Below are 85,458 nucleotides of genomic sequence, written 5' to 3'. Positions count from 1 at the left end.
CCCGCTGATTCGCCCGTGTCACTGCCACCCATCCCACCCCTCAGCTGGGGTGATGCAACGACCCCCTGACGCCGGGTGAGCTGATCAACGCTCGGCCCCCGGCGTCACAGGGAGGCGAGGACGGCCTCGGCCCAGCCCTCGCCCATGGCGCCGTCGGTGGCCGTGGCGTTGCCGATGCCGGCGATCAGGTCCGCCATGCCCTCGACCCCGGCGCCGTTCGCGGTCACGTACAGCCGGCCGACCGCCGGGGCCATCTCCAGGTCGCTGACGCTGTCGCCCACCGCGACCGCGTCCGCGGGCGGGATTCCCCGGCGGGCGAGGTCCCAGGTGATGGCCGCGCCCTTGGAGATGCCGCGCGGCATCAGGTGGTAGACCCGCGGCGGCAGGGCGGCCGGCTCCAGGCCCATCCGGGACGTCGCCGGGATGCTGCCGTTGTCCTTCAGGGTCAGCCACCCGGCGCCCCGCTCGGCCAGCCACGCGTCCACCGCGACCGGGTCGACCACGCCGCGCAGCAGGGCGTCGGCCGAGTGCGTGGCGTGCCAGGGCGCGTGCCACTCCAGCCGGCCGGGGTGCGCGGCGAGCAGCTCCTCGACAACGCCGAGGGAGGCCATCACCGACATCGGGGTGCGGCCGGCGTGCTCGGCGGGCAGGTCCCCGGTGAGCAGGTGGGTCTCCCTGCCGCCGTCCCAGCTGACCAGCGAGCCGAGCTCGGCGATCGACCCGTCGGCGGCGAAGATGCGCGCGGCCTCCACCAGCTGCGCGTGCGTGCGCCCGGACACCAGCACCAGGACGACGCCCGCCCGGTGCAGCTCCAGCAGGGCCGCCGCGGGCGCGCCGGTGGGCGTGCGGTCGGCGGTGTGCCAGAAGGACCCGCGCGGTCCGACCATCGTGCCGTCGAGGTCGGTGTAGACGATCCGGGTGCTCACCGGGCCATCTTGGACGGCGCCGCCCCGCCCGGGTGACCAGGGGTGCCGCCGCCCCGGGAGGCCGCTCTGCCGGTACAGTCCCTGGCGTTCCACTCATCCAGAGGGGCAGAGGGACACGGCCCGATGAAGCCCCGGCAACCGCTGACGCGCGTCCACGTGCGCCAGCAGGTGCCAATTCCGTCCCGCGCGGCTCGACGGCCCGGCGCGGGGAAGATGAGGAGGTAGTCGTCGGATGACCCTGACCACCGCTCGCCCCGCCAGCAGCACCCAGCCGGTACCCCCCAACCCCGCTCGGGGCCTGGTGTGCCGCAACTGCGGTGCCACCTTCGGGCTGATCGCCTCGCACGCGTGCGCCGAGTGCTTCGGGCCGCTGGAGGTCGACTACGACCCCGAGCTGATGCGCGCGGTCACCCGTGAGCAGATCGAGGCCGGCCCGCACAACATCTGGCGCTACAGCGCGCTGCTGCCGGTGGGCCAGGACCCGGCCGACCGGGTCACCCTGGACCCCGGCATGACGCCGCTGGTCAAGGCCGACCGGCTCGGCGCCGAGCTGGGCTTCACCGCCGACCTGTGGGTCAAGGACGACTCGGCCAACCCCACCCACTCCTTCAAGGACCGCGTGGTGAGCCTGGCCGCCACCGCCGCCAAGGGCTTCGGCTACCAGAAGATCGCCTGCGCCTCGACCGGCAACCTGGCCAACTCGGTGGCCGCGCACGCCGCCCGCAACGGCCTGCCCTCCTTCGTGTTCGTGCCCAGCGACCTGGAGCCCGGCAAGATCGTGCAGTCGGCGGTCTACGGCCAGGCACTGATCGCCGTCGACGGCTCCTACGACGACGTCAACCGGCTGACCAGCGAGCTCGCCGAGACCGACGAGTTCGAGGACGCCGCCTTCGTCAACCAGAACGTGCGGCCGTACTACGCCGAGGGCTCCAAGACGATGGGCTACGAGATCGCCGAGCAGCTCGGCTGGCGGATCCCGGCCCAGGTGGTCATCCCGATGGCCTCGGGCTCGCTGCTCACCAAGGTCGACAAGGCCTGGCGGGAGCTGGTCGCCGCCGGCATCGTCGAGGACACCGGCTGGAAGGTCTTCGGCGCGCAGTCCGCCGGTTGCGACCCGATCGCCACCGCCTTCGACAACGGCTGGGACGTCGTCAAGCCGGTCAAGCCGACCGGGATCGCGAAGTCGCTGAACATCGGCAACCCCGCCGACGGGCCCTACGCCCTCGACGCCATCCGGCGCACCGGCGGCTCGGTCGGCCGGGTCGGCGACGCCGAGATCGTCACCGGCATCCGCGACCTCGCCCGGACGACGGGCGTCTTCGCCGAGACCGCCGGCGGCGTGACCGTCGCGGTGCTGCGCCAGCTGGTGGAGCGCGGCCTGCTCGACCCGGCCGCGGAGACCGTCGTGCTCAACACGGGGGAGGGGCTCAAGACCCTCGACCCGCTGATGCCGGTCGTCGGCCCCACCCACCGGGTCGAGCCGTCGCTCAAGTCGCTGCGCGCCGCGGGTCTGATCGGCTGAGCCCTCGGTGACCGGGCCGCGACCGGGCCCGGGGACGCCGGTGCCCGGGCGGCGGTCCTGGCTACCGGCCGTGCTGACCGGTCACGCGCTGGCCACCGGCGCGCTCGCGGTCGTGTCGGCGGCACTGCTGCTGACCAGGCTGCGCGGGGACGGCGTCGTCCACCCGGCGTGGTCGGTCGCCTGGGGTGCCGCTGCCCTCGCCGTGCTCGTGCTCGCCGTCCGGTGGGTCGGCGTGCGGGAGCCGGCGCGACGCGGGTACCTCTGGTCCGCGGCCGGTGCCTGGGTGCTGGTGCCGCTGACCTGGACCGCCGCCCTCGTCGGGTCCCTGCAGCCGTGGGGCTTCATCGAGGCGTGGCTGTACCTGGGCATCGGCTTCTCCCCGGTGCTGCTGGCGCTCGCCGTGGCGGGTGCCGGGGTCGCGTGGTCGCTGTCCCCCCGCAGGTGACCCCTGCTTGCACTCGCCAGGGTCGAGTGCCAGACTCAGGGCTGGCACTCGGCAACCCTGAGTGCCAGCCAGGTCGGAACGGTGAGGCACCGGCGCGTGGACCACAGAGCGTCCACGACGTGGGTGTCGTCCGTCGCGGGCGCCGTCCGACCTCAGTGATCCACATGGAGGACACCACCACATGGCCAAGATGATCGCGTTCGACGAAGAGGCGCGCCGCGGGCTCGAGCGGGGCATGAACACCCTCGCCGACGCCGTCAAGGTGACGCTCGGCCCCAAGGGCCGCAACGTCGTGCTGGAGAAGAAGTGGGGCGCCCCCACGATCACCAACGACGGTGTCAGCATCGCCAAGGAGATCGAGCTCGAGGACCCGTACGAGAAGATCGGTGCCGAGCTCGTCAAGGAGGTCGCCAAGAAGACCGACGACGTCGCGGGTGACGGCACCACCACCGCCACCGTGCTCGCCCAGGCACTCGTGCGCGAGGGCCTGCGCAACGTCGCCGCCGGCGCCAACCCGATGAGCCTGAAGAAGGGCATCGAGAAGGCCGTCGCCTCCGTCTCGGAGTACCTGCTCTCGACCGCCAAGGACGTGGAGACCAAGGAGCAGATCGCTGCCACCGCCTCCATCTCCGCTGCTGACCCCGCGATCGGCGAGCTCATCGCCGAGGCGATGGACAAGGTCGGCAAGGAAGGCGTCATCACCGTCGAGGAGAGCAACACCTTCGGCCTCGAGCTCGAGCTCACCGAGGGCATGCGCTTCGACAAGGGTCACCTGTCGGCCTACTTCGTGACTGACACCGACCGCATGGAGACCGTGCTCGACGACCCGTACATCCTGGTCGTCAACTCGAAGATCTCCACGGTCAAGGACCTCCTCCCGCTGCTGGAGAAGGTCATGCAGTCCGGCAAGCCGCTGGCGATCATCGCCGAGGACGTCGAGGGCGAGGCCCTCGCGACCCTGGTCGTCAACAAGATCCGTGGCACCTTCAAGTCCGTCGCCGTCAAGGCGCCGGGCTTCGGTGACCGCCGCAAGGCCATGCTGGGCGACATCGCCATCCTCACCGGTGGCCAGGTCATCAGCGAGGAGGTCGGCCTCAAGCTCGAGAACGCCGACATCTCCCTGCTGGGCCGCGCCCGCAAGTTCGTCACCACCAAGGACGAGACGACCATCATCGAGGGCGCGGGTGACGCCGACCAGATCCAGGGTCGCGTGAACCAGATCCGCGCCGAGATCGAGAAGTCGGACTCCGACTACGACCGCGAGAAGCTGCAGGAGCGCCTGGCGAAGCTCGCCGGTGGCGTCGCCGTCATCAAGGCCGGCGCTGCCACCGAGGTGGAGCTCAAGGAGCGCAAGCACCGCATCGAGGACGCCGTGCGCAACGCCAAGGCCGCCGTCGAGGAGGGCATCGTCGCCGGTGGTGGCGTCGCTCTCGCGCAGGCCACCAAGGTCGCGTTCGACAAGCTCGACCTCGAGGGTGACGAGGCGACCGGTGCCAACATCGTGCGCGTCGCGCTGGAGGCCCCGCTGAAGCAGATCGCCATCAACGCCGGCCTCGAGGGTGGCGTCGTGGCGGAGAAGGTCCGCAACTCGGAGACCGGCTGGGGCCTCAACGCCGCCACCGGCGAGTACGTGGACCTGATCGCGGCCGGCATCATCGACCCGGCCAAGGTCACCCGCTCGGCCCTGCAGAACGCCGCCTCCATCGCGGCGCTCTTCCTCACCACCGAGGCCGTCATCGCCGACAAGCCGGAGAAGAACCCGGCCCCCATGGGCGGCGGCGGCGACGGCGGCATGGGCGGCATGGACTTCTGACGAAGGACCACGTCGCCCCCCACGACGCGCTCCGCGCGCCGCGGGTCCCTGCGACGTAGCCGTTCCAGCGCCACCTGCACTGCCCGACAGGGGCGGTCCCGCATCCGCGGGGCCGCCCCTGTCGGCGTCCCGCACCCTGTCGGCGTCGGCACGGTCACCGCAACCGGCCCTTCCCGCGGAAGTGGCCGTGCCAGACGGCCCTTTCCGCGGAAGTGGCCGTCCAGCGCGGCCGTTCCCGCGGAAGTGGCTGGTCGGAATGTGGTTGTTCCCGCGGAAGTGGCCGTCAGGGGCGGCCGTTCCCGCGGAAGGGGCCGTGGGAGGCGTGTCAGTCGACGGCGTGGCCGATGGCGCGCATGGTGACGCGCAGCTCGACAAGCCGCTCGGCCACCAGTTCGCCGGCCCAGCGGGCGTCGCCCAGGCCGTCGAGTGCGGGGGCCGGAGCCTCGCCCAGGTGCCCGAGCAGGCCGGCGACCCGGCCGAGCGCCAGCACCCCCGACGTCGCCGGCGGGTGCGGGCCCGGGGGTGCCGAGCCGAGCGCCCGGTCGGACGCGACGCGTCGGTGCTGGAGGTCCTCGAAACCGCGCGCGGCCCAGCGCAGCGACCAGCTGTGCTGCCGCCACACCCCTGCTGCGACCAGGTGGGACGACCAGTCGGCGAAGCCGAGGCGTCCGGCGTCCAGCCAGTCGAGCAACGAGCCGTCGCCCTCGTCGGCCTCGGCCGCGACCGCGGCCAGCCCGAGGGCCGCCGCGCGGTCGTGGTCCATCTCGACGGCGTCGTCGGTCTGCCGCAGCGCGCCGCCCAGCGCGAGGTCGACGACCAGCCCACCGCGCACCAGGTGGTCGTCGAACGTCAACCCGCGAGGCCGCCCCCGCCGTCCCAGGCACAGGGCAGCCAGCCGGGTGGTGACGAGCTCGGCCAGGCTCGCGGTCACGCGGGGTCGGGGGCGAAGACGCAGAACTCGTTGCCCTCCGGGTCGGCGAGGACGTCCCAGGTGATGCCGCCGTCCGCGGGGTCGTCGTCCGCCCCGGCGTCGCGGGCGCGCAGCAGGGTGGCGCCGGCCGCGACCAGCGAGGCGGTGTCACCGACGACGTCGTGGTGCATGCGGTTCTTGCCCGGTGTCGGGTCGGCCACCGGGACCACCCAGATGACCGGACCGTGCCCTTCGGGGTCGGCGATCGGTACCGGCCACTCCACCGGACGCACCCAGCCCTCCTCGTCCGGGGTGAGGGTGTCCCGGCGCACATGGCCCATCGCGGCGCACCACCAGTCGGCGAGCGACTGGTGGTCGATGGCGTCCAGGCAGAGGTCCTTGAAGCGAGCGGGCACGGGACCGATCTCAGCAGCCGGCACGGACGGCGTCCACCGGGGAACGCCCCCGGGCATGACGGTGCTCGTCGGGACGTCGGGATGGCAGTACCGCGACCGGCGCGGCCGGTTCCACCCGCAGCGGCTGCCGCAGCGGCTGTGGCTGGAGCACCACGCGCAGCACTTCGCCACGGTGGACAGCAACGCCGCCCTCTACCGGCTGCCCGAGCGCTCCACGTTCGAGGCCTGGCGTGCCCGCACCCCGCAGGACCACCGGTGGGCGGTCAAGGCCAGCCGGTCCCTCACCCACGTCAAGCGGCTGCGCGAGCCGGTGGCGCGGCTGGTCGACCGCGCGGCCGGGCTGGGCGACCGGCTCGACGCCGTCCTGCTGCAGCTGCCGCCCACGCTGCGCGCCGACCCCGAGCTGCTCAGCCTCTGCCTGGCCCAGTTCCCGCCCGGCAGCCGCGTCGCCGTCGAACCGCGGCACGCCAGCTGGTGGACCGATGACGTCCGTGACCTGCTGGAGCGATACGGCGCGGCGCTCTGCTGGGCCGACCGCGCCGAGGAGCCGGTCACGCCGCTGTGGCGCACGACCGACTGGGGGTACCTGCGACTGCACACCGGGCGCGACGGCTGGGGGTATCGCCTCGACACGCTGCAGGCGTGGGCCGACCGGCTGGCCGAGACCTGGACCGACGAGCAGGACGTGCTCGTCTACTTCAACAACGACCCCGGCTGCGCCGCCGTCGCCGACGCCATCACCTTCGCTGCGTGCGTGCGCCGGGCCGGCCGCACCCCGACCCGGGTGCCGTCGAGCCGGAGGCACCGGCGGCCTGACCCACGCCGACTCGGGTGGCGCAGAGGAACTCGCCCGTCGCACTCCGCCCGGGGACGGTCAGAGGACGCCGGTGGCCTCGGTGAAGCTGACCCCGAGCTGGCCGGCCGCCTGCTCCAGCACCTCCATGACCGCCACCGTGTCCGCCAGCGGCATGATCGAGCTCTCCGGCCGCCCGTCCCGCACGCCCTCGGTCACCTCGATCAGCTCGTGGGTGTACCCGGTGCCGGTCTGCGGCAGGGTGATCTCCTCGGGCTCGGCGCCGGCCCGGTGCAGCACGATGGTCTGCGGGTGGTGGAAGCGGGGCAGCACGTCGATCCAGCCCTCGGTGCCGAACACCCGCGCCTGGCCGGGCAGGGAGTTGCGCAGCGAGGTGAGCAGCGTGGCGGCCCGGCCGTCGGACCAGCCCAGCAGCAGCGCGGCCTCGGCGTCCACACCGGTGGGGAAGCGGGAGCCCGCGGTGGTGACCGTGTCCGGCGTGCCCAGCAGCATCTGCGCGAAGCTGACCACGTAGACGCCCAGGTCGAGCAGGGCACCGCCGCCGAGCTCCGGGGCGAACAGCCGGTCCTCCGGGTCGAACTCGCGGGCCACGCCCAGGTCGGCCTGCACCGAGCGCAGCTCGCCGATCGCGCCGTCGGCGACCAGCTCCCGCAGCCGCACCACCGCGGGCTGGAACCGGGTCCACATCGCCTCCATCACGAAGGCACCGGTCTGCCCGGCCAGCGCGACCACCTCGCGGGTGCCGGCGGCGGTCGCGGTGAACGCCTTCTCCACCAGCAGGCCCTTGCCGGCGCGCAGCGCGGCCAGCGCCAGGGCGTGGTGCTGCGGGTGCGGGGTGGCCAGGTACAGCACGTCGACGTCCGGGTCGGCGATCAGCTCGGCGTAGCTGCCGTGCGCGCGCTCGACGCCGTGCCGGTCGGCGAAGGCCCGCGCCCGGTCCAGCGACCGGGAGCCGACGGCGACGACCTGCGCGCCCGGCACGTGCGCGAAGTCCTGGACGACGTTCTCGGCGATGCGGCCCGGCCCGGCGATGCCCCAGCGGATGTCTGTGCTCACCCGCCCGACGCTAACGCCTGCGGTGTGGCCCGGTGCACACAGGGGAGCCGAGGGGACGGGCAGACTGGTGGGCGTGGCCGTGCTGATCGACACCCCGGTGTGGCCCTGGCGCGGACGGGTCTGGTCGCACCTGGCCAGCGACGTCTCGCACGAGGAGCTGCACGCCTTCGCCGGCGCCGCCCTGGGCATCCCGCGCCGGGCCTTCCAGGGCGACCACTACGACGTGCCCCAGGAGCTCTACGACCGCGCGGTCGCCGCCGGCGCCGAGCCGGTGGGGTGCCGGGAGCTGCTGCGCCGGCTGACCGGTGCGGGGCTGCGGGTCAAGAAGCCCCGCGGGCCCGCAGCAGGCTGAGCTCGGCGGCCATGTTGGCGCGTGCGAGAAGCGTCCACTCCTCGGCGACCTCGGGCACCCGGTACAGCCGGGGCAGCGCCAGCAGCTGCTCCAGCACCGCCGCGCGGCCGGCGGTGAACGTGTCGTCGTCCAGGTGCGCGTACTCCTCGCGCACCGCCGAGGCGTAGCCGGCGTAGGCCGCCGGCGGGCTGGCGAGCACGGCCAGGTCGGCGTCGCAGAGCACCGCGCCGTTGGCGTCGTCCGGCTCGGGGTCGTGCCCGGCGGTGAGCAGGACCAGCCGCCGCACCTCCGCGACCCGGGCCTCCTCGACCAGCCCGACCAGGCCGATGGCCGCCCGGTCGGCGCTGATCTGCTCGTTGTCGCGGGAGCGCGGGTCGTAGGAGACGTCGTGGTACCAGGCGGCCAGCCGGACGGCGTCCGGGTCGGTGGCGTGGGCGGCGAGGGCGTCGACCAGCCCGAGCACGGCCGCCAGGTGCACCAGGTCGTGGTAGCGCCGGTGCGGTTCGGTCCAGGCGCCGACGACGCTGGCCCACTCGGTGCGCGAGGTCTCCGAGTCCCCGGCCAGTGCCGCCCAGGCCGGGAAGTCCACGCCGCTCACCCGGCCATCATGCACCGGCGGCCGGTGGCTCAGCGCACCCCGCAGGAGCGCACGGCGAGCAGGGCCAGGGCGCGCGCGGTGGTGAGCACGTCGTCGACCGGCACCGACTCGCGCGGGGCGTGCGCCAGGGTCACGTCGCCCGGGCCGAACTGCAGCGTGGGGACGCCGGCGGCGGTGTAGAGCCGCAGGTCGCTGCCGTAGGGGGCGGCGCGCTCGGGGGCCGCGCCGCCGCCGACCTGGGTGACCGCGCCCTGCACGGCCGGCAGCAGCGGGGACAGCTGCGGCAGCTCGCCGCTGGCGAAGCTGCCGCCGATCCAGTCGACCCGGACCGGGTGCTCGGCCAGCCACGGGTGCGCGGCGCTGACCCGGGCGACGCAGGTCTCGAACGCCGCGCGGGCGCTCTCCACCGGCTCGCCGAGCCGCACCCCGTACCGGCCGTCGGCCACGAGCCGGTCGGGCACGGTGCTGGCCCACTCGCCGGACTGCACCCGGCCGATCGACAGCCCGTACGGGTGGTGGATGCCGCGGAAGCGCTCGTCGGTGTCGCCCTGGCGGCTGGACTCGAACTGCACCAGCGACTGGTACAGGTGCAGGAACAGCTCGACGGCGCTGACCCCGGCCTCCCGGGTGGCCCCGTGCGCGGCCCGGCCGGTGACCTCCAGCCGGAAGGTCAGCGCCCCGGCGTTGGCGGTGACGACGGCGCCGGCGGTGGGCTCGGGGATCACGCACGCGTCGCCCAGGTGACCGCGGGCCAGCGTGGCCCAGGCGCCCAGCCCGCCGTCCTCCTCGCCGACCACGCTGTGCAGCGCCAGCGGACGGCGCAGCCGCACCCCCGACCGGTGGACGGCGTGCATCGCGGCCAGCGCCGCGGCCAGGCCGCCCTTCATGTCGCAGGCACCCCGGCCGTGCAGCGCGCCACCGGACACCCGGGGCGTGTACGGGTCGCCGGGCCACAGCGCGAGCTCACCGGCGGGGACGACGTCGACGTGCCCGCAGAACACCAGCGCCGGGGCGGTGTCCTGCTCGTCGCCGCTGCCGGGCAGCGTGCCGACCAGGCCCCAGGCCTCTTCGCGCAGCACCTCCTGCCCGGGTGCGTCGTCGGCGGTGGCGGCGGCGGCCAGGTCGATCGACCAGTGGTCGACGTCGGCGTCGAGCTCACGCAGCCAGCCGCTCATCAGCAGCTGCACGTCGGACTCGGCTGCGGTGCCGCCCACCGAGGGCACCGTGACGAGGTCGCGCAGCCGGTCGACGGCCCAGGCGTCGTCGAGGGCGGTGAGGACAGCGGATTCTTCGCTGGTCAGCTCGGGCACGCCGGGAGCATGGCACGCAGATCGGGATCGGCGGGGGCCACGCGCGGGCCCCGCGGTGGCCGCCGCCCCACCCGTCCCGCCCGCCGCTCCCGGAGCAGCGTCGCGGTCCGGTGCCCGCGCGCGGGGGACAGCGGCGGGGGAGCGGGGGTACCCTGGGACGTGCTCGAGCCGGGCGATCCGTGTCCCCGGGCTCCACTTGGAATGGCCGCTGCGGAACACCGCCCTCCGGGGGTCTGGAGCCGCAGATGTGCACAACGCCGCGAGGCGACCGGCGTCCGGCTCGGGTCCCACGTACGCAGCAGCCCCCGTCCAGCGGACGGGGGCTGCTGCGCGTCGCGGGTCAGTCGCGGTTGCGGCCGACCACCCAGCTGCACGGGCCGGGCAGCTCGTCGGCCGCGACCGGGCCCCACGAGCCGCCCGGGTAGGGCTGCACCGCGGGCGGTGAGTCCAGCAGCGGCTGGGCCACCCGCCAGGTGTGCGCCAGGCCCTCGCTGGTGGTGAACAGCGAGCGGTCACCGGTGATCACGTCGTGGATCAGCGACACGTACGGCGGCAGCGGGTTGCCCCCGGCGATGTCCTTGAGGTCCAGCGTGGTGGTGGCCGGCGCCAGCGACAGGTCGGGCCCGGGCAGCTTCGCGATCAGCTGCAGCGACAGCGAGCCGGCCCCGGACAGCGACAGCGACACCACGTTGCCGTGCCCGGGCACGGCGGCGACCGGCCCGTCGGGCTTGCGCAGCACCAGGCTCACCCGCTGCTCGCTGACCGCCATCTTCTTGCCGGTGCGCAGCAGGAACGGCACGCCGCGCCACCGGTCGCTGTCCACCCACAGCCGGGCGGCGACGAAGGTGTCGGTGCGGGAGTCGTCGTCCACGCCGTCGATGTCGGTGTAGCCCTGGAACTGGCCGAGCACGACGTCCTCGGGTGCCAGCGGCCGGAACGCGGCGAGCACCGCCTCCCGGGCGGTCTGCAGGTCGGCCGGGTCCAGGCTGGCCGGCGGCTCCATCGCCACCTCCGCGGCGACCTGGAACAGGTGGGTGACCAGCATGTCCAGCGTCGCGCCGGTGGCGTCGTAGAAGTCGGCGCGCTGGGAGACGTCCAGGGTCTCCGGGACGTCGATCTGCACCTGGCTGACGTGCTCGGCGTCCCAGACGTGCTCGAACAGGCCGTTGGCGAAGCGCAGCACGTGCAGGTCCTGGGTGCCCTCCTTGCCCAGGAAGTGGTCGATCCGGAAGACCTGGTCCTCGCCCAGCACCGACAGCACCAGCTCGTCCAGCTCCCGGAAGGACTCCGGTGAGGTGCCGTAGGGCTTCTCGAAGACCACCCGGGACCCCTCGGCCAGCCCGTGCTCGGCCAGACCCGAGACCAGACCGGCGAAGGCACCGGGCGGGACGGCGAGGTAGTGCACGTACTGCGCCTCGCCCTCCAGCTCGTCGTTCTCCAGCTCCGACAGCACGTCGAGCAGGCTTCCCGGGTCGTCGGAGGCGAAGCCGCCGCCGGCGAAGCGCAGCCGCTTCGAGAAGTCGGCCCAGGGCCCCTCGTCCGGGTGCGGCCCGAACTCGGTCAGCGCGTCGTGCACCCGGGCGGTGAAGTCCTCGTGCGACACGTCGCCGCGGCCGTTGCCGACCAGGTACCACTCCTCGGGCAGCAGCCCCTGCTGGGCGAGCTGGAAGAAGGCGGGCAGGACCATCCGGCGGGCGAGGTCGCCGGTGGCGCCGTACAGCACGAAGATCGTCGCGGGCAGGTCGTTGGTCGTCGTCCCGGTGTCGGGCACGGCGCTCCTCTCGGGTGGGTCCCGCCGTGGGCGGCGGGGCGGGTGCTCCAGCAGGACTTCTTCCCCGCACCGACCGGTGTACCCCTCCCCGCGGCGTCACGGGCGGCCGAGTCCGCATGAGAACCGCCTCATGATCGGCTCATCGTGGGCACGCCGACACCGACCACGATGGGTGCATGACCCGCTCACGCCTGCTCCTGTCCGCCACCGCCCTCGGTGGGGTCCTGCTGCTCTCCGCCTGCGGCTCCGACGACGGCACCGCGACGGCGTCCACCCCCTCGTCCTCCGCCGCGACGTCGGCCGCACCGGCCCCGTCTGCCGTCGGCGGCTCCGACCCGGCGGCCGGCGGGGGCATCCAGGCGGCCGCCGACGTCGAGTTCGAGGACCAGTCCGGCGCCGGCGACAGCGCCGTCGTCGAGCGGGTGTCCTCGCCCGACGGCGGGTTCGTCGTCGTCACGATCGACGACGACGATGACGACGCCCGCGAGGACGCCGGCGCGGTGCTCGGCGCGACGCCGGTGCCCGGCGGCACCACCACCGACGTCGTCGTGCCGCTGGCCCCGCGGCTGGACCGGGAGACCGACCTGGAGGCCACCCTCCACGCCGACACCGACGGCAACGGGGCCTTCGACGCCGCCGTCGACCAGCGCGTCGCCGAGCCGCAGGACGGGGACGACGACGAGGACGACGAGGTCTCCGACGACGCCGAGTACACCGTCCGCTGACCTGCCCGGCTCAGCGCGGCGGCCGCCCCCGCCGCCGCGACCGCAGCACCGCGCCGGTGAGCAGCAGCACCAGCGCCAGCACCAGGACGACGACCCCCGCGACCACCAGCAACCCGGCCAGGATGTTCTCCCCGAACACCGGCTCCGGGCCGCTGAGCAGCCAGCCGCCCACCACCAGCGCCAGCCCGGCCACCGCCGCCGTCAGGGCCACCCGGGCGGTGCGCGTCACGGCCGGACCGGCGCCGAGGAGCGCGGCCGGACCGGGTCCGCCGGGTCGCGGGGCGCCGGCATCGCGCTGGTCCTGGTGACCGGCCGGGCGGCGAGCTCGTGCACGTGGGCGCAGGCACCGGCCAGGTCCAGCGCGGCCCCCTCCGCGGTCGCCGGGGCGTGCTCGCCCGGGGCGAGGGCCCCGCGGGCGGCCTCCACGTACCGCTGCCCGTCGACCGGGTCCATCCGCAGCGGGTCGTAGCCGACCCGCCGGGACAGGCTCTGCACCGCGCCGAGCAGCACGACGGCGTCCCGGGCCCGGCCGGTCGCGGCGGCCGCGCCGACCGCGGCGAGCAGCCCGGCCAGCGTGCCCGTGGTGTCGCCCTCGCGCACCGTCCGCTCGACCATCTTCGACAGCGCCGCCAGGGCGAGGTCGCCGTGGCCCATGTCCACCAGCACCTTGGCCCGCACCCACTGCACCGACGACCACGCCCAGCTGTGCCCCAGGTCCTCGGCGATCTGCTCGGCGCGCGCCAGGTGCTCCAGCGCGCCGTCCCGGTCCCCGGCGGCGCGGGCGAACTGGCCCAGCGTCATGGCCAGCTCGGCCCGTACCCAGCCCAGGCCGCTGCGCTCGGCGACGGCGATGCCCCGGGCGGTGTCCAGCGCGATCTGGTCGGCGGCGTCCGGCTCACCGAGCAGCGCCCGGACGAAGCCGCGCAGCACCAGGGCGAGGGCGAGGTGGCCGTCGTCCTCCGGGGCGATCGCGACGACCTCGCCGGTGCGCGCGCCGATCGCGGGCACGTCGCCGGCCAGGTAGGCCAGCAGGGCGTCGCCGATGAGGGCGCGCACCCGCACCGCGGCCGGTGCGCCGGTGTCGGCGTCCAGGGCCGCGGCCAGCCAGCGCCGTCCCTCCTGCACGTGCCCGCGCCGGTACCACCACCAGCCCACCGACCCGGCGATCCGCAGGGCGGTCGTCGTCCGGCCGGTGTCCAGGCAGTGCTCCAGGGCGGCGCGGACGTTGTGCTGGTCGGCGTCCAGGCGGGCCCAGCCGGGTGCGGCGTCCCGGGTGCGCAGGGTGGGCTCGATCGCCTCGGTGAGGTCGGCGAGGAACTCGGCGTGCCGGTCCCGCAGCCGCCGGCGGGTGCCGGCGTCCAGGTCGCCGTCGGCGTACTGGCGCAGCGTCTCCAGCATGCGGTAGCGCGCGCGGCCGTGGTCCAGCTCGACCAGCGACGCCGCGACCAGGGCGCGCAGCGGCCCGATCGTGCCGCCGGGCACGTCGGGGCCGGCGACCGCCTCGACCGCGTCGGGCGCGAAGCCGCCGGCGAACACCGAGCACGCGGCGAACACGGTCAGCTCGGCCGGGGCGAGCAGGTCGACGCTCCACTGCACCGTCGCGGCCAGCGTGCGCTGGTGGGCCGGGGCGTGCCGCGAGCCGGCGGACAGCAGCGCGAACCGGTCGCGTACCCGGGCGGCCACCTCGCCCAGCGGCAGGGTGGCGAGGCAGGCGGCGGCGAGCTCGACGGCCAGCGGCAGCCCGTCGAGCTCGCCGCACACCTGGCGCACCAGGGCCAGCTCGGTGGGGGAGGGCTCGGCCACCGGGGCGCCGGCCAGTCGGGCGCGGTCCAGGAACAGCCGCACCGCGTCGCCGTCAGCGGTGTCGGTGGACATCGGCCCGCACGGCACCACCGCCTCCCCGGGCACTCCCAGCGGGCGGCGGGAGGTGGCCAGCACCCGCAGCCCCGGGCAGCGGGTGAGCAGGGCGAGGCAGAGGTCGGCGGCCGCCTCGAGCACGTGCTCGCAGTTGTCCAGCAGCAGCAGCAGGCGCCGCTGCTCCAGCGCGGCGCCCAGCGCGCCGACCGGGTCACCGCCGCTGACGCCGACCCCCAGCGCGCCGGCCACCTCGGCGGCGACCAGCCCGGGGTCGCCCACCCCGGCCAGCTCCACGAGCACCGGGGGCAGCCCGTCCGGCAGCCGGTGCCGGGCCGCCTCCAGCGCCAGCCGGGTCTTGCCGCTGCCCCCCGGGCCGACGAGGGTCACCAGCCGCTGGGCGGCGACGGCGGCACCCAGCGCGGTCAGCTCGTCGGCGCGGCCGACGAAGCCGGTGAGCGGGACAGGCAGGGCCGGCGGCGCCGCGGGCGGCTGCTCCACCGCGCCGCTTCCGGCCGGGTCGGGCGCTGCGAGTCCGGGGTCCTGCCGGAGCACCCGGCCGTGCAGCCGCTGCAGCTCCGGGCCGGGGTCGACGCCGAGCTCGTCGGCCAGCAGCACCCGGCCCTCCTCGTAGACCTGCAGCGCCTCGGCCTGCCGGCCGCAGCGGAACAGCGCCGTCATCAGCGACCCGCGCAGGCCCTCCCGTAGCGGCGCCTCGCGCACCAGCGCGCGCAGGTGGTCGACCACGTCGTGGTGGCAGCCCAGCCGCAGGTCCAGGCCGGCGGCGAGCTCCAGGGCGGACAGCCGCAGCTCGGCCAGCCGCTCGGCCTCGGCGACGGCGAACGGCGCGCTCACGTCGGCGTAGGCCGGGCCGCGCCACAGGGCCAGTGCCGCACCGACTGTGTCCCGGGCCTCCTGCACCCGGTCGGCGGCGTCCAGCTCGCGGGCCCGGCGCAGCAGGTGGGTGAACCGGGAGGCGTCGACGTCGTCGGGGTCCACGGCCAGCCGGTAGCCCGGCGCCTGCGTGCGCAGCACCTGCCAGGCGCCGTCCCGGACGTCCGGCTCCAGGGCTCGGCGCAGCTTGGACACCGTGGCGTGCACGGTCGCCGACTCCGCGCCGGGCGGCCGCTCGTGCCAGGCCCGGTCCACGAGCACGTCGAGGGGCACGGTGCGGCCGGCGTCGACCAGCAGCGCGGCCAGCACGGCACGGTGCCGCGGGGGCGGCGTGGGCAGCGGGACGCCGTCGTAGAGCACCTCGACGGACCCCAGGACCCGGAAGGTGGTGCAGGTCACGGTGCGAGACCCTAGCGTCTCACCGTGCACCGGCACAGTGCTCCTGCGCTGGTCGGGGAGTCGACCGGCTCACAGCATGGTGCGCAGCCGCTCCTTCCGGGCGCGCAGCACGTCCACCGACGCCGACGCCGACGGCGGGCCGGGCACCGACTGGCGCAGCTGGGTGTGCACCACCGCGTGCGGCGTCGAGGTGCGGGCCGACACCTTGCTGACCAGGCGGTTGATCTCCCGGCGCAGCTCGGCGGCGTCCCGCCACCCGGAGCCCTCGTCGACGTCGGGCAGCTCGTCGAACAGAGTGCTCTCGTCGTCGTGGCCGGCGCGGTGCTGGGCGGCGATCCGCAGCCGCAGCTCGTCGTCCCGCCTGGCCAGCAGCTCGGCGGTCTGCGACGGGGTGAGCAGCCCCGGGATGCCGAGGAACTCCTCGTCCTCCTCACCGAGCGCCACGACGGCGCCGCTGCCCTCACCGGTGTGCGCGGTGCCGCCGTGCAGCACGTGGGCGAACCGGGCGTCGGCCTCCAGCGCCTCCCACTGCGGCAGCGCCCCCTCGCGCTCCTCCCGCGGCGGCAGGTCCAGCGCCTCGAGCTCCTCGTCGGTGGCGGCCTTCGGCGGCGGCATCACGTGGTTGCGCTGCTGCTCCAGGGCCGCGGCCAGGGTCAGCAGCGGCCGGACGGCGGGCAGGAACACCGTCGCCGACTCGTGCGGGTTGCGGGCGCGCACCACGCGGCCGACGGCCTGGGCGAAGAACAGCGGCGTGCGGTAGGAGGTCATCCAGGCCAGCACGGCAGCGCGCGGGATGTCCACGCCCTCGGACACCATCCGCACGCAGACCGCGATCCGGGCGTCGCTGGTGGCGAACCGCTCGATCTTCTTCGACGCCTTGGGGTCGTCGGACAGGATCAGCTCGGGCGCCTTGCCGGTCACCCGGCGGACGATCTTGGCGTACTCGCGGGCGTCGTCCTGGTCGCTGGCCAGCACCAGGCCCGCGGCGTCCGGCACGCCGGTCTCGCGCAGGTGGGTGATCCGGTCGTCCATCGCCGCGATCACGTGCGGCACCCACTGGCCCTTGGGGTCCAGCGCGGTGCGCCAGGCCTGCATCTCCACCGACTTCGTCCCGGCCTCGGACAGCGACGCCGCGACGACCTCACCGGCCGAGTTCCGCCAGCGGGCGGTGCCGGTGTACGCGGCGAACACCACCGGCCGGACGACGGCGTCGGCCAGGGCCTCCTTGTAGCCGTAGGTGAAGTCCGCGCGGCTGGCGAGGCCGACCCCGCCCGCGCTCTGTCCCTCCCCCGGGAAGTCCCCCTCGAAGGTGTCCTCCTCGTAGCGCACGAAGGGGATCCGCTCGTCGGCCTTGGTGCGGAACGGGGTGCCGGTCAGGCACAGCCGGCGGGCGGCCATGCCGAACGCGTCGCCGATCGCCTCGCCCCAGGACAGGCCGTCCCCGGCGTGGTGCACCTCGTCCAGGATCACCAGTGCCCGCACCGAGGTGGCCCGGGCGGCGTGCAGCATCGGCTTGCCGGCCACCTGCGCGTAGGTGGTCACGTAGCCCTGGGTGCCGGCGCGCACCGGGCCGACGGCGTTGGTCAGGCCCGGGTCGAGCACGATCCCGGCCCGGTCGGCGGCGTCGGCCCACTGCAGGCGCAGGTGGTCGGTCGGGCAGACGACGATCACCCGGGCCACCTCGCGGCGGGCCAGCAGCCGCTGGGCCAGGGTGAGGGCGAAGGTGGTCTTCCCGGCGCCCGGGGTGGCGGTGACCAGGTAGTCCTTGGGCGCCAGCTCGTCGTACCGGGCCAGCGCCGCCGACTGCCAGGCGCGCAGCCGCGGGGCCGAGGGCTGAGCCGTGTTCGCCTGAGTCTGCGCGCGCGCCAGTGCCGTGTCTCCCATCGCCTGCCCATCCTGTGTCGGATCGGTCCGACACGCCCAGCCCGCGGACCTGCCGGCGAGCCGCGTCGGCGTGTGGTCGCCGGGGGCTCCCGCAGTCTCCCAGCAGGTGGCGGGTGGGTGCCGCCCCGGCTCGGTGGCGGATCTCACCCGCCCGACCCGCCGGAGTCCGGCGACGGTCAGGCCGCGTGGCGGCCGAGTGCGCCGTCGTGGTCGCCGTCCCCGGCGCGTCCGACCGTGTCGGCGACCCGTACCGCGCCCTCGGCCGCGGGGCCGGTCAGGGCAGGGAAGGCAGCAGCGCGTCCAGGGTGATCGGCAGGTCGCGTACCCGCACGCCGGTGGCGTGCCAGACGGCGTTGGCGACGGCGGCCGCGGCGCCGGTGATGCCGATCTCGCCGATGCCCTTGGTGCCCATCGCGTTGACCCAGGGGTCGTGCTCGTCCAGCCAGTGCGCCTGCAGGTCGCCGACGTCGGCGTTGACCGAGATGTGGTACTCGGCGAGGTCGTGGTTCACCACGTGGCCGGAGCGCGGGTCCAGCAGGCTGTTCTCGTGCAGGGCCATCGACAGGCCCATCGTCATGGCGCCGACGAACTGGGAGCGCGCGGTCCGCGGGTTGACGATCCGGCCGGCCGCGAACACGCCGAGGTGTCGCGGCACCCGGATCTCGCCGGTGTCGGCGTCCACCCGCGCCTCGACGAACTGGGCGCCGAAGGCGTAGGCGGCGTGGTCCTCGTCCTGCGCGGCCTGGTCGACGCCGGTCTCCATCTCGTCGCCGTCGGCCGGGTCGGTGCCGTACTCGCCGCGGAAGGCCCGCGCGGCCTCCACGACCGCCGAGCCCCAGGTGTTCAGCCCGGACGAGCCGCCGGCCACCGAGGCGATCGGGTAGCGGGTGTCCCCGATCCGCACCTCGACGTCGTCCACCGGCACGTCCAGGGCGTCGGCGGCGATCTGCGGCAGCGTCGTCCAGGTGCCGGTGCCGATGTCGGCGGCCCCGATCTCGACGGCGTACCGGCCGGCCTCGAAACGGATCAGCGCGGTCGAGTCGGCCATCCGCATCGTCGGGTACACCGAGGACGCGACACCGGTGCCCACCAGCCAGCCGCCCTCCCGGCGCACGCCCGGGCGGGGGTCCCGGCCGGTCCAGCCGAAGCGCTCGGCGCCCTCGCGCAGGCACTCCACCAGGTGCCGGCTGGACCACGGCTTGCCGGTCTCCGGGTCGACCTCGGGCTCGTTGCGGATGCGCAGCTCGACCGGGTCGATGCCGAGGTCGTGGGCCAGCTCGTCGAGGGCCACCTCGGGGCCGAACATGCCGGGGCACTCGCCGGGCGCCCGCATCCAGCTGTTCACCGGCAGGTCGAGGGCGGCCAGCCGGTGGGTGGTGCGCCGGTTCGGCGAGGCGTACATCATCCGGGTCGGCACCCCGGTCTGCTCCGCGAACTCCTTGACCTTCGACGTCTGCTCGACCACGTCGATCGCGATCGCCGACAGCCGTCCCTCGGCGTCGGCGGCCACCTGGACGTGCTGGATCGTCGGCGTGCGGTAGCCGGCCAGGGAGAACATCTGCTGCCGGGTCAGTGCCAGCTTCACCGCCCGGCCGGGCAGCACCCGGGCGGCCATCGCGGCCAGGACGACGTTGACGTGCGGGGTGCCCTTGGAGCCGAACCCGCCGCCGACGTGCGGGGCGACCACCTGTACGTGGTCCTGCGGCAGCCCGAGCACCTGGCACACGGTGGCGCGGGAGGGGTGCACGCCCTGCGTGGAGTCCCACAGGGTGAGGAAGCCGTCGCCCGCCGGGTCCCACAGCGCCGTCGTCGCGTGCGGCTCCAGCGGGTTGTTGTGGTAGGTCGCGGTGGAGTAGGTGTGGTCGACGGTCGCGTGCGCGGTGGCCATCGCCGCCGCGACGTCGCCCTCGGCGGTGTCGGTCTCGAAGCCGGGGTTCACCTTCTCCGGGGTGTACAGGTCGTCCCGGTCGGCCCGCAGCTCGCTGTCGTGCGGCTGCTCGTCGTAGGTGACCTCGACGAGGTCGGCTGCCTCCCGGGCGGTCTCCGACGTCTCGGCCAGCACCAGTCCGACCACCTGGCCGCGGAAGGCGACCTCGGCGGTCTGCAAGGCGGCGAGCTCGGCGTCCTCGACCGAGGCCAGCCGCTCGGCGGTGAACACGGTGACCACCGCCAGCACGCCGTCGAGCGCCTCGGCGGCGGCGGTGTCGATCGCGGTGACCCGGCCGCGGGCGACGGTCGCCTGCACGAGCGCGCAGTGCGCGGGGCGCTCGGCCGGGGTCTCGAACGCGTACGTGGCGGTGCCGCGCACCTTGGCCACGCCGTCCCGGCGCACCAGGCCCTGGCCCATCGCGCGGGGCTCCAGCAGCTCGGTCATCTCAGCCCTCCTGGGCGGCGGTGAGGTCGCGCAGGGTGGCGACCAGGGTGCGGGTGACCAGCGGGACCTTGAAACCGTTGCCGCCGTCGATCCCCGGCTGCGGCCGGGCGTCGGCCAGCTCCTCGGCCGCGGCGGCGGCGAACGCGTCGGGAGTCGCCGGGCCGCCACGCAGGGCCTGCTCGGCGCGGGTGGCCCGCCAGGGCTTGTGCGCGACGCCGCCGAGGGCGATCCGCACGTCCTGCACGACGCCGTCCCGGACGTCGAGGACGGCGGCCACCGAGACCAGCGCGAAGGCGTACGAGGCCCGGTCGCGCACCTTGCGGTAGGCCGAGGTGCGCGCTGCGGGCAGCGGGGGCAGGCCCATCGCGGTGATCAGCTCGCCCTGCTCCAGGACGGTGTCCCGGGACGGGTCGTCGCCGGGCAGCCGGTGCAGCTCGGTGAACGGCACGGTGCGCTCGCCGGTGGGCCCGAGCACCTGCACGCAGGCGTCGAGGGCCGCCAGCGCCACGGCCATGTCCGACGGGTGGGTGGCGATGCACGCCTGCGACGCCCCGAGGACGGCATGGTTGCGGGTGGTGCCGCCGATCGCCGAGCAGCCGGTGCCGGGCTCGCGCTTGTTGCACGGGGTGGTGACGTCCTGGAAGTAGACGCACCGGGTGCGCTGCAGCGGGTTGCCGCCGGTGGTCGCGGTGTTCCGCAGCTGCCCGGTGGCCCCGGCCAGCAGGGCCTGGGCCAGCACCGGGTACCGCTCGCGGACGCGCCGGTCGGCGGCCAGCTCGCTGTTGGTCACCGCGGCGCCGGCCCGCAGGCCGCCGTCCTCGGTGTCGGTGACCTCGCGCGAGGTCAGCGTGCGCACGTCCACCACCAGGTCCGGGCGGGCGACGCCGAGCTTGAGGTGGTCGACCAGGTTGGTGCCGCCGCCGAGGAAGACCGCGCCGGGCAGCGTCGCCACCCGCACGGCCTCCGCGACGTCGCCGGGCCGGGCGTAGTCGAAGGGCTTCACGACCGACCTCCGGCCTGCTGCACGGCCGGGACGATGTTGACGTAGGCGGCGCAGCGGCAGAGGTTGCCGCTCATCCGCTCGGAGACCTCGTCGTGGTCCAGCTCCGGGTCGGCGGTCAGGTCGGTGCTGGCGTGGCTGGGCCAGCCACGGGCCACCTCGTCGAGCACGGCCACCGCCGAGCACACCTGGCCCGGGGTGCAGTAACCGCACTGGAAGGCGTCCTGGTCCAGGAACGCCTGCTGGACCGGGTGCAGCTCACCGGGCGGGGCCAGGCCGTCGGCGGTGGTGATCTCCGCGCCGTCGTGGGCGACCGCCAGGGCGAGGCAGGGCAACTGCCGCTCGCCGTCCAGCAGCACGGTGCAGGCCCCGCACTGGCCGTGGTCGCAGCCCTTCTTCGGGCTGGTGACACCCAGCCGCTCGCGCATCGCGTCCAGCAGCGTGGTCCGGGTGTCCACGGTCAGCCGGTGGGCCTGCCCGTCGACCCGCAGCGAGATCTCGGCGTCCATGGCAGCCGTGGTGCCCTCCCGGGGGCTCACCAAACGACAGCGTTGTAGTGGGCAACGGGTCGCCGGGGCGGCTCTGCCAGGCTGCGGGCGTGACCCACACCGTGCCGACCCTCCGCTGGCTCACCTCCCCGGCCGCGGCCGACCCGGCGCTGCGCGCGGCGCTGACGGCCTGCTGGCGGGACGTGGCCAACGGGGGCGGAGCCGTCGGCTTCGCCCGGCAGCTGCCCGTGTCGGCCGACGTGGTGCGCCCGGTGCTGGACGCGATCGCCGACGGCCTGGGGGACCTGCGGCGGATGCTGGTCGCCGAGCGGGACGGCGAGCTGGTCGGCTGGCTGGTGCTCACCGGCAACGCCAGCCCGGTGCTCGCGCACTGGGGTCACGTCACCCGGGTGATGACCACCCCGGCCGCCCGCGGCACCGGCGTGGCCCGGGCGCTGGTGACCGAGCTGCACCGCGCGGCCCGTGACGACCTCGGCCTGGACCTGCTGCGGATCGAGGTGCGCGGCCGGACCGGCCTGGAGGACTTCTACGCCCGCTTCGGCTACACCGTCGTCGGCCGCTGGCCGGGGGCGCTGCAGATCGGCCCGGACGACCGCCGCGACGAGCTGCTCATGTCGGTCGCGCTGCGCTGAGGGCGCCTCAGCGGTGTTCCGGCACCGAAGGCGGTGGCTCCTGCGGTTCCGCTCCTCCTCCTGCGGTGCTGCAGCACCGCAGGAGGGCCGGGAACACCGCAGGAGCGGCAGGGGGCGCGGGCCGCGCGTGTCAGGACGGCGGGAATCCGCGCCTCTGCCGACCGGGTCACGACCCGGGTGTCGTCCAGCACCAGAGCCGGGTCCTGCACACACGCCGGAGCGGCGCCATGACGAGGTGCTGATGGACCTGGGGTTGCGTCGTGGCCCTGCTGTTCGCCGCGACAGCTGCGCTGCCCATGTCCGTCGCCCTGCGCTGAGCCGCGGTGGCTCTCCCGGCGTCGGTGGCTCAGGTGGGGGAGACGGTGGCCAGCCCGGCCGCGTGCGCGGCGTCCACCTGCCGGTGGTCGTAGCTGACGAAGACCTCGACGTCGGGGCCGAGACCCAGGGCCGCTGCCAGGTGGACGGCGTCGAGGCTCCGCAGCTCCGGCGGCCGGAGGGCAGCCGCCCGGTCCAGCAGAGAGCGGCTCATCGGGACGAGGTCGATGCCATCGAGCAGGGCCCGTGCCGACTCACGAGTCGAGGGGTCGGCTCGAACGACGGCTCGCGTGACCTCCACGACGCAGAGCTCGCTGGCTGTCCAGCCGATGTCGGGTCTCGCCGCGAGCCACCGTGCCAGCGCATCGCTCTCCGCCTCGTCCACGATCAACTTCACGAGCGCAGACGTGTCGAACGCGATCACCGGTCGTCGGCGCGTTCGGCGGCCAGCGCCTCGCTGGCGGTCGGGTGGCCCGGGGGGGGCGCGACCCGCGGCGGGAGCACCCGGGGTCCGGTGGCCGGGATCAGTCGCCCCTCGGCGATGAGCCGCTCCCGCGCGGAAGCCGCCGGGGACGGCGGGGTCAGCAGGGCCACGAGCACACCCCGTTCGGTGACCTCGATCGTCTCGCCGCTCTTGACCCGCGCCAGGTACACGCTCGCGTTCTGCCGCAGCTCCCGTACCCCTATGCGCTCCACGGCAGCAAAGTAGCACCTGACCTGCTATCGGGAGGTGCGGCATGATTGCCGACTCGGCCGGTCCTGGACGCTCAGCTCACCTCGGTCTCGTCATGCCGGGGTCGCCGTGGCGTGGGCCCTCGGCTCGGTACCGGGATCCGGTGGCCCGGAGCCGGCGTGGGATCCCCCGGCGGGGCTGTCAGTCGGCGGGCTCGTCCACCCAGTCGGGGCCGTTGACCTCACCCGGGCCGGCCAGGTCGGCGGCGTCGATGATCGTGTAGGCGTAGCCCTGCTCGGCGAGGAACCGCTGCCGGTGCGCGGAGTACTCGCTGTCCAGGGTGTCCCGGGCGACCACGGAGTAGAAGTGCGCCTGCCGGCCGTCGGCCTTGGGGCGCAGCACCCGGCCGAGCCGCTGGGCCTCCTCCTGCCGGGAGCCGAAGGTGCCCGACACCTGCACCGCGACCGCGGCCTCGGGCAGGTCGATGGAGAAGTTGGCCACCTTGGACACCACCAGCGTGCGGATCTCGCCGGTGCGGAACGCCTGGAACAGCCGCTCGCGCTCCTTGTTCGGCGTCGAGCCCTGGATGACCGGGGCGTCCAGGGCCACCCCGAGCGCGTCGAGCTGGTCGAGGTAGGCGCCGATCACCAGGGAGTGCTCGTCGGGGTGCCGCTCCAGGATCCGCTTGATCACCGGCATCTTGGACGCCGACGTCGCCGCGATCTTGTAGCGGTCCTCCGGCTCGGCGACGGCGTAGGTCATCCGCTCCTCGTCGTCCATGGAGACCCTGACCTCGATGCACTCGGCGGGCGCGATGTGGCCCTGGGCCTCGATGTCGCGCCACGGGGCGTCGTAGCGCTTGGGCCCGATCAGGGAGAAGACGTCGTCCTCCCGGCCGTCCTCGCGGACCAGCGTCGCGGTCAGCCCGAGCCGGCGGCGGGACTGCAGGTCGGCGGTCAGCCGGAAGATCGGCGCCGGCAGCAGGTGCACCTCGTCGTACACGATCAGGCCCCAGTCCTGGGCGTCGAAGAGGTCCAGGTGCCGGTACTCGCCCTTCCGGCGGGTGGTGATCACCTGGTAGGTGGCGATGGTGACCGGGCGGATCTCCTTGCGCTCGCCGGAGTACTCGCCGATCTCCTCCTCGGTCAGCGAGGTGCGGGCGATCAGCTCCCGCTTCCACTGCCGGCCGGAGACGGTGTTGGTGACCAGGATCAGCGTGGTCGCCTTCGCCTCGGCCATCGCCGCGGCGCCGACCAGGGTCTTGCCCGCCCCGCACGGCAGGACGACGACGCCGGACCCGCCGGCCCAGAACCCGTCGACGGCCTGCTGCTGGTAGTCCCGCAGCTGCCAGCCGCTCTGGTCGAGCTCGATCGGGTGGGCCTGGCCGTCGACGTAGCCGGCGAGGTCCTCGGCCGGCCAGCCGACCTTGAGCAGCGCCTGCTTGAGCCGGCCGCGCTCGGAGGGGTGCACCACGATCGAGTCGGCGTCGATCCGGGCGCCGAGCATCGGGGCGACCCGCTTGCTGCGGACGACCTCCTCCAGCACGGCACGGTCGGTGGTGGTGAGCACCAGGCCGTGCACCGGGTTGTTGGCCAGGGTGAGCCGGCCGTAGCGGTCCATCGTGTCGGCCACGTCGACCAGCAGGGCGTGCGGCACGGGGTAGCGGGAGAAGCGGACCAGCGCGTCGACCACCTGCTCGGCGTCGTGGCCGGCCGCCCGGGCGTTCCACAGCGCCAGCGGCGTCACCCGGTAGGTGTGCACGTGCTCGGGCGAGCGCTCGAGTTCCGCGAACGGCGCGATCGCCGAGCGGCACTCCTTGGCCAGCGGGTGGTCGACCTCGAGCAGCAGGGTCTTGTCGGACTGGACGATCAGGGGGCCATCAGTCACCACGCCACGGTAACCGCGCCCGCGGCGTCGACCTTCCCGCCGCGGGCACGGTCAGCGGGTCACCTGCGCTTCCCTCAGACCCACTCGGTGCGGCGGAGCGGGGGCTCCACCGGCCCGGGCCGGCGCACCAGCACCTGGTTGACGCCCAGCGAGCCGTTCTCGAACCCGAGGGCGCTGGCGGCCATGTAGAGCCGCCACACCCGGGCGCGGCCCTCGCTGGTCGCCGCCACCGCGGCGTCCCAGTGCGCCTCCAGGTTCGCCACCCACGCGCGCAGGGTGAGCGCGTAGTGCCGGCGCAGTGCCTCGACGTCCAGCACCTCGAAGCCGCCGGCCTCCAGGGCGCCGACCATCGTGGCCATGCCGACCAGTTCGCCGTCGGGGAAGACGTAGCGGGCGATGAAGGAGTCGGGGTTCCACTGGTTCTCCCCGGCGTTGAAGGCGATGGCGTGGTTCAGCAGCCGCCCGCCGGGACGCAGCAGGCCCCACAGCCGGGCCACGTACCCGGGCAGCTCGGCCCGGCCCACGTGCTCGGCCATGCCGATCGAGCTGATCGCGTCGTAGGGGCCGTCCGGCACCAGTCGGTAGTCCTGCACCCGGATCTCGACCCGGTCGGTCAGCCCCGCGTCGGCGACCCGCTTGCGGGCCAGCTCGGCCTGCTCCACCGACAGCGTGATGCCCACCACCCGGGCGCCGTACCGCCCGGCCGCGTGCACGGCCAGGCTGCCCCAGCCGCACCCGACGTCGAGCAGCCGGCTGTCCGGTCCGAGCCCGAGCTTGCGGCAGACCAGGTCCAGCTTGGCCTCCTGGGCGGCGTCCAGACCGACCTCGGGGGACTCCCAGACGGCGCAGGAGTAGACCATCGACGGGCCGAGCACCAGGGCGTAGAAGTCGTTGCCGACGTCGTAGTGGTGGGAGATCGCGGCGGCGTCCCGGCCGCGGCTGTGCCGGCGGCCGCGCCCGACCGGGGCCTCCTCCGGCGGCGGCGCGGGCTCCGGGCTCAGGGCGTGCAGCTGAGCCGCGGTGCGGGCCAGCTCCCACCGGTCGTGCAGCGTGGCGGCGCGGAAGGCGCCCTTCTCGGCCAGCTTGCCCGCCGAGCTCAGCGCGGCGAACGCCGCGTACACGTCGCCCTCGACGTCGATCTCACCGGCGACGTAGGCCCGGCCCAGGCCGAGCTGCCCGGGCGACCAGACCATCCGCCGCAGGGCCAGCGGCGACCGGACCGAGATCATCGGGGCGTCCGGCGGACCCGCCTCCGACCCGTCCCAGCCGCGCAGCCGCACCGGCAGCTCTGCCGTGCCCAGCACCGTTCCCAGTGCCCTGGTCAACCCACTCGCGACGCTCTCGTCCATGTCCGGTCCTCGGTGCCCACTCCGGCGGCCCCCCTGACCCGCCTGTCCAGGTCTTCTCGCGGAGCAACTGTCCCGGACAATGCCGAGAGCAGGCCTTGCATTCCCGCAGGACCCCGGTCGGGGCAGCCTCAGCCGGTGGCCTCGGTGACCAGGGCCACCGAGGTGATCCTGTGCACCGCGAAGGTCCGGTTCTCCCCGCGGCCCTCGTCGAAGCCCTGCAGGAACCCGCCCACCAGGGACGACGGCCGCACCACCCGCTGGCTGCCGCTGCCGGCGGCGTCCACGTAGCCCAGCCACACCGGCAGCCCGTCGGCGACCGCGCGGGACAGCAGCTCCAGCGTGCTGGCGGTGGTCACGCCGGGGATCTGGCGCACCGGGTCGGTGCGGCGGGCGGCCAGCGCGGCGTCGCCGGCGCGGATCTCCCGCACGGTCGCCGTCACGTCGCCCGGGGCCATCGGCCGGGGGGCGGTCGGCGGCGCCGACGAGCCGGGGCGGCGCCCGGCGGCCCGCGGCTTGGCCGGCGGCCGGGTCAGCACCGCACCGCCGGAGGACTCACCGGCCGGGGCGTAGCCGGATGAGCGCAGCACCGACAGCACCTCGTCGGCCTGCAGCCCGCTCACCAGGACGCCGGGGGCCAGCCGGCGCAGCTCGGCGGGGGCGGTGCGCCGGTCGCCGAGCACCTGGGACAGCAACCCGTGGTCGTCGGAGCGCACGTAGCACTCGATCGAGCCGACCCGGAGCCGGCCGTGCTGGCGGGCGACGTCGTCGACCAGGTAGTCCAGTGCCTGCGGCACCGGCGTGCGGGAGGCCCGGGCGAAGAACTCGTGCAGGTCGGTGGCCGACCAGCCGCGGTCCAGCGCCCGCCGCACGCTGGCGTCGGACACCCGGTACACCGTCGCGCCGCCGGAGGACTCGACGTCGGCGACCACGGCCAGCGTGGTGGCCAGCTCGGCGACCAGCGGACCGGGCGCGACCAGGGAGAGGTCGGGCTGGGCCAGCACGTGGTCCAGTGGCTCGGGCAGCAGCTCGCGCACCCCGTCCGCGGCGCCGTCCTCCCCGTCGGTGAGCAGCAGCCGGCCGGCCCCGGCGAGCACGCCGCCGACGCTGATGCCCAGCCGGTCGGCCTCGGCGAGCACGGCCGGCACCGGGGCCAGCCGGTCGGCCCGGCGCGGGGTGCGCCAGCGCAGCACCGTCAGCAGGTCGTCCGGGGTCAGCCCGCTGCCGGGCGGGGTCTCGGCCAGCGCGGCCAGCGCCGACCGGCGGACGGCGGGCGCGGTCTGCCGCACGATGTCCGGGGACAGCGCGTTGACCGCCTTGCCGGCGACGGTGCGCTGACCCACCAGCGACGGCAGCCGCACGCTGGTCAGCCAGCCCCACACCAGGGTGGCCCAGCGGGTGGGCAGGTCCTGCTCGCGCCACAGGTCGTAGGCCCGGGTGGGCAGCCACTCGTCGCGGTGCGCCCCGCCGACGTCCAGCAGGCCGGCGGCGAAGGCCAGCTCGGCCAGGAAGGTCGCGTCGGACTCGGGCACGTGCAGCTCGCGGGCCAGCCGCTTCTGGTCCCGCACGGCCATGCCGCCGCTGCGCAGCAGCCCGGCCGGCTCGTCCTCCAGCAGCACCAGCAGCTCACCGACCCGGCCGATGACCTCCATCGCGGCACCCGCGGCCTGCCGGTCGACGTCGGCCTGCGGGCGGCGACGCAGCTCCGGCTCCGGGCGCACCCGCGGCGACCCGAGCGGCCGGTCCCCGCGCAGGGCCAGCCCGACCTCCCGCGGCAGCTCCACGTTCACCGCGTCGATGCGCGCCAGCAGGCCCAGCTGCAGCAGCCGCCGGGCCGGTGACCCGGAGGTGGCCGGGCCGTCGGGCAGGTGGCCGACCGGGCGGTCGCCGGCCAGCCGCTGCAGCACGTCCCGCTCCTCGGCCGACAGCTCGGCCAGCGTGCCGGGCAGGTCCCGGGGGAGCTGCACCCGCAGGTCCACCGCGCGCCGCCCCAGCCCGGCCGGGTGCCGCACCGAGCGGCGCACCGGCTCCGGGGCTCGCAGCTCGTCGTCGCCCCACAGCAGCGCGCGCTCGGTCAGGGTCTGCACACCGCGCTGCACCACCTCGGCCGGCACGTCGGGGAGCAGGGCGGCCAGCTCGGCCCGCGCGACACCGTCGCCCTCGGACAGCAGGACGGCGTCCAGCACCTGCAGCGTGGCGGCGTCCAGCTCGTCCAGCGCCCGGTCCACCGAGATCGGGACGGCGAGCCGGCTGGCCAGGCTGACCACGTCGGACGGCGCGGGCCGGGCGACGTCGTGCCGGGCGAGCAGCAGTGCGCCCAGCTGCTCGTCGCTGCGGGTGCGCAACCAGGCGGCGAGCGTGGCGGGCTGGTCCTGGGGCATCCGCACCACGTTACGACGACGGCGCCACCACCTGCCCCGTGGCGCCCGGCCACGCGCGGGGCTCTGGGAGCATCCGGGGCGTGACCCCCGCCCTGGACGACCCGGGTACCCGGGACGCGCTGGCCGCGCACCGGGCCGGGGCCCTGCGCTGGCTCGGTGGCGGGGTGATCGGCGTGGTCCTGGCCGTGCTGGTCGGGGTGGCGGCGTCCACCGTGGTGCGCTCCGGGGGCGACCGGGTCGGCGGTGCCGGCCTGGTGCTGCTGGTGCTGCTGCTGGGCGGGCTCGCCGGCGTCGTCGCCGGTGTGGGTGCCCTGCTGCGCACCCGCCGCTGGGCCGCGGCCCTGGCGGTGACGCCGTGGTCGACCGGCCGGCTGCGCAGTGCGGGCCCGGCGCTCCTGCTGGTCGAGCCGGACGACGCCGACCCGCTGGCCGACCCGCTGCGCCTGCAGCTGCTGAGCACCGCGATCTGGCGCACCCGGGCCGTCTCCGCGCTGCAGGACGCCGAGGTGCGCTACGCCCCGGCCGGGGCCGGGCAGTGGGTGCTCACCGCCGACGCCACCGGCACGCTGCTCGGCGCCCGCGACGCTGCCCGCCGGGCGCGGCGGCGCGCGGGCTGACCGGCAGCGGGTCCGCAGCAGACCCGCAGCGACCTCACGGGGCGCCCACCGGTGCGCAAGCGCCCTCCGTCGCGAGAAGATGGCGGGGACGGTCCGCGCACCCGCCCGGGCCCCCACGTGCACGGAGGCGACATGGCCAAGAGCGGCAAGAAGAACGCCCACCTCAAGGAGCCCACCTGGGGCCAGTCCGAGGGCGGTGGCCCCCCGCTGACCGAGCTCGTCGCCGAGACCGCCGGGTCGCTGTCGCCGTTCGGCGAGGACCACGAGTTCCCGCTGCCGGCCCACCGGATCCGGTACGCCCACCCCACCGACAAGCCCAACCGGGCGGGTGTCCAGGCCGGCGAAGGACGGTGACCGGCGTGTCGGGCTGCACGGACACCGTCGTCAGCGTCCCGGCATGACCGCCCCCGCACTGCCCTCCTACAGCAGTGGCACCTCCACGGTGCCGCTGCTCGGGGACACGATCGGGGCCGACCTGGACCGCACGGCCGCGCGGGTCGGCGACCACGAGGCACTCGTCGAGTGCGCCACCGGCCGGCGCTGGACCTACCCGCAGCTGGTGGCCGACGTCGACGCGTGCGCCCTGGGCCTGCACTCCCTGGGCCTGCAGAAGGGCGACCGGGTCGGCATCTGGGCGCCGAACTGCGCCGAGTGGGTCCTCGTCCAGTACGGCACGGCGAAGCTCGGCGTCGTCCTGGTGAACATCAACCCCGCCTACCGCACGCACGAGCTGTCCTACGTGCTGCGCCAGGCCGGCATCTCCGTGCTGGTCGCGGCCCCGAGCTTCAAGACCAGCGACTACCGCGCGATGGTCGCCGAGGTGCGCGCCGACTGCCCCGACCTGCGCGAGGTCGCGTTCCTGGGTGACCCGGAGTGGGACGCGCTCATGGACCGTGGCCGCTCGGCCGACCGCGGGCTGCTGGCCGAGCGGGCCGGGCAGCTCACCGCCGACGACCCGATCAACATCCAGTACACCTCGGGCACCACCGGCTTCCCCAAGGGCGCCACGCTCACCCACCACAACCTGCTCAACAACGGCTTCTTCGTGGGCGAGGGCTGCGGCTACACCGAGGCCGACCGGGTCTGCATCCCGGTGCCCTACTACCACTGCTTCGGCATGGGCATGGGCAACCTCGGCTGCACCTCGCACGGGGCGACGATGGTCATCCCCGCGCCCGGCTTCGACCCCGCGCTCACCCTGCAGGCGGTGCAGGACGAGCGGTGCACCTCGCTGTACGGCGTCCCGACGATGTTCATCGCCGAGCTCGCCCTGCCCGACTTCGCCTCCTACGACCTGTCCAGCCTGCGCACCGGGATCATGGCCGGCTCGCCGTGCCCGGTCGAGGTGATGAAGCGCGTGGTCAGCGAGATGGGCATGCAGGAGGTCACCATCTGCTACGGCATGACCGAGACCTCGCCGGTGTCCACGCAGACCGGTGCCGACGACGACCTCGACCGGCGCACCTCCACCGTGGGCCGGGTGCACCCGCACCTGGAGGTGAAGGTGGTCGACCCGGCCACCGGGCTCACCGTGCCGCGCGGGGTGACCGGCGAGTTCTGCACCCGCGGCTACTCGGTGATGCTCGGCTACTGGGAGCAGCCGGAGAAGACCGCCGAGGTGCTCGACGCCGCCCGCTGGATGCACACCGGCGACCTCGCCGTCATGGACGAGGCCGGGTACCTGAACATCGTCGGCCGGATCAAGGACATGGTGATCCGCGGCGGGGAGAACGTGTACCCGCGCGAGGTCGAGGAGTTCCTCCACACCCACCCGGACGTCGTCGACGCGCAGGTCATCGGCGTCCCCGACGAGCGGTACGGCGAGGAGCTGATGGCCTGGGTGCGGCTGCGCGAGGGCGCCGAGCCGCTCACCGCGGAGGCCCTGCGCACCTGGTGCGCCGGGAAGCTCGCCCACTACAAGGTGCCCCGCTACGTCAAGGTGGTCACCGAGTTCCCGATGACCGTCACCGGCAAGGTGCGCAAGGTGGAGATGCGCCAGGTGTCGGTGGAAGAGCTGGGCCTGCAGGGCGCGGCCGCCGTCCGCAACGCCTGAGGGGACCGGGCCGAGGTCAGGGCAGGAGGGCGACGGCGGCCAGGCCGGCCAGGGCGGTGAGCACGACCACGCCGGTGGCGAGGGCCGCACCACGTGCGGCCCGGCCGCTGCCACCGGTCTCCGCCGCCTGCCGCGCCGTGCGCAGTCGGTGGGGGCCGGCGGCGCCCAGCAGGGCCAGCCCGGCCAGCGCCACCACGGCGGCCGGCAGCACGACCAGCGGCCGGTCCCGCACGACCGCGGCCCGGGCCAGCAGCGCGGCCACCGCGAGCACGCCGAGCGCGGTGCGCTGCCAGGCCAGCGCCGTGCGCGCCGGCTGGGTCTCCCCGGGCCGGCGGGGCACACCACCGGCCGGCGGGGGAGCGGGACTCACCCGCGCAGCGCGTCGACGACCACGAGCGCGCCGACCAGCACCACGAGCACGGCGACGGTCGCCGCCGCCCAGCTGCCCATCGACCCGTCGGGCAGCGGGGCGTCCGCGGCGATCGCGGCCTCGGCCCGCCGGTACCGCCGGTGCCCGGCCAGCGCGGTGACCAGCCCACCGGCGAGCAGCAGGACGGCGACGACGGTGCCGCCGTGCGGCACGCCCAGACCGGGGGCGAACTGGGCGATCGCCACGCCACCGGCCACCAGGGCCAGCGCGGTGCGCAGCCAGGCCAGCAGGGTGCGCTCGTTGGCCAGGGAGAACCGGTAGTCGGGGTGCCCGGCCCCGGTCGGCGGCGGACCCGGGGCGGGCGCGGCGGACGGCACGGGGTCAGCGTAGGCGCGCCGGCCGTCCGCTCCCCGGGCGCGGAAACCAGCGGGACCGGCGGCGCGTGGCCCGACTAACCTGGACGCGGCGGCGCACGCAGCTGCCCCAGGTGCCGGCCAGCTCCACCGGCGACGACGACCCGAAGGAACAACGTGCCCAGCGGCAAGGTGAAGTGGTTCAACGCGGAGAAGGGCTTCGGCTTCCTCGCCCGCGACGGCGGCCCCGACGTGTTCGTGCACAAGGACGCCCTGCCCAGCGGCACCACGGAGCTGAAGCCCGGTCAGCGCGTCGAGTTCGGCATCGTCGAGGGCCGGCGCGGTGACCAGGCCCTGCAGGTGCAGGTGCTGGACCCGCTGCCCTCGGCCGTCGCCGCGACCCGCAAGAGCCCCGACGAGCTCGTGCCGATCATCGAGGACCTGATCAAGCTCCTGGACGGCGTCTCCACCGGCCTGCGCCACGGTCGCCACCCGGACAAGCCGGTGGGCCGCAAGATCGGCTCGCTGCTGCGCGCCGTCGCCGGCGACCTGGAGGGTTGAGGCCCGGTCAGCCGGCGGGGGCCGGGGTGGCGGGGGCGGTGGTGTCGCTGATGGCGCCACCGGCGCGGATGAAGCCGACCGGCCACGCGCCGGACAGCCCGTTGCAGTCCTCGCCGGCGTCCTGGACGACGACCAGGTAGAAGCCCGGCGGGCTGACGTCGGAGCTGTTGATCTCGCTGAACACCTCGGTGTCGGCGCCCACGTCGACCTCACCGATCTTGGTGGCCAGCTGGTCGTCGTACACCTGCACCGACCAGCCGCTGTCCGCGACCTCCGACGGCACCCGCAGGGTGATGGCGGTGTCGGGGGACACGTCGACGACCGGCGGCACGATGTCGTAGCGCTCGCCGCCCTCGTCGCCGAAGCAGAACTGGGTGGGCTGCAGCACGATCTGCTGGTCGGCGGTCTGCACGCTGACCGTCGGCGGTCCGTCGTCGGCGGCGCTGCCGCCGCAGCCCGCGGTCAGCCCGAGCAGTGCCGCGCCGACCGTGGCCCGGGCTGCCCGCCTCGTGGTGCGCCTGCTCACCAGTACCGGTCCTCTCCGCCTCGCCCGTCCGTGGGCCCGGGGTCGGTGTCCCCGGCGTCCGGCGGGGTGGGTCGGCCGAGGCGTCCCGACGGTCCGGATGCGGTGCGGCCGCGGCGGTGCTGGCCCCACAGGACCAGGCCGACCGCCAGCGCGAGCAGGGCGGCGGCCACCGCGAAGCCGAGCCGGCCGTTCGCCGGCAGGGCCACCGCGACGGCGCCGCCGGCGACCCAGGCCAGCTGCAGCCAGGTCTCCGACCGGCCGAACGCCGAGGCGCGCAGGGCCTCGGGCACCTCGCGCTGGATGATCGCGTCCAGCGCCACCTTGCCCAGCGCGTTGCTCACCGACGACACGGCGACCACCAGCGCGGCCACCGGGAAGCTGTAGAGCAGCGCGGCGATCACGGTGATCACCGCCGCGGACCCGGCGGAGACCAGCACCAGGGTGTCCGGGCGGGCGGCGTGCAGCCGTGACCCGACGGCGGTGCCGGCGAAGCTGCCCACCCCGGCGGCCACCGCGATCACGCCCAGCGCGCCGGTGGCCTCCCACCCGTCGGGGAACGTGGCCTGGGTGAGGAACGCGGCGAAGATGGTGAGGAAGCCGCTGAGCCCGCGCAGCGCCGCGGTCGCGCGCAGCGCGGTGACCACGTGCGGCCCGGCCGAGGGACGCCGGGTCCGCTCGTCGGAGAGGTCCTCGGTGGTCAGCACGGTGGCCGGGGTCTCGCCCTGCGGCAGGTCGACGTGGGCGGGCAGCCGGAAGGCGAGCACCCCGCCGGCGAGGAACACCGCGGCCGTGGCACCCAGCTCCCAGGAGAAGCCGAGGGTCGCGGCCAGACCCGCGCCGAGCCCGCCCAGCACCCCGGAGGCAGCCAGGCCGAAGACCGACATCCGTGCGTTGGCCGACGTCAGCGACATCGCGTCCGGCAGCACCCGCGGGACCACGGCCGCCTTGAGCACGTTGAACGACTTGGACAGCACCAGGACGCCGAGCGCGGCCGGGTAGAGCCCCAGGTCGTCGAAGTGGAAGAGCATCACCAGGGCCAGCACGGTGCGCCCGATCAGCGCGCCCGCCATCGCCGCGCGGCGCCCGCGCTGCAGGCGGTCCAGCAGCGGGCCGATCACCGGCGCGAGCAGCGCGAACGGGGCCACCGTGACCAGCAGGTACAGGGCCACGTTGGTGCGCTGGGCGTCACCGGCGGCGGCGAAGAACAGCGTCCCGGCCAGCGACACCGCGATCATCGCGTCCCCGGCGGCGTGCAGGGCGTTGACCCAGAGCAGGCCGGTCAGCCCGCTCTCGCCCGCCCCGTCGGCCCGGCTGGCGTCGTCCACCCGCCGGACGGCGTTGCGGGTCAGCTCGCGGGTGCGTGCGGCGGCCACCCGGGTGACGGTCAGCTTCCTGGGCACGCCCGTCGCAGCGGCGGGTGGTGCCGGCTGCTCGGCGGGCTGCTCGGGGGAGCCGTGGGGCGGCGGCGCGTACGGCTCCGCGTACGGCGCGGTCCCGGGGTGCGGGGCACCGTACGGCGGAGCGCCGTACGGGGGAGGCCCCGGAGGCGGTCCGTACTGGGGCGCGCCGTACTGCGGTGGCCCGTAGGGGGATCCGCCGTGCTGCGGTGCGCCGTACGGGGGCGCGCCGTACGGGGGTGCCTGCCCCGGGTACGGGAGCGGGCCGGCCGAGTGCGGAGCTCCCGGGTGCTGCTGGGGTCCCTGGTACGCCGGCCCCGGCTGCTGCTGGGGTGGCTGCCACGGGCCCTGATGCGACGGGCTCTGCTGCCAGGGGCCCTGCTGCGACGGGCCGGGCTGCCGCGGGTCGGGCTGCCGCGGGTCGGGCTGCCACGCGCCGGGCTGCCACGGGCCGGGCTGCCACGGGCCGGCGTCCGGGGAGCCTGCGGGCGACCCCGCGGGGGCCTGCGTGGACGGCGCGCCCGGGGGCTGCCCGCCCAGGGGCCGCGCGGTCGGGGACTGGTGGCCCGGGGCGTGCGGTGCGGGGGACCAGGCGGCCGGGCCGGGGCCGCTCGCCGGAGGCCACGCCGAGCCGTCGGGCTGCGGCGCGCCGCCCGGGCGGGCCGGGACGACCTGCACCACGGTCGGGTGGTCGTCGCCCGGCGGCTGGTGCCCGGCGACCGGCAGCGGTGCGGTCTCCACCCGGGGGACGTGCAGCGGCGTGGTGTCCAGCCGGTCCTGCTCCGCCGGCGCGGCACGACGCCACGGTGACCTGCGGCGCGGCAGGCGGCGGTCGGGGGACGAGGGCACGGGCCAATCGTGCCTCACCCAGCTGAGATGCCGGTCGGAGCGCGCTGGCGCCTGCGGGGGATGATGGTGCGGTGTCCGACTCCGAGCAGGCCCTCCCGGTGCCCGACGAGGCATCCGCCACCGCCCCGTCCGGCCCCGTGAGCTCGCTCGCCGCGGCCGTCGAGCTGGCCCGCGCGGCCGCCGTCGACGTCGCCGGCGACCCGACCGCGGTCGGGGAGCACCGGGGCACCAGCACCGAGACGGTCGTCAGCGACCTGCCCGACGTGCCTGCCGAGGCACTGGGCCAGCTGCTCACCCACCACTTCGCCGCGTCCCTGCCCGGCTACGTCGGCTGGACGTGGGCGGTCACCCTGGCCGGCGCGCCCGGCGGTGAGCCGACGCTCGACGAGGTCGTGCTGCTGCCCGGTGACGAGGCGCTGCTGGCCCCCGAGTGGGTGCCGTGGCAGGAGCGCCTGCGCCCCGGCGACCTCTCCGTCGGCGACGTGCTTCCCTCCACCGAGGACGACGACCGGCTGGTGCCCGCCTACCTCGTCGACGACGACGCCGCCGACGACCCGGCCGCCCGCGCGGTGGCCACCGAGATCGGCCTGGGCCGCGAGCGCGTGCTGTCCCCGCGCGGGCGCAGCCAGGCCGTCGCGCGCTGGCTGACCGGCGACTTCGGGCCCGACTCGCCGATGGCCCGGCAGGCACCCGGCCGCTGCGGCACCTGCGGCTTCTTCCTCCCGCTGGCCGGCGTGCTCCGCCAGTCGATCGGTGCCTGCAGCAACGCCTACGCGCCGGCCGACGGCCGCGTCGTCCCGGTCGAGTACGGCTGCGGCGCGCACAGCCAGGCCACGCTGGTCGACAGCGGGGGCGCGCCGGCCGAGGTCGTGCACACCGCGCGCTACGACACCGCGGACTTCGACGTCATCTGAGCCGGCTCGGGCAGGGACCCGGGCGGAGGTCGTCCCGCGCTGAGGTCGGACCCTCCTCGGGCAGGGCTCAGACCCCTCCGCCGTGGACCGTGGTCGGCTCCGCGCGCCGGGCGTCGCGCTGCTGCTGGTGCCGGAGGCAGAGCGCGCCGGCGGCCAGCACCGCGGTGCCGAGCACCAGCAGCTGGGCGGTACGGGCCTCGCCGTCGCCCATCGGGCGGCCGAAGCCGGGGGGCAGCAGAACCGCCTGTGCCGCCGCGCCGAGCGGGACGACCAGCCTGCCCACCAGCCCGAGCAGGTCGCGCCGGCGCGCCAGTCCACCTGCGGCGCCCAGCGCCGAGCCGAGCAGCAGCGCCGCGACGGCCCAGAACAGCAGCTCCGCCGCCTACCCGGACAGCTCCTCTCCGCGGCCGGCCGCGTCGGTGACGTAGTAGGCCGGCACGGCACCGAGCAGGGCCAGGGAGCCGGTCAGCGCCCCGCGGCGCACTCCACCCGCCAGCCACCCACCGGCCACGGCGAGGGCAGCCCAGGCCCACCCGGCGTCCAGCAGCAGGCTGGCCACGACGGCGAGCCGGCGCAGCGGCCCGTCGGTGAGCGCCAACTGGCCGTACGGGGAGGAGAGAGCGTTGACCAGCGACGTGGTCGCCCCGAACACTGCGCCCCCCGCCACGGCCAGCGCCGCGGTCGTGCCCGGTCCCCGGTCCATGGGCGGAGATGGTGGTCGGTCGCGGCCCGGGTCGTCCGCCGCCACGCCGCAGTCATCGCGCCGCGCGCCCGACCGGGCCGTCGTCCGGTCGGGGTCAGTCCCGGCGGCGGCGCAGCTGGCCCTGCCAGCGCATGACGCCGAGGCCGCCGGAGGCCAGCACCAGGGCGCAGACGCAGGTCCAGGTCCAGACCCGGTCGACCCGGTCGCCCAGCAGCAGCAGGACCACCAGGGCCACCGCCCACGCGACCATCCCGATCACCACCACCCGGGCCGTGTCGACCTCCAGGGGCAGCGGCGCGGGCCGGGTGGGTGCGGGCACGCGCCGACTCTAGGGCGTGCCCGGCCGGGCGCGGACCCTGGCGTGCCGGCCGGGCCTCGTCCTGCCGGTACGTGTCGGTGGACCGCCGCACCCCCGGGCCGGTCGGGGGTGTGGCACGCTGTCGCCGCTCGAGACCGTCCCACCGCACCGGCCCGGGGAGACACCCCGCCGCCTCGGTGGCCACCCGGGGAGTCCCGCCGTGCCCGACAAGTCCCGTCCCGCCGGTGCGCCACGCGCCGCCGGGAGCACCGCCGCGACCGGCGCCAGCGCACCCCGGCGCAGCCCGGGGCCGCAGATGCGCCCGAAGAACGGCCTCGACCGCTACTTCGGCATCACCGCCCGCCGCTCCACGGTGACCCGTGAGGTGCGCGGCGGCGTCGTCACCTTCTTCACGATGGCCTACATCGTGGTGCTCAACCCGATCATCTTGTCCGGCCCGGACGTCACCGGCGCCACGCTGCCGTTCCCCGCGGTCGCGGCGCTGACCGCCTTCGTGGCCGGCGTGCTCACCATCGCGATGGGCGTCATCGGGCGCTACCCGCTGGCCCTGGCGGCGGGCCTCGGGATCAACGCCGTCGTCGGGGTGTACGCGGCGACCCAGCTGACCTGGCCCGAGGTCATGGGCCTGGTCGTGCTGGAGGGCCTGCTCATCTCGGTGCTGGTGCTCACCGGCTTCCGGCGGGCCGTGTTCACCGCGATCCCCGCCCAGCTGAAGACGGCGATCGCGGTCGGCATCGGCTTCTTCCTCACCCTGATCGGCCTGGTGGACGCCGGGTTCGTCCGGCGCGCGGAGTCCGGCACGGTGCCGATCAGCTTCGGCGTCGGCGGCGAGCTGGCCGGTTGGCCGCTGCTGACCTTCGTCGTCGGCCTGGCGCTCACCAGCGTGCTCGTCGTCCGCAAGGTCCGGGGCGGGCTGCTGATCGGCATCATCGCCACCACGGTGCTGGCCATCGTCATCGAGGCGATCGCCTCGGTCGGCCCCGCCGTCGGCCCGGACGGCGCGCTCAACCCGCGCGGCTGGGCGCTGCAGGTGCCCCGGCTGCCCGACGACGTGGTCGCCGCCCCCGACTTCTCCATCGTCGGCAACTTCTCGCTGTTCGGCGGTTTCGAGCGGATCGGCGTCGTCGCCGCGCTGCTCATCGTGTTCGCGCTGATGATCGCCGACTTCTTCGACACCGTCGGCACGGTCACCGCGGTCGGCGCCGAGGGCGACCTGCTCGACTCCGACCGCAACCTGCCCGGCTCGCAGCCGGTGCTGCTGGTCGACTCGATCGCCGCCGCGGCCGGTGGCGCGGCCAGCATCTCCTCCAACACCACCTACGTGGAGAGCACCGCGGGCGTCGCGGACGGCGCCCGCACCGGCCTGGCCAGCGTCGTCACCGGCCTGCTGTTCCTGGTGGCGACGTTCTTCTCCCCGCTGGTGGAGGTGGTGCCCTCCGAGGCCGCCGCGCCCGTGCTGGTGATCGTCGGGGCCCTGCTGATCAGCCAGATCCGCGACCTGGAGTGGGGCGACCTGTCCCTGGTGATCCCGGCGTTCCTGACCATCGCGCTGATGCCGTTCACCTACTCGATCACCAACGGCATCGGTGCCGGCGTGGTCAGCTTCGTGCTGCTGCGCGCCGCCGTGGGCCGGGTCCGCGAGGTGCACCCGCTGATGTGGGTCGTGGCCGGGCTCTTCGTGGTCTACTTCGCCCTCGAACCGCTGCAGCAGCTGTTCTAGTTCATTACCTCTGCTCACGGGTTAGGGTGACGCCGTGCCACGCACCACGTTGGACACCGCCGCCCTGGCGCACGACCTGCGCCTGTCGGTCATGCGGTTCTCCCGGCGACTGCGCAACCAGCGCGTGGACACCTCGGTCACGCTCACCCACCTCGCCGCGCTGTCCACGCTCAAGCGGCACGGGCCGATGAGCCCGGGCGAGCTGGCCGGGCACGAGCGGGTGCAGCCGCCGTCCATGACCCGGGTCGTGGTGGCGCTGGAGGGCATGGGCCTGGTCACCCGGACGCCGCACCCGACCGACGGGCGCCAGGTGGTCATCGGTCTCACCGACGCCGCCGAGGACCTGCTGGCCGCCGAGGCCCGGGCCCGCGAGGCGTGGCTGTCCGGCCGGCTGCACGAGCTCACCGCCGAGGAGCGGACCGTGCTGCGCGACGCCTCGGTGATCATGGAGAAGCTCGCCGGTGGGTGACCGGTACGTCGGCTGACCGCGGGGCCTCGACCGGCATGTTCCGCGCCCTCCGGGTGTGGAACTACCGGCTGTTCGCCTCCACCAACCTCGTCAGCCAGACCGGCATGTGGGTGCAGCGCATCGGCCAGGACTGGCTGGTGCTCCAGCTGTCCGGCGACAGCGGGGTCGCCCTCGGGCTGATCACCGCCCTGCAGTTCGGCCCCGCGCTGGTGTTCAGCCTGGTCGGCGGCGTGCTCGCCGACCGCTACGACAAGCGCCGGCTGATCATGGTCACCCAGACCGTCATGGGCCTGCTGGCCCTCGTGCTGGGCAGCCTCGTCGCGCTCGACGTCGTCCGGCTGTGGCACGTGCTGGTGCTGGCCCTGCTGCTCGGGGTGGTGTCGGCGATCGACGCGCCGCTGCGGCAGTCGTTCGTCTCCGAGCTGGTCGGGCCCGGACTGCTGACCAACGCGGTGGGCCTCAACTCCACGATCTTCAACAGCGCCCGGTTGATCGGCCCCGCCGTCGCCGGCGGGGTGATCACCGCCTCCGGCGGGTCGACGACGCCGACGTTCTTCCTCAACGCGGCCAGCTTCGCGGTCACCATCGCGGCGCTGGCGCGCATGCGTCGCCACGAGCTGCACCCCAGCGACCCGGTGCCGCGGGGGCGCGGCCAGCTGCGCGCGGGCATCGCCTACACCCGCGGGCGGCCGGACCTGGTGCTGGCGATGGTGCTGGCCTTCGTCGTCGGCACGTTCGGGTTCAACACCCAGGTGACCATCGCGCTCATGGCCCGCCAGGTCTACGACGCCGGCGCCGGCGCGTTCGGCTTCCTCACCACCTGCTACGCGGTGGGCTCGCTGTGCGGGGCGCTGCTGAGCACCCGGCGGCAGGCCCGGCCGCGGCAGCGGTTCCTGGTGCTGGCCACCATCGGCTTCGGCCTGCTCACCGTGGTCTGCGGCCTGATGCCGAGCTACGCCACGTTCGCCGTGGCCCTGGTGCCGGCCGGTGCCGCCGGCCTGCTGTTCGCGGTCGCCTGCAACAGCTTCGTGCAGCTGGGGGTGGAGCCGCAGATGCGCGGGCGGGTGCTCTCGCTCTACCTGATGTGCTTCCTCGGCGGCACCCCCGTCGGCGCACCCACGGTGGGCTGGCTCGCCGAGCACCTCGGGGCGCCGGTGGCCTTCGTGGCCAGCGGGGCGCTGGTCGTCGTCGCCGGGTGCGCGGCCGGGCTGGTGCTGTCCCGGGGGCGGCGGGTCCGGCTGGAGGCACACGTCCTGCCGCCGCGGGTGCGGCTGCACGTCGGTGCCCGCACCGGCTCCGCGGTGCCGGACCCGGTGGCCGCGGGGCGGTGACCCCCTGACGGTCCAGCGCGGCCCCCGGCCACGTCGTCGGTGTGCCCGCTCGGCCCGGGCGTGGCGCCGGTGACCGGCTGCCCAGCGCCGGGCCGCCGCCCGGCCCGGCTGTTCGGAGGCGGTGACCCCGCCACCGGCCGCCGTCGACCACCTCGCCGCCGCGCTGGCCTCGCTCCGGGACGTACCGGGCGCTCCCCGCTGGACGCCGCCGGCCCGCTGGCACCTGACGCTGGTGTTCCTCGGCGACGTGCCCTCCGACGTCACCGCCCGGCTCGCCGACCGTGCCGGGCACGTGGTCCGGCGGTGCCCGCCGCTGTCGGTGCGGCTGGCCGGGGGCGGCAGCTTCGGGGTGCGTCGTCGTCCGGGCGTGTGCTGGGTGGGGGTGGCCGGCGACGTCGAGGCGCTGGCCGACCTGGCCGGCCGGCTGGCCGGGTCGGCCCGGGACGCCGGGGTCGACGTGGAGCGGCGGGAGTTCCGCGCCCACCTGACCGTGGGCCGGTGGCGGCCCGGCGCGCCGGTGGACGCCGGGCTGCCCGCGCGGCTGGACGGCTACCGCGGGCCGGTGTGGCCGGTCACCCGGGTGCAGCTGCTGCGCAGCCACCTGGGCCCGGACGCCCGGCACGAGCCGCTGGCCGGCTGGCCGGTCGGGGTGCCCGCGGACGGGCACCCCGACGCTCACCAGGCGTAGTGCTCCGGCGCCGTCCGGTACCCGGGGAAGAGCTCGTCGAGCGCGGCGAGCTGCTCGGTGCCCAGCGTGACGTCCAGGGCGCCCAGCGCACCGGTGAACTGCTCCATCGTGCGCGGGCCGATGATCGGGGCGGTGACCGCGGGCTGGTGCAGCAGCCAGGCCAGCCCGACGTCGGCCGGGGCGGCGCCCCACTCGGCGCACAGGTCCTCGTAGCGCTGCAGCTGCGGCCGCAGCTGCTCGATCTTCGCCTTCGCGCGCTCGTTGTGCCGGCGGCTGCCCTCCTGCTTCGCCAGCACCCCGGCCAGCAGGCCCTGCTGCAGCGGGCTCCACGGGATGATGCCGATGCCGTAGTGCTGCGCGGCCGGGATCACCTCCAGCTCGATCTCCCGGGTGAGCAGGTTGTAGATCGACTGCTCGCTGACCAGGCCGAGGAAGTGCCGGGAGCGAGCCGCCTCGTTGGCCGCGGCCAGCTGCCAGCCGGCGTGGTTGCTGGAGCCGACGTAGAGCACCTTGCCCTGCGCGACGAGCGTCTCGCAGGCCTGCCAGACCTCCTCCCACGGCGTCCTCAGGTCGACGTGGTGGAACTGGTACAGGTCGATCCAGTCGGTCTGCAGGCGCTGCAGCGAGGCGTCGACCGAGCGCACCAGGTTGCGGGCGGACAGGAACGTGTCGTTGGGCCAGTCGGTCATCGAGCCGTAGACCTTGGTGGCCAGCACGGTCTTCTCCCGGCGCTGACCGCCCTGCGCGAACCAGGTGCCGATGATCTCCTCGGTCCGGCCCTTGCCGGCGGCGAAGCCGTAGACGTTGGCGGTGTCGAAGAAGTTGACCCCCTCCTGGTGGGCGCGGTCCATGATGGCGTGCGAGGTGGCCTCGTCGGTCTCCGGGCCGAAGTTCATCGTGCCCAGGCAGAGCCGGGACACGGACAGACCGCTGCGACCGAGGTGCGTGTACTCCATGCCCCCCACCCTGGCACCCTGCCCTGTGTGCTGCAGACCCATGACCAGGACTCCGGTTTCGCCCGCTCCACCGCCGTGCGCCGGGACCACGAGGGCCGGCTGACCGCCCAGCTCGACGGCGGCTGGGAGGTGGGCGGCGGGATCCTCAACGGCGGCTACCTGCTGGCGGTGGCCGCCCGCGCCGCGGTGCTGTCCTCGCCGCACCCGCACGCGGTGGCGCTCGCGGCGAGCTACCTGCGCGCCGGTGCGGCCGGCCCCGCCCACCTGCAGGTCACCCCGGGCCCGACCGGGCGCACGCTGGCGCACTCGACGGTCGTGCTGGCCGACGAGGCCGGCCCGGTGATCAGCGTCCAGGCCACCACCGGCACCCTGGACCCCGGCCCGCAGACCTACACCGACGACGACACCGCCCCGCCGTCGGTCACCCCCGTCGAGGACTGCATCGACGTCGCCGCCGCGGCCGCGGGCGGGAGCACGGTGCCCGGCGTCGTCGCGCCGGGCCTGCTGGCCGAGCTGGACTGCCGGCTGGACCCGGCCACCGCCGGCTGGGCGGTCGGCGCCCCGGCGGGGGAGGCCGTCATGCGCGCCTGGGTGCGGCTGGCCGACGGCCGCGACCCCGACCCGCTGTCCCTGGTCGCCCTGCTCGACTGCCTGCCGCCGTCGATCTGGGGCGCCGGCACCCTCGGCTGGGCCCCGACCGTGCAGCTGCAGGCCCTCGTCCGGGCCCTGCCGGCGCCGGGCTGGTGCCTGGTCGAGTCGCGCACCGGCCAGGTCGCCGGCGGGTGGATCGACGAGGACTACCGCGTCTGGGACGCCACCGGCCGCCTCGTCGCCGTCAGCCGCCAGCTGGCCCGCACCCCCCGCCCCTGATCCCGCCGTCCTCAGCATTGATCAGCTGAGCTGATCACCGTCCGGCCGAGCTCACCAACGTTGGTGACTGTGGGCAGCGTTGATCAGCTGAGCTGATCAACGCTGGGCGGGGGGCTGGGTCAGGCGTCCTCGCGGAGGACGGAGGCGGGGTCGGCGCGGTCGGCGGCGTGCTGGGCGTAGAGGGCGGCCAGGCCGGCGAGCACCAGCGCCAGGACGGCGGTGACCAGCCCGGCGGTCCAGGGCACGTCCAGCAGCGGGGTCGGCGGGCGGATCAGGTCGACGTCCAGCCGCCGGTAGACCACGGCGACGGCGCCGGCGGCGAGCAGGGTGCCCAGCACCAGCCCGGCGACGGCGACGCCGCCCAGCTCCAGCAGCAGTGAGCGCAGGTGCGCCGCGCGGGTCAGGCCCAGCCGCCGGGCCATCACGTACCCGGACACCCGGCTGCGGCTGCGCGCCTCCAGGTACAGCAGCAGCCCGCCGGCGGCGATGACCCCGACGAAGACCGCGAGGGCCGACAGGTAGCCGAAGGTCCAGGTGATGCCCAGGAAGTTGGCCGTGTTCAGCACCAGCGCCTGGTCCACCACCCGCAGCGGGACGCCGCCGGCGGCGGTGAGCGCCTCGACGGCCGGGGCGGTGGGGCCCTCGGTCCAGATCTCGGCGGTGCGGTCGGCCCGGGCGCTGCGGTCGACGTCGGGCAGCCGGCTGGCGTCGACCAGCAGCACCGGGTCGGCCGTGCGCCGACCCGGCAGCACCCGGGCCTCCGCCACCACCTGCACCGGGACGGCGAGACTGCCCAGCTCCAGGTCGGCCGGCCCCGGCGCCAGCCCGGCGGCGACCACCGGCGGGCGGCCGTCGACGTCCGGCCCGCGCAGGGCCTCCAGGAGCTCCGGCAGCGGGGCGTCGGCGAAGGAGTCGTCCCAGAAGGCGGTGCGGGCGAACGTGTCGGGGTCGACCGCGAGCACCTGGACGTCGACCCGGCCGGCGCTGTCGCCGTCCTGCCCGGCCGGGGCCGGCACGCTGCCGTCGCCGTAGCGCACCACGTAGGTGCCGACGGCGTCGATCGCGGGTGTGGGGTCGAACCGGGACACCGAGGTGACCGCCCGCCCGGTGGTGCCGATCTGTACTCCGACCTTGGCGTCCAGCGTGGTCTGCGAGCTCTCGGTGAGCGTCGCGGTGTACCCCAGGACGGCGACCGGCAGCGTCACCGCCACCAGCAGCGTGGCGGTGGCCAGCCGGGCGGCGGCGAGCCGGTTGACGGCGAGGAACACCGCGGGGGAGCGTCGCCCGGCCCAGCGCCGCAGCCGGGGCAGCAGTGCGCTGAGCAGCCGGGCCAGCAGCACCGCGGAGCCGGCGATGGCCAGCAGCGGGAAGGCCACCAGCAGGCCGTTGACCTGCGCGACCCCGGCGTCCTGGCGGACGGCGTCCTGGCCGCGCAGCAGCACCCAGCACCAGCCGGCCGCGACCAGCAGCGCCAGCTCCCACGGCACCCGCGAGGGCCAGCGGGCGGCCGCGCCCAGCGGGCGCTCGGCGGTGCCCCGAGCGCGCAGCCCGGCGACGCCGGCCGCGCAGCCCAGGCCGACCACGAAGGCGGCCGCGCCGGCCCACAGCGCCGCGGTGGTGGCGGCGGGGTCGAGGTCGTCGGCCGGGCCCAGCACGGCGATCAGCCCGCGGGCCACGGTCCAGCCGAGCGCGGCCCCGGCCAGCGCCGGCAGCGCCAGCTCCAGCGCGGCCTTGCCGGCCAGCGGCAGCGGACCCACGCCGCGGGCGGCGAGCAGCCGCACCTCGGTGGCCCGCCGGTCGGCCCAGAAGCTGCCGGCCGCGGCGACGAGCACCAGCGCCAGCAGGCCGCCGGCGACCGCGACCGGCACGACCGGCCCGCGCAGCCCTGCCTCGATCAGCTCGGCCCGCGCGACGACGCCGGGCAGCCGCTCGTTGGGCACGAACGCTCCGGTCGCCGGCGGCGGGGTCGGCACGCGGCCCTGCGCCCGCGCCTGGGCGGCGAGCAGCTCCCGCGCGTCGGTGACCGACAGCTCGTCGGCCGCGACCGGCACCTGGGCCAGGCGGGCGGCACCGGTGCCCGCGGTGACGGCGTAGAAGGTGGCCTCGTCGGTGGCCAGCAGCAGGGCCGGCGGGGCGGTGTTGCCCGAGGCGTCGTTGGCGTACAGCTGGCGGTAGTCGCACCAGTAGGTGCTCTCGGGCACCCGGAACAGGTCGGTGTAGACACCGACCACCCGCACCGGGACGCCGGCCACCTCCACCTCGTCGCCCGGCGCCAGGCCGCTCGCCTCGGCGTAGGTCTGCGGCACCCACACGCCCGCGCCGTCGACCGAATCGACGACCTCGATGTTCTCCGCCGCGCCGGGCCGGTACAGCAGCCCGGCGGGCAGTGACAGCGGCTCGCCCCGCGCGTCGACCACCGGCAGCGCGCCCGGCGCCACGTCCGAGGTACCGATCCGGGCGAAGGCGAGGGCCGGCACGCTGACGCGACCCTCGGCTGCCCAGGCGGCGGCGAGGTCGGCGTCCGCTGCCTGGGAGACCGGTGGGCCGCTGTCCACCCCGATCTGGCCCCAGCCCACCTCGGCGCAGCCCTGCGCCAGTTGCTGCTGCAGCGCGGCCGACCGGGCGGAGGAGAGGAACAGCGGGGCGGAGGCGGCCGCGCAGGCCAGGATGGCCGAGGTGACCAGGACCGCCAGCACGGCCGCCGGCTGGCGCAGGCCCAGCAGCGGCGCGCGGGTCCAGGGCGCCAGCCGCCAGAGCGGGGGCCGGCTCATCGCGGCGCCCCCTCGGTGAGCCGGCCGTCGCGCATCGACAGCACCCGGTCGGCCCGGCCCCAGGCGACCTCGTCGTGCGTGGCCACCAGCACCGCCGAGCCCGCCCGGGCCTGGCCCACCACCTCGTCGAGCAGCAGGTCGGCGTGACCGCGGTCCTGGTGGGCCGTCGGCTCGTCGGCCAGCAGCACGGCCGGGCCGAGCAGCAGCGCCCGGGCGACGGCGACCCGCTGCTGCTCCCCGAGCGAGGCCTGGTGCGGGGCGCGAGCGGCGAGGTGGTCGATGCCGAAGGCCTCCATCAGCTCGCCCGCGCGCGGCCGCGAGGCGGCCAGCGCCCCGGTCAGCCGGGCCGGCAGCAGCACGTTGTCGGCCAGGTCGAGGTCGGCGAGCAGCCCGAGGGCCTGAGGCACCAGCGCCAGCTCCGGCCAGCCGAAGGTGTCCGCGCGCCGCCCGGCCAGCGCGCCGCCGTAGGTGACGCTGCCGGCGTCGGCGGTCTCCCACCCGCACAGCAGCGCCAGCAGCGTGCTCTTGCCCGAGCCCGACGGCCCGACCAGCGCCACGAACTCACCGGCCCGCACCCGCAGGTCCACGCCGTCCAGCGCGGTCACCGTCTCCGCCCCCCGGGTGAACCGCTTCACCGCGCCCCGCACCTCGACGGCGGGGCCGTCGTCCGGCCCCGTCACAGGGTCCCGCCCCGCGCGGAGCGTGGGGTGGGGGGTGAGGGGGTCCTCTCGCCGTGGTCCAGGTGCACGAAGCCGTCGGCGATGGCCATCACCCGGGGGTCGTGGCTGGACAGCACGAACGCCACCCCACCCCGGGCCAGCTCCTGCATCGCGGCCAGCACCCGCTCGGCGGCGGCGGTGTCCAGCTCCGCGGTCGGCTCGTCGGCGACCACCAGCGCCGGGTCGCCGACGACGCCGCAGGCCACCGCCAGCCGCTGCTGCTCCCCGCCGGACAGCTGCCGCGGCACGTGGTCGGCCCGCCCGCCCAGCCCGAGGCGCTCCAGCAGGTCGCGCACCTGGTCCGCGCCCACTCGGGCACCGCGCAGCTGGGCGGCCAGCTGCACCTGCGCGGTGGCGTCCAGGTAGGGCAGCAGGTTCTCCCCGGGTCGCTGGAACAGGTAGGCCACCTGCTGCTGGCGCAGCCGCCGCCGGGCCCGGGCGTTCAGCCCGTCCACCCGCCGGCCGGCGACGAGCACCTCGCCGGCGTCCGGGCGGTCGATGCAGGCGAGCAGCCGCAGCAGCGAGGACTTCCCCGACCCGGACGGGCCGACCACCACGGTCACCTGCGCGCGCGGGATCTCCAGGGAGACCCGGTCGAGCGCGGTGACGGTCTCGGTCGCCGTCCGGTAGGTCTTGACCACCGACCGGCAGACGGCGGCGGGGCCGGTGGTGGCCGAGTCCGCGGCGGCGAACACCGGGGCGTCGAGCGGGTCCTCGGCGTAGCCGGCGGGCTCCGTGTCGCTCATCGCCGGGCAGCCTAGAGGCAGCTCCTCAGCCCGCGGTCCGGGCGAGCTCGACGCCGAGCGCGTGCCCGGACGTCCACGCACCCTGCACCTTGGACGGGACCGACCAGCCGTCCCCGCAGATGCCGATGCCCTCGGCGAGGTGGAACGGCTGCTCCCGCGGGCTGCTGGGCTTCGCGAAGGTCCACCGGTGGGCGTGCGTCCACTCCGGCTCGGCGTCGATGCCGAGGCACTGCCGGACGGCGGCGACCACCTCGGCGACCGCGCCGTCGGGCTCGGCCAGGTGCTGCTCGGCGAAGGCCGGGGTGGTGTGCGCGACCAGCACCGGTGCGCCGTCGCCGCGCCGGTCGCCGTCGTCGGCGACCCAGTCGACGACGGGGGAGTCGTGCACGAAGGCCCCGTGCAGGTCGGCGGGCCACTGCCGGTCGGCGAACCCGAGCACGACGGCGATCGTCGCCTGCCAGCCGCGGGCGTCCAGCGCCTGGTCGGCGAGGCTGCCCCGCTCCAGCAGCCGGCGGGCCTGCGGGTCGGGCATGGCGAGCACGGCCGCGGCGCAGTCCTCGCCGTCGACCCGCGGCCCGGGGGCGACGTCGGACACGGTGCGCCGCTGGACGACGTCCAGCCCGCGCGCCAGGTCGACGACCAGCTCGCGCAGGCCACCGGAGGCGGCGTAGCGCATCGGCCCGCGCTTGACCTCGCCGATCCCGCCCGGACCGGCGACGGCGAAGGTGTCGGTCCACGGCCGGGCCAGCCCGCGCTGCACCCAGGCGGCCACGACGGCGGCGAACGGGGAGTCGTCGGTGGCGGTGAAGTAGGAGGCCCCGAGGTCGACCACCCGGCCGTGCAGGGTGCGGCCGCTCATCCGGCCGCCGGGGCGGTTGCCGCGGTCGAGCACCTGCACGGCCACCCCGGCCTCGGACAGGGCTCGGGCGCAGGCGATGCCGGAGATGCCGGCGCCGATGACGGTCGTGCTGGTTCTGGGCACCCCCTGATCCTCCGTGCCGCGTCGTGCGGGCGCCCGTCGGGGGTGGCGTCCGGGGCGGCGGGCATGATCGCGGGGTGCCTGCCGCCGTCCCGATCACCGACCCCGGCGACGAGCGGGTGGCCGACTTCCGCGACCTCAAGGCCGGTGACCGCCCCGCCGGCACCGAGCGCGGCACCGGGCCGGTGATCGTGGAGGGCGTGCCGGCCGTGCAGCGGCTGCTGGCCTCCCCCTACCCGGTGCGGGCGGTGGTGGGCATCCCGGGCCGGGTGTCGGCGCTGGACCTGCCGCCGGGGGTGCCCGCCTACGAGGCGGACAAGTGGGTGCTGTCGGAGCTGATCGGCTTCCGGCTGACCCGCGGGGTGGTCGCCTCGGCCGACCGGGTGCCCTTCCCGGACGTCGACACGCTGCTGCGCGGGCCCGACCCGGCGGCGCCCCGGCGGATCGCGGTGCTGGAGGGGCTCAACGACCACGAGAACATCGGCTCGATCGCCCGCTCGGCGGTGGCGCTGGGCATCGACGCGCTGCTGCTGGACCCGCAGTGCGCCGACCCGCTGTACCGGCGCTGCGTGCGGGTCTCGATGGGCCACGTGCTGTCACTGCCGATGGCCGTGCTCGGCTCCTGGCCCGGCGACCTGGAGCGGCTGCACGCCGCCGGGTACCGCACGGTCGCCCTCACCCCGGCCGACGACGCCGTCGACCTCGCCGACGTCGACCCGCGGGCGCACCCGCGGACCGCGGTGCTGCTGGGCGCGGAGGGCCCGGGGCTCACCCCGGCGGCCCAGCAGGCCGCGCAGGTGCGGGCACGGATCCCGATGCGGGGCGGGGTGGACTCCCTCGGCGTGGCCGCAGCCGCCGCGGTGACGTTCGCCCAGCTGCGCTGAGTCGCCCCGCGACAGACCCCGGCCAGGGTGACTCCCCTGGTGTGCACCTGCTGGTCAGCAGGGGCCGCAGGCCGTAGCGTCCGGCCATGATGTTCTGGATGCCGGTCGTGGTCCTGCTGGCGCTGGTGCTCGCCGCGGCGGCGTGGCACGACCGGCGGACGCGGGCCCGGGGGCAGGTGCTGGCCACCGACATGGGGGCCCGGGTGGCCCGTAAGCCCAGTCATGGGCACGCCGACGCGCACCGAGGCGCCGACAGCCTGAACCCGAACACCGGTCGCGGCATGGGCCTCTGACCGCTCCCTGAGCAGGGCGTCGCTCAGTCGCGCAGCGACAGGCGGGCGAGCAGGTTCCGGGCGGCCTCGGCGTGCGCCGGGGCGCACATCACGTCGTAGCGGGCGGCCACCACCGAGTTGGTGCTGGTGAAGTCGCGCTTGCCGCCGGTCGCCGCGTAGCCGGCGAAGCCGTACAGGGCGCCGAACACCAGACCGATCAGCAGGCCGGAGAGCAGCGAGCCCACCCACGCGGCACCGTCGGTGGAGAAGATGCCGAGCAGCAGCCCGACGAAGATCCCGAACCAGGCACCGCTCAGCGCGCCCGCCGCGACGGCGCGCCCGCGGGTCAGCCGGCCGGTGACCTTCTCCACCATCCGCAGGTCGCTGCCGATGATCGTGACGTGCTCGACGGGGAACTGCTCGTCGGACAGGAAGTCCACGGCCCGCTGCGCGCGGGGGTAGTCGTCGTAGGAACCCACCTGGACGCCCCCGAGGGGCATCGACACCGAAGCGGTCATCACACGTCTCCATCTCGTCCTGCGCCGGCCGGCCGGCCGGTCCTCGGGCCGGGGCTGGGCCGCTGCCCGCCTCGTCCTGCCTGGTCAACGCACCGGCAGGTGAGCGGTGTTCCCAGAAGGTCCCCTCCCACGAGCCCTTCGCAGGCTCAGGCCACGACCGGAGGGGGCCGCACGACTGCGTCGCGTGGCCAGGCCGACCGCGAGTTGCCTACACGAGGCTGTCGGCCCAGGCGCGGTGCAGATCGGCGAACCGGCCGCGGCCGGCGACGAGGTCGGCGGGGGCACCGTCCTCCACCAGCCGCCCGGCCTCCATGACCAGCACCCGGTCGGCCACCTCCACGGTGGACAGCCGGTGGGCGATGATCACCGCGGTGCGGTCGGCGAGCAGCGTCTGCAGGGCCGCCTGCACCAGCCGCTCGCTGGGCACGTCGAGGGAGCTGGTGGCCTCGTCCAGCACCAGCACGGCCGGGTCGGCGAGGAACGCCCGCGCGAAGCTGACCAGCTGCCGCTGGCCCGCCGACAGCCGGCCGCCCCGCTTGCGCACGTCGGTGTCGTAGCCCTCGGGCAGGGCGGTGATGAACCCGTGCGCACCGATCGCGGTCGCCGCGGCCTCGATCTCGGCCCGGGTCGCCTCCGGCCGGCCGAAGGAGATGTTGTCCGCGATCGACCCGGAGAACAGGTAGCTCTCCTGGGTCACCATCACCACCGCGCGGCGGAGCTCGGCGTCGGTGACCCGGTCCAACGGCACGCCGTCGAGCCGCACCTGCCCGCCGTCCGGGTCGTAGAAGCGGGCGATGAGGCGGGCCAGCGTGGACTTCCCGGCGCCGGTCGCACCCACCAGGGCCACCGTCTGGCCGGCCGGCACCACCAGGTCGAACTCGGGCAGCACCGTGGTCTCGCCGTACCCGAAGCGCACCCGGTCGAAGGTCAGCTCACCGCGCGCGTGCGGCAGCGGCAGCGGGTCGACCGGCTCGGGCACCGTGGATGCCTCCTCCAGCACCCCGGACAGCTTCTCCAGCGCCGCGTTCGCCGACTGGTAGCTGTTGTAGAACATCGCGATGTCCTGCAGCGGGTCGAAGAACCGGCGCAGGTAGAGCAGGAACGACACCAGCACGCCGACGGCGAGGTCGCCGTCCATGACCCGCAGCGCCCCGTAGCCGAGCACGGCGACGGTGACCAGGTTGGCGATCATCGTGACCGCCGGGATGAAGACGGCGATCAGCCAGAACGCCTGGTCGTGGGACTGCCGGTTCTCCTCGTTGAGCGCGGCGTGCAGAGCGTCGTTGCGCGGCTCGCGGCGGAAGGCCTGCACCGCACGGATCCCGCCGAAGGTCTCGGTGAACTGCACGATCAGCGCCGCGACGGTCTCCCGGGTGCGCCGGTAGGCGATCGTGGAGTTGCGCTGAAACCAGCGGGCCAGCCAGTACAGCGCCGGGAACCCCAGCAGGGCGACCAGCCCGAGCGGCAGGTCGAGCACCAGCAGCACCAGGCCGATGCCGACGATGCTGAACAGCGCCGTGAGCAGGCCGTTGAGACCCTCGTCCAGCAGCTCGGCCAGTGCCTCGACGTCGCTGGTGAGCCGGCTGATCGTCTTGCCCGACGTGTAGCGCTCGTGGAAGGCCAGCGGCAGCGACTGCACGTGCCGCAGCACCCGTCGGCGCAGCGTGAGCAGCACCTCCTGGCCGACCTGCCCGCTGCCGATCAGGAAGCGGTAGCGCAGCGCGGCGTCCAGGCAGGCGGCGGCGACCATGGCCAGCGTCGTCCAGACCAGTGGCCCGGCGTCGCCGTCGAGCAGCGCGGGCACCGCGACGTCGATGCCGACGCCGATCAGCAGCGGCCCGGCCAGCCAGGCCAGGTTCTGCACCAGGATGGTGGCGAACAGGACCCACAGCGCGCGCCGGTGCGGGCCCAGCAGCTCCCTCAGCAGCCGCCGGGAGCGCCCGCGCAGGAACACCCCGGCGGACGCCGACAGGTCCTCGGCGCCCTCGGTGGCCACCCCGCGCCAGTCGGCCGCCTCGTCGGGCACCGGCGTCGTGGCCCCGGTCGCCGGGGTGTCGGGGCCGGGTGGGACGCCGGGCCGGTCGGCGGTCACCGGCTGCCCAGCTCGCTCAGCACGGGCTGCTGGCCGCCGGGGCCCAGCTCGGCGTCGGAGGACAGCAGCTGCCGGTAGGCGGGCACCTCGGCCAGCAGGTCGCTGTGCCGGCCGACGGCGGTGATCCGGCCGTCCTGCAGCAGGGCGACCCGGTCGGCCAGCAGCACCGTGGACGCGCGGTGCGCCACCACCAGGGCGGTGGTCTCGGCCAGCACCTCGCGCAGCGCCCGCTCCACCAGGGCCTCGGTGTGCACGTCGAGTGCCGACAGCGGGTCGTCCAGCACCAGCACCGAGGGCCGGCCGAGCACCGCGCGGGCCAGCGCGAGCCGCTGCCGCTGCCCACCGGACAGCGACAGGCCCTGCTCGCCGATCCGGGTGTCCAGGCCCCAGGGCAGGTCGTGCACGAAGCCGGCCTGGGCCACTCGCAGTGCCTCGGCCACCGACTCCTCTCCTGCGTCGGGCCGGCCCAGCGTGAGGTTCTCCCGCACGCTCATCGAGAACAGCGTGGCGTCCTCGAAGGCGGTGGCCACCACGGTGCGCAGCTGCGCCAGCGGCAGGTCACGCACGTCGTGCCCGTCCAGGGTGACCCGGCCGGAGGTGACGTCGTAGAGCCGGCCGACCAGCGAGGTCAGCGTGGTCTTGCCCGAGCCGGTGGCGCCGACCAGCGCCACGGTCTCCCCGGGCCGGACGTCGAGGTCGACGTGCCGCAGCACCGGGTCGGCCGAGCCCGGGAACCGGAACCCGACGCCCTCGAAGCGCAGCCGGGCCGGCGTGCCCACCGGCCTCGGCTCGACGCCGGGGGCGTCGGTGACGGTCATCGGCGCGGCGAGCAGCTCCCCGATCCGGTCGCACGCGCTGGCCGCCTCCTGCGCCTGGGCCAGCAGGAAGCCCAGCGACAGGATCGGCCACAGCAGCACGGTGAACAGCGCGACGAACCCGACCAGCCCGCCCACGGTGAGCGCACCGCTGCCCACCGCCAGCGACCCGCCGACCAGGATGACGGCGAGGGTGACCTGCGGGTGGAACTCGAACAGGCACCAGATCTTGGTCAGCGTGCGCACCTTGGACAGCTGCAGCGCCTGCAGTCGCAGCGCCTTGCGGTCGTAGCGGGCGAACACCAGCTCGCTGCGGCCCAGGCTCTTCACCACCCGGATGCCCTGCACGGCCTCCTCGACGTCGGTGGTCAGCTCGCCCTGCTCGTCCTGCACCAGGCGGGACTCGGTGTTGTAGTCCTTCTCCCAGCGCAGGCCGAACACCGTGAGCGGCAGCGTGGTCACCAGGACGGCGACGCCCAGCGGCCAGTAGGTGAGCAGCAGCAGGACCGCGACCACCGAGCAGGTGACCAGGTTGACCACGAGGAAGACGGCGCCGAAGCCGATGAACCGGCGGATGGTGGACACGTCGGTGGTGGCGCGGGAGAGCAGCTGCCCGGAGGCCCAGTGGTCGTGGAAGGACACCGGCAGGCGCTGCAGGCGCTGGTAGAGCACGTCGCGCAGGTCGCGCTCCATCTGCAGGCTGCCCTTGGTCATCGCCCACCGGCGCAGGAAGAACAGCGCGGCCTCGGCCACCCCGAAGGCGAAGGCGAGCCCCAGCAGCGGCACCAGCCCGGCCCTGTCACCCCGGGCGATCGGGCCGTCGACCACCGCCCGGGTGACCAGCGGGACGGCGAGCTGGGCCAGCGAGGCCAGCAGCGCGCCGAGGAAGGTGAGCGCCACCAGCCCGCGGTAGGGGCGGGCGAAGGGCAGCAGCAGGCGCAGCGCGCCCAGCCGGCCACGCTCGTGGACGGGGGAGGGTGTGGTGTCCGACATGGCCCGGCCAGGCTATGTGCCGGTAGTGACACCCGCGAACGACTTACGGCCCGGCTGCAGGGTCCCGCGGCGCGCGGAGCGTGTCGTGCGGGGGCAGTCGGGTCCTTCCTCAGCGGCGCCGGCGGACCCCGAAGACGATGTCCTCCCAGGCCGGGATGGTGGCCCGCGGGTCCGAGGGCTCCTCCGGCGCGAGGTCCTCCAGCCGGCCCAGCACGACGGTGTCGTGCGCGTCCGGGTCCTCCTCCTGCTCGGGGGTGGGCGTCCCCGGGGCGGGGGAGGGCTCGGTGGCGACGTCCTCCCGCGGGGGCGGGGCCGGGCCGCGCAGCACGCTGACCGGCCGGGACGGCGCACCGGTCGGCACGTCGGGGACGACGCGCACCAGCCGGGTGCCCTCGGCGAAGTCGGTGGTGGCGGCGTCGGCGGGGGTGGCGGTGCGGGCCGGCAGGTCGAAGGCCCAGACCGTGGTGCCGGCCTTGTGCTCCGAGCGCCAGCCGACCGAGACCAGCCAGGTGCCGTCCTCGCCGCGGTGGGCGTCCCAGCTGACCTCGTCGACGTCGCCGCCCAGCAGCCGCAGCCGCTCGGCGACGAACTGCTGCAGCGGGGTGCCGGTGGTGCCCTCGCTGAGCCGCACCCGCGCGTCGCGTGCCTGCTCGGCCACCCGGGCGCGCTCCAGCAGCACGGGGTGGGCGAAGCGCAGGATCCGCTCCACCTTGGTGCCCGAGGCCTCGGCGACCTGCTCGGGGCTCTCCCCGGCCCGGATGCGCGACTGGATGACCCGGGGGGACAGCGCCGTCCCCAGGTCGAGCTCGATCTGGCCGAGCCGGTGGGCGTCGCCGCGGGCGGCGGCGCGCACGCGGTCGTCGATCACGACCTCGAACCGCTCACCGGGATCGCTGCCGTCGGTGCCGTCGGCGGCCAGGACCATCCGCGTGCCGTCGTCGGAGAGCGCCAGGAGACGCAGGGTGCGCACGGTCGCGACCTCCTCGGCGGTGACAGACCACGGTCCGCGCCGGGAGCGCGGACCGTGCCCGAGGTTAGTGGCGCCGGTGGACGGGCACTGCGCCGACACGCCCGCCCCGGCGCGTCGCCTGGACAGCGGCCGACAAAGCGCTCGCACTCGGTGTGCGAGCGGTGGCTCAGGGTCTGGGAGCATGGCCCGTCACCTCCCGGAAACGTCCCGAGGGCAGTGTGGGGGTGGCTGTCGGCGCCCGACCGGGCCCGGCTGGACGACCGGGAGGGGGCCGACGTGTGCGGCATCTCAGGTGAACTCCGGTTCGACGGCGGCGTGGCCGACGCCGCCGCCGTCGCCGCCATGTGCACCACGCTGTCCCGCCGCGGACCCGACGGCAGCGGGGGCTGGCAGTCCGGCCCGGTCGCGCTGGGACACCGCAGGCTCAAGATCATCGACCTGACCGACGCGGGCGCGCAGCCGATGGTCGACAGCGAGCTGGGCCTGACGCTGGTGTTCAACGGGATCGTCTACAACTACCGCGAGCTGCGCGAGCAGCTGCAGGCCGCCGGCTATCGCTTCTTCTCCACCTCCGACACCGAGGTCGTGCTCAAGGCCTACCACCGGTGGGGTGCGGCCTGCGTCGAGCGGCTGATGGGCATGTTCGCCTTCGCCGTCGTCGAGCGGGACACCGGCCGGGTGGTGCTGGGCCGGGACCGGCTGGGCATCAAGCCGCTGTACGTCAGCCGCGGGCCGGGCCGGGTGCGGTTCGCCTCCAGCCTGCCCGCACTGGTCGCCGCCGGCGGGGTGGACACCAGCATCGACCCGGTCGCGCTGCACCACTACATGAGCTTCCACGCCGTCGTCCCGGCGCCGCGCACGATCCTGGCCGGGGTGGGCAAGCTGCCGCCGGCGACGGTGCGCACCTACGAGCCCGACGGCAGCGAGAGCGACTGGGTGTACTGGGCGCCGGTGCACGAGCGCCGCGCCGACCTGGCCGCCCTGGACCCGCGGGAGTGGCAGGAGCTGGTGCTCGAGCAGCTGCGCACCGCCGTCCGGCGCCGGATGGTGGCTGACGTGCCGGTCGGGGTGCTGCTGTCCGGCGGGCTGGACTCCAGCCTGATCGTGGGCCTGCTCGCCGAGGAGGGCCAGCGCGACCTGGCCACCTTCTCCATCGGCTTCGAGGCGGTCGGCGGCCGGTCGGGTGACGAGTTCGCCTACTCCGACGTGATCGCCGAGACCTTCTCCACCGACCACCACCGGTTGATGGTGCCCAGCGCCGACGTGCACGCCGGGCTGGAGGGCGCGATCGCGGCGATGAGCGAGCCGATGGTCAGCCACGACTGCGTGGCCTTCTACCTGCTCGCCCGGCAGGTCGCCCAGCACGTGAAGGTGGTGCAGAGCGGGCAGGGTGCCGACGAGGTGCTGGCCGGCTACGACTGGTACCCGCCGCTGGACGGCGTCCCGGTCGAGCGCGCCGTGGACGCCTACACGAGCGTGTTCGTCGACCGGCCGCACGCCGAGCTCGCGCGCGTGCTCGGCGACCGGTGGATGCTCACCGAGGACGTCAGCCGCGCCTTCGTCGCCGAGCACTTCGCCCGGCCCGGGGCCGACACCACGCTGGACCGCGCGCTGCGGCTGGACTCGACGATCATGCTGGTCGACGACCCGGTCAAGCGGGTGGACAACATGACGATGGCCGCCGGCCTCGAGGCGCGGGTGCCGTTCCTGGACCACGAGTTCGTCGAGCTCGTGGCCGCCGTCCCGCCGGAGCTGAAGCTGGCCTCCGGGGGCAAGGGCGTGCTCAAGGACGCCGCCCGTGCGGTCATCCCGGCGCACGTGATCGACCGGCCCAAGGGCTACTTCCCGGTGCCGGCGATCATCCACCTGGAGGGGCAGTACCTGGACTCGGTCCGCTCGGCGCTGCACGCCCCGGAGGCCAAGGAACGCGGCCTGTTCCGGACCGAGTACGTCGAGCGGCTGCTCGCCGAGCCCAACAGCCACCGCACCACCCTGGGCTCCAACCAGCTGTGGCAGGTGGGGCTGCTGGAGTCGTGGTTGCAGCAGCACGGCATCCGCTGAGGGCGTGAGCCGATACACGCCTGTGCCGGGGGAGGCGGGCGTGCCGCCGGCTGCTGCACCGGCGCCGGACGCCGCACGCCCCGCCGTCCGCGCCCGACCACAGGGAGGTGGCATGACGCCTTACCAGACCGACCACGCCGACATGAGCGGACTGCCCACCGAGGTGCGGCTCGCCCTGGCCGAGATCGCCGCCGCCGCCGGGGCCTGGTGCCCGGCGCTGTCGCCCGACGGCACCCGGGTGGCCTACGTCAGCGACCGCTCCGGCATCCCCCGGCTGGAGGTGGCGACGCTGGAGCAGGAGACGCACCCGGCCGTCGTCTCCGGCCCCGGGGAGGAGGTCGTCTCCGTCGCCTGGTCACCCGACGGCCGGCAGCTCGCCTACCTGGTCAGCCCGTACGGGTCGATCTGCGCCGAGCTGCACGTCGTCGCCCCGGACGGCAGCGACCGCCGGCGGGTGGCCGGTGGCGACCCCCGGGCCACCGTCTTCGCCGGCACCTGGACCTCCCGGCCCGGCCACTACGCGTGCACCGTCGCCGACGGCGTGGGCCCGGACGCCGACATCGTGCTGGTCGACACAGCCACCGGCGCGCAGACGGTGCTGGCCACCGGCGGTTTCCTGGCGCTGACCGCGGTCTCGGCCGACGAGCGCCGGGTGCTGGCCCGGCGCGGCCCGCGCGGGCAGCGCCGCGTCGTGCTGATCGACGTCGCCACCGGTGAGCAGCAGCCGGTCGTGCCGCTGGGCGCGCCCGGCGGAGCGGCGTCCGAGGACGGCCGGTTCGGCGTGGACGGCCGCTCGGTGTACCTGCGCGCGGCCCTGCCGGGCCTGCCCGGCGCCGACCGCACCGCCCTGCTCCGGGTGCCGCTGGACGACGACGGCGTGCCCGGTCCCGCCGAGGTCGTCGTCCGCCGCGGTGGTGCGGACCTGGACGGCTACGCGGTGCGCGCCGACGGCACGGCGCTGTGCGTCTGGAACGCCGACAGCATCACCGAGCTGCAGGTCGTCGATCTGTGCGACGGCAGCGTGCTGCACGACGTCGAGCTGCCGCTGCCGGTCATGCCCGGCTGGTCGCTGGCCGGCGACGGCCGGTCGCTGCTGGCCGAGCTCACCGGGCCGGGGGACCCGCGCGGGCTGTGGCGGGTCGACCTGCCGACCGCGATCGCGGCCGACCCGCCGGAGGCCGCGACGCTGCTGCCCTCGGCGCCCCGCCGGCCCAACCCCGACCTGCTCGTGCAGCCGGCCCGGCACCGCTACCTCGCCGCCGACGGCCTGGAGCTGGACGGCTGGCTCTACACCCCGCCCGGCGTGCACGGTGCCAACCGCACCGTGGTCAGCTTCCACGGTGGCCCCGAGGGGCAGGAGCGCCCGGTCTACTCCCCGGTCGCGCAGGGCCTGGTGGCCATGGGGCTGACCGTCTTCGCCCCGAACATCCGGGGCTCCGGTGGCCGCGGCGGCGCCTTCATGGCCGCCGACGACGGCCCCGCGCGGGAGGCGAGCTTCGCCGACGTCGTGGCCACCGTCGAGCACCTGGTGGACGCCGGCATCGCGCTGCCCGGGCGGGTGGGTGCGCACGGCTGGTCCTACGGGGGGTACCTGACCCTGGTCGCGCTCACCCGCTGGCCCGACCTGTTCGCCGCCGGCGTGTCCCTGGCCGGGATGAGCGACCTGCGCACGTTCTTCGCCGGCACGGAGCCCTGGATGGCCGCGGCGTCGGTCACCGAGTACGGGCACCCGGTGCACGAGCGGCACATGCTGGCCGGGATCTCGCCGATGACGGCGCTGGAGGAGCTGCGCTCGCCGGTGCTGCTCGCACACGGCAACCGGGACAGCAACGTGCCCGTGGCCGAGTCGGTGCAGGCGTACCAGGGGTTGTCCGCGGTCGGTGCGCCGTGTGAACTGCTCCTGCTGCCCGGGGAAGGGCACACCATCGTCGGGCGGGAGAACCTGGTGCTGCTCACCGAGCGGGTCGCCGAGTGGTTCGACCGCTGGCTGTGAACCAGAGGAGGAACACGCCATGACCGACGCACTCAGCGTCTTCGCCGGGTATGCCGGGTCGGCCGTCGACGAGGCGGTGGACGGCGGGGGACGTCTGCTCCCCGGGTACGGCGAGGTCGGCCCGGTGCTCGACGGCCTGGGCCCGGAGCGCCTGGCGGCTGCTGCCGCGGAGGTCGATCGGCAACGGGTCGCCCGGGGCGTGGTCTTCGGCTCCTTCACCGACGGCACCTTCGAGGAGACCACCTTCCCGATGTGCCCGGTGCCGCGGGTGGTCCCGGCGGCCGACTGGGCGCACCTGTCCGCCGGGGTCGAGCAGCGCACGCGCGCGCTCAACGCCTTCCTGGCCGACGTGTACCGGCCCGCCGGCCGCCGGCGCAGCGACGTGGAGAAGCAGCCGGAGGTCGTGCGCGCCGGCGTGCTCCCGGAGTGGGTGGTGGCCGACAGCCCCGGCTGGCGGCCCGGCGCGGTCTCGTTCGCGGCCGCCGGGCAGCAGCGGGTCACCGTGGCCGGCCTGGACCTGCTGCGCGGGCCCGGCGGCCGGTGGGTGGTGCTGGAGGACAACCTGCGGGTGCCCTCGGGCATCGGCTACGCGATGGCCAACCGGCAGAGCAGCCGCGCGGCCCTGCCGCAGCTGTTCGCCGAGGGCCGGGGCGCGGCGCTGACCGACCCGGCCGGTGCCGCGGTCGTGCTGCACGAGGCGCTCACCGAGGCCGCCCCCGCCGGGTGCGCGGGCAGCCCGCAGGTGGCCCTGCTGACCGACGGCGCGATGAACACCGCCTGGTTCGAGCACCGCCTGCTGGCCGAGGCGATGGGCGTCCCGATCGCCACCCCGGACGTGCTCTGGCCCACCCCCGACGGCGGGGTGGCGGTGGAGGTCGACGGCGAGCGGGTGCCGGTCGACGTCTTCTACCGGCGCTTCGACGACGACGACCTCGCCGCGCACGTGACGCCCAGCGGCATGCTCCTGGACACGCTGCTGCGCGAGGCGGTGCGGGCCGGCCGGCTGGCGGTGGCGAACGTGCCCGGCAACGGCGTCGCGGACGACAAGGCCACCTACTGCTACGTGCCGGAGATGATCCGTTTCTACCTGGGCGAGGAGCCGGTGCTGGCCACCGTGCCCACCTGGGTGCTGGCCGACGACGACGACCTGGCCGCCGTCGTCGACCGGCTGCACGAGCTGGTGGTCAAGCCGGTCGACGGGTACGGCGGGCAGGGCGTGGTCTTCGGGTCCACCTGCAGCGCCGCGCAGCTGGCGCAGCTGCGCGCCGACGTGCTGCGCGCGCCGCACCGCTTCGTGGCCCAGGAGCCGGTCGACTTCTCCACCGCCCCCACCTGCGTCGACGGCGAGCTGGTGCCCCGGCACGTCGACCTGCGGGTCTTCGCCGTCGCCGGCGCCACCACGCGGGTGCTGCCCGCCCCGCTCACCCGGGTCGCCCTCGCCCGCGGCTCGATGGTGGTCAACAGCTCCCGCGGCGGCGGCAGCAAGGACACCTGGCTGATCGGCTGACCCGCGCCGACGTCGCGTCGCTGTACGGTGATCAGCTGAGCTGATCACCGTACGGCCTGGCTCACCAACGTTGGTGAGCTCGGCCGGACGTTGATCAGCTCAGCTGATCAACGCTGGGGGCGGCGCGGGTCAGAGCTTGCCGACGACGTGGTCGATGCAGGCGGTCAGGGCGCTGACGTCGTCGGGGTCGACGGCGGGGAACATGCCGATCCGCAGCTGGTTGCGGCCCAGCTTGCGGTAGGGCTCGGTGTCCACGACGCCGTGCGCGCGCAGCGTCGCGGCGATCACCGTGGCGTCGACCGACTCGTCGAAGTCGATGGTGCCCACGACCAGCGAGCGGTGGGCCGGGTCGGTGACGAACGGCGTCGCGAACGACGACGCCTCCGCCCACGAGTACAGCCGGCTGGAGCTGTCGGTCGTGCGGGCGACGCAGCCGTCGAGCCCGCCGAGGCCGTCGAGCCACTCGACCTGGTCGGCGAGCAGGAACAGCGTGGCGACCGACGGCGTGTTGTAGGTCTGGTCCTTCGAGGAGTTGTCCACCGCGGTCGACAGGTCCAGGAAGCCCGGGATCCACCGGCCGCCGGCCTTGATCTCGGCCACCCGCTCCAGCGCGGCGGGGCTCATCAGCGCCAGCCACAGCCCGCCGTCGGAGGCGAACCCCTTCTGTGGGGCGAAGTAGTAGACGTCGGTCTCCCGGACGTCGACCGGCAGCCCGCCGGCGCCGCTGGTCGCGTCGATCAGCACCAGCGACCCGTCGTCCGCGCCGGTGGGGCGGGCGATCGGGGCCATGACACCGGTGGAGGTCTCGTTGTGCGCCCAGGCGTAGGCGTCGACACCGGCGACGGCCTCGGGCAGCGCCAGCGAGCCCGGGTCGGCCTTCGTGACCACCGGGTCGGCCAGGAACGGTGCCTCGGCGACGGCGCCGGCGAACTTGGCCGAGAACTCGCCGTAGGTGCCGTGGGCGCTGCGCTCGCGGACCAGCCCGATCGTGGCCGCGTCCCAGAAGGCCGTGGACCCGCCGTTGCCCAGCACGACCTGGTACCCGTCGGGCAGGTCGAACAGCCGGCCGAGGCCCTCGCGGACCCGCCGGACCAGGTGCTTCACCGGCGCCTGCCGGTGCGAGGTGCCCATCACGTCGGCCCCGGAGGCGGCCAGCGCGGCCAGCGCCTCGGGACGCACCTTGGAGGGCCCGCACCCGAACCGGCCGTCGGCGGGCAGGAGCTCGGTGGGGATCGTGATGCTCATCCAGGGTGCCTCTCGGGGTGTGCGGGTGGTGCCGGGGTGGGTGACCGGACGTGCCGACGGCCCGGCCCCGCGGTGCGCGGGACCGGGCCGCCTGTCGCCTCCTGCGGGGCAGGAGGTCCTCCTACTGGCCGATCTCCTGGACCGCGACGGTGTCCCAGCCCTCGACGTCCTCGGGCTTGCGGGGGTCGGGGCCGACGTAGCGGGCCGACGGGCGCACGAGGCGGCCGGTCTGCTTCTGCTCCAGGATGTGCGCACACCAGCCGGCGGTGCGGGCACAGGTGAACATCGAGGTGAACATGTGGCTGGGCACCTCGGCGAAGTCCAGCACGATCGCGGCCCAGAACTCGACGTTGGTCTCGACGGGGCGGTCCGGACGCCGCTCCCGCAGCTCCTTCAGCGCGGCGTTCTCCAGGGCCAGGGCGGCCTCGAAGCGGGGGGGCGCCCAGCTCCTCGGCGGCGCGGCGGAGCACGCGGGCGCGGGGGTCCTCGGCGCGATAGACCCGGTGGCCGAAGCCCATCAACCGCTCCTTGCGGTCGAGCAGGTCCTTGACGTACGCCACCGCGTCGCCGGACTTCTCCACCTCGTCGAGCATGTGCAGCACCCGGGACGGCGCGCCACCGTGCAGCGGGCCGGACATCGCACCGATGGCACCGGACAGCGAGGCGGCGACGTCGGCGCCGGTGGAGGCGATGACGCGGGCGGTGAAGGTGGAGGCGTTCATGCCGTGCTCGGCGGCGGACGTCCAGTAGGCGTCGACGGCGGCGACGTGGCGGGGGTCGGGCTCGCCGCGCCAGCGCACCATGAAGCGCTCCACGATCGTGGAGGCCTCGTCGACCCGCTTCTGCGGCACGGCCGGGACGCCGATGCCGCGAGCGGACTGCGCGACGTAGGACAGCGCCATGACGGCGGCCCGGGCGAGCTCGTCGCGGGCCTCCTCGTCGGTGATGTCCAGCAGCGGGCGGTAGCCCCAGATCGGGGTGAGCATCGCCAGCGCGGCCTGCACGTCGACGCGCACGTCGCCGGTGTGCACCGGGATCGGGAACGGCTCGGCCGGCGGCAGGCCGGAGCCGAACTTGCCGTCGACCAGCAGGCCGAAGACGTTGCCGAAGGTCACCTTGCCGACGAGGTCCTCGATGTCGACACCGCGGTACCGCAGGGCGCCGCCGTCCTTGTCGGGCTCGGCGATGGTGGTCTCGAAGGCGATGACGCCCTCGAGCCCGGGTACGAAGTCGTCAGCCATCTGTCCGGTGCTCCCTCTGCGCGCTGGTCACGTGCGGGCGACGGCGTCGGCGCACGGCTGCGACCCAACTTAGGGGCACGGGGGCCGCGGGACACAGTCGGCCCCGTCGCCCCACGGGTCCTGTGCGACGTCGGTCACAGTCCGTGCGCGGGCCGGGTGGGCAGCGCGGTGACAGCATGGCGGTCGTGCCCGACCTGAGCAGCATGCGCAAGGACTACGACGGCAGCGGCGACGTGGGCGCCTTCGGTGACGACGTGCTCGCCGCCTCCTGGCTGGAGCAGTTCGACCGCTGGTTCGCCGACGCCGTCGCCGCGGAGGTCCCGGAGCCGAACGCCGTCGTCCTGGCCACCGCCGACGCCGACGGCGCCCCCGACGCCCGGGTGGTGCTGGTGAAGGGGTACGACGCCGACGGCTTCGTGTTCGCGACCAGCTACGCCTCGACCAAGGGCGCGCAGCTCGCGGTCAACCCGCGCGCGGCCCTGGTCTTCCCGTGGCACGCCCTGCAGCGCTCGGTCCGGGTGACCGGCACCGTGGAGCGGGTCGGCCCCACCGCCTCCGACGCGCTGTGGGACCCCCGCCCCCGCGGGGCCCAGCTGGCCGCCGTCGCCTCGGTGCAGTCGACCGTCGTGGAGTCGCGCGCGGAGCTGGTGGAGCGGATGCGGCGCCTGGACGAGCAGACCGCCGGGCAGCCGGTGCCCCGGCCCGACGTCTGGGGCGGGTACCGGGTGCTGCCGCAGCGGGTCGAGTTCTGGCAGGGCGGGCACGACCGGCTGCACGACCGCATCGTCTTCGCCCGCGACGACGAGGAGGGTGGCGTCTGGGGCGTGCAGCGCCTGGCCCCATGAAGGACCCCATGGAGGACCGCACGAAGGACCCCGTCGCCCCCCACGACTCGCAGGCTCGCCGCGGGCCCCTGCGACGGGGCCGTTCCAGCACGTCACCCGCGCCGGTCGACGCGGTCGAGGGCTCTGCCCGGGCCGAGCAGCCGCAGCCGGCTTCCTCGCGCGCCCGCGGGCTGGCCATCGACACCGCGCCGCTGCGCATCCCCGCCTTCCGCCGGCTGTTCGGCGGGGTCGCGGTGACCATGCTCGGGCAGCAGATGACGCTGGTCGCCGTCCCGTACCAGGTGTACGAGCTGACCGGCTCCTCGCTGATGGTCGGCGTCACCTCGGTGGTGGCGCTGGTGCCGCTGATCGTCTTCGGGCTGCTGGGCGGGGCGATCGCCGACGCGATGGACCGCCGCCGGCTGATGCTGGTCACCTCGGTGGGCGCGGCGGTGACCTCCGCGCTGCTGGCGGTCCAGGCCGCGCTGCCCGGCGACGGCCACCTGGCCGTGCTGTGGGTGCTCACCGCGCTGGTGTCGGCGTTCGCTGCGGTCAACCAGCCCGCCCGCAGCGCGGTGATCCCGGCCCTGGTGCCGGTTGACCAGGTGCCGGCGGCCAATGCGCTGGCCATGACCATCCGGCAGATCGGGGTGATCGCCGGGCCGCTGCTGGCCGGGCTGCTCATCGGTCTCGGCGACCTCTTCCTTGCCTACGCGGTGGACGCGGCGGGCTTCGCCGTCGCCGTCCTGCTGCTGCGCGGGCTGCCGGCTCTCCCCCCGGTCGGGGTGATCGCCGAGCGGCTGCGGCTGGGTGCCGCGGTGCGTGGCGTGGGTGAGGGGTTCGCGTTCCTGCGCACCCAGCCGGTGCTGCTGATGACCTTCGTCGTCGACGTGATCGCGATGCTGTTCGCCTGGCCGCAGGCGGTGTTCCCGGAGCTCTCCACCGGGCTGTTCGCCGGGGACGCCAACAGCCTGGGCTGGCTGTTCGCCGGGGTCTCGATCGGCTCGCTGGTCATGGGGCTGACGTCGGGCTGGGTGAGCCGGGTCGACCGGCAGGGCGCGGTGGTGCTGGTGGCCATCGCGGTCTGGGGCGTGGCGATCATCGGCTTCGGGTTCGCCTCCACCCTCTGGCTGGCCGTGCTGTGCCTGGCCGTCGCCGGCGCCGCGGACATGGTCAGCGCGGTGCTGCGCTCCTCGATGCTGCAGCTGGCGGCGCCGGACGAGATGCGCGGCCGGATGCAGGGCGTGTTCCTCGTGGTGGTCGCCGGCGGCCCGCGGCTGGGGGACCTGCGCGCCGGTGCGGTGGCGGCCGGGTTCGGCGTGACCGCGGCGATGGTCTCCGGTGGCGTGCTGATCATCGTGGCGATGCTGCTGATCGCCGTCCTGGTGCCGTCGTTCTGGCTGTTCCGCGCCTCCCACACCGAGACGTCCGCCGGTCGCTGACCCGACCCAGCGTTGCCCCACCGCCGGCCAGATCGCCCCGCCGTCTGGCCGACGGCGGGACAACGCTGCCAGACGGGGGTGAGCAGCGGCCCGGGTGCGGCCAGGAAGGCCGCACGAGTGGCGCTGCCGCGCCCGCCGCGCCGCCCGCGAACCGGTTGATCATCGGCAGGTGGCGGCACGACACGCCGGCGGAGGGCCGGTCGCGCGACCACGTGCCGATGATCGACCACGCGGAACCGCGTCCCGGTCAGGTCGGGACCCTGCTCCCGGGTGTGCGGGACGGCTCCCGCCCGACGCTCGTGCCACGCCGGCAGGAACAGCCTGCCGCAGCACGAGAGGCACCACCGTGACCACGCTCGCCAGCCCCACCCGCACCGCCCCCGCCCCGGCCGCACTGCCCGGACGGCGCCTGGCCGTCGTCGGCCTCGCCGTCGGCGCCGCACTCAACACCACCGAGGCCGTGCTCGCGCAGTTCCTGCCCGAGCGGCCCGACTCGATCGCCGAGGAGCTCCGGCTGGTCGCCGAGCACTCCACGCTCTACGGCGCCCGCGCGGTGATCGGCACGCTCGCCGTCCCGTTCATGCTCGTCGGCTTCCTGGCCGCCGCCCGGCTGCTCGCCGCCCGGGCCCGGCGCACCGGCTGGACGGCGGGGTCGCTGCTGGCCGTCGGCATGTGGGGCTTCGCCGGGGTGCACGTGCTGGCACTGCTCTCCCTGCCGCTCGCCACCGGGGGCGTGCCGGGGGCCGCTGCGGTCGCCGAGGAGCTGCAGTCCTCGGCTCCGCTGGGCGCGCTCACCTACCTGCCGTTCCTGGCCGGCACCGTGCTCGGGATGCTGGTGCTCTGCGTGGGCCTGCTGCGCACCGGCGCCGTCGCCCGCTGGATCCCCGCGACCTGGCTGGTGTTCCTGGCGCTGGACTTCACGATCGGCGCCGTCGGCCCGGTCGACCCGCACTGGCTCTTCCTGGCCGGCGCGCTCGGCCTGGCCCGGGAGATCGCCCGCGGCACCGCGCCGCGCGCCTGATCCGGCACTCCGGCGTCCCGCGCACCTAGGTTCACCAGCCATGCGCTCCCGCCCGTCCAGCAGCCGGGCCGCCGTCCCGGTGGCCCGGCTGCTGGCCGCCGTCGCCTGCCTGGCGACGGCGGTCGCGCTGGTCCTGCCACTGCTGACCGGCGGCGACTGGCTCCGGCAGCTGTTCGACACCCCGGAGCCGGTGCTCGCGCCGTCGTTCGGCCTGGTGGGTGCCCTGCTCGTCGGGGTGCCGGCCGCACGCCGGCTGGGCTGGCTGCTGCTGGCCGTGGGGCTCTCCGCGGCGGCGTACGTGCTGGCCACCTCCTGGTCGACGGCGACCGGCGGCGCGACCGCGGCGGACTGGCTGCGCTCGTGGGCCTGGGTGCCGGCCTTCCTGCTGGTCACCACCGTGCTGCCCCAGGTGCTTCCGTTCGGCGTCCCGCTGCCCGGCCGCTGGCGGCTGCCCTGGGCTGCGGCGCTGGCGCTCACGCTCGTGACGACGGCCGGCCTGGCCCTGCCCGGCGGACCCCGGACGCCGTTCGCGGTGCCCGGCTTCGCCCCGGTGCTCGCCGTGGGCGTGCTCACCGCGCTGGTCTCGCTGGGCGTGCGGGTGCGCCGCGGCGGGCCGGACGAGCGACGCCAGCTCGGCTGGGCCGGCTACGGCGTGGCGATCGCCGTCGCCACCACGTTCCTCGCGCCGTGGTGGGGTGTGGCGCTCGGCGTGCTCGCCGTCCCGGCCGGGCTGGCGGTCGCCGCGCTGCGCTACCGGCTCTACGCGATCGACGCCCTGGTGGCCCGCACGCTGGCCGGCGCGGTGCTGTTCGGGCTCACCGCGCTGGTGTACGCCGCGGTCGCCGGCTGGGCCGGGGCGCTGCTGGGCGCCCGCAGCGGCGCGGCCCCGTTCGTGGCCGCCTTCGCCGTCGCGCTGGCGTTCCAGCCGGCCCGCACGCAGGTGGAGCGCGGCGTCGAGCGGCTGCTGTACGGCGGCCGGCGGGACCCGTACGCGCTGCTCACCCGGCTCGACGAGGCGCTGCGGTCGGCCGGCACACCGCGGGAGGCGCTGCGCGAGGGGGCCGCCGTCGTCGCCGGTGGCCTCGGGCTGGCCGGCGTCGCCGTCGAGGCCGGGCCGCCGGGCGCCGTCCGCACCCGGGAGCAGGCCGGCGAGGTCGACGACGACGCCGAGCGCATCCCGCTGGTGCTGCACGGCGAGCCGGTCGGCACGCTGCTGGTCGCCGGGCGGCGCCGGCACCCGGCCGACGTGCGGCTGGTGCACGACCTGGCCGGCCGGCTCGCGGCCGCCGCCTACGCCGAGCGCGCCGCCGCCGAGCTGCGCGACTCCCGGGAACGGCTGCTGGAGGCCCGGGAGGAGGAGCGCCGCCGGCTGCGCCGCGACCTGCACGACGGGCTGGGCCCGCAGCTGTCGGCGGTGGTGATGACCCTGGACACGGCGGCCTCGGCGCTGCGCCGGGGCGACGGTGAGCGCGCCGGGGTGCTGGTGACGGCGGCCAGCACGCACGCCGCCGACGCGGTGGTCGACGTCCGCCGGCTGGTGCACGGGCTGCGCCCGCCGGCGCTGGACGACCTCGGCCTGGTCGGCGCGCTGCGCGCCGGGGTGCCGGTGGGCGCCGAGGGCGGCCCGCGGGTGGTGGTCGAGGGGGTCGGCGACCTGGACGACCTGCCGGCCGCCGTGGAGGTGGCCGCCTTCCGCATCGCGCAGGAGGCGGTGCACAACGCGGTCCGGCACGCCCGGGCGGGGCAGGTGCTGGTGCGGGTGGCCGGGAGGGACGACGACGTGGAGGTCGACGTGGTGGACGACGGGGTGGGGCTGCCCGAGCAGCGGACCGCCGGGGTGGGCCTGGCCTCCATGCGGGAGCGGGCCGCGGAGCTCGGCGGGCACTGCGAGGTCACCGACGGCTCGCCCGGCACCCGGGTGCGGGCCGTGCTGCCCCGGCAGCGCCGGTCGTGACCGCCGTGCGCGCGGTGGTCGCCGACGACCACCCGGTGTTCCGCGCGGGCCTGCGGGTGCTGCTGGAGGACCTCGGCGTCGACGTCGTGGCCGAGGCCGGCGACGGCGAGGAGGCGGTCGCCGCGGTGCTGCGCGAGCGACCCGACGTGGTGTTCATGGACCTGCAGATGCCGCGGCTGGGCGGCATCGAGGCCACCCGCCGGCTGGTCGCCGAGGACCCCGACGTGCGGGTCCTGGTGCTCACCATGGTCGCCGACGACGACGCTCTGTTCGCCGCCGTGCAGGCCGGGGCGCTGGGCTACGTGCTCAAGGGCGCCGGTCAGGCCGAGATCGGCCGGGCACTGGCCGCGGTCGCCGCGGGGGAGGCGGTCTACGACGCCCAGGTGGCCCGCCGGCTGCGCGCGTTCTTCACCGCCGGCGCCGGGGTGGTCGCCCGGCCGTTCCCCGAGCTGACCGACCGGGAGCGCGAGGTGCTCGACCTGATGGCCGCCGGCCTGCCCAACGCCACCATCGCCCGGCGGCTGTTCGTGTCGGAGAAGACGGTGCGCAACAACGTCACCGCCGTGTTCGCCAAGCTCGGCGTGCGCGACCGCGCCGAGGCCGTCGTCCGCGCGCGGGAGGCCGGTCTGGGCCGCAGCTGACCAGCCGCGGTCGAGCTCACGGCCGGCGCGCGCGTCCGCTCAGGTCCGCGACGGGGGCGTCACCGGCGGGGCCGGGGACTCGTCGGAGGGCGCCTGGCCCACCGCGGGAGCCCCGGCCACCGGTCGTGGTGGATCCCGCTCCGTCGCGCGCAGGCACAGCCGGCCACACCGCCTGACCGCGGCCGGGCAGTGGCCCGGGCGCGGCCGGGAGCCCCCCGCGAGTGGCCGCTGCGGGGCCACCGCCCCGCCGTCAGCAGCGCTCAGCCGGCCCGCCGTCAGCAGGGCTCAGTGCGCTCTCGCCCGCCGCGCGGCGAGGATGCGTGCCAGGCAGCCGATCGCGCCCGCGACCCTGCTGTCGAGCCGGGCGGTGAGCGAGCCGGGCGGGACGGCGGGCCACCAGTCCAGACCCCGCCCGCATGCCGCCGCGCAGCTGCAGACGAAGACGAGCGGCACGCCGACGAACTCCCACCAGTCGCCGGTGAACGCATCGGGAGACGGTCCCCCCTGGTAGACCAGCAGCAGCCACACCGCCGCCGCGACCACCGGCCCCAGCAGGACCAGACCGCGGATGCCGCGGGCGCCCAGCCCGCCCAGCAGCAGGCCGACCAGACCGCCCAGCATGGCCCCGACCGGCGCCGCGACCAGCAGGCCCAGCACCATCGTCGCGAAGGCGGCAGCGGCGAGGTCGGCGAACAGGCCGTCGGCCGGGGTGGGGTCCTGCAGCAGTGCGAGTGCGGCCCCGCCGAAGTAGGTCGCCGCGACCCAGCCCACACCGGCGGTCACGCCCCAGCGGACGCCGGTGGCGCCGCCCCGCTCGGTCAGCCCGGGCCGTGTCCGTGTCCACCACCGCCCCGTCCCGGGCACGATCTGGTCCCGACCCGCGCCGTGCTGGCCCGCGGACACGGGAGGGTCGACGCCGTGCGGCCCTGCGACGCGCGGCCCGACGGCGGGCAGCGACGTCGCGTCGGGTCGGGACGTGCGCAGCCAGCGGTCCAGGCGGTGGCCGCCCCACGCGGCGCTGACGACGCTCGCGACCAGCCAGGTGTGCACCCGGGCGACCAACCCGAACACCCCGCCCCCGTCCAGCACGGCTCCGCCGACCAGGAGCCCCACGGTCCACAGGACGGCGACCACGGCCGGCGCGACCACCGCCAGCGGCCCGGTCCCGGCGCGGGCACACAGCCCGACCAGCAGGCCGACGACGGCGCCGACCACGATCCCGAGCGGCGCGGTGACGATGCTGACGAGCGCCAGCACGGCGAGGAGGCGGCCCGGTTCCCCGAGCCCGCCGGGCGCCAGGCGGAGCAGCGCACTGCCCACAGCGGCGACCGCCCCGCACAGGGCCCCGAGCCGGACGCCGCGACCTACGGCCCCGCTCACGGGCGCCACCACCTGCCTCATGACGGCATGCTCACACCTGGACGCCCGCCGTACCAGACCCGCGCCTCGCCGATCCGGACCCAGCCGGGGGACGACGACCCGGACGGGTCCGAAGCGCTCACGCCAGGGCGTGCGCGACCACCTTCAGGTCGGCGACCAGGGCGTCGTAGGCGGCGGCGCGGCCCTCGTCCGGGGTGCGCAGGATCGCCGAGGGGTGCGCGGTGGCGAGCATCCAGGTCTGGGCGGGGGCGCCCTCGTCGGGCTCGTCGTCGCCGTCCTCGGCGGCCGCGACGCCGGGTGGGGTCCAGGGCAGCAGCTGCCCGCGCTCCCTGGTGATCCGGAACGACGGCGAGATCAGCGCCTTGGCCGCCACCGCGCCCAGGCACACCACGATCTCCGGCTTGAGGACGGCGAACTCCGCCTCCAGCCACGGCCGGCAGGCCCGGAGGTGCTCGGCGCCCGGGGACTGGTGGATGCGCCGCTTCGGCGTCGGGGTGAACCGGAAGTGCTTGACCGCGTTCGTGATGTAGGCATCCCGCCGGTCGATGGCGGCGTCGCCCAGCGCGCGGTCCAGCAGCTTGCCGGCCGGGCCGACGAACGGCTCCCCGGCACGGTCCTCCTGATCGCCGGGCTGCTCGCCGACGAACACGATCCGGGCGGTCTCCGGGCCCTCGCCGAACACGGTCTGGGTGGCCGGCTCCCACAGCTCGCAGGCCCGGCAGCCGGCGGCGGCCTGACGCAGCTCGCCGAGGCCAGCGTCGCTCGGCACCTGGGCCGGGTGGTTCTCGGTGCTCATGTGCTGATGACACCCCACCGCGCGCGGTCCCGCAGGGCGAGCCGCTGTGGGGCGACTGTTCACCGAGACCCGCTGGTCAACATGATCCACTCGGCGCTACGGTCGTGACCCAGGCTCAGGACCACCCCAGGAGACGGACGTGCTGGAGATCGACGGCCTTTACAAGGCCTACGGCGACAACCGGGTGCTGGAAGGCGTGGGCTTCACCGTCGCGCCGGGCCAGATGTTCGGCTTCTGCGGTTCCAACGGCGCGGGCAAGACGACGACGATGCGCATCGCGATGGGCCTGGCCCGCGCGGACGCCGGCGAGGTGCGCTGGCGCGGCCGGCCGGTGGACGAGGACGTGCGCCGGCGGATCGGGTACATGCCGGAGGAGCGCGGCCTCTACCCGAAGATGCGGGTGCGCGAGCAGCTGGCCTACTTCGCCCGGCTGCACGGGATGGAGGCCGCCTCCGCCGGCCGCGCCGCCGAGCACTGGGTCGAGGTCCTCGGCCTGGGCGAGCGGCGCGACGAGCGGGTGGAGAAGCTGTCGCTGGGCAACCAGCAGCGGGTGCAGCTGGGCGCCGCCCTGGTCAGCGAGCCCGAGGTGCTCATCCTGGACGAGCCGTTCTCCGGCCTGGACCCGGTCGGCGTCGACTCGCTCGCCGAGGCGCTGTTGCAGCAGGCCCGGCGCGGGGTGCCGGTGATCTTCTCCAGCCACCAGCTGGAGCTCGTCGAGCGGCTCTGCGACGCGGTCGGCATCCTGGCCCGCGGTCGGATCGTGGCCAGCGGCACCGTCACCGACCTGCGCGCCCGCGAGGCCGGCCGGCAGCTGCGGGTCGTCGCGCCGGACGCGCCGGCCGGCTGGGCCGCCGCGGTGCCCGGCGTCCGCGTGGTGTCCGAGCAGCGCGGTGACACGGTGCTGGAGCTCGCGCCGGGCACCGACGACCAGCAGGTGCTCAGCGCCGCGCTCGCCACCGGCCGGGTCACCCACTTCTCCTGGCGGGAACCCACGCTGGTCGAGCTGTTCCGGGAGGCCGTGGCCGCCCCGACCGGCCCGTCGGCGGGCGGCCCGGACGCCACCGGCAGCACGGCGGTGGCGGCGTGAGCGCCCCCGAGGCGCCGACGGTCACCCGGCCGAGCAGCCTGCGCCAGGTCGGGCTGGTGGCCCGCCGCGAGGTGAGCACCCGGATCACCGACCGCACCTTCCTGGTCACCACCGTCGTCACGCTGGTGCTGATCATCGGCCTGCTCGTCTTCCAGGTGCTGCTCAACAGCGACGACGACCCGACCCGGGTGGGCGTCGTCGGCTCGTCGTCCACGATCGAGCCGTTCCTCACCGAGCAGGCCACGGCGTTCGGCCAGGAGGTGCAGGTCTCCTCCGCCGCGGACGAGGCCGAGCTGCGCACCCAGGTCGAGGACGGCGACGTCGACGCCGGGCTGGTGCTCGGCGACCGGCCCCAGCTGCTGTTCGACGAGTCGGCCGACGACAGCGTCGTGTCGATCGTGCGGGGTGCGGTGGCAGCCGAGTCGGTGCAGGAGCAGCTGGTCGCGGCCGGCGTGCGCCTGGACTCCCCGCCGGCGGTGCAGGTCGTGGAGCTCCAGCCCCGCCAGGCCGGCAGCGACCAGCTGATCGGCGTCGCCTCGGCCGGTGCGTTCCTGACCTACTTCCTGCTGATCCTCTTCGGTCAGTTCGCCGCGCAGGGCGTGGTGGAGGAGAAGTCGAGCCGGGTGGTGGAGCTGCTGCTGTCCACGATGCGCCCGTGGCAGCTGCTCGCCGGCAAGATCCTCGGCCTCGGCGTGCTGGGCCTGCTGCAGATCGTGCTCCTCGCCGTGATCGGCCTCGGCGGGGCGCTGGCCGCCGGCGTGCTCGACCTGCCGGGGCAGGCCGTCGGCACCGTCGCGCAGTCGCTGATGTGGTTCATCCTGGCCTACGCGCTGTACGCGTCGCTGTTCGCCGCCGCGGCCTCGCTGGTCAGCCGGCAGGAGGACCTGGGCAGCGTGCTGACACCGATGACCATGCTGCTGGTGGTCGGGTTCATCATCGCCGTGCAGGCCATCGGCAACCCCGGGGGCACGCTGGCCACGGTCACCTCGTTCGTGCCCGGGGTGTCCCCACTGGTGATGCCGATCCGCGCGGCGGCGGGGGAGGCCTCCGTCTGGGAGGTGCTGGTCGCGGTGGCCCTCATGCTCGTCGCCGTGGTGCTCGTCGTCCGGCTCGGTGGGCGCATCTACGCCGGCGCCCTGCTGCGCACCGGCGGCAAGATCAAGTACCGCGAGGCGCTGACCGCCGAGCGCTGAGGAAGGACCCCCTTCCTCTCACCCCACGCTCCGCGCGGGGCGAGCCCCCGAAGGGGGCCAGGCGGTTGGTGGGGCGGGGGAGCGGGGTAGCCCGGCGGCATGACCATGCAGCTGGGCTACACGATGATGACCGAGCAGGCCGGCCCCCGTGACCTCGTCTCGCACGTGGTCGGCGCCGAGGAGGTCGGCTTCGACTTCTCGGTGTGCAGCGACCACTACTTTCCGTGGCTCAGCGAGATGGGGCACGCCCCCAACGCCTGGGTGACGCTGGGCGCCGCGGCGCAGGCGACCAGCCGCATCCCGCTGACCACCTACGTGACCTGCCCGTCGTTCCGTTACCACCCGGCGATCGTCGCCCAGCAGGCCGCGACGCTGCAGATCCTCTCCGAGGGCCGCTTCACCCTGGGCCTGGGCTCGGGGGAGAACCTCAACGAGCACGTCGTCGGCGCCGGCTGGCCGCCGGCCGACATCCGGCAGCAGATGCTCGTCGAGGCGGTGCAGATCATCAGCTCGCTGTTCGACGGCGAGGGGTCCACCAACTTCCGCGGCGAGCACTTCGACGTCGAGTCCGCCAAGCTCTGGGACCTGCCCGAGAAGCGGGTGCCGATCGGCATCGCGGTGGGCGGCAGGCAGGCCGCCGGCATCGCCGGCGAGCACGGCGACCTGATGATCGCCACCGAGCCGATGGGGGAGTACGGCGAGTGGTTCGACGCCGCCGGCGGCACCGGCAAGCCGCGGATCGGCCAGATGCCGATCAGCTACGGCACCGACGCGGCGGAGGCGACCACCCGGGCGCACCAGCTGTTCCGCTGGTTCGGCCTGGGCTGGAAGGTCAACCCCGAGCTGCCCGGCCCGGCGTCCTTCGACGCGGCCAGCCAGTTCGTCCGCGAGGAGGACGTCGCGTCCTCCATCCCGTGCGGGGACGACGTCGACGCCGTGATCGAGGGCGCGAAGGCCTACGCCGACGCCGGGTTCACCCACCTGGCGCTGGTGCAGATCGGCGGCGACCAGCAGGCGCCGTTCCTGGAGTGGAGCGAGAAGTCGCTGATGCCCGCCTGGCGCGAGGCCTTCGCCTGAGGGACCCCGCTGCCCCCCACCGCACGCTCCGCGAGCGGCGGGACCCTGCACCGGGGCCGTTCCATCAGCTCAGCGTTGGCGGAGGCCGTCGACCGGGCCCCGGTAGGCGTACGCCGGCGGGCCGGTCACCCCCGGCCGGACGACGAACAGCCGCCCGGCGTCCGGCTGGGCGGCGCGGGCCTCGGCCGGCAGCCCGTGCCGGGAGGTGCTGACCACCAGCAGGTCGCGGCCCGGGCCGGCGAACGCGCAGCTGGACGTGTTGTCGGTGCCGACGTCCACCACGGTGAGCAGGTCGCCGTCGGGGGAGTACCGGCGCACCTGGCCGCCGCCCCACAGCGCCACCCACACGCAGCCCTCGTCGTCGACGGTGAGCCCGTCGGCGGGGCCGTCGTCGCCGGTGAGGTCGAGCAGCACCCGGCCCTCGCCGAAGGCGCCGGTCTCCAGGTCGTAGGGATGAGCCCGCACCGTGGCCTCGCCGGAGTCCGCCAGGTACACGGTGCGGTCGTCGGGGCTCCAGTCGATGCCGTTGCTCACCGTCAGCCCGTCCAGCACGGTGGTGACGGTGCCGTCGACGTCGAGCCGGTACAGCGCGCCCGCGCCGGGCCGCTCGTCGAAGGCCATCGTGCCGGCGTAGAACCGCCCGGCCCGGTCGCAGGCCGCGTCGTTCATCCGGGTGCCGCCGGCGTCGGCGTCCCCGCCCTCCCCGCGCAGCTCCAGCAGCACGCGGGCCCGGCCGTCCTCGGTGAGGTGGGTGAAGCCGGGGCCGGCGGCCAGCAGCCAGCCGCCGGCCGCCGCGGGCACCACGGCGCCGACCGTGCCGCCGACCCGGTGCTCGGCGACGTCGTCCACGACCCCGTCGGCGGCCACCGAGGAGCGGCGGACGATGCCGGCGGTGATGTCCACCCAGAGCAGCTCACCCCGCCCGGCGTCCCAGGTGGGGCCCTCGCCGTGCTCGGCGGCGGCAGGGGCGGCGGGCAGGGCGGTGAGGCGGTCCACGACGCCCATCCTCCCCGGGGCGGGGCCCGGGGGCAGGGCGGGCGCGGGTCCCGGCCGGCCCGACACCTCCTCGTCACAGACACCCCCGATACTCCCCTCGTGTCCGAAGCCAGCGTCGACGTCGCAGACCTCCGCCAGCCCGGCGGTCCCGCCCAGCCCGACGACCGTGAGGACGACGCCCCGCTGCGCGCCGACATGCGGTTGCTGGGCAGCGTGCTCGGGGAGGTGATCGAGGAGCAGGCCGGGCCCGACGTGCTCGCCCTGGTCGAGGCCGCCCGGGTGGAGGCCTTCCGGATCCGCCGCTCGGAGGTGGACCGCACCGGCCTGGCCGAGCAGCTCGCCGGGCTGGACGAACGCTCGGCCAACCACGTGATCCGCGCGTTCAGCCACTTCTCGCTGCTGGCCAACCTGGCCGAGGACGTGCACCACGAGCGCCGCCGCCGGCACCACCGCCGGGAGGGCTCGCCGCCGCAGAAGGGCAGCCTGGCGCACGCCTTCGACCTGCTCGACGACGCCGGCCTGGACGCCGCGACCGTGGCCCGCGAGCTCCAGGGTGCGCTGGTCACCCCGGTGGTCACCGCGCACCCCACCGAGGTGCGCCGCCGCACCGTGTCCCAGGTGCAGCGGCAGGTCGGTGACCTGATCCGGCAGCTCGACCGCTCCGGCGGCGACGTCGACCCGGCCTGGTCGGGCCAGCTGCGCCGGGCGGTGCTCACGCTCTGGCAGACCGCGCTGCTGCGGCTGAGCCGGCTGCGGCTGTCCGACGAGATCGACGAGGCGCTGCGCTACTACGAGCTGTCGCTGTTCTCGGTGGTGCCGGCGATCAACACCGAGCTGCGCACCGAGCTGCGCCGCCGCTGGCCCGACGCCGACCTGCTGCCCACCCCGATGCTGGTCACCGGCTCGTGGATCGGCGGTGACCGGGACGGCAACCCGTTCGTCACCGCCGACGCCGTCCGCCGGGCCACCACCTGCCAGGCCGAGACGGCGCTGCGCCACCACCTGGCCGAGCTGGTCGCCCTCGCCGACGAGCTGTCCATGTCGGCCCGGCTGGTCACGCCCACGCCGGCGCTGCAGGAGCTGGCCGACGCCGCCCGCGACGACTCGCCGTTCCGGGCCGACGAGCCCTACCGGCGGGCGCTGCGCGGGGTGTACCGCCGGCTGGCCGCCACCGCCGTCCGGGTGCTCGGGCAGGTGCCCGGCCCGCTGCCGGACGTCGAGCTGCCCGCCTACGACACCCCGGAGGAGCTGATCGCCGACCTGGACACCGTGGCCGCCTCGCTGCGCAGCCACGGCGCGGGCGCGCTGGCCGACGACCGGCTGACCCGGCTGCGCGAGGCCGTGGAGGTGTTCGGCTTCCACCTGTGCGGGCTGGACATGCGGCAGAACAGCTCGGTGCACGAGGAGGTCCTCGCCGAGCTGCTGGCCTGGGCCGGCGTGTGCCCGGACTACCTGGCGCTGGACGAGGCCGCCCGGCAGGAGCTGCTCACCGGGGAGCTGCGGTTGCGCCGGCCGCTGGTCGGCGCGCACGCGGAGCTGTCCGAGCTGGCCCGCGGTGAGCTGGACCTGCTGCAGGCCGCCGCGGACCAGATCCGGCTGCTCGGCCCGCGCGCGATCCCCAACTACGTGATCAGCATGTGCGGGTCGGTGTCGGACGTGCTCGAGGTCGCCGTCCTGCTCAAGGAGGTCGGCCTGGTCGGCGTCGGTGCCGACGGCCGGCCGTCGTCCCCGATCATGATCGCGCCGCTGTTCGAGACGATCGACGACCTGCAGGCCGCGGGCACCACGCTGGCCGCGATGCTCGACGAGCCGCTGTACCGCTCGATGGTCGACGGCCGCGACGGCACGCAGGAGGTCATGCTCGGCTACTCCGACAGCAACAAGGACGGCGGCTACCTCGCCGCGAACTGGGCGCTGTACCGGGCCGAGCTGGACCTGGTGGAGGTGGCCCGCGCGCAGGGCGTGCGCCTGCGGCTGTTCCACGGCCGCGGCGGCACGGTCGGCCGGGGCGGTGGCCCCAGCTACGAGGCGATCCGCGCGCAGCCGCCGGGGTCGGTGGCCGGGCAGCTGCGGATCACCGAGCAGGGCGAGGTGATCGCGGCCAAGTACGCCGAGCCCGACCTGGCCCGCCGCAACCTGGAGGCGCTGGTCGCGGCGACGCTGGAGTCGACCCTGCTGTCCCTGGAGGGCCTGGACGGCGACGCCGAGGACGTCTACGCGCTGTTCGACGACCTGGCCGCTCGCGCCCGCGGTGCCTACGCCGCGCTGGTGCACGAGACGCCGGGCTTCGTGGAGTGGTTCCGCGCGGCGACGCCGGTGCGCGAGCTGGCCGAGCTGAACATCGGTTCCCGCCCGCCGTCGCGCAAGGCCGGGGACAAGATCACCGACCTGCGGGCCATCCCGTGGGTGTTCAGCTGGTCGCAGACCCGGATCATGCTGCCCGGCTGGTACGGCACCGGCTCGGCGCTGGAGTCCTGGGTGGACGGCGACCCCGACCGGCTGGCCCGGTTGCAGGAGCTGCACGGACGCTGGCCGTTCTTCCGCACCGTGCTGTCGAACATGGGCATGGTGCTGGCCAAGACCGACCTGGACCTGGCCCGCCGCTACGCCTCGCTGGTGCCGGACGCTGCGCTGCGCGACCTGGTGTTCGACCAGATCGTGGCCGAGCACGAGCGCACCTGCCGGATGCTGCTCGCCGTCACCGGCGACGACCGGCTGCTCGCCGACAACCCCGCCCTGACCCGGTCGATCCGCAACCGGTTCCCCTACCTGGAGCCGCTGCACCACCTGCAGGTGGAGATGCTGCGCCGCCGCCGGGGCGGGGACGACGGCGAGCTGACCCGCCGCAACATCCAGCTGACCATCAACGGCGTCGCCACCGCCCTGCGCAACAGCGGATGAAGGACCCCCCTGCCCCCCACCGCACGCTCCGCGCGCGGCGGGACCCTGCAGGGGGGCCGTTCCATCAGCGTGCGGGGTCAGGGGGCCCTTCCATCAGCGTGCTGGGTCTATGACACCCATCCGCTCGAGGAGGGTGACGAAGGTGGCGGCGAAGTCGTTGGGGGCGACGGTGCGGCGGACCTCGTCCCAGTCGACCTGCTCGCGCAGCGCGCGGGCGGCGGGGAACAGCCGGGTGTAGTCGCAGTACTTCTCGGTCAGCGCCATCAGCCGGGTGGTGACGATGTCGGTGGCGGTGATGACCGGCATCGTCACCGACAGCACGGGCAGCACCTCGGCCCGCTCGATCACGTCGGTCTCCACCGGGCTGCCGCACACCCGCCGGATGACGTCGACGAACGCCTCGCCCTCGTACACCTTCACCAGCCAGTCCTCGGCCGGCTGCCGTACGTCCAGGCCCGCGTCGACGAGCACCTTCGTGGCGCGGTCGGCCTCGTGCTCGGGCACCAGGAAGTCGGCGTCGTGCTCGGGCTCCGGGGCTCCGCGCACCCAGGCGGCGTAGCCACCGCACAGCGCGAAGGGCACGTCACCCTGCTTGAGCGCCACCGCCGTGCGCTTCAGGACGTCGCGGACCGCCTCCTGCGTCGGGAACACCATCCGCGCCCGCTACCCGGGACGCCGGCCGCTCACGCACCGACCGCCCCCGGTGTGAACGGGCTGGTCCCGGGCACAGGGCGTGGGTGCGCATCGCCACCTTCAACATCCTGCACGGGCGGACACCGGCCGACGACCGGGTCGACGTCGGCCGGCTGGACGCTGCCGTGCGCGAGCTGGACGCCGACGTGCTGGGCCTGCAGGAGGTCGACCGGGACCAGCCGCGCTCGGCCGGGGCGGACCTCACCGGCGTGGCCGCGGCGGCGATGGGCGCGGTGGACAGCCAGTTCGTCGCGGCGCTGGCCGGCACCCCCGGCGGCACCTGGATGGCCGCGACCGGCAACGAGCAGCCCGGGTCGGCGGCCTACGGCATCGCGCTGCTGTCCCGCTGGCCGGTGCAGTCTTGGCGGGTGGTGCGGCTGCCCGCGCTGCGCCCCGCCGTCCCGGTGCTGTTCCCGGGCGAGCGGCGGCCCAAGCTGGTGCGCGACGAGCCGCGGGTCGCCGTCGCCGCGGTCGTGGAGAGCCCGCACGGGCCGATGACCGTGGTCAACACGCACCTGTCCTTCGTGCCCGGCTGGAACAGCTGGCAGCTGCGCCGGCTGATGCGCTCGCTGGCCGGCACCCCGCAGCCGCTGGTGCTGCTCGGCGACCTCAACCTGACCCCGCCCCGGCCGGCCCGGGTGACCGGCCTGCGCAGCGTGGCCGGCGCGCCGACCTTCCCGCTGGAGAACCCCGACCGGCAGCTGGACCACGTGCTGGTGCGCGGTCGCCTGGAGCCGGTGGGGCAGGCCCGGTCGCTGCGGCTGCCGCTGTCGGACCACCGCGCCCTCGTCGTCGACCTGGCCCCGGCCCGCGGTTGACGCCGGGCCACGGCGCAGCCCCGTCCGTGGCTGACGGAGTGCCACGGCGCTGCTCTCCTCGGTCGTGGCCCTCCACCACGTGGGCGTCAGGCGCCGGTCAGCCGATGGCCTCGGCGGTCTGGGCGGCCTCGGCCGCCTGGGCGGTGCGCGCGGCGGCGAGCAGCTCGGCCCGGTCGTGCAGCGTCGTGCGCGGCCGGCCCCGGGTGGCGCCGAGGGCGACCTCGGCGGCGTCGATCGACTGCCACTGCGACAGCAGCACAGCGCCCACCCCGCGCGCGGCGAGCGTGTCCACCAGGTCGTCCACCGGGCCGCCGACGGTGAGCGCACCGGCGGCGACGTCGTCCAGCAGGCTGTGCACCGTCTCCCGGGCGTCGTGCTTGTTGGTGCCGACCACGCCGGTGGGCCCGCGCTTGATCCAGCCGGCCACGTACTCCCCGGGCGAGCGCACCCCGTCGCGCAGCACCCGGCCGTCCTCGTGCGGCACGGTGCCCGAGCGCTCGTCCAGCGGCAGCCCCGGCAACGGGTGGCCGCGGTAGCCCACCGACCGGACCACCAGGTCGGCGGGCAGCACCTCGACCTCCCCGGTGCCCACCGCCCGCCCGTCGGCATCGACAGCGGTGCGCTCCACCTCGACGCCGGTGACCCGGTCGGTGCCGAGCAGCCGCACCGGGCGGGCGTAGAAGCGCAGCCGCAGCGACGCCTTGCCCGGCTCCTCGGTGTGGTCGGCCCAGCCGCGCATGGTGGCCAGGTTGCGGGCCACGGCCCGGTCCACGGGGTCCGGGTCCTCGCCCACCTGCGCCGGGTCGACCAGCACGGTCGCCGCCTGCAGGTGGCCCAGCTCGCGCAGCTCCTGCGTGGTGAAGGTGGCCTGGGCCGGCCCGCGGCGGCCGAGCACCGTGACCCGCTCCACCGGCGCGGCGGCGAGCACGTCCAGCACGTGCTGCGGCATGTCGGTGGCCTCGAGCTCCGCCGGACACCGGGTCAGCACGCGGGCGACGTCGAGGGCCACGTTGCCGACGCCGACCACCACGACGTCGCGGGCGCGGGCCAGCACGGCCTCGACGCCGGCCCGGTCGGCGTCCGGGTGGCCGGTGTACCAGGTGACCACCGTGGTGGCGGGCATGCTGCCGGGCAGGTCCTCGCCCTCGATGCCCAGCCGGCGGTCACCGGCGGCGCCGTAGGTGTAGACCACGGCGTCCACGTGCCGGCGCAGCTCGTCCAGCGAGATGTCCACCCCGACCTCGACGTTGCCGACGAACCGCACCCGCTCGTGGTCCAGGGTGTGGTGCAACGTGTCGCGCAGCGCCCGCATCTTCACGTGGTCGGGGGCGATGCCGTGCCGCACCAGCCCGAACGGCGTCGGCAGCCGATCGATGAGGTCGACCGCCACCGGGACGTCGTCCTGACCGGCCAGGGCCTCGGCGGCGTAGATGCCGGCGGGCCCGGCGCCGATCACGGCCACCCGCAGCGGACGGCGTTCGGGAGCGGGTCCGGCTGCAGGGGTCACGACTGGCATCCTGACCCGCGAACCCGGCGCAGGCCAGGTCTCCGGCCCCCGAGCACGCAGGAGTGACCATGTCCGTCGTCGTCGTCGCCACCATCACGCCGCTGCCGGGGCAGCTCGAGGCGGTCCAGCAGGCCTTCCTGGAGGCCATCCCGCAGGTGCACGCCGAGCCCGGCTGCGAGCTGTACGCCCTGCACCGGGACGCCGAGACGCTGGTGGTGATCGAGCGGTGGGAGAGCCGGGAGGCTCTCGCGGTGCACGGCACGGCGCCGGCACTGACCGCGCTGGGCCCGGCCCTGGCCGGCAAGGTCGCCGGCCCGCCGGTGGTGCACGTCTACGACGCGGTGCCCGCCGGGGACCCCGACAAGGGCGCCCTGTAGTTCAGAGGGCTTGGCAGGTCAGACGGCGTGGCAGGTCAGACCGCTTGGCAGGTGGGGCACCAGAACAGGTTGCGGCCGACCATGACCTCGGTGCGCACCTCGGTGCCGCACACCCGGCAGGGCAGCCCGGTGCGCCGGTAGACGTAGCTGGCGTCCTCCCGGCGCAGCCCGCCCTTGCGGCGCGGGCGGTGCTCGGCCCGGGTGGTGACGATCCGGCCGGCCTTCACCCCAGCCCGCATCACCGTGACCAAGTCGCGCCACAGGGCCGTCCACTCCTCGGGCGTGATGTCGCGGCCGGGACGGAACGGGGAGATGCCGGCCCGGAACAGCACCTCGGCGCGGTACACGTTGCCCACCCCGGCGAGCACCGCCTGGTCCATGAGCAGCGCGCCTATGGTCACCCGGCTCTTGGCGATCCGGGCGTAGGCCTTGCGGGGGTCGGACTTCCGCAGCGGGTCCGGGCCCAGCCGGTAGAGGATCGCGTCGACCTCGGGGTCGGTGAGCAGCTCGCAGGCGGTCGCGCCGCGCAGGTCCGTCCAGACCCCGGCGCCGTCGGGGCCCGTGGCCTCCCAGCGCATCCGCAGCGCGCCGCGGGGCTCAGGAGCGGTGCCGGTGCCGGTGGTGAACTTGCCGTACAGGCCAAGGTGCACGTGCACCACGTCGCCGCCGAACCGGGCGAACAGGTGCTTGCCGTAGGACGTCACCTCGTCCAGCACCCGGCCGTCGACGGCCTCGGCGCCGGCGGTGAACCGCCCCTGCGGGCTGCTCACGTGCACCTCGCGGCCGACGAACAGCTCGTCCTGCTGCCGGGCCAGGCGGAACAGGGTGTGGCCCTCAGGCACGGCGCGGCTCGGCGTTCGGCATGCGACCAGCTTCGCCCGCGGTCGCCCGCCGTGCCACGACGGCCGACGTGACCGCCACGACACCACCCCCCACCGACCTCCCCCGCCCCCGGCCCTTTCCGCGGACGTGGCCGCTCGGGTGGGCCGTTCCCGCGGGAATGGCCGGTGGGTGAACCGTGTGTGCGGGGCCGGCCGGCCGCGATCAGGGCCGTTCCCGCGAAAGTGGCCGCTCGGGTGGGCCGTTCCCGCGGAAGTGGCCGCTCGGGTGGGCCGTTTTCGCGGGAATGGCCGGTGGGTGGGTCAGCGGCCGCGGGCGGCGGCGTAGCGGTCGAGGGCGACGCGGCGCTCGTGGGCGTGGTCGACGACCGGCTCGGGGTAGCCCGCGGGCAGCCCGTCGGGGGAGAGCCACGGCTCGTGCACGAACCTCGCCGGGACGTCGCGCAGCTCGGGCACCCAGCGGCGCACGTAGTCGCCGTCCGGGTCGAACTTCTTGCCCTGGGTGATCGGGTTGAACACGCGGTAGTACGGCGAGGCGTCGGTGCCGGTGCCGGCGACCCACTGCCAGCCGTGGTTGTTGCTGGCCAGGTCGCCGTCCACGAGGTGCTGCATGAAGAACCGGGCGCCGCGCTGCCAGGGCTGGTGCAGGTCCTTGACGAAGAACGAGGCCACGATCATGCGCACCCGGTTGTGCACGTAGGCCGACCCGCGCAGCTGCCGCATACCGGCGTCCACGATCGGGAACCCGGTGCGTCCCCCCTCCCAGGCCCGCACCCGTGCCTCGGACGCAGGGCCCGTGTCGACCTCGATGCCGGCCAGCTCGCGATTGAGCGGCTCGCGGGCAGAGTCCGGCCGGTGCCACAGCACGTCGGCGTAGAAGTCCCGCCAGGCCAGCTCGTCGGTGTACCGCTTGACGTGCTCGGGGCCGTCCTCGACGGTCGCCAGGTCGGAGAGCAGCGTGCGCGGGTGGATGCAGCCGTACTTCAGGTACGCCGACAGCCGGCTCGTGCCGTCGCTGCCCGGGGTGTTGCGGCCCTCGTCGTAACCCAGCAGCCGGACGTCGCGGAAGCTCCGCCAGGCGTCCATGGCCGCTGCCTCACCGCCGGCCGGCAGGTCGACGCCGTCCAGGTCCGGGGTGGGCGGCGGGTCCTCGGTGGGCACGTCGCGCAGCCAGCGGACGTCGTCCGGGCGGGGTGCCGGCCCGCGCCAGCCGTGCTCCCGCCACGCGCGGGAGAACGGCGTGAACACCTTGAACGGGGTGCCGTCGGACTTGGTCACCCGGCCGGGCGTGACCAGGTACGGCGAGCCGGTGCACACCAGGGGCACGTCGCCGAGCGCGCGCTCCACCGCCTCGTCGCGCTGCCGCCCGTAGACGCCGGTGTCGGTCGAGACGTGCACCGTGCCTGCGCCCACCTCCTCGGCGAGTGCGGGCACCACCCGGGCCGGGTCGCCGTGCCGGAACACCAGGGCGCCGTCGGTGGCGGCGCGCAGGTCGGCCAGGCAGTCGAGCAGGAACCGGCGCCGCGGTCCCCCGGAGGTGCCGAACAGCCGGTCGTCGAAGACGAACAGCGGCAGGACGGCGCCGTCGGGGCCGGCGGAGTCGATGGCGGCGAGCAGGGCCGGGTGGTCGGTCAGGCGCAGGTCACGCCGGAACCAGAGCAGGGAGGTCGGCACTCCCGGAGCCTAGGCACGGGCTCCGGGAGCTGCCGTCCGAGCGGGTGTCGGGTCTCAGTGGTCGACGGTGGCCAGCCCGAAGCGGGGGCGGTCGACCTCGGCCACCAGGTCGACGTCGTCGGGGTGGTCGTGCAGGTAGTGCCGGATGAACGAGCAGTAGGGCAGGACGGTGAGCTCCCGCTCGCGTGCGGCGGCCAGGACGCCGCGGACCAGTTCGGTGCCCAGACCGAGGCCCCCCAGGCTGGGGTCGACCTCCGTGTGCGGCAGGGTCATCACGCCGCTGTCGACGTGGTACGTGGCGAAGCCGGCCAGCCGGTCGCCCAGGAAGACCTCGAAGCGCCCACGGTCTGGGGCGTCCTCAACGATCATGTCCATGCTGTCGTTCCCACCTCTCGTCGCCGGCGTCGTTGCCGGGTCTCGACGTGCACACTCACAGTAACTGAACAGGACCCCGGTCGGCCGGTGTCTCCCTCCTCTGAGGAGCGCGTCGGCACCGGTGTGCGGGGGCTTGTGGTCCCGCGAGCGGAGCGTGGACGTACCCGTGAGCCCCTCACCCATGCACGGCGGACCCCTCTCCACCCGGACGGGTGACCGGGCCGGGTGGGGGTGCGGTGAGCAGCGGCTAGGCTCCTCCCGGCGTCCGGCGCGTTGCAGAGCGTTCCGTCGTCAGCGCCCCCGTAGCTCAGGGGATAGAGCATCGGTTTCCTAAACCGTGTGCCGCAGGTTCGAATCCTGCCGGGGGCACTCGCACGACCAGCCGTCTCGGCCTCCACGGCGAGCGTCACCCGCGAGGTCCGGGACCGGACGTGTTCGGGTACATCACGTCGGTGTTCGACACCTCGGTCCTCCACGGGGCGGGTCGGTCCGGACGACTCGTCCTCCACCTGGAGCTAGGTAGAGTAAGGGCATGGTCGAACTCCGGATGACCCT

General features: G+C 75.4%; 76 protein-coding genes, 1 tRNA gene, 1 pseudogene and 1 riboswitch. Of the genes and pseudogenes, 34 read left to right on the top strand and 44 right to left on the bottom strand.

The genetic code is table 11. From position 1 onward, the window contains the following. Positions 1-104: 104 nt before the first annotated feature. Positions 105-926 (bottom strand): HAD family hydrolase, encoded by an 822-nt coding sequence (locus G1H19_RS21125; protein ID WP_162393555.1) that lies wholly within the window; start codon positions 924-926, stop codon positions 105-107. 90 nt (positions 927-1,016) lie between these two features. Further along, a riboswitch (SAM riboswitch) is annotated at positions 1,017-1,146 on the top strand. 12 nt (positions 1,147-1,158) lie between these two features. Here G1H19_RS21125 and thrC point away from each other — a divergent pair. The 3 genes from thrC (at position 1,159) to groL (ending at position 4,706) form a co-directional block, all read left to right on the top strand. Beyond that, entirely contained in the window at positions 1,159-2,448 is a 1,290-nt protein-coding gene (thrC, locus tag G1H19_RS21120) for a threonine synthase (protein ID WP_152730790.1), read from the top strand. 70 nt (positions 2,449-2,518) lie between these two features. After that, complete coding sequence (locus G1H19_RS21115; RefSeq protein ID WP_152730791.1) at positions 2,519-2,893, top strand: hypothetical protein; 375 nt, start codon at positions 2,519-2,521, stop codon at positions 2,891-2,893. Between the two features lie 181 nt (positions 2,894-3,074). Then, a complete protein-coding gene (gene groL, locus G1H19_RS21110) occupies positions 3,075-4,706 on the top strand; it encodes a chaperonin GroEL (RefSeq protein ID WP_152730792.1) in 1,632 nt (543 codons plus the stop codon). A gap of 325 nt (positions 4,707-5,031) precedes the next feature. Here the strand turns inward: groL and G1H19_RS21105 are convergent, their stop codons facing one another. Both G1H19_RS21105 and G1H19_RS21100 read right to left on the bottom strand, forming a co-directional pair. Then, positions 5,032-5,637, bottom strand: a complete 606-nt coding sequence (locus G1H19_RS21105; RefSeq protein WP_152730793.1) for a hypothetical protein — start codon at positions 5,635-5,637, stop codon at positions 5,032-5,034. Continuing rightward, complete coding sequence (locus G1H19_RS21100; RefSeq protein WP_162393556.1) at positions 5,634-6,032, bottom strand: VOC family protein; 399 nt, start codon at positions 6,030-6,032, stop codon at positions 5,634-5,636. Before G1H19_RS21100 ends, G1H19_RS21105 begins: the two co-directional genes overlap by 4 nt. On the opposite strand from G1H19_RS21100, the pseudogene G1H19_RS21095 reads away from it, so the two are divergent. Further along, positions 5,995-6,720, top strand: a pseudogene (locus tag G1H19_RS21095) (DUF72 domain-containing protein); the annotation flags it as partial. The gene G1H19_RS21100 and the pseudogene G1H19_RS21095 sit on opposite strands and share 38 nt — an antisense overlap. Positions 6,721-6,906: 186 nt before the next feature. Here G1H19_RS21095 and G1H19_RS21090 read toward each other — a convergent pair. Beyond that, complete coding sequence (locus tag G1H19_RS21090; RefSeq protein WP_162393557.1) at positions 6,907-7,902, bottom strand: Gfo/Idh/MocA family protein; 996 nt, start codon at positions 7,900-7,902, stop codon at positions 6,907-6,909. A gap of 73 nt (positions 7,903-7,975) precedes the next feature. Here G1H19_RS21090 and G1H19_RS21085 point away from each other — a divergent pair, with 73 nt between their 5' ends. Further along, on the top strand, positions 7,976-8,254 hold the full coding sequence (locus G1H19_RS21085; RefSeq protein WP_162393558.1) for a DUF4031 domain-containing protein: 279 nt from the start codon (positions 7,976-7,978) through the stop codon (positions 8,252-8,254). Here the strand turns inward: G1H19_RS21085 and G1H19_RS21080 are convergent. From G1H19_RS21080 to G1H19_RS21070, 3 genes are all read right to left on the bottom strand, one after another. Further along, positions 8,223-8,852 (bottom strand): HD domain-containing protein, encoded by a 630-nt coding sequence (locus tag G1H19_RS21080; RefSeq protein WP_162393559.1) that lies wholly within the window; start codon positions 8,850-8,852, stop codon positions 8,223-8,225. The genes G1H19_RS21085 and G1H19_RS21080 overlap by 32 nt on opposite strands. 29 nt (positions 8,853-8,881) lie before the next feature. After that, a complete protein-coding gene (locus G1H19_RS21075; RefSeq protein ID WP_162393560.1) occupies positions 8,882-10,162 on the bottom strand; it encodes an ArgE/DapE family deacylase in 1,281 nt (426 codons plus the stop codon). A gap of 340 nt (positions 10,163-10,502) precedes the next feature. Beyond that, positions 10,503-11,933 carry a glucose-6-phosphate dehydrogenase gene (locus tag G1H19_RS21070; RefSeq protein WP_235928389.1) on the bottom strand — a complete coding sequence of 477 codons (1,431 nt, stop codon included), beginning with the start codon at positions 11,931-11,933 and terminating at the stop codon, positions 10,503-10,505. Between the two features lie 176 nt (positions 11,934-12,109). Here G1H19_RS21070 and G1H19_RS21065 point away from each other — a divergent pair, with 176 nt between their 5' ends. Next, positions 12,110-12,658 (top strand): DUF7282 domain-containing protein, encoded by a 549-nt coding sequence (locus G1H19_RS21065; RefSeq protein WP_162393561.1) that lies wholly within the window; start codon positions 12,110-12,112, stop codon positions 12,656-12,658. Between the two features lie 10 nt (positions 12,659-12,668). On the opposite strand, the gene G1H19_RS21060 is transcribed toward G1H19_RS21065, so the two are convergent. The 6 genes from G1H19_RS21060 to G1H19_RS21035 form a co-directional block, all read right to left on the bottom strand. Then, a complete protein-coding gene (locus G1H19_RS21060) occupies positions 12,669-12,887 on the bottom strand; it encodes a hypothetical protein (RefSeq protein WP_152730798.1) in 219 nt (72 codons plus the stop codon). After that, positions 12,884-15,805 (bottom strand): BTAD domain-containing putative transcriptional regulator, encoded by a 2,922-nt coding sequence (locus G1H19_RS21055; protein WP_152730799.1) that lies wholly within the window; start codon positions 15,803-15,805, stop codon positions 12,884-12,886. The genes G1H19_RS21060 and G1H19_RS21055 overlap by 4 nt, the downstream gene beginning before the upstream one ends. 69 nt (positions 15,806-15,874) lie before the next feature. Then, positions 15,875-17,689, bottom strand: a complete 1,815-nt coding sequence (locus G1H19_RS21050; RefSeq protein ID WP_152730800.1) for a DEAD/DEAH box helicase — start codon at positions 17,687-17,689, stop codon at positions 15,875-15,877. A 274-nt stretch (positions 17,690-17,963) separates the two neighbouring features. Next, a complete protein-coding gene (locus G1H19_RS21045) occupies positions 17,964-20,063 on the bottom strand; it encodes a xanthine dehydrogenase family protein molybdopterin-binding subunit (RefSeq protein WP_152730801.1) in 2,100 nt (699 codons plus the stop codon). 1 nt (position 20,064) lies between these two features. Next, on the bottom strand, positions 20,065-21,066 hold the full coding sequence (locus G1H19_RS21040) for an FAD binding domain-containing protein (RefSeq protein WP_162393562.1): 1,002 nt from the start codon (positions 21,064-21,066) through the stop codon (positions 20,065-20,067). Beyond that, positions 21,063-21,602, bottom strand: a complete 540-nt coding sequence (locus tag G1H19_RS21035) for a 2Fe-2S iron-sulfur cluster-binding protein (RefSeq protein WP_235928391.1) — start codon at positions 21,600-21,602, stop codon at positions 21,063-21,065. Before G1H19_RS21035 ends, G1H19_RS21040 begins: the two co-directional genes overlap by 4 nt. A 59-nt stretch (positions 21,603-21,661) precedes the next feature. Between G1H19_RS21035 and G1H19_RS24770 the strand changes: the two genes are divergently transcribed. Next, positions 21,662-22,204 carry a GNAT family N-acetyltransferase gene (locus tag G1H19_RS24770; RefSeq protein WP_152730802.1) on the top strand — a complete coding sequence of 181 codons (543 nt, stop codon included), beginning with the start codon at positions 21,662-21,664 and terminating at the stop codon, positions 22,202-22,204. A 346-nt stretch (positions 22,205-22,550) separates the two neighbouring features. Here the strand turns inward: G1H19_RS24770 and G1H19_RS21025 are convergent, their stop codons facing one another. The 5 genes from G1H19_RS21025 to G1H19_RS21005 all read right to left on the bottom strand — a co-directional run bounded on the left by G1H19_RS21025 (position 22,551) and on the right by G1H19_RS21005 (position 28,806). Beyond that, positions 22,551-22,943, bottom strand: a complete 393-nt coding sequence (locus tag G1H19_RS21025) for a type II toxin-antitoxin system VapC family toxin (RefSeq protein ID WP_162393563.1) — start codon at positions 22,941-22,943, stop codon at positions 22,551-22,553. Next, entirely contained in the window at positions 22,940-23,215 is a 276-nt protein-coding gene (locus G1H19_RS21020) for a type II toxin-antitoxin system Phd/YefM family antitoxin (protein ID WP_162393564.1), read from the bottom strand. Before G1H19_RS21020 ends, G1H19_RS21025 begins: the two co-directional genes overlap by 4 nt. Positions 23,216-23,393: 178 nt before the next feature. After that, the gene (locus G1H19_RS21015; RefSeq protein ID WP_162393565.1) at positions 23,394-25,079 is read right to left on the bottom strand and encodes a DNA repair helicase XPB; all 1,686 of its coding nucleotides are present in this window, start codon (positions 25,077-25,079) and stop codon (positions 23,394-23,396) included. Positions 25,080-25,153: 74 nt separating this feature from the next. Next, on the bottom strand, positions 25,154-26,428 hold the full coding sequence (locus tag G1H19_RS21010; RefSeq protein WP_152730803.1) for a class I SAM-dependent methyltransferase: 1,275 nt from the start codon (positions 26,426-26,428) through the stop codon (positions 25,154-25,156). Between the two features lie 128 nt (positions 26,429-26,556). Next, entirely contained in the window at positions 26,557-28,806 is a 2,250-nt protein-coding gene (locus tag G1H19_RS21005) for a helicase C-terminal domain-containing protein (protein ID WP_152730804.1), read from the bottom strand. Between the two features lie 80 nt (positions 28,807-28,886). On the opposite strand from G1H19_RS21005, the gene G1H19_RS21000 reads away from it, so the two are divergent. The 3 genes from G1H19_RS21000 (at position 28,887) to G1H19_RS20990 (ending at position 31,476) form a co-directional block, all read left to right on the top strand. Then, positions 28,887-29,423 (top strand): hypothetical protein, encoded by a 537-nt coding sequence (locus G1H19_RS21000; RefSeq protein WP_162393566.1) that lies wholly within the window; start codon positions 28,887-28,889, stop codon positions 29,421-29,423. Between the two features lie 132 nt (positions 29,424-29,555). Next, positions 29,556-29,777 (top strand): hypothetical protein, encoded by a 222-nt coding sequence (locus G1H19_RS20995; RefSeq protein WP_152730805.1) that lies wholly within the window; start codon positions 29,556-29,558, stop codon positions 29,775-29,777. Positions 29,778-29,820: 43 nt separating this feature from the next. Next, a complete protein-coding gene (locus tag G1H19_RS20990) occupies positions 29,821-31,476 on the top strand; it encodes an AMP-binding protein (protein WP_152730806.1) in 1,656 nt (551 codons plus the stop codon). Positions 31,477-31,492: 16 nt separating this feature from the next. On the opposite strand, the gene G1H19_RS20985 is transcribed toward G1H19_RS20990, so the two are convergent. Both G1H19_RS20985 and G1H19_RS20980 read right to left on the bottom strand, forming a co-directional pair. Then, the gene (locus G1H19_RS20985) at positions 31,493-31,846 is read right to left on the bottom strand and encodes a DUF202 domain-containing protein (RefSeq protein ID WP_235928393.1); all 354 of its coding nucleotides are present in this window, start codon (positions 31,844-31,846) and stop codon (positions 31,493-31,495) included. Continuing rightward, the gene (locus G1H19_RS20980; RefSeq protein ID WP_162393567.1) at positions 31,843-32,223 is read right to left on the bottom strand and encodes a YidH family protein; all 381 of its coding nucleotides are present in this window, start codon (positions 32,221-32,223) and stop codon (positions 31,843-31,845) included. The genes G1H19_RS20985 and G1H19_RS20980 overlap by 4 nt, the downstream gene beginning before the upstream one ends. 153 nt (positions 32,224-32,376) lie before the next feature. On the opposite strand from G1H19_RS20980, the gene G1H19_RS24960 reads away from it, so the two are divergent. After that, entirely contained in the window at positions 32,377-32,760 is a 384-nt protein-coding gene (locus G1H19_RS24960) for a cold-shock protein (RefSeq protein ID WP_162393568.1), read from the top strand. A gap of 7 nt (positions 32,761-32,767) precedes the next feature. On the opposite strand, the gene G1H19_RS20970 is transcribed toward G1H19_RS24960, so the two are convergent. Beyond that, the gene (locus tag G1H19_RS20970) at positions 32,768-33,286 is read right to left on the bottom strand and encodes a DUF2771 family protein (protein ID WP_162393569.1); all 519 of its coding nucleotides are present in this window, start codon (positions 33,284-33,286) and stop codon (positions 32,768-32,770) included. Beyond that, entirely contained in the window at positions 33,283-34,686 is a 1,404-nt protein-coding gene (locus tag G1H19_RS23655) for an MFS transporter (RefSeq protein WP_162393570.1), read from the bottom strand. Before G1H19_RS23655 ends, G1H19_RS20970 begins: the two co-directional genes overlap by 4 nt. Positions 34,687-35,603: 917 nt before the next feature. Here G1H19_RS23655 and G1H19_RS20960 point away from each other — a divergent pair. Next, positions 35,604-36,446: a DUF3027 domain-containing protein gene (locus G1H19_RS20960; RefSeq protein ID WP_235928395.1), complete on the top strand. Its 843-nt coding sequence runs from the start codon at positions 35,604-35,606 to the stop codon at positions 36,444-36,446. A gap of 67 nt (positions 36,447-36,513) precedes the next feature. Here the strand turns inward: G1H19_RS20960 and G1H19_RS20955 are convergent, their stop codons facing one another. The 3 genes from G1H19_RS20955 to G1H19_RS20945 form a co-directional block, all read right to left on the bottom strand. Beyond that, positions 36,514-36,729 carry a hypothetical protein gene (locus G1H19_RS20955; protein WP_152730808.1) on the bottom strand — a complete coding sequence of 72 codons (216 nt, stop codon included), beginning with the start codon at positions 36,727-36,729 and terminating at the stop codon, positions 36,514-36,516. 99 nt (positions 36,730-36,828) lie between these two features. Further along, a complete protein-coding gene (locus G1H19_RS20950; RefSeq protein WP_152730809.1) occupies positions 36,829-37,149 on the bottom strand; it encodes a hypothetical protein in 321 nt (106 codons plus the stop codon). 94 nt (positions 37,150-37,243) lie between these two features. Then, positions 37,244-37,468, bottom strand: coding sequence for a DUF2530 domain-containing protein (locus G1H19_RS20945; protein ID WP_162393571.1), 225 nt, complete (start codon positions 37,466-37,468; stop codon positions 37,244-37,246). 199 nt (positions 37,469-37,667) lie between these two features. On the opposite strand from G1H19_RS20945, the gene G1H19_RS20940 reads away from it, so the two are divergent. From G1H19_RS20940 to thpR, 4 genes are all read left to right on the top strand, one after another. Then, complete coding sequence (locus G1H19_RS20940) at positions 37,668-39,188, top strand: NCS2 family permease (protein WP_235928397.1); 1,521 nt, start codon at positions 37,668-37,670, stop codon at positions 39,186-39,188. Between the two features lie 34 nt (positions 39,189-39,222). Beyond that, on the top strand, positions 39,223-39,657 hold the full coding sequence (locus G1H19_RS20935) for a MarR family winged helix-turn-helix transcriptional regulator (RefSeq protein ID WP_162393572.1): 435 nt from the start codon (positions 39,223-39,225) through the stop codon (positions 39,655-39,657). 35 nt (positions 39,658-39,692) lie between these two features. Then, positions 39,693-40,988 carry an MFS transporter gene (locus tag G1H19_RS20930; RefSeq protein WP_152730810.1) on the top strand — a complete coding sequence of 432 codons (1,296 nt, stop codon included), beginning with the start codon at positions 39,693-39,695 and terminating at the stop codon, positions 40,986-40,988. Between the two features lie 121 nt (positions 40,989-41,109). Further along, positions 41,110-41,676 (top strand): RNA 2',3'-cyclic phosphodiesterase, encoded by a 567-nt coding sequence (thpR, locus tag G1H19_RS20925; RefSeq protein WP_162393573.1) that lies wholly within the window; start codon positions 41,110-41,112, stop codon positions 41,674-41,676. Here thpR and G1H19_RS20920 read toward each other — a convergent pair. Then, positions 41,664-42,632 carry an aldo/keto reductase gene (locus G1H19_RS20920; protein ID WP_152730811.1) on the bottom strand — a complete coding sequence of 323 codons (969 nt, stop codon included), beginning with the start codon at positions 42,630-42,632 and terminating at the stop codon, positions 41,664-41,666. The genes thpR and G1H19_RS20920 overlap by 13 nt on opposite strands. A gap of 27 nt (positions 42,633-42,659) precedes the next feature. Here G1H19_RS20920 and G1H19_RS20915 point away from each other — a divergent pair, with 27 nt between their 5' ends. Further along, positions 42,660-43,502: a thioesterase family protein gene (locus tag G1H19_RS20915; protein ID WP_162393574.1), complete on the top strand. Its 843-nt coding sequence runs from the start codon at positions 42,660-42,662 to the stop codon at positions 43,500-43,502. A gap of 119 nt (positions 43,503-43,621) precedes the next feature. On the opposite strand, the gene G1H19_RS20910 is transcribed toward G1H19_RS20915, so the two are convergent. From G1H19_RS20910 to G1H19_RS20895, 4 genes are read right to left on the bottom strand one after another with little or no spacing between them, the layout of a single operon-like run. Further along, entirely contained in the window at positions 43,622-46,273 is a 2,652-nt protein-coding gene (locus tag G1H19_RS20910) for an FtsX-like permease family protein (RefSeq protein ID WP_152730812.1), read from the bottom strand. Next, positions 46,270-46,953 (bottom strand): ABC transporter ATP-binding protein, encoded by a 684-nt coding sequence (locus G1H19_RS20905; protein ID WP_162393575.1) that lies wholly within the window; start codon positions 46,951-46,953, stop codon positions 46,270-46,272. Before G1H19_RS20905 ends, G1H19_RS20910 begins: the two co-directional genes overlap by 4 nt. Next, on the bottom strand, positions 46,950-47,738 hold the full coding sequence (locus G1H19_RS20900; protein ID WP_152730814.1) for an ABC transporter ATP-binding protein: 789 nt from the start codon (positions 47,736-47,738) through the stop codon (positions 46,950-46,952). The genes G1H19_RS20905 and G1H19_RS20900 overlap by 4 nt, the downstream gene beginning before the upstream one ends. A gap of 25 nt (positions 47,739-47,763) precedes the next feature. Continuing rightward, positions 47,764-48,720 carry an NAD(P)/FAD-dependent oxidoreductase gene (locus tag G1H19_RS20895; protein ID WP_162393576.1) on the bottom strand — a complete coding sequence of 319 codons (957 nt, stop codon included), beginning with the start codon at positions 48,718-48,720 and terminating at the stop codon, positions 47,764-47,766. Positions 48,721-48,794: 74 nt separating this feature from the next. Here G1H19_RS20895 and G1H19_RS24765 point away from each other — a divergent pair, with 74 nt between their 5' ends. Then, on the top strand, positions 48,795-49,601 hold the full coding sequence (locus G1H19_RS24765; protein WP_162393577.1) for a TrmH family RNA methyltransferase: 807 nt from the start codon (positions 48,795-48,797) through the stop codon (positions 49,599-49,601). A gap of 86 nt (positions 49,602-49,687) precedes the next feature. After that, positions 49,688-49,894 carry a hypothetical protein gene (locus G1H19_RS20885; protein WP_152730815.1) on the top strand — a complete coding sequence of 69 codons (207 nt, stop codon included), beginning with the start codon at positions 49,688-49,690 and terminating at the stop codon, positions 49,892-49,894. A gap of 23 nt (positions 49,895-49,917) precedes the next feature. Here G1H19_RS20885 and G1H19_RS20880 read toward each other — a convergent pair whose 3' ends face one another. The 4 genes from G1H19_RS20880 to sepH form a co-directional block, all read right to left on the bottom strand. Beyond that, entirely contained in the window at positions 49,918-50,391 is a 474-nt protein-coding gene (locus tag G1H19_RS20880; RefSeq protein WP_152730816.1) for a YflT domain-containing protein, read from the bottom strand. A 208-nt stretch (positions 50,392-50,599) separates the two neighbouring features. Beyond that, positions 50,600-52,483, bottom strand: a complete 1,884-nt coding sequence (locus G1H19_RS20875; protein ID WP_162393578.1) for an ABC transporter ATP-binding protein — start codon at positions 52,481-52,483, stop codon at positions 50,600-50,602. Continuing rightward, positions 52,480-54,291 (bottom strand): ABC transporter ATP-binding protein, encoded by a 1,812-nt coding sequence (locus G1H19_RS20870; RefSeq protein ID WP_152730817.1) that lies wholly within the window; start codon positions 54,289-54,291, stop codon positions 52,480-52,482. Before G1H19_RS20870 ends, G1H19_RS20875 begins: the two co-directional genes overlap by 4 nt. 109 nt (positions 54,292-54,400) lie before the next feature. Beyond that, on the bottom strand, positions 54,401-55,261 hold the full coding sequence (sepH, locus tag G1H19_RS20865; protein WP_162393579.1) for a septation protein SepH: 861 nt from the start codon (positions 55,259-55,261) through the stop codon (positions 54,401-54,403). Positions 55,262-55,477: 216 nt separating this feature from the next. Here sepH and G1H19_RS20860 point away from each other — a divergent pair, with 216 nt between their 5' ends. The 3 genes from G1H19_RS20860 (at position 55,478) to G1H19_RS20850 (ending at position 60,822) form a co-directional block, all read left to right on the top strand. Then, positions 55,478-57,322, top strand: coding sequence for an N-acetylglutaminylglutamine amidotransferase (locus G1H19_RS20860; protein WP_235928399.1), 1,845 nt, complete (start codon positions 55,478-55,480; stop codon positions 57,320-57,322). A 112-nt stretch (positions 57,323-57,434) separates the two neighbouring features. Continuing rightward, positions 57,435-59,315: a S9 family peptidase gene (locus tag G1H19_RS20855; protein ID WP_152730819.1), complete on the top strand. Its 1,881-nt coding sequence runs from the start codon at positions 57,435-57,437 to the stop codon at positions 59,313-59,315. A 19-nt stretch (positions 59,316-59,334) separates the two neighbouring features. Continuing rightward, positions 59,335-60,822, top strand: a complete 1,488-nt coding sequence (locus G1H19_RS20850; protein ID WP_152730820.1) for a circularly permuted type 2 ATP-grasp protein — start codon at positions 59,335-59,337, stop codon at positions 60,820-60,822. A gap of 129 nt (positions 60,823-60,951) precedes the next feature. Here G1H19_RS20850 and serC read toward each other — a convergent pair whose 3' ends face one another. Continuing rightward, complete coding sequence (serC, locus tag G1H19_RS20845) at positions 60,952-62,067, bottom strand: phosphoserine transaminase (protein WP_152730821.1); 1,116 nt, start codon at positions 62,065-62,067, stop codon at positions 60,952-60,954. Continuing rightward, entirely contained in the window at positions 62,064-63,308 is a 1,245-nt protein-coding gene (locus G1H19_RS24955; RefSeq protein WP_459562363.1) for a citrate synthase 2, read from the bottom strand. Before G1H19_RS24955 ends, serC begins: the two co-directional genes overlap by 4 nt. A 176-nt stretch (positions 63,309-63,484) precedes the next feature. Here G1H19_RS24955 and pdxH point away from each other — a divergent pair, with 176 nt between their 5' ends. The 5 genes from pdxH to G1H19_RS20815 all read left to right on the top strand — a co-directional run bounded on the left by pdxH (position 63,485) and on the right by G1H19_RS20815 (position 69,190). Continuing rightward, the gene (pdxH, locus tag G1H19_RS20835) at positions 63,485-64,153 is read left to right on the top strand and encodes a pyridoxamine 5'-phosphate oxidase (RefSeq protein WP_152730823.1); all 669 of its coding nucleotides are present in this window, start codon (positions 63,485-63,487) and stop codon (positions 64,151-64,153) included. Between the two features lie 8 nt (positions 64,154-64,161). Next, positions 64,162-65,574, top strand: a complete 1,413-nt coding sequence (locus G1H19_RS20830; protein WP_152730824.1) for an MFS transporter — start codon at positions 64,162-64,164, stop codon at positions 65,572-65,574. Positions 65,575-65,920: 346 nt separating this feature from the next. Further along, positions 65,921-66,595, top strand: a complete 675-nt coding sequence (locus G1H19_RS20825) for a hypothetical protein (RefSeq protein WP_152730825.1) — start codon at positions 65,921-65,923, stop codon at positions 66,593-66,595. A 40-nt stretch (positions 66,596-66,635) separates the two neighbouring features. Next, positions 66,636-68,549 carry a histidine kinase gene (locus G1H19_RS20820; RefSeq protein ID WP_152730826.1) on the top strand — a complete coding sequence of 638 codons (1,914 nt, stop codon included), beginning with the start codon at positions 66,636-66,638 and terminating at the stop codon, positions 68,547-68,549. Then, positions 68,546-69,190 (top strand): response regulator transcription factor, encoded by a 645-nt coding sequence (locus G1H19_RS20815; RefSeq protein WP_235928401.1) that lies wholly within the window; start codon positions 68,546-68,548, stop codon positions 69,188-69,190. The genes G1H19_RS20820 and G1H19_RS20815 overlap by 4 nt, the downstream gene beginning before the upstream one ends. 285 nt (positions 69,191-69,475) lie before the next feature. Here G1H19_RS20815 and G1H19_RS20810 read toward each other — a convergent pair whose 3' ends face one another. Both G1H19_RS20810 and G1H19_RS20805 read right to left on the bottom strand, forming a co-directional pair. Next, entirely contained in the window at positions 69,476-70,570 is a 1,095-nt protein-coding gene (locus G1H19_RS20810) for a hypothetical protein (RefSeq protein ID WP_152730828.1), read from the bottom strand. A 118-nt stretch (positions 70,571-70,688) separates the two neighbouring features. Then, complete coding sequence (locus G1H19_RS20805) at positions 70,689-71,384, bottom strand: UdgX family uracil-DNA binding protein (RefSeq protein WP_268896007.1); 696 nt, start codon at positions 71,382-71,384, stop codon at positions 70,689-70,691. A gap of 121 nt (positions 71,385-71,505) precedes the next feature. Between G1H19_RS20805 and G1H19_RS20800 the strand changes: the two genes are divergently transcribed. From G1H19_RS20800 to G1H19_RS20790, 3 genes are all read left to right on the top strand, one after another. After that, complete coding sequence (locus tag G1H19_RS20800) at positions 71,506-72,453, top strand: ABC transporter ATP-binding protein (RefSeq protein WP_162393580.1); 948 nt, start codon at positions 71,506-71,508, stop codon at positions 72,451-72,453. Next, the gene (locus G1H19_RS20795) at positions 72,450-73,646 is read left to right on the top strand and encodes an ABC transporter permease (protein WP_162393581.1); all 1,197 of its coding nucleotides are present in this window, start codon (positions 72,450-72,452) and stop codon (positions 73,644-73,646) included. The genes G1H19_RS20800 and G1H19_RS20795 overlap by 4 nt, the downstream gene beginning before the upstream one ends. Before the next feature lie 99 nt (positions 73,647-73,745). Further along, entirely contained in the window at positions 73,746-74,723 is a 978-nt protein-coding gene (locus G1H19_RS20790; protein ID WP_152730830.1) for a TIGR03557 family F420-dependent LLM class oxidoreductase, read from the top strand. A gap of 69 nt (positions 74,724-74,792) precedes the next feature. Here the strand turns inward: G1H19_RS20790 and G1H19_RS20785 are convergent, their stop codons facing one another. Further along, complete coding sequence (locus tag G1H19_RS20785; RefSeq protein WP_235928404.1) at positions 74,793-75,719, bottom strand: SMP-30/gluconolactonase/LRE family protein; 927 nt, start codon at positions 75,717-75,719, stop codon at positions 74,793-74,795. Positions 75,720-75,818: 99 nt separating this feature from the next. Between G1H19_RS20785 and ppc the strand changes: the two genes are divergently transcribed. Then, entirely contained in the window at positions 75,819-78,620 is a 2,802-nt protein-coding gene (ppc, locus tag G1H19_RS20780; protein ID WP_202926021.1) for a phosphoenolpyruvate carboxylase, read from the top strand. A gap of 93 nt (positions 78,621-78,713) precedes the next feature. On the opposite strand, the gene G1H19_RS20775 is transcribed toward ppc, so the two are convergent. Further along, positions 78,714-79,274 (bottom strand): hypothetical protein, encoded by a 561-nt coding sequence (locus G1H19_RS20775; protein WP_152730832.1) that lies wholly within the window; start codon positions 79,272-79,274, stop codon positions 78,714-78,716. 83 nt (positions 79,275-79,357) lie between these two features. Between G1H19_RS20775 and G1H19_RS20770 the strand changes: the two genes are divergently transcribed. Continuing rightward, positions 79,358-80,131, top strand: coding sequence for an endonuclease/exonuclease/phosphatase family protein (locus tag G1H19_RS20770; RefSeq protein ID WP_162393582.1), 774 nt, complete (start codon positions 79,358-79,360; stop codon positions 80,129-80,131). A gap of 97 nt (positions 80,132-80,228) precedes the next feature. Here G1H19_RS20770 and G1H19_RS20765 read toward each other — a convergent pair whose 3' ends face one another. Further along, entirely contained in the window at positions 80,229-81,638 is a 1,410-nt protein-coding gene (locus tag G1H19_RS20765; protein ID WP_235928406.1) for an FAD-dependent oxidoreductase, read from the bottom strand. Positions 81,639-81,706: 68 nt separating this feature from the next. On the opposite strand from G1H19_RS20765, the gene G1H19_RS20760 reads away from it, so the two are divergent. Beyond that, positions 81,707-82,015 (top strand): putative quinol monooxygenase, encoded by a 309-nt coding sequence (locus tag G1H19_RS20760; protein ID WP_152730834.1) that lies wholly within the window; start codon positions 81,707-81,709, stop codon positions 82,013-82,015. Between the two features lie 35 nt (positions 82,016-82,050). Here the strand turns inward: G1H19_RS20760 and G1H19_RS20755 are convergent, their stop codons facing one another. The 3 genes from G1H19_RS20755 to G1H19_RS20745 form a co-directional block, all read right to left on the bottom strand. Continuing rightward, positions 82,051-82,857, bottom strand: coding sequence for an Fpg/Nei family DNA glycosylase (locus tag G1H19_RS20755; protein WP_162393583.1), 807 nt, complete (start codon positions 82,855-82,857; stop codon positions 82,051-82,053). A 300-nt stretch (positions 82,858-83,157) separates the two neighbouring features. Further along, positions 83,158-84,528 (bottom strand): cryptochrome/photolyase family protein, encoded by a 1,371-nt coding sequence (locus G1H19_RS20750; protein WP_162393584.1) that lies wholly within the window; start codon positions 84,526-84,528, stop codon positions 83,158-83,160. 54 nt (positions 84,529-84,582) lie between these two features. Further along, positions 84,583-84,903, bottom strand: coding sequence for a GNAT family N-acetyltransferase (locus G1H19_RS20745; protein ID WP_152730835.1), 321 nt, complete (start codon positions 84,901-84,903; stop codon positions 84,583-84,585). 296 nt (positions 84,904-85,199) lie between these two features. Here G1H19_RS20745 and G1H19_RS20740 point away from each other — a divergent pair. Then, positions 85,200-85,272: transfer RNA gene (locus G1H19_RS20740), tRNA-Arg, on the top strand. Positions 85,273-85,458: the final 186 nt, after the last annotated feature.

It is taken from the genome of Goekera deserti (assembly GCF_010685995.1).
Lineage (GTDB): Bacteria > Actinomycetota > Actinomycetes > Mycobacteriales > Geodermatophilaceae > Goekera > Goekera deserti.
The sequence above is the reverse complement of the archived record's forward strand: the minus strand, read 5'-3'. Positions and strand labels throughout refer to the sequence as shown.

Bases quoted from the DNA above. Each gene is read 5' to 3' on its own strand.
- G1H19_RS20995 (WP_152730805.1), top strand. From the start codon at position 29,556: ATGGCCAAGAGCGGCAAGAAGAACGCCCACCTCAAGGAGCCCACCTGG.
- G1H19_RS24955 (WP_459562363.1), bottom strand. From the start codon at position 63,308: ATGGCTGACGACTTCGTACCCGGGCTCGAGGGCGTCATCGCCTTCGAG.
- G1H19_RS20850 (WP_152730820.1), top strand. From the start codon at position 59,335: ATGACCGACGCACTCAGCGTCTTCGCCGGGTATGCCGGGTCGGCCGTC.
- G1H19_RS20790 (WP_152730830.1), top strand. From the start codon at position 73,746: ATGACCATGCAGCTGGGCTACACGATGATGACCGAGCAGGCCGGCCCC.
- G1H19_RS20930 (WP_152730810.1), top strand. From the start codon at position 39,693: ATGTTCCGCGCCCTCCGGGTGTGGAACTACCGGCTGTTCGCCTCCACC.
- G1H19_RS20775 (WP_152730832.1), bottom strand. From the start codon at position 79,274: ATGGTGTTCCCGACGCAGGAGGCGGTCCGCGACGTCCTGAAGCGCACG.
- G1H19_RS20760 (WP_152730834.1), top strand. From the start codon at position 81,707: ATGTCCGTCGTCGTCGTCGCCACCATCACGCCGCTGCCGGGGCAGCTC.
- G1H19_RS20990 (WP_152730806.1), top strand. From the start codon at position 29,821: ATGACCGCCCCCGCACTGCCCTCCTACAGCAGTGGCACCTCCACGGTG.
- G1H19_RS20910 (WP_152730812.1), bottom strand. From the start codon at position 46,273: ATGAGCCGGCCCCCGCTCTGGCGGCTGGCGCCCTGGACCCGCGCGCCG.
- G1H19_RS20830 (WP_152730824.1), top strand. From the start codon at position 64,162: ATGGAGGACCGCACGAAGGACCCCGTCGCCCCCCACGACTCGCAGGCT.
- G1H19_RS20950 (WP_152730809.1), bottom strand. From the start codon at position 37,149: ATGGACCGGGGACCGGGCACGACCGCGGCGCTGGCCGTGGCGGGGGGC.
- G1H19_RS21010 (WP_152730803.1), bottom strand. From the start codon at position 26,428: ATGGACGAGAGCGTCGCGAGTGGGTTGACCAGGGCACTGGGAACGGTG.
- G1H19_RS20900 (WP_152730814.1), bottom strand. From the start codon at position 47,738: ATGAGCGACACGGAGCCCGCCGGCTACGCCGAGGACCCGCTCGACGCC.
- serC (WP_152730821.1), bottom strand. From the start codon at position 62,067: ATGAGCATCACGATCCCCACCGAGCTCCTGCCCGCCGACGGCCGGTTC.
- G1H19_RS20885 (WP_152730815.1), top strand. From the start codon at position 49,688: ATGATGTTCTGGATGCCGGTCGTGGTCCTGCTGGCGCTGGTGCTCGCC.
- G1H19_RS20820 (WP_152730826.1), top strand. From the start codon at position 66,636: ATGCGCTCCCGCCCGTCCAGCAGCCGGGCCGCCGTCCCGGTGGCCCGG.
- pdxH (WP_152730823.1), top strand. From the start codon at position 63,485: ATGGCGGTCGTGCCCGACCTGAGCAGCATGCGCAAGGACTACGACGGC.
- G1H19_RS20745 (WP_152730835.1), bottom strand. From the start codon at position 84,903: ATGGACATGATCGTTGAGGACGCCCCAGACCGTGGGCGCTTCGAGGTC.
- G1H19_RS20880 (WP_152730816.1), bottom strand. From the start codon at position 50,391: ATGACCGCTTCGGTGTCGATGCCCCTCGGGGGCGTCCAGGTGGGTTCC.
- G1H19_RS21050 (WP_152730800.1), bottom strand. From the start codon at position 17,689: ATGGGAGACACGGCACTGGCGCGCGCGCAGACTCAGGCGAACACGGCT.
- G1H19_RS21065 (WP_162393561.1), top strand. From the start codon at position 12,110: ATGACCCGCTCACGCCTGCTCCTGTCCGCCACCGCCCTCGGTGGGGTC.
- G1H19_RS21005 (WP_152730804.1), bottom strand. From the start codon at position 28,806: ATGCCCCAGGACCAGCCCGCCACGCTCGCCGCCTGGTTGCGCACCCGC.
- groL (WP_152730792.1), top strand. From the start codon at position 3,075: ATGGCCAAGATGATCGCGTTCGACGAAGAGGCGCGCCGCGGGCTCGAG.
- G1H19_RS21045 (WP_152730801.1), bottom strand. From the start codon at position 20,063: ATGACCGAGCTGCTGGAGCCCCGCGCGATGGGCCAGGGCCTGGTGCGC.
- G1H19_RS20920 (WP_152730811.1), bottom strand. From the start codon at position 42,632: ATGGAGTACACGCACCTCGGTCGCAGCGGTCTGTCCGTGTCCCGGCTC.
- G1H19_RS20870 (WP_152730817.1), bottom strand. From the start codon at position 54,291: ATGTCGGACACCACACCCTCCCCCGTCCACGAGCGTGGCCGGCTGGGC.
- G1H19_RS20855 (WP_152730819.1), top strand. From the start codon at position 57,435: ATGACGCCTTACCAGACCGACCACGCCGACATGAGCGGACTGCCCACC.
- thrC (WP_152730790.1), top strand. From the start codon at position 1,159: ATGACCCTGACCACCGCTCGCCCCGCCAGCAGCACCCAGCCGGTACCC.